The organism is Nocardia jejuensis NBRC 103114, assembly GCF_001613145.1.
Taxonomy (GTDB): domain Bacteria; phylum Actinomycetota; class Actinomycetes; order Mycobacteriales; family Mycobacteriaceae; genus Nocardia; species Nocardia jejuensis.
This window is the reverse complement of record NZ_BDBU01000006.1, coordinates 173,015-258,623: the sequence shown is the minus strand read 5'-3', so window position 1 is coordinate 258,623 and position 85,609 is coordinate 173,015. Positions and strand designations below refer to the sequence as shown.

Here is an 85,609-nt window from a genome sequence, read left to right as displayed (position 1 = left end):
GTGGCGCGGGCCGTGCGGGCGCGGGGCTTGGGGCCGCCGGTCGCGCCGCCCGAACCGGCCTCGTTCTCCCGGCGGTGCAGGACGACCCGGACCGCGCCGACGATCAGGACCAGCACGGTGGCCAGGGCCATGGTGGGGAAGCGATTCACCAGGGGGATGGCCAGGTTCAGCAGGATGTCCTTGATCTTCAGGCTGCCGTCGTTGCCCATGATCTGATACGCGATCGGCACCGCCGCGAACAGCAGTAGCGGAGGCAACACCATGGTGGTGAACAGACCGCGGAAGCGGACCACGAGCGCCGCGATCAGACAGCCGATCACGTAGCAGGTGGCGAACGTTCCGGTCAGTTCGTCACCGCCGCGCATATCGATGACGAAGCCGGTGAACGCGCAGGTCACCGCGATCAGTACTGCCGCACCGGCAGGCACGCCGGGAACCGACGGCAGGATCGACCGGTGCGACGGGGGCACCTCGGTTCGCTCGCGCTGGGTAACTGCCACGTCAAGCACACTAAGGCATGCGACTGTTTCGCGAGGCAGGCGACATCACGCGGGTGCTGTTTGTAACGTGGCCGGCGATTAGCTCCGACCGCTCGCGCGGCTCGTTCCGCTCCGATTCACTCGGCTGTCTTGGCGGCCTCCCGTTCTGTCGCCCACCCGCGCGCGGTGCGCGCCGTCTCCGGAGCGGGGGCGTCCGCCGTGCTGGACACCTCGGCGAAAGAGACTGCACGCGGCCAGGATTCCACCGGGTGGATCTCCGGCACTTCGGCGTCGGCGACCTCCAACTCGTGCAGCTTGCGCGCGGTCACCATCACCCGGGACTCCACCGAGGAGACGGTGTGGTTGAAGGCGTCCACGGCCTTGCCCAGTTGTGAGCCCAATCGGTCCAGATGGCGGCCGGTGGTGCCGAGCCGGGTGTAGAGCTCCCGGCCCAACTGCTGGATCAGCGCCATGTCCGCGGTCATCGCCTCCTGCCGCCAGCCCAGGGCGACGGTGCGCAGCAGCGCCATCAGGGTCGTGGGCGTCGCGAGCACCACATTGCGGCTGAAGGCGTATTCGAGAAGAGCGGAGTCGGTGGTCAGGGCGGCGTCCAGGAAGGGGTCGCCGGGGACGAACAGCACCACGAACTCCGGGCTCGGGTCGAAGGCCGCCCAGTACTCCTTGCTCGCGAGCTGATCGATGTGGGTGCGAAGGTGCCGGGCGTGCCGGGTCAGATGGCCCTCGCGTTCGCGCGGGTCCTCGGTGCCGGCGGCGTCGAGGAAGGCGTTGCACGGAACCTTCGCGTCGACCACGATGTGTCGGCCGCCCGATAGCCGCACCACCATGTCCGGGCGGATCACGGTGTCGCCGCGCCGGGTGACCTGGGTGTCGAAATCGCAGTGCTTGGTCATGCCCGCGAGTTCGACCACGCGCTCCAGCTGGATCTCACCCCAGCGGCCGCGCACCTGCGGAGCCCGCAGCGCCGCCACCAATTGCCCGGTCTGCGTGGACAACTGATGCGACATCCGGGCCATCCCCGCAACCTGTTCGCGCAGGCCGGAATACGCGCCGATGCGATTGTGCTCGACCTCCTGGATGTGCCGGTTGAGGGTGCCGACCGCCTCGCGCAACGGATCCACCAGGGTGCCGATGGCATGGGACTGGCGCCGGGCCGCGTCCTCGCTGGCCGCGCTGAGGGACTGCCGCAGAAATCGTTCGTTGTCGTGCATGGCCGAGAGCCGCGCCTCGGCCACCGCCGCGCGCTGACCCGCTCGCGCGGTGTGGCCGAGCCAGCCCACGGCGAGTCCCGCGATGAACACCAGCAGCAGCGCAAACAGCATCGGTGCGGTCATGGCTGCAGATAGTGCCGTACGCCACCGACAGAATTGTGAAACCGGCAACTCCTCCGCGATCACAGCAGCGTGCCGCGCGCCGGGTTCGCGCGGAATGTCCTTCTCGATGGATGTGTGTGCGAGCGTTCGGCTCCGGTCCGCATGGCGCGCAATGCATGCGCGAGTTTTCGCCGGACTCGTGGGTAGCGGTGAGTTTGTCGGCGGCATCGCCTAGCGTTTTGCGGCATGCGGATCCTGCACACCTCCGACTGGCATATCGGTCGCACCTTCCACGGTGTCGATCTGCTGGTCGATCAGGAATCCTCGCTGCTGGCCATCGCGGAGCTGGTCGCGGCCGAGCAGGTGGACGTGGTGGTGCTGCCGGGGGACGTGTACGACAGGTCCATTCCCAGCGCGGACGCGATCGCGGTCTGCAATCGGGGATTCGAGGCCATCCGCGCGGCCGGTGCGACAATCGTGGCCACCTCCGGCAATCATGATTCCCCGACCCGGCTGGGTGCGCTCGGGAGTTTCGCCGCGGCGGGCGGGTTGCATCTGCGCTGTGGCATATCGGAGGTGGCGCGGCCCGTAATGCTGTCCGATTCGCACGGACAGGTCGCGTTCTACGGAATCCCATACCTGGAGCCGGAAATCACTCGCGCGGAACTGGGCGTGCCACAGGCGCGCTCGCACGCCGAGATTCTGGACGCGGCGATGCGACTGATCCGCGCGGATATCGCGGGCCGCTCGGGCGAGGCCGGAACACGGACGGTCGTGCTGGCGCACGCGTTCGTGGTCGGCGGCGAAGCCACCGGGTCCGAGCGCTCGATTTCGGTGGGCGGGGTGGAGACGGTGCCGCTGTCGGCGTTCGACGGCATCGACTATGTGGCGCTCGGGCATCTGCATTCGCCGCAGACGCTGTCGGAATCGGTGCGGTATTCCGGTTCGCCACTGCCGTATTCGTTCGGCGAGCGGTCGCACCGCAAGGCGGTGTGGATCGTGGAGCTGGAGGCGGACGGCCTGTCCTCGGTGCGGCGGCACGATCTGCCGGTGGTGCGCGGTCTGAGTCAGATCAGCGGAACCCTCGACGAATTGCTCGGCGCCGCCGAGTATTCCGCCGCGGAGGCGGACTACGTCTCCGCCACGCTGACCGACACCAGGCGTCCGGTCGATTCGCTGCGTCGCCTGCGTGAGCGCTTTCCGCACGCCGTGCACGTGGAATGGGCTCGCCCCGAGGGCAATCCGGAGTTGCGCTACCGCGAGCGCGTCCACGGCCGCCGTGATACCGAGGTCGCCGAGAGCTTCCTCACCGACGTGCGCGGCGCCCCCACCCCCGGTGAAATGGCCTGGCTGGAACGCGCTCTCGCCGCCGCCGTCCGCGAAAAGGACGGTCCCAGCCGCGCCCCCGCCCGCATGGCCTCCGCCGCCCTGGAGGGTGATCGTGCCGCGCCCAGCGTCGATCAGCCGATCGTCGACGGCCGTGCCGCCTCGACGGACCAGCGCTCCGAACTCGAAGCCCCACCGATCGAGCAGGGCCACCGACCCGACTTCGATGCCGCAGCCGATGCGGGCGCGCCGGAGTCCGGTGGCGCTGCCACAGATTCGGGGGAGCGGGGAACGCGGGCGGACTTCGATGTGGTCGCCGAGGAGTATGCGGGGGACGACTTCGAGGCGGCCGGGTTGTTCGATATCGGGGATGTCGGCGGGGATTCCGAGTTGTCGGCGTGAGGGGGAGCGGGCGCGGTCCGGCGGCGTGTCGGGTGGGCGTGCGGGTGTGCGGGGCTGTTGGATGGGGCGTTGAGAGGGAAGGGGACGGTGCGTGCGGCTGCATCGATTGGAGCTGACCGCCTTCGGTCCGTTCGCGGAGACCGCCGTGGTGGATTTCGACGAGCTCGGAGCCGATGGGCTGTTCCTGCTGCACGGGCAGACCGGTGCGGGCAAGACCACCGTGCTCGACGCCATCGCCTTCGCGCTCTACGGCCGGGTGCCGGGAGCGCGCGACGAGGGCAAACGATTGCACTCCGACCATGCCGACGAGCAGACCGCTCCGCACATCACGCTGGAGGCGACGCTCGGCGGTCGTCGCCTGCGCCTCACGCGCACAGCCGAATTCCAGCGTCCGAGCAAGCGGGCCAAATCCGGGTGGGTGAAGGAGAACGCGTCCGCGACGCTGGAATGGCTGGACGGGCGCGGCCAGAACCTGTCCCGGATTCCCGATATCGGTGAGGAGGTGCTGCGGCTGCTGGGTATGAGCGCCGATCAGTTCTTCCAAGTGGTGCTGCTGCCCCAGGGCGATTTCGCCCGCTTCCTGCGCGCCGACAACGAGGAACGCGAAAAGCTCCTCGAAAAGCTCTTCGACACCGAACGTTTCGGCACCGCCGAGCAATGGCTGATCGACAGCCGTCGCGCGAGCTCCGCCGATCTGGACACCCGCACCCGTAGTATCGAAAGCCTTATCGCGGGCGTCGGCACCGCCGCGGGCCTTGCGGTCACCGAGACCGCCGGTCCGCTGGAATCGGTGGAATGGTCTCAGCGCCTGCTCGCGACCGCCCGCGCCGATCTGGCAACGACCGCCACCGAACTCGAACAGCACCAACGGAATTCGATCGAGACACAGGCAGCCGCGGAGGCGCAGCGCCGCGTCGCCGAACTGCACGGCCGCCTGAACACCGCGCGCTCCCAGCTCGCCGAGCACACCGCCACGGCGGCCGTGCGCGTCCAGTGGCAGGCCGAACTCGACGGCGCCCGCCGCGCCGAACCGGTCGCCGCCGCCCTCTCCGAAGCACGCGAGTCCGCTGTGGTGCTGCGCCGCCGCGACGGCGACGCCACCCGCGCCGCCGAACAACTCGCCGATCACCTCCTGGAACCGGCCGGAGCGGAGCTGCCCGGAACCTCCTGGGCCGCAGCCGATCTGATCGACTCGGAGCTCGCGGGCACCGACCTCGCCGCCGATCTGGCCGATCTCGAGGCCGCCGTGCCCTCGGTGGCGATGGACGTGATCGCGGATCCGGCGACCGGAACGGATCAGGAGGCCGAGAATCCGCGCCGGGCGGACTCCGACGCCGCCGCCACCTCCCGTGCCGAAACCAGCGGTCCCGGAGTCGGTCCCGCCGCCACACAGCCCGGCGGTCTCACCGCATCGCCCGGAGTGGTGGCGGCGCAGACGCCCGCCTCCGGGAACGGCGGCGATCCCCGTGTCGCCCAGCGGAATCGGCTCGAGGTGGCGGTGCAGCGCTGGAGCGCGCAGGTCGGCGCGCTCGACGAGGTCAGGGTCGACGCGGAGTCCGCGACGACGCTCAGCGCGGAATTGGTCGGATTGCGGAACGAGCAGCGCACGCTGTCCGTGCAGTCCGAGAAGCTCGCCAAGCGCAGCGCCGAACTGCCGGAAGCCGTTGCCGGAGCCCAGGTTCGATTGCGGGCCGCCGCCGATGCGGCAGCTCGTCTGCCGGGTCTGGACGCCGAATGCGAGCGGTTGCGCGGCGCGGCCACGGCGGCCGTCGCGCTCGATCAGAAGCGCAAGGAACTGGTGCCGGCCGGGACCGCGTTCGAGTCCGCTCGATCCGCGCATCTGGACGCCCGCGAGCGCACCCTCACCCTGCGGGAACGCCGGCTGGCGGGAATGGCGGCGGAACTGGCCGCCGCGCTCGCGCCGGGGGAGCCGTGCGGCGTGTGCGGATCCCCGGAGCATCCCGACCCGGCCGAACCCACCGAATACGCCGTCTCGAAAGATGCCGAGGACAAGGCGCTTTCGGCCGAGCGCAAGGCCGAGACCGCGCGCGAGGACGCCGGGCAGCGGGTGGCCGAACTGGAACGCGCCATCGAGGTGCTCGTGGAACGCGGTGGTGACGGCGACCGCGCGGAACTGGCCGCCGCCCTGAACGCCGCGACCACCCGCTACACCGAGGCGCGCGCTCTCGCGGACCTCCACGACCGTCTCACCGCGGAGGTCGAGCGGCTGCGCGCCGACGAGTCCAGACTGCAGGACGAACTCCGCGACTGCGAAAGCCGCGGCAGCGCAACGATGGAGCGGATCGTCGCGAACGACCGCCGCCTCGCCGAGCTGACCGAACGGTTGCGCGCGGCCGCCGGCGCGGACGGCACCGTGGATCGCCGCCGCGCCCGCCTCGAGATGCTGATCGCCGACGCCGGTGCGCTCCGGCAAGCCCGCATCGCCGCCGTGGCCGCCCGGGAACAGGTCGCCACCCTGGCCGTCCGGGTCGAGAAGCTCTCGTACGAAGCCGGTCTCGTCGACTCCACGCCGCCGGTCATGGGCGAATCCGGCCCCGACTACGCGGTGCTGGCGGAATACGCGCGCGCCGTGGACACCGCCTCGCGCTCCGCGCAACAGCAGGCCGATATCGAAGCGACTTTGGTCGCCGCGGATCGTATCCGGGCGCACGCGGAGGCGGTGCTGGCCGAGCCGGAGATCCAGGCCGCCGCCGGGGTCGAACCCGGCGATCTGCCCGCCCTGGAAACCGCTGTGGCACAGGCGCGCACCCTGCTGAACGAGTCGGTCGCCGCGCACTCCCGAGCGGCCCGGCGGGTGGAACAGCTCGAGGACCTGTGCTCCCAGCTCTGGGCCGCGGTGGATCGCATTGCACCGCTGCAGCGCGCCCACGCGGAACTCTCCAGCCTGGCCGATGTGGTCGCCGGTCGCGGCGAGAACAACCGCCGCATGTCCCTGCGCTCCTACGTCCTGGCCGCCCGGCTGGAAGAGGTGGCCCTGGCCGGTTCCGTCCGCCTCCGCCGAATGTCCGGCGGCCGTTACGAATTCGTCCACACCGATGTCGCCGGACCCCGGGGCCGCCGCGGTGGTCTGGGCCTGGACATCCGCGACGATTACACCGGCAACATCCGCCCGGCCAAAACCCTCTCGGGCGGTGAGACCTTCATGGCCTCACTGGCTCTGGCCCTGGGCCTGGCGGACGTGGTGGCCGCCGAATCCGGCGGCCTGGTCCTGGACACCCTCTTCATCGACGAGGGTTTCGGCAGCCTCGACGCCGACACCCTCGACGCCGTCATGGGCGTCCTGGACGATCTGCGCTCCAACGGCCGGGTCGTCGGCGTGGTCAGCCACGTGGACGAGATGCGACAGCGAATCCCGAGCCGCCTGCACGTGATTCGCGGCCGTAGCGGTTCGCACCTGCGCACCGACGTCGCGTGAAAGTCATCGCGACCGACGTCGCGTGAAAGTCATCGTGCAACCGGCACAGGGCCGCTCGGTGAGACCCCGGACGGATCCGCGTCGGACCCGTCCGGGATCAGGGCGGCCTACCCGCCGTCGGTGAAACGTCGGACCGGCCTCACGGCACACCGTCTCACGGCACACCGTCTCACAGCACACCGTGCAGCGTCCTCACAGCACACCGTGCAGCGGCGGCGGGGTGTCGTGCAGGAGGGCGCGGCCCAGGTGCTGATATTTCCAGCGCTGCGGGTCGTGCAGGGTGTGGGTGCGGGCATTGCGCCAGTAGTGGTCGAGATTCAGATCGGCCGCGGCGCTGCGGGTTCCGCCGAGTTCGAAGAGCGCGGCCGAGACCTCGGTGGCGGCCCGGTCGGCGAGCACCTTCGCCGCGGCGACCGTCAGCGAGGCATGGGCTGCGGCGCGGGCGCCTGCTTCGGGCGCGACCGCCGCGTCCACCGCCAGTCCGGCGGCGGTGAGAGTGGCCTCGGCGGCGGTCACGGTGACCGCCAGTTCCCCGAAGCGCTGGATCAACAGCGGGTCGTCGATGGCGCGGGTGACACCCGACTCGAACCACGGACGGGCCTTGGTGCGCACGAAATCCGCTGCCGCGCTGAGAGCTCCGCGTGCGATCCCGGCGTCGATGGCGACGTGCAGCAGCTGGGCGTAGGCCCCGTAGCCGGTGGGCGCGTGCACGGCGGCCGAGCGCGCGAGGAGTTGGTCGCGCCCGACCCGCACGTCGTCGAAGGCAACGGTTCCGCTGCCCGTGGTGCGCTGACCGATCCCGTTCCAGTCATCGACGATACGGACCCCGGGTGTGCTCGCCGGAAGGTACGCGACGTACTCCCCGGCGGGCAGCCCGCTGAGCCCGTCCGGGTCGTCCAGTCGGGTGAGCACGGCCAGCAGATCGGCGAAAAGTGAACCGGTACAATAATATTTGACGCCGTCGACGCGGAATCCGTCATCCACCGGACGAACCGTGGTGGCGATATCGGTGACCGTCGCCCCGCCGCGTTCGGACTGCGCGTTGGCGATTCGCGCACCGGACAGCACATCGGCGAAGTATCTACCCTGCTGAGCCGAATCACCGGCCAGTCGAAGCAGATTCAGATACACGAAGTGGCTGTGCGGAATCTGCGCGATATTCGGGTCGGCGGTCGCGAGCAGCCGCACCACCTCCGCGACCGCGCTCGGCGGCAGGTCCGCACCCCCGAACTCGGCGGGCACGGTCACGGCCAGCAGCCCACTCGCCGAGAGTCGATCGATCTCCGAAACCGGAAGGCGCCGCTCCCGGTCCCGCTCACCCGCACCCGGGGCGAACTCCGCCGCCAGGTGCGCCGCAACGGAATACGCCTGATCGGCCGAGGTGATCCGCTCGGCGGCGACGGCGGTCATCAGGCCGGCACCGGTGCGGGTGTGCGCGCGGCCTCCAGCTCGCGCACCAGCGGCAGCACCTTCGCGCCGAAGTACTCGATCTCCTCCTGGAAGTGCAGGAACCCGCCGAGGATCAGATCCACGCCGCGGTCGCGGTAGGCGACGATGCGCTCGGCGACCTGTTCGGGCGTGCCGATCAACTGGGTGCGGAACCCGTCGTTGTACTGGACCAGATCCTCGAAGCTGGAATCGGCCCACATGCCCCGCTTGTCCTTGGTGGAGGATCCGGCCTGCTGGACCGCGTCCCGGAAGCCCTCCACCGCAGGCTTGTTCGCCTTCTCGATGATCTCGCGGAGAGTGTCGCGAGCCTCCTTCTCGGTGTCGCGGGCGATGATGAACCCGTTGAGCCCGAACTTGACCTCCCGATCGTTGGCGCGGGCGATACCGCGCAGATCGTCGAGTTGTTCGGTGACGCCGTCGAAGTCCTTGCCGTTGGAGAAGTACCAGTCCGCGTATCGGCCGCCGTTGCGGCGGGCGGCGGTGGAGTTACCACCCTGGAACAGTTCGGGATTGGGGCGCTCGGGAGTGTTCAGCGGCTTCGGCTTGAGCGTGAAATCACGGATGCGGTAGAAGTCGCCGCCGTAGTTCACCTCGTCCTCGGTCCACAGTTTGCGGATCACCTCGAGGAATTCGGCGCTGCGCCGGTACCGCTCGTCGTGTTCGAGCCAGGGCTCGCCGAGCGCGGTGAATTCCCCCGCGAACCAACCGGATACGACATTGATGGCGAAGCGGCCGTTGGACAGATGATCGGCCGTGACGCCGAATTTGGCGAGCACCGCCGGATGCCAGAGCCCGGGGTGCACGGCCGCGATGACCTTCAATCGCTCGGTCGCGCCGAGCAGCGCCAGACTGAAGGAGGTCGATTCGTGCTGATACTCCGCGCCATAGGACGCGGTATACCTGACCTGCGACAGCGCGTACTCGAAGCCGACGCGCTCGGCGGTCTGCGCGAGCTTCTTGTTGTACTCGAAATCCCAGCCGGTGCGCTGTTCGATATCGCTGGTGACCAGCCCACCGCTGACATTCGGGACCCAATAGGCGAACTTGATCTCATCCGCGATCTTCTCGGTGCTCATGGCGGCTCCAATCGTGTGGTCAGGCGTTGGCGAGGGTGTTCGAGAAGGCGGAACGCTCGAACCGTCCGGCGGGGGTGAAGCGCCCGAGCAGCTCCGCCGCGTCCTGTCCGGTTGCGGCCGTGACGAATTCGGCGGTCGTGGCGGGGGAGTCGACGCCCAGGAACGGTTGCGGCCGATGCAGCAGGCCGACCAGCGCGGACGCGGCCTTGGGGTCGACGGCGGCGGTGGCGAAGAGCTGATTGCCGATATCGGCGAGCTCGGGATCGCCGAGGAACAGGCGGGTCACCTTGTTCGCGGCGTCACCGCGCGCGGCCAGGAAGCTCGCGTACTGCGCGTCGATCCAGGCCTGGTCGAACGGGCCCTCGTGCACCGCGGCGGCGGCGATCAGGCGCTGGGCCTGGATCAGGCCGCTCTGCGCGCCCTGCCCGGCGATCGGGTCGTAGGCGGCGGAAGTGTCACCGAGAGAGGCGATCACGTGCCCGCCGGCGGTCTTTCCCGATCCCGAGCGCACCACCGGCCGCACGGCGCCCTTCAGCCACGAGTGCGGATCCTCGGCGATCACCCGGGTGGCGAGCACCTCGGGCAGATCCCACTCGATGTAGTCGCGGTAGAGCTGCTGCACGATGTCGTGCGCGGAGACCGCGGAATCGGCTGCGGCGAAGCGCTTTTCCCAGTCGCTGCCCGGCCGTGCCCAGCCCAGGAAGGCCCAGCTCGGCCCGGCGTCCTTGTGCAGGTACGGACCCCACCAGCCCTCGCCCTGATCGGCGAGGATGGAGAACCCGCTGTGCCCGCCGCCCGCGCGGCTGCGGTGCGCGAAGACGCTCTCGTCGTGACCGAGACCCGTGACGGTCACCGTGAGCAGGGAGCGCTGCGGTCCGGCGTAGACGGTGCGGGCGGTGTCGACGGCGAACAGGTCCGACAGCCCGCCGCGACCGGTCGCGACCAGGGTGAGGTCCTGTGCCGCCGCGATGGCGTCGAGGGATTCGGGCGTCACCGCGTCGACCACGAACTGCCCGCCGCGCTCGAGGAACAGGCTCAGGCGCTCGTCCGCCTTCAACCGGGTATCGACCGCGACGCCCGCGTACCCGTCGAAATGCCCGTCGAAGGCGATCAGTTCCTCGCGCTCGGGTCCGGCGATGCGGACGCTGAGCCCGGTGTGCCGGGGCGCGCGGGCGGTGTAGCTGTCCAGTCCCAGCGCGGCTTCGGCCTGTTGCGTCTCGCCGAATTGCAGAGCCGTGCCGGTGGCGGGCACGTCCTGGCGCAGGGCTCGCTGATCGCGATCGCTGTAGAGGGTGACGGTGAATCCGGCGTCGAGCAGGCCCAGCGCGGCCGTGACGCCGGTCTGGCCGGCTCCGATCACGGCGGCCGAACGGGTGGAGCGGCCGGTGGCATGTGAGGTCATGTTCGTTCCTTTCCGATCCTGCTGTTCAGAGGGAGATCGCGGACCCGGGCCGGGAGACGGCGTCGGGCAGCGCGGTGGAGGCCGAGCCACCGGGTCGATAGGTGGCTCCACGGTGTTCGGGCGGCAGTCGATCGCCGCGGTCGAGCAGCTTGCCGCGCAGCGTGCCGGGGGCGTACTCCCGGGCATACGCGCCGCGCGCGGTGAGCTCCGGAATCACATGGTGCACAATGTCTTCGAAACTTCCCGGGGTGATCGCATAGGCCAGATTGAACCCGTCCAGGTCGGTCTCCTCGGCCCAGTCCTGGAGCTGATCGGCGACGCTGGAGCCCGAGCCGACGAAGACCGGGCCCATCCCGCCGATGCCCGCCCAGCGGCCGATATCGCGGACCGTCCACTCCCGGCCGTCGTCGTCGAATTCCTGGAACGCGGCGACAGCGGACTGGATGGCATTGCTGTCCACCTGGCCGATCGGATCATCGAGGTCGTACGCGGACAGGTCGACGCCCATCCAGCCGGACATGAACACCAGCCCGCCCTCGATGCTCGCGTAGGACAGATACTCCTCGTGCTTGCGCGCGGCGGCCTCGTCGGTGGCATCGGTGATGACGGTGGCCAGGGCGTAGATCCGGGCCGAGTTCCGATCTCGTCCCGCGGCTTCGAGGGCATCGCGAATACGGGAAACAGTCTGCGCCAGAATTCTTTTCGACGGCCCGGCGATGAAGATGGCCTCGGCGTTCTCGGCGGCGAAGCGCACCCCGCGCGGCGACGCTCCGGCCTGGTAGATCGTCGGCGTGCGCTGCGGCGACGGTTCGGACAGGTGAATGCCGGGAACCGTGTAGTGCGTACCCCGATGGCCGATGTGGTGCACCTTCGCCGGGTCCACGTACACGCCGCGCTCGACGTCGCGGACCACCGCGTCGTCCTCCCAGGAGCCCTCCCACAGCTTGTAGAGCACCTCCAGGTACTCATCGGCCTGGTTGTAGCGCTCATCGTGGTCGAGCTGGTCGGCCGCGCCGAAATTCCTTGCGGCGGAAGGAAGATAGCCGGTGACCACGTTCCACCCGATCCGGCCGCCGGTGAGGTGATCGAGGGTGGAGAGGCGTCGCGCGAACGGATAGGGGTGCTCGAATCCGGTCCCGGTGGTGATGCCGAAGCCCAGATGCTCGGTGACCGCCGCCATGGCGGACACCAGCAACAGCGGGTCGGCGACCGGGATCTGCGCGCCCTGGCGCAGCGCGGCGACGTCGTCACCGCCGTAGACGTCGTAGGTGCCCAGCACGTCGGCGATGAAGATGCCGTCGAATCGCCCCTGCTCCAACAGTTTCGCCAGTTCGGTCCAGTAGCTCAGTTCCTTGTACCGATGCGACTGATCCTGCGGATGCCGCCACAGTCCGGGGGACTGGTGCGCGACGCAGTTCATGTCGAAGGCGTTGAACCGGATACGCCGCGTCATCGCGATTCCTCTGTCGCGGAACGACGTTCGCCCGCGCTCCAGGCGAACGGCAGCGGCGCGTCGTTCAGCAGATGGTCGCCGATCGCCCGGGCCTTCTGGATCGCCGGATTGTGCACCGAGATGGTGCGGGCGTTGCGCCAGTGCCGATCCAGGCGCAGCCGCTCGGACACCACCGAGGCCCCGCCGACCTCGAACAGCAGCGTGGTCGCGGGCAGTACCAGGTCGATCACCGACAGCTGTGCCTGCGCGGCGGCGAGTTCCACTGCCACCAAGGCGCTTTCGTCCTTCGCGCCGGTGTTCAGAACCTCGTCCAGGAGATCCGCGACCGCGAGCACGGTGGCCCGGGCCGCGAAGGCCGCGCTGGACAACCGGCCGATGACCTGCTGCACCAGCGGATCCTCGCGCGGCAGGTCGGCGGCGGAATGGGTGTAGCCGCGGGTGCGGGCCGCCACCCACTCCCGGGCGTCGAGTTCCGCGCGCTGGGCGATGCCCGCGAGCACCGCGAGCTGGACCAGTTGCAGATACGAGGTGCCGTAGGTGGGGCCGGGTGCGCCGTAGCCGGGGCCGAGAATCCGGTCCTCGCGCACCGCGACATCGGTGAACTCGGTGGTGCCGCTCGCGGTCAGGCGCTGGCCGAAGCCGTCCCAATCATCGTGCTGCCGAACACCTTCGGCGTTGGCGTCGACCAGCAGGCCGATCCGTTCGCCGTCCCGATCGGCCGCGACCAGAATGTGGTCGGCGTACAGCGAGCCGGTGCTGTAGTACTTCGTGCCGTTGAGCAGCCAGCCGTCGTCGGAGGCGGTGAGCGTGGTCTGATACCGATCGACCGCGCCGACCCCGGGTTCGGTGATCGCGTTCCCGATCAGCGTGCCCTGCGCCAGCGCCCGCAGCCAGCGTTCGGACTCCGGTCCGGGGGCGGCCAGCAGCTGATCCTCCACGAAGGAGAAGTGCACCCGAAGTGCCTGCGGCAGATTGGATTCCGCGGCGGCCAGATCGATCAGCAGCCGGAACAGCTGACGCACGCTGACGCCGTAGCCGCCGTGTTCGATCGGGACCCGCAGTGCGCCGAAGCGCGCGTTGCGCAGCCATCCCACCTCCTCGAAGGGGAGGCGTCGATCTATTTCGCGCTCGACGGCGCGCTGGGCAATGCTCTGGAAGATCGGCCCGAATGTCGCATCCAGGTCGGAGTCTGTGGTGGTTTTCGCCGCAGTGGATGTCATCGCTCAACGATTGCGCGAGCGTGGCGCACGGGCACCAGTTAGACGCACCGCGATTGAAAGCCACAGGCTACCGTGGGCCGCAAATGTGGCGGCTGTCGCAGGACGCCGTGGTCAGTGCGCGGTTGCCGGAGCGGTGCGAGCGCGGCAGCATCACCGGCCCCGCCCCCGCGGCATCGGCGGTTGTGCGAGGCGGTCTCCGCGCTCCAGGCGTCGTCCCGCGGCGGTGCGTCGAGCCGATCACCGGCCCGTCGTGACAGCGATCAGTTCACGCGGGAGTAGCGGATCTGGGCGCGGGCCCGGGCCTTGGCGGCTTCCACTTCGCGGTCCTTGGGCGGCGCGTTCGTGACGAGGTTCGCCAGTAGCCGGGAGGTGGCGGCGGCGACCTCGGCGACGGCTTCGTCGAAAACGGCCTGGTTGGCCTGCGAGGGCTTGGCGGACCCGCTGATCTTGCGCACGTACTGCAGGGCCGCCGCCTGGACCTCGTCCTCGGTGGCCGGGGGCGCGAAATTATGGAGTGTGTGGATGTTGCGGCACATGGTTCGAGGCTACGCCCGACGGGTGACCGATCAGGCCGATCGGTTTGCTTCGTGATCGAGCAGCCAGCGCTTCACCGGCAGGCCCCAGCGGAAGCCGCCCAGCGTGCCGTCGGTGCGGATGATGCGATGGCAGGGCACGAAGAGGGCGGCGGCATTGCGCGCACACGCGTTGGCGGCCGCACGGGTGGCGGCGGGGCGGCCCGAGATCGCCGCGAACTCGGTGTACGTGATGGGATCACCGGCGGTGACCTTGCGCAGGGTCTCCCAGGCATAGAGCAGGAACGGCCCGGACGCCTGACGCACCGCGATCTCGTCGATCGCTGCCACATCACCCTCGTGATACGCCCGGATGGCGGTGGAGACCGCACCGAGCGCGTCGCGCTCGCGCAGCCCGGCCGGGCGCAGGGTGGGATGGATCAGCTGACGCAGGTTCTCCGCATCGGTGGTCCAGCCGGAAGCCAGCACCGCGCCCTCGGCGTCCACGAGCGCCGTGAACGGACCGGCGTCCGTGTCCTGCGTGGCGAAATCGGCGATGGCGGAAGTGGTTTCGGTCTTCACGGAGCGGTTCTCGCTTTCCGGTCGGGGGCAGCCGTGGGATTCGCCAGGGCGTGCTTCCACAGGTGCATGGTCAGGTAGGAGCGCCAGGGCGCCCAGCGCGCGGTGTCGGTGAGGTCGATGCCGAGCAGGGTCGCGCCGCGGCGGACCACCAGATCGGTGTGCAGCAGTACATCCGGATCGGACAGCAGCCGCATGGTCACGTAGTCGGCTGTCCAGGGGCCGACGCCGTCCATGGCCAGCAGGTCACGGCGCAATTCGGTGGCGGTGCGACCGGAGTGCAGCACCACCTCACCGTCGGCGAGGGACCGAGCGGCCCGGACGATGGACTCGATGCGGCGGGCCGGGCCGGTGAGAACCTCGGCCCCGTGTTCGGCGATCGCGGCAGAGGTGGGGAACAGGTGCGGGATCGGGCCGGGGATGGATTCGCCGAGCATCTGGACCAGGCGGGAGGTGTGTGTGTTCGCGGCGGCGATGGAGATCTGCTGCCCGATCATGGTGCGGATCAACAACTCCGGGCCGTCCAGGCAGCCGGGCACGCGGATTCCGGGCGACAGCACGAGCCCGCCGGGGCCGGGTCCGAGGGCCGCGCCGTCCCGCAGCGGACCGTCGCGCAGCACCGCCGAGCCGGCCTGATCCGGGCGCGGCCGGAAGCCGTCGGTCGACACCGCCGGGCGCAGCGAGGCGCCCATCATCCCGGTGGCCAGCGCCTCGTCGATGCCGACCGGATCGGCGTCCAGGTCCAGGAAGTGCCGCAGCCGCGCCACGGTGGGCGCGAGATCGCGCATGTCCTGCAGCGCGAGCGTGGCGCGCACGTGTCCCGGCTGCACGGACATGCGAACGGTGGTGTGCCCGTGCGGAGTTCGCAGACTGCGGGTGTAGACGCCGTCCTCCCACAGTTCCAGCCCCGGCGCGGTGTGCGCGGACAGGAACCACTCCAGCCACGCCTTGTCGAGCGGTTCCCGGTACGGAAGTCGCAGTGTGAGCAGACCATTGGTGGTGGGCAGGGTGTCGCCGTTGCGTCGGCGGGACTCTTCGCGCAGCGTGGTCGGGCTGACCGCGAACACCTCGCGCACGGTGTCGTTGAACTGCCGGATGCTGGCGAAGCCCGCCGCGAACGCGATATCGGACATGGGCAGCCGGGTGGTCTGGATCAGCAGCCGGGCCGTATGCGCCCGGTGTGCCCGCGCCAGGGCCAGGGGGCCCGCCCCGAGTTCGCTGGTCAGCACGCGGGTCAGCTGCCGCTGCGAATACCCCAGCGCGTCGGCCAGGGCCGGCACTCCACCGCGCTCGATGACGCCGTCCGCGATCAACCGCATGGCCCGCGAGGCCAGGTCGGCCCGGGTGTTCCACAGCGGTGACCCGGGAGCGGCATCGGGTAGGCAGCGCCGGCAGGCGCGATAACCCGACTGCTGCGCCGCGGCGGCGGTGGGCAGGAAGTTGACGTTGGTCCGCTTCGGGGTGATGGCCGGACACGAAGGGCGGCAATAGATTCCGGTAGTGCGCACCGCGGTCACGAATTGCCCGTCGAACCGGGCATCCCGAGTAGCCACGGCGCGATAGCACCGCTCGAAATCCAGATCGTTCGCACTCACACACACCACCATCGCAGGCCCGCTCCGCATCTGCTAGCGGAATTCGGCCATTACCCCCGAGCGGGAATCGGCCACGCGGGCCCGCGCGCGCATCCGTGCAGGACAACGCCGATCACGCGGTACTCCCACTCGGCGTCGGATTCGGCGTCCCGCGAATCGACGCGGTTCCGGAGGTCGCCGCTAGCAGCAGCGGTTGGCGGGGTTGCGCGCCGCGGCGTCGTGCCGGTCCCGCCAGTAGTCGCGTTCGGTGGGGATGTCGCACCCCGGGTGGTGCAGGGTCAGATGATCCACGTACCGGGCGTAGTCGTTGCCGCCGAGGATCGAGTCGAACCACCAGATCACCGCGCGGATCACCCGCAGGACGGCGCGTCCCGCCGACCGCAGTGCACCTGCGGTCGGCGGGACGGTCGGATCGGTCATCGCTGTCATCGTCGCATCGGTGTCATCGCCGCATCAATGCGCGTGCGCCGCCGCGCCCGAGGCGCGGGCCTTGCCCGCGGCGACGGCTTCGTCCCACTCCTTCTGTACGGCCTTCTCCTGCGAGGTGGCCAGGAACGACGTCGGGCCGAAGATCTTGGACGGCTCCTCCGGCGATTCGGTGGTCTCCCCACCGCCGGTGCGCAGGGCGCGCAGGCACACCACGACGCCCACGATCGCGACGATCAGCACCAGCACCGCGAACACGATCGAGAGCGTGCCCTGGATGTAGGTGTTGCGAATCGTCTTGCCCAGGTTGGTGATCGCCAGATTCAGCGCGTCCACATCCTTGACGCCCTTGGGGAGCTGGCTCGAATCGCGGGCCAGCTCGTAGGCGTCGCGTTTGGAGATCGCGTCGCTGTGCGCCTTCCAGTAACCGATCTTCGGATCCTGCGAGAAGATCTTCTGCCAGGACGCGGTCATGGTGACGATGAGATCCCAGGCCAGCGGCAGCGCGGGAATCCACGCCCACTTGACCAGGCCCTTCTTCATCACGATGGCCAGCACCACGGTCAGGGCGACGGCGGCGAGCAGCTGGTTCGAGATGCCGAACAGCGGATACAGCGTGTAGATGCCGCCGAGTGGATCGGTGACGCCCATCAGCAGAACCGAACCCCATGCCGCCACAACGATTCCCGAGCAGATGAACACGCCCGGCCACCACGAGGGATCCTTGAACTTGCGCGCGGGTCCACCCAGATTGCCGAGCGAATCCGAGAGCATGAACCGGGCGACGCGGGTGCCGGCGTCGATCGTGGTCAGGATGAACAGCGCCTCGAACATGATCGCGAAGTGGTACCAGAACGCTTTGAGCGAGGAACCGCCCAGGAAGCCCTGCAGCACATGCGACATGCCGACCGCGAGCGTCGGAGCGCCACCGGTCTTGGACAGCAGCGTGCCTTCGCCGACCGAGTCGGCCTGATCGATCAGCTCCTGGCCGGTGATCGGTGTGCCACCCAGGTTCATGGCGTTGACCTTGGCGGCCGCGGCATCGGCGGTGGCCTTGGCGATCTCGGCGGAGGTCGCGCCCGGCGGCAGCGTGGCGGGCGCGGTGGCCAAGCCGCCGGTGTTCATCGCGAAGTACAGATGCTGGTCGATGATGCTCGCGGTGATGATGGCCATGACCGCCACGAACGATTCCATCAGCATGCCGCCGTAGCCGATCATGCGCGCCTGCGACTGCTTCTCCAGCAGTTTCGGTGTGGTGCCGGAGGAGACCAGGGCGTGGAAACCCGAGAGCGCGCCGCACGCGATCGTGATGAACAGGAACGGGAACAGGCTGCCCGCGAAGGCGGGTCCGTCGCTGTTGTGCGCGAACTGCGAGACCGCGGGGGCTTTGAGCACCGGCATGGTGATCAGCACACCGATGGCCAGCAGGGTGATGGTGCCGATCTTCATGAAGGTCGACAGATAGTCGCGTGGCGCCAGCAGGATCCACACCGGCAATACCGAGGCGACGAAGCCGTAGCCGATCAGCAGCCAGGCGATGGTGGTGCCGGACAGCATGAACATCTCACGGCCCCAACCGGATCCGGCGACCCAGTTGCCCGACGCGATCGCCAGCAGCAGTAGCGCGAATCCGATGAGCGAGACCTCGCCGACCTTGCCCGGGCGGATGAAGCGCAGGTAGAGACCCATGAACAGGGCGATCGGAATGGTCATGGCGATCGAGAACACGCCCCACGGGCTGCCGCCCTCGAGCACGCCGGTCTTCGGATTCTCGTGTCCGGCAAGCGCGTTCACCACCACGATGCCGAGCACCGCGAGCAGGATCATCATGATCACCAGCACCGCGACGATCGCCGCGATACCGCCGATCACGCCCAGCTCGTCGCGCGCCATCTGACCGAGGCTGCGGCCCTTGCGTTTCACCGACGCCCACAGCACCAGGTAGTCCTGCACCGCACCGGCGAACACCACGCCGACGATGATCCAGATGGTGCCCGGCAGATAGCCCATCTGCGCGGCGAGCACCGGACCGACCAGCGGTCCCGCGCCCGCGATGGCGGCGAAGTGGTGGCCGAACAGGACCCGCCGGTCCATCGGCATGTAGTCCTTGCCGTTCTCCAGCTCTTCGGCGGGAGTCGCGACGTCATCGCGCGGCGTGGTGATCCGGTATTCGATCAGCCGTGCGTAGAACTGGTATGCCAGCACGTAGGTGCAGACCGCGGCGATCACGATCCAGACGGCATTGACATTCTCACCGCGCACGAACGCGAGGATTGTCCAGGCTATGGCGCCGAACACGGCTATAGCGAGGAAGATGCCCTTCTTGGCGGGCGTCATGGGCGTCCGATCAACGACGCCGACCGGGGGTAGGTCGGGGTCGGTTCGGAGGTATTCGATGGTCGCCATGCGACAACCCTCCCGTGCAGCGGTATCGACGATCTCAGGACAACTTTTCAAGACAACGTAACGGAACCCGCAGTGCGTCGAAGCGGCTTTCGCCGCCCGTCTACCGGGTTTCGTACCAACGGGTAGGGGTGGCCCGGCGGACAGTGCGCCGTCGAGCATGGGTGGTGCGTTCCGGCAGCAACCCGGCGAGTCCGCGTGTTGACCGCGTGTCGCGGGTTGCGCTCCGTATGCTGCCATGCTGGCCCGAGATCTACGTCACGGTGGGGACTTACGTACATTTAGTTCACTGATATATCTTCTCTGCCTCCCGGGCCGGATTCCCCGCTCTACCTGCCGCGACCGTCCGCGACCAGAGGAGACCGCGATGCCGATCCCGCCCCGTCCGGCGGCGTCGCCCGGATCCGGGAGTGAGCGCACCGGAATCGATCGGCGTATGCTGCTGCGCTCCGCGGCGGCGGCCGCGCTGCTGGCGGCGGGCGGGTGCGCGGGCGGCGACGAGGACGAGGTCACCTTCTTCTTCCAGGCCCGGCCGGAGGAAGCCCGGGCCCGGCTGCTCATCATCGACGAATTCCACAGGCGGCGACCGGATATCAGGATTCGCACCATCATGTCGGGGCCGGATCCGTTGCAGCAGATGCTGACCTATTGCGCGGGCGGGAAATGTCCCGATGTGCTGATGGCCTGGGAACTGTTGTACGCCGGACTGGCCGATCGGGGAGTGCTGGCGGACCTGGGGGAGTTCCTGGACCGGGATCCTGCGTACGCGGATCGGCTGCGCGCGGACGGATACGCGCCGCTGCGCGATACGTTCACCTGGAACGGCGGACAGTACGCGCTGCCGGAACAGTGGTCCGGGGTATTCCTGTACTACAACCGGAAACTGCTGGCCGAAGCCGGAATTCGACCGCCCGTGCGGTGGTCGGACGCATGGGGCTTCAGCGAGTTCCTCACCGCGGCACAGGCTCTGACCCATCGAGACGCGGACGGACACACCTCGCAGTGGGGCTTCGTGGACGCCTGGGTGCCGTACTTCTCCGCGGCCTGCTTCGGCATGAACAACGGCGCGGAATGGTTCAGCCCACCGGTGCGGCCGGTGCGCACCAATATCGGTGATCCGCGCTTCACCGAGGGCCTGCAGTTCTACGCCGACCTGGCGGTGCGGCACCGGGTCGCCCCGAGTGTCGGTGACCGGCAGTCGGTCTCGGCCCAGGACCTGTTCCGCGGCGGGAAAGCCGCGATGCTGCTGGGCGGGCACTGGCTCTATTCCGAATTCACCGGGCGCGAGGACCTGGACTTCGATGTCACCGTGCTGCCGGTCGGCCCGCACGGCGGTCCCGGTGCGATCACGGACGTGGGCAGCACCGGCCTGGCCATCGCCGCCGCCAGCCCACGGCGCGAACAAGCATGGGAGTTCGTGAAATTCGCGACCGGCCCGGAAGGACAGGCGTTGATCGCCGCCTCCGGCCTCTTCGTCCCGGTCCTGAGATCAGCCATGGCGTCGCCGGGATTCACCGCCGCGCACAGTGCCGTCCGGAACCTCGAGGTGTTCACCGAGGGCCCGGCGCATTCGCGTCAGCTGGCGGTCACACCACGGTGGGGCAAGGTCGAATCCCTGCTGGAGCGCGGTTGCAACCGGGTGCTTCGCGGTGCGGCACAGGCGGATTCGCTGGCCGGGCAGACAGCGAAGGATATCGACGAAGTACTCGGTGCGGCCGTATGACCACGGACGCCAACGAGGCCGAGGCGGTGACATCGCGCAGGGTGGCTCACGAGGTCGGCATGGACGCGGGAGCGCAGCGGCCTCGAACGGGTCGGTCGGCGCTGGGGCGGCGGCGGGCGCGGGACGGAATGCTGTTCGTGGCGCCGAATCTGGCCGCGGTGGTGGTGTTTCTGCTGTTTCCGCTGGGGTTCTCGCTGTATCTGAGTTTTCACTCGTGGGACTTGTTCAGCCCGCCGGTATTCGTGGGAGTGCAGAACTACCGGCGGTTGGTGGCCCACGATCCACTGTTCTATATCGCGCTGCGGAACACGGCGGTGTTCACGGTGCTCACGCTGGTGCCGACGGTGGTGATCAGCCTGGTGGTGGCGGGGCTGCTGAATCGGAAACTGGCCGGGACAGGGGTGTTCCGCACACTGGCGTTCCTGCCGCTGGTCGCGTCCACCGTGGCGATGGCGGTGGTGTTCCGTTTCGTGTTCGCCAGTGACGACGGGCCGGCGAATCTGGTGCTCGGCTGGGTGGGGCTCGGCCCGGTGCCGTGGCTGACCGATCCGGAGTGGGCGCTGGTGTCCCTGAGTGTGGTGACCGTGTGGAAGGGCGTGCCGTTCGCGACGATCATCCTGCTGGCCGCCATGCAGGGCGTGCCCGAAAACCTCTACGAGGCAGCGCGAATCGACGGTGCGGGGCCGCTGCGCCGGTTCCGGTCGATCACGGTGCCGCTGATCCGGGGCGCGCTGTCGTTCGTCTTCGTCATCACGATCATCAACTCGGTGCAGGCGTTCGACCAGGCCTATGCGCTGACCGGCGGAAACGGGGGACCGGAGACGGGGACGTACGTGCTCGGAATCATGCTGTTCCAGAACGCATTCCGATTCTACGAGGTCGGCTACGCCGCCGCGCTGGCCTGGGTGATCTTCGCCATCCTGCTGGTGATGACGATTGTGCAGCAGCGGCTCTCGCGACGAGCGGAGGCGGATCTGTGAGCGCTCGGGACGAGCTCACGACCACGTCGGACGCCGCCGCCCCGGTCGATCCCGCCGTCCCCGCTGATCCCGCCGCTCGGGCGGAACTCGCCACACCGAATGGCAATGCGGCACCGGACAATGCCCGCGAGGTCGCGCGAGCCCGGCGGGGACTCTCGCATCGATTCTGGCTCGCCGCGGCGGTTTACCTCTCCCTCGTCGTGGTGGCCTGGTGCGCGCTGGCTCCGATTCTGTGGGCCGTCTCGGCCTCGCTGAAGTCCGACGGCGAGATCACCGATCCGACGCCGCTGCCCGCGCATCCGCGGTGGTCGAACTACAGCGAGGTCTTCGAACTGATCCCGCTCGGGCGGATGCTGCTCAATACCGTTCTCTATGCCACCTGCGTCACCGCCGGCCAGGTGTTCTTCTGCTCGCTGGCCGGATATGCCTTCGCCCGCTTGCGTTTTCCGGGCCGGGAGACCTTGTTCCTCGGCTACCTGGCCACCCTCATGGTGCCGCTCACCGTCACCGTCATCCCGCAGTTCCTGCTCATGCGCGCCTTCGGCTGGATGGACACCCCGTGGGCCATGATCGTGCCGGGTCTGTTCGGCAGCGCCTTCGGCACCTATCTCATGCGCCAGTTCTTCGCCACGCTCCCGGCCGAGCTGGAGGAGGCGGCCATCCTCGACGGCTGCACCACCTGGCAGCTGTACTGGCGGGTCCTGCTTCCGCACGCGCGGCCCGCGGTCATGGTGCTGGCCGTGCTCACCTGGATCACCGTCTGGAACGACTTCCTCTGGCCGCTGATCATGATTCAGCGCGATGAATACGCCACCGCCACACTCGGTCTGGTGCGACTGCAAGGGCAATACAACACGGACTGGCCGCTGCTGATGGCCGCGTCGGTGATCATCCTGATCCCGTTGCTGGTGCTCTACGCGTTCGCGCAGCGCGCCTTCGTGCGAGGCATCGCCATGTCGGGCCTCGGCGGGCGGTGAGCGCACTTCCGACTCATCGCGGCGGGGTGGCGGCGGCGTACCTGCGGGCCAGCAGCCGCAGGTGTTCGACCAGTTCCGGGGGGTCGTCCACGCGGAAGTCCATCATCAGCATGCTCAGATAGATGGCGATGGTCTCCAAGCGGTCCGCGCCGGTGATCAGGACGCAGGTGTCGGCGTCCACCGGTTCCACGACGCCGACCGTCGGGTTGATGCGGGAGATCACCACATCGGCGGGGGCGAGGATGGTCACCCGGGCGTGGACCTCCCAACCGGCGGAGGCTATTTCACGCAGGACGAAGGCGACCAGATCGCCATCGGGCAGGGTGCGCGCGGCGAAGTAGCGTCCGGCCGGCCGGACCTCGCTCATCGTGGCGACTGGAAGTGCCTGCCAGGCATGGGTTTTCAGGCTGTAGGCGACCAGGTACCAACGGCGTTGCCAGCTGATCAGTCGGTAGGGCTCCACCTCGCACCCGTGCAGGTGCAGCGTGGTCGTCGCGCGGATGGCGGAGGCGATAACGGCCAGCGTCTCGGCGGGCACCGGGGCCTCGGGCTCGACCGAGCCGGTATTCGCCGGGCCGACCTCGGTCGCTGACCGCAAGGCGGTGACCTTGCGCTGCAACCGTTTCGGGAGGATGCGCTCCAGCTTCGACTGCGCTCGCTCCAGACTCCCGTCGATATCGGCGATCCCGGTGCTGCCGTTGGTGGCCAGACCCATGGCGACGGCCACCGCCACGGCCTCCTCGTCATCCAGGAGCAGGGGCGGCATGGCCGCGCCCTGGCCGAGTCGATAGCCGCCGACGGCCCCGCGCCCGGCATGCACCGGATAGCCGATCTCGCGCAGCCGAGCGATGTCCTGGCGCAGGGTGCGGTCGGTGATCTGGAGCCGTTCGGCCAGCTCACGGCCGGTATGCGTGCGATCCTGCAGCAGCGACAGCAGGCGAAGTAGCCTGGTTGTGGTGGAGGTCACATTTCTGCCTTTCGATCACCGCATCCATTAGGAAGAAATCTAGCCTAATGGGCTCATATTCTTATTTCAACAAGCAGGAACGAGCGAACGAAATCCACTGAGAGGCAAGAACAATGAGCAACGACCAGTCTTCCGCCACCCCCGCCACCGTCCTCGCCCCGGTCTGGCGCGAGGTGCTCGCCGACTCCTACCGCGCGCTCGCCGATGCCGTCGACGGAGTCGCCGACGATCAGTGGCAGCTGGCCACCCCCTGCTCGGAATGGACTGTGACGCAGGTGGTTCAGCACGCCGCCGGGGATCAGCTCGCCTACGCCAAGGCACTCGGCCTCGGCGACGGCCCGGCCTACGACCCCTTCTCCCCGTCCGGCGCCATCGACGGCACCCCGGCGAAACTGATCGCCACCGCGATCGACGAGACCGCCACCGCCTGGTCCACCGTCACCGACGAGACCGAGTCCGTCCCGACCCCGCTCCCGCACGGTGAACTGCCGACCCCGGTCGCCGCGGTCATGTGCGCCCTGGACGCGGCCGTGCACGCCTGGGACATCAGCACCGCCACCGGACAGCCGTCGGCGCTGACCGAGACCCTCGCGGGCCACCTGCTCACCGCCGCGACCGGTCTGGTCGAGCCGCTGCGCCAGTGGGGCGCGTACGCCGAGGTCGTCGAATCGCCCGAACTCGGCAGCAGCACCCCCGTCGCCGACGAACTGCTGCGCTACCTCGGCCGCGACCCGCGTGCCTGACGGATCGCGGGTCGGACGAGATCCGGCCCGCCCGGCGCGGTTCGGGCGGAAGTGCGCAGGTAGACTCTTGTCCTCGTGAGTCTCACCCTCGGAATCGTCGGCCTGCCCAACGTCGGAAAGTCGACGCTTTTCAATGCGCTGACCCGCAATGACGTGCTGGCGGCGAACTACCCGTTCGCCACCATCGAGCCGAACACCGGCGTCGTCCCGCTGCCCGACCCGCGCCTGGCCACGCTCGCCGAGATCTTCGGCTCCGAGCGCCAGCTGCCCGCCGTGGTGACCTTCGTGGACATCGCGGGCATCGTGAAGGGCGCCTCCGAGGGCGAGGGCCTGGGCAACAAGTTCCTCGCCAACATCCGTGAAGCCGACGCCATCTGCCAGGTCGTGCGCGTCTTCGCCGACGACGATGTGGTGCACGTGGACGGCAAGGTCGATCCCCTCGCCGATATCGAGGTCATCGAGACCGAGCTCATCCTCGCGGATATGCAGACCTTGGAGAAGGCGGTCGTCCGCCTCGAGAAGGAAGCGCGCATCAAGAAGGACCGCAAGCCGGTCGCCGATGCCGCCAAGCAGGCACAGGAGATCCTGGACTCGGGCCGCACCCTGTTCTCCGCGCAGAAGGAACTCGATGTCGAACTCCTGAAGGAGCTTTCGCTCCTGACCATCAAGCCCTTCCTCTACGTCTTCAACGCCGACGAAGCGGTCCTGACCGACGAGGCGAAGAAGGCCGAGCTCAAAGCCGCCGTCGCCCCCGCCGACGCGGTCTTCCTCGACGCCAAGATCGAGTCCGAGCTCATCGAACTCGACGACGAGTCCGCCCTGGAACTCCTCGAGTCCATCGGCCAGACCGAACCCGGCCTGCACGCCCTCGCCCGCGCCGGCTTCCACACCCTCGGCCTGCAGACCTACCTCACCGCCGGTCCCAAGGAATCCCGCGCCTGGACCATCCACCAGGGCGACACCGCCCCCAAGGCCGCCGGCGTCATCCACACCGACTTCGAACGAGGCTTCATCAAGGCCGAAATCGTCGCCTACACCGACCTCGTCGCCGCCGGCTCCATGGCTGCCGCCAAGTCCGCCGGCAAGGTCCGCATCGAAGGTAAGGACTACGTCATGGCCGATGGCGACGTAGTCGAATTCCGCTTCAACGTATGACCTCTGGCGGTAAGCAGAGCTCCTGACCTTGTTTGCCCTGGTCAGGTTAGCTCGACCAGGCATTTCCGTGAACTGAGTGAGCCCCATCCGGTCATCCGGCTGGGGCTCGGTCGGTGTGCTGGGAAGGGTGTCTGGCCGATTCGTTCAGCGCGGTATGCGGCATTACAGGATATGCGCCAGCGGAACAGCAAGTTGTATTCACCTGGCTTTGCTCGTTAGCTGACGTGCCGGGTGTTGCCTGCGAGCGCCTCGACGACCTTTTGTGCTGTGGCCTTGGCCGAGCCCGGGTTCTGGCCGGTGACGAGGTTGCCGTCGACCGCGGTGTAGGACACGAACGGGAGTAGCGCTTTCTCGTAGAGCGCGCCGCGTTGCTTGGCGCGTTCCTCGGCGTTGTAGGGGACCAGTTTGTCGACGCGGGCGAGCACTTCCTCTTGCCAGGCGAAGCCGGTCATGTGCTTGCCTGTGATGAGGTAGGAGCCGTCGGAGAGTCGCGTGTTGAGTAGTCCGCAGTATCCGTGGCAGACCGAGGACACGATGTCGCCGCGCTCGTAGATCTCGCGGGTGATGCGTTGCAGGCCTTCGGAATCGGGGAAGTCGTACATCACGGCGTGGCCGCCGGTGAAGTAGATGGCGTCGAAGTCGGCGGAGTCGATTTCCTCGGGGCTTTTTGTGGTCGCGAGGAGATCCATTTTCGCGGGGTCGGCGCGCCAGGCCTTGGCTGTTTTGTCGTAGTTCGGGAATTTGAGGGCTCGCGGCTCGAGCGGTGCGGGGCCGCCCGCTGGGCTGACCAGGGTCTGCTCGAAGCCCGCCTCGTCGAATACGTGCCAGGCGTGGGTGAGCTCGGACAGCCACAGCCCGGTCGGATGGGACGGGTCGTCGTAGTGTCCGACGTTGGTGACGACGTGCAGCACACGCTTGGTCATTGGCTGATCCTCCTTCATGCGGGGGCGAATGGCGAGGTGGTAGATCGTCGTGTCTCGTGGTCAGCGGACGCCGAGTGCACGCAGTGTCTCGAGCGCGCGGGTCAGGATCCGTGCCCACTGTTGGTACTCGATCGACCGGGGCGGAGTGAAGCCTTGGAGTCGCTGGTGGGCGACGGTCTGGGCTTCGGTGTATTTGAGCAGTCCGTCCGCGCCGTGACGGCGCCCGAGGCCCGAGTCGCCCATGCCGCCCATGGGGGCGTCGATGCTGCCCCACGCGGCGGCGAACGCCTCGTTGACGTTGACCGTGCCGGCGTGCAGCCGTTGCGCGATCTTGCGGGCTTGGGCGCCGTTGCGGCCCCAGACGCTCGCGTTGAGGCCGTACGGTGTGGCGTTGGCCATCGCCACCGCCTCATCGACCGACCGGTACCGGTAGATCGAGACCACCGGCCCGAACGTCTCGTGGTCGAACAGTGTCATCTCCGGCGTCACATCGGCGAGGATGGTCGGCTCGTGGAACAGGGGTCCGAGGTCGGGCCGGGCGCGGCCGCCCGCCAGTACCGTCGCGCCTTTCGATACCGCGTCCTGGACGTGGGAGCTGACCGTGTCGAGCTGGGTGGGGGTGGTGAGCGAGCCCATGTCCATCGAGTAGTCGTAGGCAGCGCCCAGTCGCATGGCCTGGGTGCGCTCGATGAACGCGGCCACGAAGGCGTCGTGGATCTCGTCGGCGACGTAGAGCCGCTCGATGGACACGCACAACTGCCCGGCCGAGGGGAAGCAGGCGGCGACCGCACCCGCGGCGGCCTTGTCGACGTCGGCGTCGGCCAGCACCACCATGGCGTTCTTGCCCCCGAGCTCGAGCGACGCGCCGACGAGGCGCTGGCCCGCGTCGCGCGCGATCTGGCGTCCGCTGGCGGTGGAGCCGGTGAACATCACGTAGTCCGCGCCGCCGATGAGCGCGCCGCCGATGGAGCTGCCCCGGCCGACCACCATCTGCCACACGTCAGCCGGTAACCCGGCCTCGCGCATCAACTGCAGGGCCCACAGCGCGGTCAGCGCGGTCTGGGTGTCGGGCTTCTGCACGACGGCGTTGCCGGCCATCAGGGCCGGGATGGCGTCGCCGGCGGCCATGCTGAGCGGGTAGTTCCACGGCGAAATGACGGTGACCACGCCTTTGGGGTGGCGTAGCTCGGTGGTGTGGGTCAGCACCGGGATCGCGCCCTTGCGGCGTTGGGGTGAGAGCAGCCGGCGTGCGCTGCGCGCGTAGTAGCGGGCGGTGATCGCGATGTCGCTGATCTCGAGGAAGGCGTCGCGGCGGGTCTTGCCGCTCTCGGCCTGCATCAGGTCCAGGGCTTGTTCTTGCCGCGCGAGGACCAGGTCGTGAAAGCGCAGCATGATCCGCGTGCGGTCGGCCACCGGGACGGCCGCCCAGGCGAGCTGCGCGGCGCGTGCCCGGGCGAAGGCCTGCTCGACGTCGCCGGGTGTGGAGACGGGCAGCTCAGCGAGTGGGGTGCCGGTGTAGGGCGAGGTCGTGCTGACCCGCTGCGCGTCGGCGGCGGCGGCGGTCAGGGCGGCCAGGTGCTCGATCCGGGCCGGTGTCAGCGAAGCCGGCAGGACGGTGCCGGTGTGCCCGATATTCGTCTTCGTGGTGGTCATCTCGTCCTCAGCTCCGATCCTGGACGGAGGTGGGCACCGGCATGTGCAGTGCCAGCTGGCCCTCGGTTGTGACGTCGAGCTGGATCGTGCGGATCGGTTTCAGCGCGCGCAAGCTCTCGCTCATCCGGCCCTCGCCGAGCCGCAGGTCCAGGTCGCGGGGCAATCGGGTGGTGCCCGCGGCGAGCATGTTGATCTGGCTGGTCGTGGAATGCCAGGCACTCTCGATCGTGGTGTAGGAGGTCAGAGTCGAGACTCGCGTACCGGTGGGGCGGGCGGTCTGCTTCGGAGTGGGCGCCGAGAGGGCGAGGTCAAGCCCGCCCTGGTCGTTGGAGACCCGGGCGGAGGTGCGCTCGCTGTCGATGTCGACCTCGAGCGGGGTGACCCACTTGGGGAAGCCGTAGCCGTCGTGGCCGCGCACCTGCGCGATCTCGGTGTTGACCGGCAGCGCGAGCACATACGAGTGCAGCGAGTCGTTCTTGGGCCCGGTGACCAGGTCGAACAGGCCCAGTCCGCCGCTGTGCCGGACCGGTTTGACGGCGATGCCGACGGCGGCCTCGGTGTAGAAGTCGATGTCGCACACGTCGTACCGGAAGGCCATCACCGAGACGACCCCGAGCCCCGGAGCGATCTCGAGTGGATCGAGCTCCTCGGGGAGGCGGGACCGGATCGCCTTGGTCGGCGCGAGCATCGTGAGCCGGGCGGTGGCGATGCTGTAGTAGAAGTTCGGTGTCAGCGTGGGTCCGATGCGGGAATCCACGCGGGTCTTGGGCATCCGGCGGAAGAACTCGACGCTGCTGACCCTCGGGTCTCGCGCGACTTCGTCGAGGTCGGTGTTCATCCTGAAGCGGTCGTAGAGGCCGCCTTCCGGAACAGTGACCAGACGCCCTCCGAGATCGACTTCTACGGTCCGTTCGGTCAGTTTGCCGGTCGATGCCATCGGCCATCTCCTCTGATGTAAGCGGTGTCAACACCGAGGATTGCACGACATGTGAGCACTGTCAACACTGGTGGTGTGGCGTGCGCGGCAAGCCTCAGGGGCCGACCGACGCGATCGCGAGGAAGGCGCCGCGCACCCGCTCGGCGACCTCCCCGCTCGACTCCGCGTGCAGCTTGCCATCGAGATACAGGTACGCCAGCCCGTGAGCGAGCCCCCAGCCCGCAGACGCCAGCGCCGAGGCGTCCGCCTCGGGAAAGACCTGATCGAGAGCGGCGGCCAGCAACTCGTGCAGGGCGTCGGCCGCCTTGACCCGCTCGTCGTCGGCATCGTCGCAGGGCTTGCCGAACATCACCCGAAAGAGAGCCGGACGCCGCAGCGCGAAGGCGACGTAGGCGACCGCGAACTCGGCCAGATCCTGGACCGAGGCGGGCGGATTGCGCCCTTGCCCCAGACTCGCCAGCAGGTCACGGAAACCCTCGACGGCCAGCGCGGACTCCAGCGCGTCGCGGTCCTTGAAATGGCGATACGGCGCCGTCTGCGACACACCGGCACTGCGCGCGATCGCGCGCAGCGAGAAAGGTTCGCCGGCCTCGAGCATCTCCATCGCCGCCGAGAGCAGCGCTGCCCGCAGGTCGCCGTGATGGTAGCCACTCTTCTCCGATGTTGACATTGCTTACTTTGCCCTTCTACGCTGTGTTAGCACTGTAAACATAGCGCACCGCCGGACGAACCGGACCGGCCCTCGTCATCCCCCGGGCGACGATGTGCTGCCGCCGCCGGTGCGGTCGACCTCATCCGCTGCACCGTCGGGTCGACCTCGGTGACTCGCTGGCGGTAGACCCGCGACCAGGCGCCACAGGCTCGACCAACGACCACCGCAGCGGGGTCCGCCCCCGGGCCATGGTGTTCGACCACATCGTCATTCGGTTCTCTGACGCTGCTCGCAACCCGAGCTGACGTCGCCACCACCCCATCACCCTGAGGAGACCCCATGCAGACCGTGCTCGGCGCTGGCGGACCGATCGCCGACGAGCTCGTCAACGAGCTCCACCGCACATACACCAAGGACATTCGCCTGGTCAGCCGCAAACCGGCGCGGGTCAACGACACCGACGAACTCGTGGCCGCAGACCTCACCGATGCCGAGGCCACCCGCCGTGCTGTCGCGGGCAGCGAGATCGCCTACCTCACCGTCGGGCTGCCCCTGGACTCGCAGCTGTGGGAGCGTCAGTTCCCCGTCATCATGCGCAACGTCATCGATGCCTGCGCCGAACACGGGACCAAGCTCGTCTTCTTCGACAACACCTACATGTATCCCGGAACGTCGAAGCCCCAAATCGAGTCGACAGCATTCGCACCGGGCGGTCGCAAGGGACGCGTCCGCGGCGAGATCGCCACCATGCTGCTCGAGGCCATGCAGGCCGGCCGCGTTCAAGGCCTCGTCGGCCGCGCCCCCGAGTTCTACGGGCCCGGCTCGACCAAGAGCTACACCAATTCACTGGTGTTCGACCGGATCAAGGCTGGAAAGCGGCCGCTCGTACCGGTCAACGCCCACACGAAGCGATCCTTGATCTGGACTCCCGACGCGAGCCGGGCGCTGGCCCTGCTCGGCAACACCCCCGATGCCTACAACCAGACATGGCACCTGCCGGTCGACCCGAACCGTCAGTCCTACGCCCAGCTCATCGAGATCGCCGGCGAGGTCACCGGCCGCACGATCGGCTACACGGTGCTGCCGATGTTCGCCTTCCGCCTCGGACGACGCTTCGTCACCACGCTCGGCGAGATGTACGAGCTGCTCGGCCGCTACCGCGACGACAACATCTTCGACAGCGCGAAGTTCGCGACCCGCTTCCCCGACTTCCAGGTCACCACCTATCGAGAAGGGGTCGAACAGATCCTCACCGACTGACCGGAGGGCTATCGCCGCCGCGGGTCTACCACAGGTGGGCAGGCGCCAGACTCTGTCGCCCACCCACCTGTCGACGTCATTGCTGGTGGAGCGCCTTTCGCAATGCGTCGATGGACAGCTTGCGTGCGACATTGGTGGCCGGAGTGTCTCGCAGGCTGTCCAGCAGCAGGAAATCGTGGACGGTTCCGCTGATTCGGACGCCCGTCACCTCTACCCCGGCCTCACGAAGCTTGTTCGCATAGAGCTCGCCTCCATCGCGCAAGACATCAGCCTCCGCGGTTATGACCAGGGCAGGAGGCAGTCCGTCAAGGTCCTTGAGGGTGGCCCGCAGGGGCGAGGCGTACTTCTCCTCACGTTTGTTCTCGTCGGTAGTGTAGGCATCCCAGAACCACTTCATCCCGTCGCGGGTGAGGTAGTAGTGCTCGGCGAACTGGTGATAGGACTGGGTATCGAAATCCGGTCCTGTCACGGGGTAGAGCAGGATCTGCGCCTTGAGCGCAAGGCCGCCACGGTCTTTGTTCATCTGCGCGAAAACCGCGGACATGCATCCTCCGACGGATTCACCGGCGACGGCGACGCGGGAGGTGTCGAGGCCGTGATCGGCGCCGTTCGCCTGCAGCCACTGACCGACGGCGTAGTTCTGCTCGACCTGTGTCGGATACTTCTTCTCGGGCGCCCAGTCGTAGACGGGGAAGACACCGGCGGCACCGGCCCCGACGGTGAGCTCGCGGAAGAGACGGTCGTGGGTTTTGTCGTCGCCGAAGACCCAACCGGCGCCATGGATATAGAACACGACCGGTAGCAGGCCCGAAGCACCCTTGGGCTTGATGATGCGGGTGCGGACTACGCCCCACTCACCGGCGTCCACCTCGACCCACTCTTCCTCGACGTCCGGCCGTTCGACGCCCTCACCTCGCTGCAAATCGCTGAGGATGCTGCGACCCTGCTCAGGGGGCAACTCGTAGATACGCGGGTGTGGGTCGGTGTCCTCGGTAAGCTTCTTGGCTTCGGGCTCCAGATAGGGCGTCGTGGGAGCTGGAAGATCTGTCATCAGAAATCCTTTCCACGGATGCGGATCGCTTGCTCCACCGACGCTACAGACGGTTCGAGACCCGGCCGAGTACCACGAACGGACTGCATGTGGTGCCGACACATCTCCCACTCAGACCACGAACACGCTCATCGGCATGAGCGTGCGTTCGCCAGGGCGATTCCCATTGAGCCGAAGAACAAGTCAACGAAGGAACAGCACGAACGCGGTGGAGAGGACGAGCATCACGCCCAGCCCTGCTGAGAACCCTTTCCAGCCGTGCCGAAAGGCGGTGGTCCAGCCTTCACCCTCGTGCCGGAACAAGGCCGTCTTGATGGATGCGGCGATCGCGAGCGCGAGCAAGGCGAGCAGACCGACGATCAGGGCAATGGTGAGAATGGACATATCGCCTACTTAACTGCGGGTTTCAGGAGTTCATTCAGAGCGTACGCGGCGTATTTCGCTGCTCGTTCCGGCTCATTTCGCACAGGATCAATCCTCACAGTCCGCCATGGGCCGGCACCAGAGCATCTAACCCCGGACCCCGGTACCCCGTCCCTTGCCGCACCCTCCCTGCGGGGTGCGCGCCTCTGGACACCGCAACGCCCTGGAACCTGAGGACCGGGGCGTCACGATGTGCTGAGGCTGTTCAGTTACTTGATCGCCCTCCGACGTACCCCTCAGGGTTGTCCCACTCGGGCAGATGACTTCCCGCTTCATTCAGCCGCACCCGGCCGCGGACTCCCGATAGCCCAGTATCTTGCCCCCATCCACCCGTTGCTGGCATTCCTGCTGGTCATGAAAGACACACGCGATGCCGTGGTCGGTTTCCCACATCGCGAAGCATGCGCGCGGACGGATCCGGATCTGAACGCGGCCTACATCGGACCGCGGTGTCCGGACCGGATAACCCGAATCATGGCCGCCAGCAGCGTATTCGCGTGTCCGGCAACCCATTCCGCTTCGTTGGCCAGCCCGTGGAGGACTTCACTGGGACCAGTCGGCCCGACGCCCTACAGGGATCGAGCCGGTCAGGGAAACACGACACATGCTGGGCGAAGAACATTTTTCTGTCCTGGCGCTGGGGTGTCGGCAAGCAGAATCCAAGGGAACGTTAATGATTCAACGTCACGCTGATCTTGTCAGAACGGTTACAAGGGGGAGCACGATGAAAGCAGCAATCGCCAGCGCCATGATCGCTGGACTCACACTCATGGGAGCCGGCGCGGCGGGTGTGGCCACGGCGGAGACCAAGTTCCCCGTGAACTCCGGGTTTTCCTGGGCTGGGAGTGTGCCAGCTGGGTGATGGATCAGTCCGCCGACGGCAAACAGTACGAGTGCCAGGATTTCGGAGAGAACGGTGGATGGACCGCGCTGTGGGTCGTGAACTGATCCCGATCCGAACATCTCCAAGAAGAAACAGAATGAAGGCAGCAATCGCGGTAGACATGATCGCCGGACTCACACTGATAGGTGGGGCCGCTTAGGCGTCGCAGGCCTCGGCGGAGACCAAGTTTCCCATCCACTCCGGTCTGGATTCGCTGTTCCAGTGCGCCAACTGGGTCCGACTCAACATGCCGGACGACGGCGAGCGGTACGAGTGTGAGGACTTCGGCGCGAACGGCGGGTGGACGGTGCTCTGGGTGATGGATTGACCCAGTTCCGCGGGGCGCGGCTGCAGTGCAGGACCTCCCTCCACCGATCGGCGTCGATGTCGGCGAGCTCCGCCGGGGCTCGTTGTGAAAAGGAAGAAGTAGAAGGGAAGGGGTCCGGATGACCTCGGAACACTCACCGAGTCAGGGATCCGATCCGCGGGCGCGCTGGCGGCACCTGCCGGCCGAACCACGTGAGTGGATCGAACAGAAGCCGGTCGAGCCCACTGCCGCGAGCTACACACCCGAGCTGGACGCTTCGACCGAGGCTGCCCGCTACGGCAACTGACCTACCCAAGGACCGGGTGCCCGCGAAGATGGGCGCTCGGTCCTTTCTCTGTCGCGGCCGGACCCGCTGGTCTGAAGTTACGGCCGCGATCCGTTCGGAAAACGATCCTCTGCCGAACACGAACAGAGCCAACAGCTCTCGAAATCTATCGTTTTTCGAAGTCGTTTTCAGTGCTGACGTGCGGATTCTGCTGCGGCTGAACGGGACTGCGGATCGTCGGCGTGTCCCGAACTCCTGCGCAGTACCGTTCTTTCAGCTCCTACTCGTCTTCAGTACGGGGGTTGCGGGATGGCCAGGGATTCGTCGTTGCCCGAGCGTGGTGTTCTGACCGCGGATGAGGAGCGCTGGCAGGTGGCGGTGCGCCGGACGCGGGTGACCTACAGCCCTGGCTCGGCGGAGCCGAGCACCGAATTGCTGCTCTCGCACAAACACCCCGACGATCGTGCTCAGGTGGCTGCGGCGATCACCTGATTCGACCACCTGCTATTTACCCTGCACGAGCACCCAACCGGTGACCGGTGAGCACGCTCGCACAACTCATCACCGATCGATGGCGCACTCACTGAGGGAGCGCGGACTCCTTGTGCGGATACCGTTTCGTGAAGGGCTGTCCGAGGTCGGTGACAGCGTGGCCGCGTCGGTGCGAGCCGGATCCGGGGCGATGGGCTCGCCGTGTTGCGGAGTAGGTGGGCATCAGGCGCACGGTCACCCATAGTCCGGCCGCCAACATGCCCGCGCCTGCGGTCGCGGGGGCAGGTGAGTGCGACATCCAGACCGAGCCGAGCGCGAATACCGTCACCGCCATCATGGCGATTGCCATGAGGCGAAGGCCCCGCTCGTCGACTACGACTCTCTTCGGGTTTTTGTGTGTGAAGGTCGGCACGGGCTACGGATAACCACCGGGGCGGTGTTCAATCGCACCGGTCCGTTTCATCCCCGAGATCGCAAGTGTCCGTAATCGCGGCTCATGTACCGGGCAGTTGTCAGGCAGTGTGTGCGGGGTGGAACCGTGCCCAGTCCTGCTCGGAGAACATCCGGTGACTCCGGGACGCGGCCGGGTGTGTTCGCAGAACTTGCCGTTGGGCGGTCAACAGGTGCAGGTCGGCGATGCCGCGCTCGCTCCGCGAGAATCATCGAGGCGCGAGTGAGTACCACCGATCCGGACAGATTGTCCGAAGCGTCCGAAAGGTGTTGAACCGTACGAAGAATCGGGCATTCGCGACGACTTCGAGTGCGACTGTTTGGGACTGGCGCGCCGGGCTACATCCACCGTGACACCGCGTCCGGCGACCGCGTTCCAAGCCCTCCCCGGGCACGGTGTCCCGCCGCCCAATCCCCCCGAGCGGCACCCGGTCCCATCGCACGGGACCAGCATGGGTCGTGTCGGTCGGCGGAGCGTCCACTTCCGCCGGTCGACACGCCAGAAATGATGCTTCGGAACCCCTCGGCCCGACTCGAACGGGTAGCCACCCCCTCCGAACCGCCGAGCGCTCATCCGGTAGCCGACGCGCCTCGAGCGTGCTCTACGCGGGTGCCGGATTCCGAATCATTATGGCGAGCAACGACTTTCCTGGACCGTTCGACAAACTCGACCCGATCGAGCCGGCAGTGACCGGCTGTCGAATGCGTCTACCGATGGGCGCCCGCAGCCTGCGAGGTCGCGCGGGAGTCGGGCGCATCCGCGCGAAATGTCAACGGAAGAAACACGATACGATGCCCGGGTGCTGGAGGTCGATGTGTTCTAACGGGCTGCTTCCAGGAGCAGTTCGCTGAGTTCGACGGGCATGGTGATCATGCAGTCGTGCCCGGTCGGCAATTCTCGGACTCGTGCGGGAGAGCCGTTGGGTTGGATCGCCGCGACCGGCCGGCGGGCGATGCCCTGCGGTTTCGCGCCGACGCAGTGAATGTGCGTGCGCGCCACGGCGTCTGCCGCCGGGTTGTCGAGGTGGACCGGTTGCTGCAGGCAGCCCACCGGATGATCCGACAGCATCGTGCGCAGCCATGTGATGTCGGCCGGGTCGGTGACTCCGAACAGGCCCAACGGTGCCGGGAGTTCGGGCAGCGGGGGGATGCGCCAGGCGATGCCGGTGTCGGCGGCGGCGTCGATCAGCTGCTGGGTGATGGGTTGGACATCGACGGCGGTCTCGCCGTCGCGCGGGACCATCGCGTCGAGATAGACCAGGTGCGCGATCCGTTGCGGAATCGCATTGGCCACCGAGGAGATGACCAGGCCCGCATAGCTGTGTCCCACCAGGACGACGTCGGTGAGATCCTCGTCCTTGATCAGCTCGACGATGTCGGCGACGTGGGTGTCCAGGCCCACGCCAGGTGCGAGCAGACGTACCTTGTCGCCGTAGCCGCTCAGCGAGGGCGCGTACACCCGATGTCCGGCTGCCTCCAGGAGCGGGACCACTCGATCCCAGCTTCGGCCACTGTGCCATGCGCCATGTACCAGCAGAAATACAGACATGTTCACCTCTTGTCGCTCTGTGCCGAGGCGCTCCAGCTCGGCTGGTTACTTTTCATGCCTCGGTACACTTCAGGAACCACGACCAGTGTGGTGCGCTCGATCCGAATCGGGCAATACGGCACATTCGTGTGCCTCGGTTCCCAGGAGGTAACCATGAACGTCGAGCCCGGCGAGTTGCCGCCGAGCGCGGCCGACGCGTGCCGGACACGGGAGGTTCTCGACATCGTGGGCGACAAGTGGTCGCTGCTGGTCGTACGCCACCTCAGTCAGGGATCTCGTCGCTTCACCGAGCTCAAACGCGATGTCGACGGCATCAGTCAACGCATGCTCACGGTCACCCTGCGCGCCCTGGAACGCGACGGCATCCTGACTCGCACCGTGCGCAACGTCATGCCGCCTCACGTGAGCTACGCACTCACCCCCATGGGCATGAGTCTGCGCGTCGCGACGTTGCCGCTGCTGGAGTGGAGCATCGCGCACGTGCCCGACATCGATGCCGCCCGTGCACAATTCGATACCCGCACCCAATCCGACACCTAGCCTCACGGCAGACACTTGGTTGAAGATCCGTCGCAACCCGTAGATGCGGCCGGTTTCTCGGGTGTCGGTTCCTGAACGTCCGGCGTCGATCGATGTAGGTGACAGTGGGTGTCTGGTGGAGGATCCGGACCTGATTGATGTGAAACAGATTGTCGGGCAGGCTGATACCCCATGCAGGCGCGTGAAAACTCCGGACACGACATCTACAAGTCCGGCTACAGCATCGAGCTGGAGCGCGCCCTCAACTGGACTTCAGGGTCCGGCGTGATTCTTTCTCAGTGTGAACACGAGGCCGCCGGTCACGCCGTCGCCGCGATCGTCGCGTTGTCTCAGGACCTGCTCGAACCTCTGGAGTTCGAAATCCTGCAATGCGCGATGAGCCACTCCTATGGAGCCCCACTTCCCGTCGAGCCTGATCCGACGTCCGGGCACCTGTATCTGAAACCTGCAGCAATACAACCGAATCCGATGTACGTGGGTGCGACGGTTGTCGATACCGAGGTGTACGAGTCCTCGATGTCCGAAGCTGTCGACACTTTGTTCGCGATGCCCTACGACCTATCTGAAGGTCAGTGGCTGTCCTGGGATGTGATTCTGGTGGGCAACACCCTGGTGCGGCTACCGGAATCGTTGGTACCGACTACCGGCGATCATCTGATCGTCGACGACATCGACAACCGCCATCGCGATGTACCGATGCCTCTCACACGGCGACCCGGCGGAACATGGGTGGGCAGAGACGGTCTCGGGCGCTGGTCCCCGATCTCTCTGCGGGTGCACAGGGAGTTCGGAAACTCCGACACCGATAGTCACGAGACGACAATCCGCCTCGACATCTCGGTGCACTGGTCGGTGTGGTGGAACGAAGGTTCGCCCGGCCGAGACATGCTCGACCGAGCGGTGGAAAGTCTTCGGGAAATGGGCTGGGTTACGCCGGGCTCGTGACTCGCCATCTATCCGAAGCTCGGCAATGGAGTGCGCCCACTCGGCCTCGGATCGCCTGCGCCGGTAAATCTTTCGCTATGCTGCGCCGACAGGTTCGGTCCGCGCACGATGCGGCAGGAGAGTCTGTTTCGGCATTCGTGGTGGGTGACGGCGAGACCGTGACCTCACCGAGTTGGTAGACAGGTGGGGGTGAACACCTTCTATCACCTGTGCTTCGTGGTTCAGGACATTCAGCGAGCGACCGAGGACCTCACGCGCACTCTGGGCGTGACCTGGGGCCCGGTCCGTGGCGGCAAGCTCGGGGATTGGGAATACAGCATCGTCTTCTCCGTCGAGGGACCACCGTTCTTCGAGATCATCCAGGGCGCCCCCGGCAGTCCGTGGGACGCGACCGCCGGGTCTCGCTTCGACCACATCGGCTACTGGTCGGGGGATGTCACGGCGGACAAGCAGCATCTAGCGGCACGGGGCGCACCTATCGAGTTCGATTCCTGCCCCTACGGCCGGTCCTTCACCTACCACCGCCTCGACAGCATCGGAGCACGAGTCGAGTTGGTCGACATCACGGCTCAGGATGGGTTTCTCGCCATGTGGGCCCCGGAAGGGGCGACGATGCCGGTGCTCGACCTCGACGACCCGAGCGCGCGTGGGAAAACCGTTGACCGCCAACCGGACTGAGGATATCGAGTTGGAGGTCACACCTCGCGTGATGGGGATGCCCCCTGGCATCGCATTCGGCACCGACACACAAAACATCCTGCAGGCAGTTGCGGACGTTCTTGTGCCGCAGTCTGTCTGGCCGCCGCCTGCGCCGGGTTGGCCGGTTCGGTCAGCCCGGTATGCGGCAGATCAGGGCGTTGAACCCGCCGAGATGATCTCGGCCCGTTGACCATCGGTAATGCTGAGTGGCCGATCCGAACAGCGCGTCTCGCGGTGGAACGGATGCTTGAACGCGAATTTACTCGCTGTACTTATGACTTTCGAAGGTCCAAGGCTCCTGCGGTGTCGATCGCCATGCCTGAGTACCGGGCGGCATCGTCGCCAAAGCCGCGAACGTGTCGTCTGCGGCGACCATGTGCTCGACACAAACCAGCGCAGCGTTCCCGTTCGGATCATTTACGCCGTCTGCGATCGTCCAGTCGCCGTCATCCCAATGGGTGACCAGCCGGGCAGGCTCTGAGCCCTCCATTACGGTCCGATGGACGATAACCCCCAAGTGCTGCGGAAACTGGCCGGCAGGATATGGCCACGCCACACCGCGTAGAACTTCATGCGTCACCCGGACAGCGTGCCAGACCAGACGCTGAGAGGCGACCGTGAGCCTCTCTGCATTGGCGCGGGTCGCGGCATTACAGTGCGTCCCCAGGTTGTCGTCGACCGCGCGGTCGGCGGGTCAGCTGTTCGGACCGTAGGATTCTGGCGTCAAATGATGGGGCAAGAGAGTGCAGTGATTGAACTCGGTGAAGAGTATGTGAGGACATGGGGGACGGACAATGTCGTCAAATACCCACGCGCCCGGTGGATTCGAGACTTCCTTGCACCGGAGGCGAGCTATCCGGACATCGATTTCATCCCTATCGACATGTCGGCGGTGTTCACCTGCTTTCTCGATGGGAACGAATACGACCTGTACGAGCGAGTAGACCTTGATCTTGGTGCGGGTGAGGTCTTTCCGATGATGGTGATCGGTGCCATCCCTGCCGATCCCGATGCCATGGTGTTCGGATTCGACGTCAACGGGGGTCGGGTGGTGCTTCTCGGCGTCGAGAAGTGGACTCTCGAGCTTGTGAACTCGAGCTTCCGATCGTTTGTGGAGTTTCTCCACAGGTTCTCGGTCTTCATCGATGCGGACACCGGAATCGAGGGGCGGGCGGATCGGGCGACCGAGCTCCGTGAAGAGCTCATGGAGATCGATGAGGGGGCATTCAGAAGCTCGCAGTCCTGGTGGGCAATGGCAATGGTCACGCTCGGGGCAATGGAGTCGAGATAGTCGGCTCGGAAGGCTGTGCCCGAGCTTCCGGCACCGCCAATGTTTAGCCCGGCGGTCAGCGGCCGGGGTAGCGCAATTCCGGTCGTGGCAACGACATCGGATACTCGGCATGTCAGTGCGTTGGGAAACCGCTGTCGGGCAACCGGTTTGGTCGGCCGCCCGAGCGCGGGTCGCGGCAGTACAGTGCATTGGCCGCCAGCGCCCTCGCGGAACTTCGAGGCGGTCAACGTGAGCAACCTGGCCACCTTCGACGAGGACTACCGAGTACCGCACGTGCGGAATACGGGCATGTCACCAATCCGGGCCGTTTCCCCGCCGCTACCATCGCGCCTCGCGCGGCCGACTAGTGCATCAGATCGGTGTGGGCGTGTTCCGGCGCCGTCGCGCAGACGTAGACCTGCTGGTTGTAGCCGCTGCCTATCTGGACCTCGGTGTGGTTGAAGCCGATGGATGGTTCATGCGCCGGTTCCTGGTGTGGGAGCCAGCTTTTGCCGTCGCCGGTCTCGAAAGTGGCGATGGTCAGCAGGGCATCCATGTCGCTGCCGCAGGTAGGGCAGAGCAGGGGGTGGGGGTCGATGGCGCCCCAGCCAGGCCAGCCGCCGACTCTCCAACCGGGAGCGACGGACAACTCGAGGTTGTAGAACTCGTGCGGGTACGACGCGTAGGCGCTGTCCACATCCGTCTCGGCTGCCTGCCACAGGCTCCAGTCTCCGATCTGCTCCCGGAGTTCCTTGCTCAGGTCCCTGTGGTCGGGGTATTCGGTGACCTGCTCCGGGTTGAGCAGGCACGGCGCGGGCACGTAGCCGTCGAACTGCACCGCGGGCGGTTCGGGGGGCGTGGCGAGGATGTCGGTGACGGTGGCGGCCGACCGCCAGAACAGCGCGGTCTTGGGCATGCCCGCCGAGTGGTCGAAGGGGCACCACAAGACCTGGAGCAGGTCTGCGCCTTCAGGGGTGTGCAGATCGGGCACGTCGTGCGCGTAGAGCTGCGCAACCGGCAGCATCGCTATGGAACCCTCATAGGGGGCGATCGCCACCGTGACCGGATACTCCTGCGGGGGGCGGATTCGTTCGAGGGTCTCTCGTTCCTCCGGGGTCAGGGTCCTGCCGCGCGAGGCGGCACGAATCCGCCGTTCCAGCCTCACCTCCGCTGGGGACAGGGCCGGATTGACTCCGTCCACGACATGAGGTTCGTCGCAGTGCGGCCATGGCTCGTCGGCGGGCCAGAGCAGCGGTCCGCCGATGGAACTGTCCTGCGGTGACGGCGACCCCGGGCGGGGGTGTAACCGGGTTGCCGCGCGTGCCAGCGGAGCCAGGTCGGGGAAGACGGTGGTGACGTCGAACGGCCGTGGCGGAGTGGTCGGGATGCCGGTCATGGCCGCGATATTGCCAAATGGCTCTGACAATGCCGAAAACCTGGATTCCTTCAGGGCGAGTTCGAGTGTTCCCCCGCGGCTTTGGTATCGGCGAACCGCCCGAACTGAGCGCAGCCCGACAGGGAGGCTTGCCGCTAGCGTCGCCCGAAGCGTCGGGGTCCGCGCAGCTCGAACCGGGCACCGCGGGCTTGTGAAAGATCAACGAGCCGAGGACCTTTGGTGCCAGTCGAACGCACGCACATCGGAAGATCAGTGCGTTCCGATGGCGCCGGATCGATGCGACCGTTCGATCTTATGAGGCGCCGCGACTGGCCGGTTCGGTCAGCGCGATCAGCGACAACAGCGGAGTGCTCGTGTGGAAGGTCGGTTGGTCGACGGCTGCTCGGCCGACCTTGCCTGTTGCACCGGTTACGAGAATCATGGGCTCAGAACGGACGGAGAAATCGGTGTACCGCGGCTGTCAGTTGGCGAAGTTGTTCGCCGGCTTCGGCTTTGATCGTGCTGGTTGCGGTCCAGGCAGTCTGGCCATCGGATCGCAGGGTCAGTATCCAGTCGAGTCGGATGTGCCGATGCACGTGCCGGGCATCGATCCGAAGTTCATGGTCAAGGCTCTCCCAGCTTCGAATCCCCTCCCAACCCGCGAAGTCGTTGACGAGTGAATCCAAGAAATGAGGCAGTGAACGGCCGCCGTCCACATCGAGCAGTAGCGCGTTGACGGTGGCGGTCATCCCGTTCGCAGACAGTTCGGCACACATCGCGACGAATGCGTCGTCCTGGGGCATGCCGTCGCTGTAGGGCATCGTGCGATGCCACAGACGTACACGACTGCCGAGGTCGCGATCGGATAGTTCGATCGCTTCGTCCCGCTCGATCATCTCCTCGTCGAATTCGCAGATCACAGGGTTGAGAGTAGTCAAGATCGGCAGAATTCCATCGTCACTGAAATCGTTCTGCGAGTGATGCTTCGACCTTCGCTGCGCCGTCTGGATTCAGTGCCCGATCAGTGGCTCTCCGAGTGCACTCGAGCGGCTTCGAGATTTCCTGCCGCGAGGTCGTCCGGATCGATGAAGCAATAAAGCCTTCCGCAATCGGCGAAGACCATCTTGTTCGAGTATTCGCTGTCGATCTGTACCAGCAGGAGCTGTCCCGAAGGCTTGTCGCGCTCGGAGTAGAAGTGCTTCTCGGCGTCGCTGCCGGGTAGCACGCCTAGTGCTGTGGAACCAAAAGCCTTGGGATGGCGGCTTATCGAACCGTCCGACGATTTCGAGGACCGGGAAAGTACGAGCCCCGCTGCGTGGCCGATGGACCGCACCACGTTGTACTGGTGGTCGCCGGCCTTCTAGCGAGCCGGCAGTGGATCGCCGACGGAGTGACCGCATTCGCCTCTGCCGCTACTCGGCACCACATCGGGTTCGCTGGCATCGGATGGGTAGACGCAAGTCGATGGCCCCATGATGCCGCTCGATATATAATCAGTCATATAACAATGAGGAGGGCGTCATGACTGTCACCAGTGTCGACCTGGATCCGCAATTGATCGAGCGTGCCAGGGCACTCACGGGCGAACGATCGAACCGAGCTGTCATCGACCTCGCGCTGCGGCGACTCATTGCCTCGAAGCAGAAGGGTGCGATGATCGACGGTATCGCCGGGCTGACCGACCTCGGAGACGAACTCGGCGCGCCGGTGGTTTCTCCGGACGAGTCGCGGTCCGCGTGACCGACTACCTTGTCGACAACTCGGTCTGGGCAAGGCTGGCCACCGGAGACCCGGGTATCACCGCGCGGCTGCGCCGCATCGAACGAGCGCCGTCAGACCTATTCGTCACCTGCCCGCCGCAGGTGCTCGAGTTCTGCCGCAGCGCACGGACGCCCGAGGAATACGGCCATTACCGAGAGCAGATCTCACTCGGGTTCCCGCTCGAGCATGCTCCTGAGGAATCGCTTGTGCTCGATATTCAGGCGGCGCTGTGGAATGCCGGCCTCGTCCGTGCGGCCGGGTCACTCGACATCCTCATCGCGGGCTACGCCATCGTGAACGATGCGACCGTGCTCGCCGCGGACCACGACTACGAGCACATCGCAAAGGTATCCGACCTGCGGTGCGAGTACATCGCGCCGTCGTCGTGACGTTGTTTCGCTAGACCTGTCTCCAACGGCAGGGAGTCGCTCACGCTCTGGAGCGGAATCTCCACGGCACGACGGTGGCGACCTCGGCTACGGTTGCCGCGCTCCGACGCCCCGAAAATCGGGGGCATCGAAAAGTGATGTGAACCATCCATGGTTCACAAATAATCTCGGCCATGATCACTTTGAGAACCGGTCGTCGCATCGCGGCCGGTGCGGGGTTGGCGATGGCGGCGGCGATGTCGCTGTCGACCGGAACGGCAACGGCCGCAGCGGGACCCATCAGCGTGTGGGTGGGTGGTGGGCCGGATCTGCTGGCCTGCCGGGCCACGGCGCAGACGTGCAATCTCACCGCCTATGTATTCGATATGTCCGCTCCGGTGACCATCAGCGTCGATGGGCAGGCTCTCGCCACGGGAATGCCGGTGCCCAGCCCCGGCACCAACTCGGACGGCAAGCTCGACGTGACCTGGATCCCCAAGACCGCGGGCCAGCACGTGGTGAGTGCGAAGCAGGGGAGCCTGAGTTACGAGGTCACCGTGCGGATCATGGACAACGGCTCGCTCGAGGCGACCGCCGAGCGGGTGCACCGCGCGGTGATCGAATTCGGATGCGAGACAGGGTCGGGCGCGCTCGGTTCGGGCCTGTGCTCGCCGCACTGGTGATCGGAAAGAAGGAAAACATGCGTCCTCTACTGACCGGCGCGGGCGTGCTGTCCGCCGCCCTCGCGCTGGCCGCCGGGGCTGCCCACGCCGAGAGCATTCCCATCTCCCTGTCCCTGTCGAGCGCCGGTCCTGATCAGTACGGCTGCGTGTTCACCGGGTTGTCCTGCAGTATTTCGGTCGGCAATGTCACGGACTACACCACGCCGATCGCCATCAGCGTGAACGGTGCTCCGCTGGGCACGGTCTTGCCCACCGGCCAATGCTGCGATTCCTACAACCTGGTGTGGACTCCTCAGAAGGCGGGCAAATACACCGTGACCGCCAAGCAGGGAACTCAGACCGACGAGAAGACCGTTCAGATCGTCGACGAGAATTCCCTGCAGGGCATCATCAAGCGCTACATCGGCAGTTGAGTGCGCGGTCGCCGGGGGAATCGCCGCCGGCGACCCGCGTCCGCCTCGGACCGGGGAGCCGCGACGGCTGGTCGGTCAAGGGGAAGGCTTCACGGTCGAAAATATTGTCTCCGAACGGGTTTCAGTCGCTGGCGGCCGCCGAGTCCGCTGCGGATGACGACTCGGTGAGGCTGCGGTGCCGGCGCTGCTCCAACTCGATGAATCCATCGATCAGCGTCGTGTACACCTGCTCGATGAGCGCCGGTTCCACCCCGTGGCGCAGGGCCAGCTCGCGCAAGCGCCGCATCATCCGTTCACGTCGTTCGGGTGCGCGCACCTCGTCCGCGTTGCGTTTGAAAGCCGCCGCACTCATCACCAATCGTTGTCGTGCTCCCAGCAATTCGACGATCTGCGCGTCGATCACGTCGATCTCACGGCGGACATCCTCCAGGGACATGGTCCTCGATCCTTTCGATTCGAGGCCACCGCTGTGCACCAGCCGGGCGAGATATGGCGATCGGCTACCGCACACCCGGCGGCCGATACACAAGCGCACGTCAGGTCGGAAGGAACCCCGACCACCACGACTGCGCCATCAACATCACGGCCACATCAAATCACATCGTGGACGGCGAGGGGGTGGGTAGTTCGCCGATCGAATCGGGTGGTGCGGCTACAACCGGCAGTGCCCCGAGCTCGCGAGGTGATAAACCGGACAATTGGAACCAGTTTGGGGGCACCGTGTTTGAAGGGTGACCGGCGGGATATCGCCTGTGCGGTATCTCGCTGCTGAGGGGCTCGCCTCTCGCTCGCAGCAGGCGCCGGCCGCTTCGGCGGTCCGGGTCCTGGCCTGCACCAGGGCCCGACGCGGTACACCGCCGCACCGGCGGGCGGGAACGACATCCCTCCTGGCCGTCGGTGCGGCGATCGGTAGTGATGCGGTGCCGGTCCGGGCGATCTGCTCGGGTCGGCACCGCGTCATCGTTCGCGGCCGTGGCGACAACGAATCGTCGCGCCCCTGAAAGTGGGGGCGGTCGCATTCTGTGAAACTCAATCCTTTCACTATTTGTGAACGTTAGTGTTCGTAAAACCTCCTTCGAGGTCTGTGAACATGTGGAAGGAATCTCATGGCTATGAGTTGGTCGCGTGGCGCTGGAGTGGCATCGAGCCTGGTCGTGGGGGCGGCGGTGTTGCTGCTCGCGGCACCGAACGCCACGGCCTCGACGTGGGGCGACGTGACACTGGAGAAGTCGAACCCGCAGGCGGGATGCAGCTACAAGGTGACCAGTGGTGATCTGGTCGGCGGCGGCAGCAGTTCGGTCAACGGCGCGAAGGTCACGTTCTTCGACGACGGCGCCGTGATCGGCTCCGGCACGGTGGGCGGCGGCCTGCTGGGGAATCCGGCGAAGGTCACCTGGACGCCGAAAACCGCTGGGCAGCATGTGCTTACCGCCTCGTCCGAGTATCTCGGCGGTGGCAGTGGCTTCGAACTGACTCCACTGACCGTGCAGGTCCGCGAGTCCTCGTCCACCGGGAGCTTCGGCTGCCCGCTGCCGAGCATCTCCGGCTGACGCCCGAACTTCACTCGATCCCCTCGGGCGGCGTGTCGTGCCCGCTGCCCGCCACGGAAACCTCGCTCACCACTCCGGAACGCCGAAGAGGGCGACGGTGGTTCGGTAGAACTCGTCGTCCAGTTCGGCCAGGGCATCCGGGCCCTGGAACTGGATGCAGTCCCGGATGCGGTCGTCGATGCCGCCGATGAGCAGTTCGAAGGCCGCCGCGGGGATGTCCGAGGGGATGTCGCCGGTGTCGCGGCCGATGGCGAATACGGCTTGCATGCGTTGCGCGAGACGGGTTTTCATGTCCCGGCGTTGTTCCGCGACCGCGAAGTCGACGGCCAGGCATTCCACGTGCAGCACCCGTGCGATCAGGCTCTCCTGCACGAGGGCGCCCAGGTAGGTTCGCAGAGTCGTTCGCAGCAGTGCGCGCCAGTCCTGGCGCGGCGTGTCCGCGACGCTGTCGGCCATCATCACGGTGACGGTGTCGACCGCGTACTCGAACGCGGCGGCGAAACACTCCTCGCGGCTTCGGAACTGCTCGTAGAAGGTGCGGCGCGATACCTGTGCCCGTGCCACGACGGCGGCCACACTCGTTGCGGCATAACCCTTCTCGGCGATGACCTCCGCCATCGCGTAGAACATGCGGATCCGCTGCGATCGCACGACATCCGCCGGATCGATGCCGTGGGTGCCCGGAGGCAGTCGGCGCCGGTCGATATGCGATGCGAGGGACATCGGACCAGGATATCGGGTTCCCTCCAGTGTCTCCGAGCACACTTGTGCACCGAAAGTGACATGGGTTACTCTTCCCCGCAGGATAGGTACGAGATTGTTTTTAAGTGGGGAGCGGGACATGCCTGGATCGATGAACGACTCGATGCGACGACCTCGGGGTGGGCGATGGCGGCGATTCGCCCCGGTAGCCGTCCTGGGCGTGACGTTGTCGACGGCGACGCTGTTCGTGGTGCCCGCGCAGGCCGACTCGACACTGCCGGTGGACGGCGGCGCGCTCGCCCAGCAGTGGAAGGCCGAACACGACAGTCCAGCCCCCGAATATCCCGGCCGATTCCCGGGTGATGTCGATGTCCAGTTCGATGTGCCGATCACCATGAGCGACGGCACCGTCCTGAAAGCCAATATCTACCGGCCGATGGACGCGACCGGGCACCCGGTCACGACACCGCTGCCCACCATCGTGAACATCACCCCGTACACGAAGTTCGTATCGTTCATTGCCGATGTCGCGCAGTCGATTCCGTGGCTCTCGGACGCGTTGCTGGAGTTGATCAACCGGTTCGACTTCGCCGGCACCCCGTTCGATTCGATCACCGATCTCACGAAGGTGCTCGGCGGTGGCGCGGGCCGGGCGTTCGGCGCCGACCGCAAGATCGTCCAGCAGGGCTATACCTATGTCATCGCCGACACCCGGGGTACCGGGTATTCGCAGGGTGACTGGAAGTTTCTGCAGGACAGGGAAACTCAGGACAGCACCGAGCTGATCGACTGGGCCGCGCGGCAATCGTGGTCCGACGGCAAAATCGGCATGACCGGAATCTCGTACTCGGGGATCAATCAGTACAAGGTGGCGGAGCTGAATCCGCCTGCGCTCGAGGCCATCTTCCCCATCGAGGGGTCCACCGATCCCATCAACGACGTCGCTCTTCCGGGTGGGACGCTGGGGGCGTTCGGGCCGGTGTACATCGCGCTCGTCGACCTGATCTCGAACTTTCCCGATCCGATCGGGGTCCTGCTCGGGCATCTGGATCTGAAATGGCTGGTCGATCGGGTGAACACACCGCTCGAGTTCTTCGATCTCATCCTGGCCGCGCTGTCGCTGAACGTGGATTCGATACCGCAGCCGCTGAAGGACGCGATCGCCCCCGGTGCGTCGATGCGCAACGCGCTCACCGACTATCACCCGGACAGGATCCAGGTTCCGACCTTCGCCTACGGCGGGTGGCAGGACATCTTCTCCTCGTCCAACGCGCGCAGCTTCCAGAATCTGACCGGACTGGGCCCGGATCGGAAGAAGCTGATCATGGGCGACACCTATCACGCGAATCCCGGTGCGCACCTGGGAGATCCGGGGGCTCCGCCGCGTCTGGACGTGCTGCAGCTGGCCTGGTATGACCACTGGCTCAAGGGCATCGACAACGGGATCGACACCTACGGCCCCGTGGTGCTGAAGTCGCAGAACGGTGGTTGGCGGGTGATCGACGGTTACCCGGGCCAGCCGGACATCGACTACCGGCGCATGTATCTCTCCGGTGCGCACACCGGTACCGCGACCAGCGTCTACGATGGCTCGCTGGTGCCTGATCCCACTTCGGAGACAACAGGTTTCACGGTGTCCCCGGCGACCGGCATCACCGGACTGTGCTCGCGGGACTCCGCGGTGGAGACCATCGGCGCGCTGAGTCTGTTCAACTTCTGCGCCCGGGACGACCGCATCCACGAGTTGGGCGGGCTCACCTTCACCAGTGCGCCGCTCACCGAGGAGACCCGCCTTTCGGGCACGGCGAACGTGCATCTGCTCACCAGCTACGAGAACGTCGAAGGCGATTGGGCGGTGACGGTCAACGACGTGTTCCCCGACGGGCAGTCCATGGTGCTGGCGTCGGGGCAGCTGGCCGCGAGCCTGCGCGCGATCGACGAGGACCAGAGCACCCGGGACGGCGACGGCGACCTGATCCACACGGTGTACAAGCTGACGCTGGATACCCGTCAGCCCCTGGTCCCCGGTCAGCCGACCGCGGTGGATATCGCCGTCAATCCGATGGACGCGGTCCTGGCCCCCGGTCATCGACTGCGGGTGAACGTGTACGCGTCGAACTTCCCGCGCGGATTCCTCGCGCCGCCGCTGCTGTTCGACGGCGGCATTCTCAATGCCCTCGACCCGCAGCACATTCTGCTGGACGGCAACGATCCCAGTTTCATCAAGCTGCCGCTGAACCGGCCGCTGCCCTAGCGGGACACCCAGCGGGCCGATTCGCGCACAGCGTGTGCGGATCGGCCCGTCGGGGTCGGTGGCGTCCAACTGTCTCGGAAAGCAGCCGGAGAACACTGGGAGAATTTTCGGTGACCTCGAGGCCGGTCCGGGGTGGTGAGGGTGAAATCGGACGATTGTCCTGATTGCTGCCGGGAGTGCGCGGGCGGGCGGGGGAGTGCGCGCCAAGGGTTGGCAAGGGGTATCGAGGGGTGGCGGGCGATGCCGGAGGGCGGGTTGGGAGAGGTGTCCGGATTCGAGGTCTGACCTAGTATTTTGGGGGTTTGGCGGGACTCGGGAAACCGCCGGTGCGACACGCGGTAGCGGGTCGATGAATTTGTGTGCAGCCTTCCTTGCTGTGCGCTGGTGTTCCGCTATCGTTCACCCCACTATTCGATGCTGCTACTGGCGCGCCAGGGCTGGTTCGTCGACTCCGGAGTGAGTGGCCGGTGCGGCACAACTACCCGACGCGGGCCCCCGACCGCTTTCCGAAAGATGAGGGATCGTGCCTGTACCCCTTACTCTTGCCGGCCGTCTGGTACGGCTGGAACCCCTTGCACCGCATCATGCCTCGGGTATTTCGGAGGCCGCTGCGGCCAACCGCGACGAGTTCGGGTTCACACCTGTCCCACACGGTGTGGACGAGGCGCTGGAATACGTGGCGCAAGCATTGAACGGACATGCCACCGGCACCTCGCTGGCCTTCGCCATCATCGCGATGGCGAGCGGGCGGGTGCTGGGGTCCACTCGATTCAGCCGATTCGACTACTGGCAGGGGCCGGTGGTCTGGCCGCTGGTACACGGGATGCCACCGGGAGATCCCCTGATGGCGACGCCCGACGCGGCCGAGATCGGCAACACCTGGCTGTCCCCGCAGGCGCGTGGTTCCGGGATCAACCTGGAGTCCAAGCTGCTGTTGCTGCAGCACGCTTTCGAGGTGTGGCGGGTGCGGCGCATCGCCATGCGGGCTGATGTCCGAAATATGCGTTCCCGCATGGCAATCGAGCGATTGGGCGCCACCAGCGACGGAGTGCGGCGGGCGCACTCCCGCGGCTTCGACGGCGAGGTGCGCAGCACGGCGTTCTACTCGATCTTGGACGAGGAGTGGCCGACTGTCCGGGCCACCATCGACCGTGAGCTCGCCGCGCAGCCCACGCGAACCCGCCGCCTCGGGGCGCAGGGGCTGATCGACGCCTGACCGGGGCTGATTCGACCGCAGGCCGACCGACCCGGCCTGCGGTGCCCGACTGTGCTCTCCCGGGCGGAATGCTGCGGGCAACCCCTCGATCCGATCATGCGCGGCGACTATAATTCCCGGTGTCGCACAGGTCGGACGTCGAGGAGACAGGTCCGAGTCGGGTGACTCGGCGACCGGCACGAACCTCGGATATCAAGACAGCAACCGGGCGCGGAGCCCGCCGAATTCTCCCGGGCCACGGCTCAGGGGAACGGGGCTCCACTCTTTCTCGTCAGGAGATGCGCATGCCCGACCCCATGCACACCAAGGTCTGCCTCTCGGACAGCGTGTCCGGTTCACCCGTGCTCACTCTGTTCCTCGTTCCCGAACCCCGGGTCGCGGGCGCGAGCATGCTGCACCTCGTGGAGCAGACACCGCTGGTTCGAGGCCGCGAGCCGCGAACCGACCCCACCCTCGTCGACTGGTTGCAGGGGCACGGCGCGCCCGCGATCCGGACCAGCTTCGTGGCCTTCGGCCCGGGGCTGCACGATCCGCGCCGGGTGCACGGCGTCCTGCACGATCACTTCATCGCCGAGCCGGCGCCGATCGGACTCGATATCGACGACCCGGACGAGCTCACCCGCCTGTCCCTGCTGCCCGAGCATCCGCTCGGCTCCCGGCGGATCGACGATTTCCACACCCATGCCGTGCGCACGGCGATGTTCGCGGTGTATCAGCACTTCGGGGTGGATCAGCGGATCCCGCTGATGTATCACGGCTATGCCGAGCCGGAGGACGGCTGGTTCGAGCCGCCCGCCGCGCAGGCGTGAGCCTGCGGCGCTAGTCCGCCGATACGATCTCGGGGGACACGGTCAGCAGCCACCACGGCCGGCTCGGGCTCTGAAATCCGAAGGTCTGCACGTACATGCGCTGTTCGAGACGCGTCTCCGGCTCCATCATCAGCACGGTGCGCTGTTCGGGATGCTCACGGGCGGTGTCGTTCTCCCACATCGCATCCCAGTCCGGCGCACGGCGGGCCAGGGTCAGGATCTCCTCGATGCGTTCGGGCCGGATGTGTTTCGGCGCGATGTCCCGGAATGTGGAGACCATGAGCTGCGCTTCACCCTGCCAGTCGGCGAGCCGGTAGCGGGCCATCGGCTCGAGCAGGATGGCGGTGAGCAGGTTCGCGCCCGGTCCGGTGCCCGGAAACAGCTCCCGGAAGGCGGAATTGGCCGCGACGACATCGAAGGCGCTGTCGTGCAGGCAGGCGGGATTCCGGATGCTGTGCAGCACTGCGAGATCGGCAGGCGGCGGCCGGGGCGGGTCGAACACCCTTGGCAGTGTGCGGGACAACTCTTCGCGTCCTCTTCGTATCGGGTTAAGCCGGATCACAAGACTGGGCGTTCCCGCAGAATTTCTGTCATATTTAAGATCCTGTTTGGTTTGGTTTCGAAGTGGGTATTGGGGGTTTCTCGGCGCCATGGCGGTCACGCGGATCGGGGTGCTGGGTCCACTGCACATCAGCATCGACGGCAAACGGGTGCCGCCCGGAGCCCCGATGCAGTGCGCGGTGCTGGGGCGATTGGTGGCGGCGGGCGGGCGAGTGGTGCCCACCGACCGGCTCATCGACGACCTCTGGCACGGTGCTCCACCGGTCAAAGCCGTTGCCGCGCTGCAGGTCTACATTCACAATCTGCGCCGGGTGTTCGAACCCGAGCGGCCGCGGCGGGCGCGCTCGCGCGTCATCGTCTCCGAATCTCACGGGTACGCACTGAATCTGGAACCCGAACATGTGGACGCGTGGCAGTTCGAGCGGCTCCTGCACGGTCACGAAGCGGCCATGCGCGATCCGGCCGGGCGGCCGGATCCGCTGGAACAGTGCCGAGTGCTCGATGCCGCCCTCAGTTGCTGGCACGGCGCCGCATTCGAAGCCTTCTCCGGAATGCCCTGGGCGGCACAGGAAGCTGCCCGGCTCGCCGCGCTGCGCCTGACCGCCGCCGAACTGCGGGCGCAGGCGGCGCTGGAGATGAACCGGCCCGCCGAGGTGGTGCTCGCGCTGCGGCCGGTGTTCGAGGAGTATCCGGGGCGCGAGGAATGCGCGCGACTGCTCGCGCTGGCGCAGTACCGGCTCGGACAATCGCTGGACGCGCTGGTCACCGTCCGCCGCAGCCGCGAATTCCTCACCCACGAATACGGGGTGGATCCGGGACCGGGACTGCGGGATCTGGAGACCGCGATCCTCACGCACTCGGTGGAGAACGACACGCCGTCCGTGCCCGCGTTCGTCCGCACCAGCCCGCCCGTGCCCGCCCCGGCTCCGGAACCGCTGCCGGACAACGGGTACGGGCCGCAGCGCGCCGCGGTGCTGGCCGCCGCGGATGCCGCCGCCGCCGGACACGTGCGGCTGATCTGGCTCGCGGGTGAGGCCGGGGCGGGCAAGACCACTCTCGCCGCCGCGGTCACCGCCCACCTCGCCGAGCGGGGCTGGACCACCGTGTTCGGCCGCTGCCCCGAGGTCGAGGGCGCGCCGCCCGCCTGGGCGTGGGCCGAGGTGCTCACCGGTCTCGATGCGGCCGACCCCGAAACATTCACCGACGCGGATGCTTTCACGCTGGCGCGCCGGGTGGTCAAGTCGTGCCGGGAGCGGTCCGCGGACACTCCCATCGCCGTGGTGCTGGAGGACGTGCACGGCGCGGACACCGCCACCCTGCAGGTGCTGCGGCAGGTGGTGAACTGGCTGCGTGATCAGCCCATCCTGATCGTGGCCACGCTGCGCGGCACCGAATCCGGGCCCGGGGTTCGCGATACCGCCGGTGCGCTGGCGCTTTTCACCGCCGACCGGATCGAACTCGACGGCCTCGACCTGCCCGGCACCCGGCGGGCCGCCGCCGACGCCGGACTCACCGAGATCGACGACCGCACCCTGGAACTGCTGCGGCTGCGCACCGGCGGCAATCCGCTCTTCATCCGCGAGCTCGCGAAACTCGTTGCCAGCCAGGGAACCACCGACGCCCTGCCCGACAGCGTGCGCGATCTACTCGGCCACCGCGTGGCACAGCTCCCGGCCGAGGTCGTGGAACTGCTTCGCCACCTGTCGGTCTGGGGCGAGGAGAGCGAGGTCAACATCCTCGCCGCCGCCACCGGCCTGCCCGCCGACACCGTCATCGACCTGGTCGCGACCGCCGAGTCCGCACGGCTGCTGCGCACCGAACGCACCGGCCGCATGACCTTCGACCACGCCCTGGTCCGCGAGACCGTCTACTACGAGATCCCCCTGCTGCGCCGCGCCCGAATGCACTGGGCCGCATTCGAACTACTCCGCACCTCCACCCTGCCCGCCGCCCATGCCCGGTCCGCGGAGCCCGGGACGGACACGGTGTGCGAGACCGGTCACGGTGTGTGGGCTGCGGGAGCGCCGGGCGCGGTTTCCGCTGCGGTGCGGGAACTTCCGGTGCCCGATACCGGGCCGATGTCCGAGAGCGGTGGTGCGGGGTGGTCCGGAGACGTGCCGGGCCTCGATGCCGCTGTGGTGCCGAGCCTTTCGGAGCCGGTTTCCGACGGTGCGCCGGGCTCGGAGACGCCGCCCGGTCCGGGGTTTCAGGTGCCCAGGGGGCGGGATCTGGATGCGCTGGCGCACCATGCGGCACTGGGGGCCGACGGTGAAACCGCGCCGCTGGCACTGGTATTCGTGCGGGCCGCGGCCCGCCGGTGTGTGGAACGGCGGATGCGCGCCGATGCGGTGTCGCGCTGGCGATCGGTGCTGTCGCTGCACGAACTGGCGGGGCACACCGCGCCGGGGGCGACGCGGGCGGATCAGGTCGCGGTGCTGGGGGCGCGGTGCGAGCTGGTGACCGCGCTCGCCTATGACGGGCAGCACATCGCAGCGCGTACCGCGCGGCGGGAAGCGCTCGAACAGGCCGAATCCCTCGGTGGCACAGAGCTGCTCGCGCACGCCGCGATCAGCTGGCCCACGCCGCTGATCTGGTCGGTGCAGGATTGGCACACCGCGGACCCCCGCATTCGGGAACCGCTGCGGATCGCCATGGCCGATCCGGAGCTGCCCGCGCCGACCAGAGTTCGCCTACTGGTCACCAGTGTTTTCGATCGGGCGATCGAGGATCCGTTCGGCTCCGGGCAGGACGCCGCCGCCGCGACCGCCCTGGCCGAATCGCTCGACGACCCCGATCTGCTGTGCACCGCCGTCAACGCGCAGGCCTTCGCGGCCTTCGCCGGCGCCGGATTCCTCCGGGCCGGCGAACTCGAAACCTTTGCGGCCCGGCTGCTTCGAGTCTCGACCGAGGCCGGACTCACCGAATTCCGCGCGCTCGCACACTATCTCCTGTTCCGCGCCACCCTGGCCGACGCCGATCTGGCCGCGGCCGCCGATCACGCCGCCAGCGCGGGGGTCTACGCCACCGACGGACAGCTCGGACACCTGCGCGATGCGATCGCGCCGTTCGGCATGGTGCTGGAGTTGTTGCGCGGCAATATCGACGAGGTGCTGCGGCTGCTCGCGGGCGCACGGGAGTCGGCGGCGGTCCTGCTCGACGGCGCTCCCGAGTCGATCGATCCGCAGGCGCTGCACATCGGCGTCGCGGTCTCCATCGGCCTGCTGCGCGACGACATGTCGCCCTATCTCGATGAGCTGCGCGACCGCGCGGCGGTGAACCCGGAGCTCTTCGTCTTCGGTTACGCACTGGCACTTGTGCATTCGGGTTTCCCGGACGAAGCGCGCCGGGTGCTGGCCGACGCACCGCCGCTGGCTCCGCACTTCTGGTGCACCTTCACCGCGGTGCGCGCCCGTCTGGCCGTGGCACTCGGCGATCTGCCCGCCGCGCAGGAGCGCTATGACGAACTGCTGCCGTACGCGGGCACCGTCGGTGGGCTCGAGACCGGAGCGACCGTCCTCGGGCCGATCGATTTCGTCCTGGCGGACCTGGCCGCCGCGCTCGGCGAGCCCGAACGCGCGCTCGCGCACCGGGCCGACGGCGAGCGCCTGCGGGAGCGGCTGAGCGAGGACGTGGACAAGCTGGAGCAGGTGACGAACGGCCTGCTCGAACCGTCGAAATTGGGTCCCGCCGGGCAGTCTCGACTGGTTCGCCGCGACTGACGGCACGCTCGGGGCGTGTGGAGGTTGTGTGGAGATGCTGTATGGGTGTGGCCGCTGTTGATGCCGCCGGCTCGGTTCTCCGATAATTCTTCAGGAGCGAGATTCGCGCGGCCGATCCCCGGCCGGGCGTGGGGGAGGGGCTATGACGACACTGGAGAACCCATCGGACACCTCGACACCGCGTCGGCGTCGGCGCGGGGGCCGCTGGCTCTCGATCATCGCGGTCCTGGCCACGCTGGCGATTCTGGGCGGCACCGGCGTGTACTGGTGGAAGGAGCATTCCCCGCTGGCCGCGGTGGCGGGGGACCGCATGCGGACCTTTCCCGCCGTCGACAGGACGGGGCTGGACGAAACCCAGAACCGCATTCTGGATGTGCTGCAGCGAGAATTCTCGGCACAGAATCCTGGGACGAAATACTCCGAAGGTATCGCGGAACAGTGGTGCGCGGACTTCGTGAGCTGGGTGATGCGGGAGGCGGGTCGTCCGCTCGCCAATCCGAATTCCGGATCGTGGCGGATTCCCGGCGTCTACACGCTCGAGGAGTACTACCGGGGACAAGATCGTTTCGTGGCGCCGAACGCCGAATATCGGCCCAGGGTCGGCGATGTGATGTTGTACGCCGAGGGTAGCGTCTTCAATCAGCACACGAATATCGTTATCGCTTCCGCGGACGGTCTCGTCACCACCGTGGGTGGGAACGAATTCGGCAAGGTCAGCATCCATAAGTACCGGCCGGCGGACTATTCGGGCGTCGTCGGAATCGGTCGATTGTGAACAGGTGGGTTCCACATTCTGGAAACACACCAGTCGGAAGGTGGGCGTGAGCGGCAGTTCCGCCTACGATGGTTCCCGGCGGTGCCCGGCAGCATCGCCGATCGATCCCTGTCCTGCTGCCCCCTCATCGGCAGGACAGGGGTCCCCGCCCTACCGAAGGTAATTTTTCGATGACGTTGTCCGACGAACCGACCTGGATCGATTACGCCGAATTCGGTGAACGATTCGTGGCGGCGGCGGTGACGGAATCCCGGATCGAATCCGCGGTCTCGAGTGTGGCCGGTCGCGGGATGACCATCGGACCCTTCGGAATCGGGCCCGCCGGGCTCGCGCGATTCGTCGCCAAGGGCAGCATCGGCAAGCCCACCATCGTTCGCCGCGAACCGCATGTGCACTTCGACGTGCTGCTGCCGGTGAAACTCCGGGTCGACGTCACCCTCGGCGGCCAGCGGCTACGCCTGGAAGCGGTCGTGGAAATCGACCTCACCCTGCACGCGCGCACCGCGGACCCGCTGCTCGTCGTCATCGATATTCCGCCCGTCACCGGGCGCGACGTCAGCTTCGTCATGCGCGCCCAGGCCATCGGCTCGGCGTGGGAACTGCTGCTCGATCCGATCGCCAAGATGGTGCAGCGCGAGGTCGCCAATCGGATCAATGCCATTCTCTCGGACCCTGATTCGCAGCGCGGGCGCACCTTCGACGTGGAGGCCATTCTCGACGGCACCGACTCCGCGTACCGCGGGCGGCCCACGCACCAGTGGATCAGCTACGACGAATTCGGGCACCGATTCTTCGAACGCATCGTCACCGCCGACCGGGTGCGCGAAGTCGTGGAATCCATGGCGGGCAAGCCGATCGAGGTCGGGCCACTGCGCACCGGACCCGGCAACAAGGCACAGGTCTCGGTGCGGGGCGTCGTGCGACTACCCCGCGTCGCCGCCTCCGCCGCGAGCGGCGACGTACCCCGTCCCGAGCCGCGTATCGCCGAATTGCCCCCCACCGCAGAGGCATTGGCGGCGCAGGCCGCACGGGAGGCCGCCGCGGCCGCGGCACACGAGGCCGGGCACGATCCGGCGCTGATCACCTTCGACCTCACCATTCCGGTCAGCCTCGACATCACCGTCGACGTGCTGAAGTCCAACCGCTATCGCGCCGAAGTGCAGGTGCCCGTGGCCCTGACCGCGCGCGCGGCCGAGCCGCTGCTCATCGTCATCGACGCGGCGCCGCCCAGGGCCGAGGACATCGACCTCGAGATGACCGCCGAAGGCTGGCGGGCCGCGACCCTCGGCAAGATCGCGGGTATGCGCAAACAGATAGCCGTTCAGGTCGCCCAGGTCGTCCGGAACGAGGTGTCCGACGCCTCGCGCCGCACCATCGATGTCGGCGCCCGGCTCGACGGCACGCTGTCCTCGAAGCAGCGGTCGGCCTAGTCCTCGCTGTCTTTTCGCACGCACTGCCGGGAACGGTGTTTGTTACTCGTGTTGCGTGTGCGGCGCGTGTGCATGGCGATTCCCATGTGAATATGGTGGAATGAGGGCGTTCTGGGCTCCCGGCGCACAGATGATCTTGCTCAAGCACTTCGGCTGATCTTGCTCATCGGGGAAGGTGCGCCGGGCACGCCGCACGTGGTTTCACGCCGCTCATCCATATGACCGGCACGTTCGACCAGCGAGTGTGTGCGAAGGAGTCCGCGATGCGTTCCGACCATTCCAGCCGGCGGTCTTTCCTGTCCGGCGCCGCAGCCCTCGCCGCCGGAATCGCGGCCGGGCTGGCCCTGCCCGCGGGATCCGCGAACGCCCGGCAGGAGCTGGGCACGCTGCTGGACTACGCGGGCGGTGTCCCCGCCGCACACGACATCAGGGCCGAGGGGCATATCGGCGTCATCCGCTACGTCTCGGATCGACGGCCCGGCGCGGAGTGGATGGCCGGAAAGCCGCTGCTCGCAAGGGAAGTCGACGCGCTGTCCGCGGCCGGGCTGAGCGTCGTCTCGTGCTATCAGTTCGGCAAAGGCCCGTCCGCGGACTGGCGCGGCGGATACGCGGCCGGACTCGAACACGCGGCGCGCGGGCTGGTGCTGCACACGGCGGCGGGCGGCCCCGACACCGCGCCCATCTACGCCTCCATCGACGACAATCCGAGCGACGAGGACTTCGACAGCATGATCGCGCCCTACCTGCAGGGGTGGGAAGCGGTCATCGGGCGCGAGCGCACCGGCGTGTACGCGAACTCGCCGACCATCGACTCGCTCCTGGACGCGGGACTGGGTTCGTACTACTGGCAGCACAATTGGGGCTCGCCGCGTGGATACGTGCACCCCGACGCGCACCTGCACCAGTTCGAGATCGACAAGCGCGCGGTGAGCGGAATCGGTGTCGACGTGAACTCGGTCCTGAGCCCGCAATACGGCCAGTGGTGGTGAAGCCCGGCTCTCGAACCGGAGTGAAGGCTATGTCTGGCAGTGGCGGGTGGGGTCTTCGACCAGGTCCGGTTCGTCCGGCACCACGCGGAGGGTGTGGTGGTGGTCGGTGTGTTCGTCGCGGCCCTCGCTGAAGGCTTGACGGTCGCCGGACCAGGAGAAGATCGACCAGCGGGACATGCCCGAGAAGGCCGAGCCGAGGCTGGCGAACGAGGCTGAGGAAATGATCGAGGCGAAGGATCCGGCGGAGCCGATCGACAGCACCGATCCGACACTGCCTATCGAAAGAATCGAATAGGCCGACCCGATCGACAGAATCGACCCTTCGGAACGGATCGAGAGAATCGATCGCCGCGAATGCAGTCCCCGCCCTGCGTTTTTGACAGTGGCCATAGATAGCGGTCTATCACAGAATCCCGCCCAGGACGCAGTTTCGCCCCCGTTCCCTCTCCGCTTGTCGCGGGGAGGGAACGGGGGCGAAGTGCTGGCTACCGGCGAATTCCGATCAGGCCGTGAAGAAACCGGCGGTCGGGAGGAACGAGCAGGTGATCGGCTGCGACGCTTCGTCGGCCTGAGTCGTGAGCGACCCGGAGACGACGGCGGCGATGCGGCCGGAGCCGGTGTTCACGATGGCCGAGAGGGTGGCCGGGCCGTCCGGGTTGATCTTGGCCTCGTCGGTCAGCGTCGCGACGCCGCTCTGACGGGTGTCGAGGTTCAGCCACTGCACCGTGATGGGCGGGTTCTGAATCTCGGTGGGCCGCTTGGTGCCCAGCGCGGTGAACACGAAACCGGTCTGGCCGACGGCCGGTCCGGGCGGGGGCAGCGTGGCCGGTCCGGCCACGGCGAGCGCGGTGCCCACCGAGTCGCCGCCGGAGCCGATGCAGCCCTTGCCCAGGGTCGGCCACAGGAACTGGGAGATGACCGGGCCATCCTTCGGGATGTCCGGACCACCACCGCCGCTGCCGTCCAGGAAGGTGATGATCTTGTTGAGCGTGTCCTTGATCGACTGCGGCAGATTCAGCGTCGAGAGAATCTGCTTGGCCTGATCCAGGATCGCCGCCTGCGGGCCGGCGGCCGCGATGTCGGCGGGGCCCGCGGCCGCGCCGATGATCGCCGGAACCAGCGAGGCGAGCGCCTCGACGGGCACGCCCTCCGGAATCACGGGGATGGTCGAGGAGGCCTGCGTGGCCGGAGCCGGTGCGGCAAACGCGGTGGCCGGCACGATGACAACGGCGCTGGCCGCCAGGGTCAGCGCGGACATTGCGAACCGCGATCGGGTGCGAAGCACTGGGGTAGCCGTCCTTACCTCGGGTACATCTGAGCAGCGATGGAGACATCGCTCCGCGCCACTCTAGGGACCTGGCTGCCGTGTTGTACAGCCACCGTGTGATCTTGCTGTCGTCGTCCGACTCACGCTCTCGAACGTGCGACCGGAAACTATGTTACTGATGGGGTCAGTGATGCGAATGGTACAGCCAGTGCCCACTGTTTCCCGGCAATTTCCTTCGTGTGACTACTCTTGTCGCGATCTGAACGCCTGCCGCCCGAGCCGAAAGACAGCGTTGTGAATCGACCCTCCCGTTCGGCAGTCACCGCGAAGGCCCGGCTCACCGAGCCTGTCGCGCAACTACGGCTCGCTCTGATCGCTCTCGCACTGGCGGTGCTGGCCCGAATTCTGTGGGTCGTGCTCGTGCCCAACGGCATGAATCTGGTCGACCTGCACGTATATGTGGACGGTTCCGCTCAGCTGGGCGGCGGACACCTCTACGACTTCACCGACTCCTCGAAGACACCGGATTTTCCGCTGCCTTTCACCTATCCGCCATTCGCGGCGATCGTTTTCTATCCGCTGCACTGGCTGCCGTTCGACGTGGTGGCCTTCGGCTGGCTGCTGCTGACCATGGCGGCGCTGTACGGCGTGGTGTGGCTGAGTTTCGAACTGCTGCTCGGGAAAGCCGCCCTGCGCGAACCGAAATGGCGTGTCGCGATCGTGGCCTGGACCGCGGTGGGCATCTGGCTCGAGCCGATGCGCACCACCCTCGACTACGGCCAGGTCAATGTGTTCCTGGTGCTCGGGGCCATGCTCGCGGTGCGCAGCACGCGGTGGTGGATCTCCGGAACGCTGGTCGGTGTGCTGGCCGGGGTGAAGCTGACCCCGGCGGTGACCGGTCTGTATTTCGTGGCGCGCCGGCGGTGGTGGACCGCGCTCTGGTCGGGCGCGGTCTTCGCGGGCACGGTCCTGCTGAGTTATCTGACGCTGCCCGAGGAGACCGAGAAGTACTTCGGCGAGTTGCTGGGCGACGCCACCCGGATCGGTCCGGTCGGATCGGTGTCGAATCAGTCGCTCCGCGGCGCGCTGAGCCGTTTCGCCGGGCACGACGTGCAGTCGGGTCCGCTGCTCATCGGTGCGATCCTCGTCACCGCCGTGCTGGCGGTGCTGGCCTGGCGCGCGCTGCGCTCCGACGATCTGCTGGGCACGCTGATCGTGGTGCAGTTCTTCGGCCTGATGGCCTCGCCGATCTCCTGGTCACACCACTGGATCTGGCTGATCCCCACCGTGCTGTGGCTGCTGTACGGCCCGCTGCGCGAGGTCGCGGGCGCGCGTGCGGTGGCCGCCTTCTGGATGGTCGACATGGTGATCGGGCTGCCGTGGGTGCTGGCGTTCTTCCAGCCGACCATCTGGACCATCTCGCGACCGGGCATTCTGTCGCTGCTGGGCGCGGTGAACGTGATCGGCGTGCTGATCTTCTATGTGTGGGTGATCCGGGCGGGGCGGCGTGAGCGATCAGGCGTGGACGCGGCAGCCCGCGTACCCACGCAGGGCTCCGCTCGTGCCGGATAGGCGCCGCTCAGCTCTGCGACTCCAGCCGGTCGATCTCGTGGGCCAGCGCCACGTCCAGCGCCGTGAGGCCGCCGGCGTCGTGGGTGGAGAGGGTGAAAGTGACTCTGCGCCAACGAATGTCGATATCCGGGTGATGGTTGGCGGCCTCGGCCGCGACGGCCACCCGGCGCACCAGTTCGATTCCGGCGAGGAAGGATTGGGCCTCGGCGGTGCGGGTGATGGCGTCGCCCGCGCGGGTCCAGCCCGGCAGTTCCGCGAGGGCCTTGGCAAGATCATCTTCGGAGAGCGGTTCGGGGCGCATGATCCCGGTGTACTCCGGATTCAGGCCGCGCGTGCGGCTTTGAGGCCCTTCTTCAGCTCCTTGCCGCTGCATCCCGCGGCTTCGAGCTTCTTCATCCGGCAGATGACCACGGGGCATTTGAAGCACCGCGTCTTCTTGCGGCAGCACTTTTTCTTGGGCTTCAGACTGGAAACGTCCTTCGCCTTCACCTTGCCCATGTTGGTTAGCTTAACCTAACTCGTAGGCGTTAAACCTGTGAGATGAGGCGACCGGTAGTCTGTAGGTCGCCGCATGCCCGGTGGAGTTGGCCCTTGTAGAAGGCACCGCCCCATGCATGACCCGCCGGGTCGGCCCCAAATCTTGCACCAGGAGGAATCTAACGTGTCGTCTGTCGAGTTCCGCAACGTGGCTATCGTGGCGCACGTCGACCACGGCAAGACCACACTCGTCGACGCCATGCTGCGTCAGTCCGGCGCTTTCGCCGAACGGGCCGAGATGGTCGACCGAGTGATGGATTCCGGGGATCTGGAGCGCGAGAAGGGCATCACCATTCTCGCAAAGAACACCGCGGTTCACCGGAAAAACGCCGATGGTTCGATGACCGTCATCAATGTGATCGACACCCCGGGCCACGCCGACTTCGGTGGAGAGGTCGAGCGCGGCCTGTCCATGGTCGACGGTGTGGTGCTGCTGGTCGACGCCTCCGAGGGGCCGCTGCCCCAGACCCGCTTCGTGCTGCGCAAGGCCCTCGCGGCCTCGCTGCCGGTCATCCTGGTGGTCAACAAGACCGACCGCCCGGACGCGCGCATCGAAGAGGTCGTCGAGGAGAGCCACGACCTGCTGCTGGACCTGGCCTCGGATCTGGACGACGAGGCCTCCGAGGCCGCCGAGCTGGCGCTGGACCTGCCGGTCCTGTACGCCTCCGGTCGCGCGGGCAAGGCCTCGACCAAGCGTCCCGAGAACGGCAGCAACCCCGACGCCGAGAACCTCGACGAGCTGTTCGAGGTCCTGATGAAGTACGTGCCGGCTCCCAAGGGCGACGCCTCCGCGCCGCTGCAGGCCCACGTCACCAACCTCGACGCCTCCCCGTTCCTGGGTCGCCTCGCGCTGGTCCGCATCCACAACGGCACCCTGCGCAAGGGCAGCACCGTGGCGTGGATGAACGCCGACGGCGTCAAGCAGGTCAAGATCACCGAGCTGCTGCAGACCGTCGGCGTCGAGCGTCAGCCGGGCGAAGAGGCCATCGCCGGTGACATCTGTGCCATCGCAGGCATCCCGGAGATCATGATCGGCGACACCCTCGCCGATTCGGAGAACCCGGTCGCGCTGCCGCGCATCACCGTCGACGAGCCCGCCATCTCGGTGACCATCGGCACCAACACCTCGCCGCTGGTCGGCCGCGTGTCCGGGCACAAGCTGACCGCTCGCATGGTCAAGGACCGCCTCGACAAGGAACTGATCGGCAACGTGTCGCTGCGCGTGCTGGACATCGGCCGCCCGGATGCCTGGGAGGTGCAGGGTCGTGGTGAGCTCGCGCTGGCCATCCTGGTCGAGCAGATGCGCCGCGAAGGTTTCGAGCTGACCGTCGGCAAGCCGCAGGTGGTCACCAAGCTGGTCGACGGCAAGATGCACGAGCCGTTCGAAGAGCTGACCATCGACTGCCCGGACGAGTACCTGGGCGCTGTCACCCAGCTGCTTGCCGCCCGCAAGGGCAAGATGGTCCAGATGAGCAACCACTCCGCCGGGTGGGTGCGCATGGAGTTCATCGTTCCCTCGCGTGGCCTGATCGGCTTCCGCACCGACTTCCTCACCGAGACCCGCGGCACCGGCATCGCCAACGCCAACTTCGACGGCTACGCGCCGTGGGCCGGCGAGATCCGCGCCCGCCACACCGGTTCGCTGGTGTCGGACCGTGCCGGTTCGGTCACCCCGTTCGCCATGATCCAGCTCTCGGACCGCGGCCAGTTCTTCGTGGAGCCGGGCGCGGACACCTACGAGGGCATGGTCGTGGGCATCAACCCGCGCTCGGAGGATCTCGACATCAACGTCACCCGCGAGAAGAAGCTGACCAATATGCGCAGCGCGACCGCGGACGTGTTCGAGACCCTGGCCAAGCCGCTGCAGCTGGATCTGGAGCGCGCCATGGAGTTCTGCACCGACGACGAGTGCGTCGAGGTGACCCCGGAGGTCGTGCGCGTGCGCAAGGTCGTGCTCGGCGCCACCGAGCGTGGCCGTGAGCTCTCCCGCAAGAAGGCGCGCGACCGCGCCGCCCTGTAAGAAGTAGACAGTCCGACCGTCGAGGCCGGCGGCGAGCCCTGATCGGTTCGCTGTCGGCCTCTTCCGCATCCGGTGTCTGCCCGGAGCGAAGCGAAGGGCAAGAAGAGATACAGTGCCGAACGTGAGAGGGGCTCGGGTGCGCGCGACGTGGCGTGCGGTAGTGGCAGGAGTGGCGGCCGTTCTGGTGGTCGGCACCGGATGCACGGCGAATCCACCGCCTCCGATCGAGAGCACGGACAGTCCCAAGACGACGCCCGCCAAACCGGGGAAGAACTCGGTGGTGGTCGCGGTCGACGACATCGGGATCGGCTTCAATCCGCATCTGCGCTCGCAGCAGTCCCCGGCGACGGCGGCCGTGGCCTCGATGGTGCTGCCGAGTCCGTATCGGCCGGTGCCTGTCCCGGCCGTGCCCGGCGGCACCGATTGGGTGCTGGATCCCGCGCTCATGGTGTCGGCGGATGTGACGTCGCAGGAGCCGTTCACGCTGACCTATCAGATTCGCAACGAGGCGTCCTGGTCCGATGGCGCGCCGATCGTCGCGGAGGACTTCCGCTACCTGTGGCAGCAGATGCTCACCCAGCCCGGCGCGGTGGATCCGGCCGGATACCGGTTGATCTCGGATGTGAGCGCCGGTGGCGCGGGCGGTAAGACGGTCACCGTCACCATGCGCTCGGAGTACCCGGCCTGGCGGCAGTTGTTCGCCGACCTGCTGCCGCAGCATCTGATCAAGGACTCCGGATTCGAGCAGGGTCTGGTGGACACCATCCGCATCTCGGGCGGGCAGTTCCGGATCAAGCAGGCCGATCGCGGTCGCGAGGAGATTCTGCTCGAGCGCAACGACCGCTACTGGGGCAAGCCCGCGGTGCCGGATCAGATTCTGTTGCGGCGCGGCGGAACTCCCGCGCAGGTGGCCGAATCGCTTCGGGTCGGGGACGCGCAGATGGCGCTCGTGCACGGGGGAGTGGCGCTGCAGGCGCAACTGGCGGCGATCCCCTCGGTGCGCACCACGGTCATGGCGCAGTCGCGGGAGATGCAGCTGGTGCTCAACGGCCGCACCGGTGATCTGGCCGATGTGCGGGTGCGGCGCGCGGTGCTCGGTTTGCTGGATCCGGTGCTGCTGGCCACGGTCGGCGCGCAGACCGGCAGCTGGGTGGAACCCGTTCGCGCACAGGTGCTCACGCCCTCGGACCCGGGTTACGTGGCCACCGCGCCGCCGCGGCTCACCACCGACGAGGTGTTCGCGCTGCTGAGCGAGGCCGGATTCGGTCGCGCACCCGAGCAGCCGCCGAGCGGTTCGCCCACTTCGCCTGCGCCGCAACCGCGTTCGATCGCCAAGAACGGCAAATCGCTCACCCTGCGGATCGGCGCGGTGGAGGGTGACGATGCGAGTCTCGCGGTCGCCAACACCGCCGCAGACCAATTGCGCAGTGCCGGAATCGATGTCATCGTGCGCAGCGTCTCGGCCTCGGAGCTCTACGGCAAGGACCTGACCGAAACCGGGATCGACGCCCTGGTCGGCTGGGAGCACGCGGGTTCGGATCCGGCCACGGTGCTGGCCTCGCGGTACGGTTGCCCGCCCGCGGAACCCGCTGGGAGCGACGGGGATTCGACCGTGGCGGACGGCGCCAAGAAGGCTCCGTCGAACCTGGCCGGAGTCTGCGATCCGACGTTGCAACCCGCCATCGACGCCGCTCTGCGCGGTATCGACGTGGGCAAGGTGATCGCCGAGTCCGAGCCCAAGCTGTGGGAGCTGGCGACGGTGCTGCCCATCGTGCAGGACACCCAGGTCGCCGCGGCCGGGCCGCGGGTGGACGGTGCGTCGCTGAGCGGTGCGGTGCAGACCGGCATCTTCGGTGACGCCGCGAACTGGCGGCGGCTGCCGTGAGCGAGGCGCTCGCGGGAACGCCCGCCACGGGTGGGCTGCTGCTGGTGCACGCGCATCCGGACGACGAGTCCATCACCACCGGCGGCACCATCGCCCACTATCGCCGGCGCGGGGTACCGGTCACCGTGGTGACCTGCACCCTCGGCGAGGAGGGTGAGGTCATCGGTGAGGAGTACGCGCAGCTGGTGGCCGACGGCGCGGATCAGCTCGGCGGCTACCGGATTCTGGAATTGACCAGGGCGCTGGCCGCCCTGGACGCCGCCGCCCCGCGCTTCCTCGGCGGTGCGGGCCGCTGGCGGGATTCGGGGATGGCGGGGACCGCGGCGGCGCGCAATCCGCGCGCGTTCATCCATTCGGGTGAGTCGGCGGTGGACGCGCTGGCGCAGGTGCTGCTGGAACTGCGGCCCCGGGTCGTGGTCGGCTACGACCCGCGCGGCGGGTACGGACATCCGGACCATATTCGGGCGCACGAGATCACCATGGCGGCCCTCGACGCCGCCGCCGAATGGGGTTGGCGGGTGCCGAAGGTGTACTGGACGGTGACCGATGGTTCGGTGCTCGCCATGCACACCGAGGCCATCAAGCGTCGCACGGTGGACCAGCTGCCGGGTGCGCTGCCACCGGGCTGGCGACTGCCCAACGATGGTGAACTGGCTTGTGTGGGAAGCGAATTCGTGACCACCACGGTGGACGTCTCGGATGTGCTCGCCGCCAAGCGGGACGCGCTGCGCGCGCACGCCACCCAGGTGACGCTCGCGCCGTCCGGCCGCGAGTTCGCGCTCTCGAACGATATCGCCCAGCCGGTGCTCCCGGAGGAGCACTACATTCTGGTGCGCGGCGAGCGCGGCCCCATCGGTCCCGATGGCCGGGAACATGATCTGTTCGCCGGACTGGAATGAGAGACTGAGCGCATGTACAACTGGGACCTCCAAAACGCCATCGCGGCGTTCGTCGAGAGCCAGCGCCCCAACTTCCAGGCGCAGCACGAGCTGTACCTGTCGGTGCTCTACGGCTTCCTCGACATGCAGAGTCACCTGCTGACCCTGCTCGGCTTCCCGCCGGTGCCGTGACCACGGTGGTTGCTCGCCCCGAGGATTCGGGTGTGCGCCCGTCGAGGGGTCCGCGCTGGCTGGGCGCGCTGATCGCCGGTTTCCTGCTGGTCGATGCCCTCGTCACGCTGGTGCTCGAAGTGCTGTTCCTGCCGATCTACGCCGGTCACGCGCAGGTGCCGGGCTCCGAGCCGCTGCTGGCCGCGGCCGCGCCGCTGGCCTCGACCAGCCTGACCGCGGGCGCGATTGCGGTGCCGATCACCGTGCTGGTGGCGGCGGTGGTGAACGTGCTGCTGGTGGCCGGAATGGCGGTGGTGTCGCCGCGGCCCGCCGTGATGGCCGCGCCCCTGCTGGTCTGGACGGTCGGCTTCCTGGCGTGCGCGAGCACCGGTCCGGGCGGGGACGTCATGCTGATGAGCGACTGGCCGACCATGCTGCTGCTGATCTGCGGCCTGCTCCCGGCCGGGCTGTACCTCTACTGGCGCGTCACCATGCGCATGGCGAATCCCGCACGCTGATCCCCGTGCCGGGGTTCGGCGGGCGATTCGGTTCCGGCCTACCCGCGACCGGACGATGGCTTCCGACGTCGGAAACGATCTACCGCGACATCACGCGTCAGGCAGTCACCGTTCGTTCGGGCCGGGCTCGTCGAAATCCCGGCCAACGATCGACCGACCTGCGGCGATACGGTTCCCGTAAGGCATTTTCCAGTGCGATGTCACACCTGTGGGCCCTGCGTCGTCACTCTGTCGTAGCGATCTTCCCGGTGGTTCCGCCGGGGCATATCACCGATGACGAACGAAGGATTGATCATGGGATTCGACGAGCTTCGCAGTGCGGTCCGGGGCCGGGTGCTGGTACCGGGTGACGCGGATTTCGGCCGGGCCGCCCAGCCGTGGAACGTCGCGGTCGACCAGCAGGTCGCGTGCGTCGTCGAGGCCGAGGACGCCGAGGATGCGGCCGCGGTGGTGCGGTTCGCGCGGGCCGAGGGCCGCACGGTGGTGACGCAGCCGACCGGGCACGGCGCGACCGGTGGTATCGACTCCGCGATTCTGCTGCGCACCGGTCTGCTGAACACCGTGCGGGTCGATGCGCACGAGCGCCGTGCCTTCGTCGGCGCCGGTGCGAACTGGGGGCAGGTGCAGGCCGCCGCGGCGGTGCACGGATTGACCGGCTTGGCCGGGAGCAATCCGGTGGTCGGCGTGACCGGATACACGCTCGGCGGCGGTCTCGGCTGGTTCGGGCGCAAGCACGGCTGGGCCTCGAATGCGGTGCGCGCCTTCGAGATCGTGGATGCCGACGGCCGGGCGGCGCGGGTCACCGCCGAGTCCGACGCGGATCTGTTCTGGGCATTGTGCGGCGGCGGTGGCGATTTCGCGGTGGTGACGGCACTGGAGATCGACCTGTTCCCCGCGCCGGGCCTGTACGGCGGGCGCGTCACCTGGACCGCCTCCCGGCTGGCCGAGGTGTGGGAGGTGTTCCGGGAGTTGACATCCGATGCTCCCGACGAGCTGTCGGTGTGGTTTCAGCGGTTCCAGTTCCCGAACGCCCCGGAGATGGTGGGCCTGGACGTCGCCTACCTCGGCGATCCGGAGCAGGGCCGGAAGCTGGTGGCGGCCATCGACCGGATCGGCGCCCCGATCTCCGATTCGCGCGGTGCGATGTCCGTGGCGCAGCTCGGCGACATCACCTCCGAGCCGACCGATCCGAGCCCGTCCATCTCCCGCGCCGAACTGCTCACCGATCTCGACGACGACACCGTGAAAGTCCTACTGGGCGAGTCTGTTACGCCACTGCTGAACATCCAGGTCCGCCAGCTCGGCGGTGCGCTGGCGCGGTCCGCCTCGGGCGCGCGCGGTGCGCTGCGGGCGCCGTACGTGGTGTATCTGCTCGGGCTCGGCCTGCCGCAGCTGCGCGATGCGGTGAACGCCAAGGTTTCCGCGGTCGTCGACGGCCTCGCGGGGCATATCGCCGCGGGCAAGCCCTATACGTTCCTCGCTCCGGGTGAGACCGTGGCGGCCGCGTTCGACGCCGCGACGGTGGAAAGACTGCGGGAGATCAAGTCGGCGCGGGATCCGCATGCGGTGCTGCGGGCCAACTTCCCCGTCCTCGACTCATGAGAATGATCGAGGTCCACGGCGGCGTCGAAGCCGGTTTCGAGGCGGTGGCCATCGAGTTCGCCGCGCTGGCCGCCGCCGAGTGCGTCGAAACCGGTTCGCAGCTGGCGGTTTTCCATCACGGAGAACCGGTCGTGGATCTGTGGACCGGGCCGGACCCGGCAGGGGATCGCGGAAGTGCGCGGGCGGTGGCGGCGCGGAACCGCGCGCGGGTCGTGGGGGCCGCCTGCCATTCGGTCGTGGCCGAGCACAGCGCCGTCTATGCCGATCCGGGCACCGGAATCTCCTTCGCGTACACCGGCCGCGCGCCGGTCGCCCCCGGGCACGCGCGCCTGGCCGCCGCCGTTCGCGATTCCCTGACAGCCGCGCTCGGTCGGCCCTGAGCGGATTGGCGCAACCTCAGCCACGTCCGATCACCGGGAGCCTGGCGACCGCGGATGGCCGGGGCGGCGGTTCCGGCAAGCTTCTGCCGGTTGTGTACCGCGGGTTCCGTTGCTGTCGCGTCGTATCGGCGCGGGTGTCTCGGCAAGTTCGGCCAGAAGATGTGGATCTGTAGTTGATTCGGGATGGATCCGTTACTCTCTCCGCGAGGAAGCGTGATTAATCGGCCTTTTCTGGCGGTGCGGCACATGGTGGGGCGCGACAGCGCTCACTAGCGGGAGATTTACTGTGAGCAGTTGGCAGAATCTGCGCAAATCTATTGGCCGCCAGGCGGGTACGAGTGGAGAGGCGGTGCGCGGCTGGCTCGGCGTCCGAGCTCGGCTGTTGTCCATCGTGCTGATCTCCAGCATCACCCTGCTCGCCATCGGCGGCGGCGCGGCCGTCTACCTGGTGAAAGACGCCCGGGAATCCAAGCAGTGGGCCGAATTGGCCAGCAGTACCGCCGCTCCGGCGATCCTGATGGTCTCGGCATTCCAGGAGGAGCGGCGAGTCTCGCTGCTGCGCTTGGCCGGTGACCCCGGCGCGGCGCAGGCGCTGCCGGGCGTGCGGCAGCATTCGGACGCGGCGCTGGCCGAGGTGAAGGTCAAGGGCGACGCCGTTCGCGACTTCAACCCGTCGGGCAAGGGCTCGGACCTGGACTTCAGCAAGTTCTTCGAGCTGGTGCCGAGCATCCGCAACGGCGTGGACACCCAGCAGGTGCCCTCGGACCAGGTGTTCGGGTTCTTCACCAAGGTGATCGGCACTCTCGTCACCGGCGCCATGCTGGCGGCCCAGGTCGCGCCCGATGCCGAGATCGGCATCGAATTGAGCCGGGGCGTAGAGCAATTGCGGGCCGCGGAGGCGCTCTCGCAGTCCAATATCGTGGGAGCGGTGGCCCTGACCACCGGCGAGATGTCCTCGGAGCAGCTGCTCGAGTTCGGCCGCCGGGTCGGCGAGTTCCGTTCCGAGGTCGCGTATTCCGCATCGGTGCTGAAGGGCGCGCGGCTCGCGCAACTCGAGTCGATCACCGCGAGTCCGGCGTGGCTGCAGGTCACCGAGATGCAGGACGCGATCCTGCTGCGCGGACCGGTCGCCGCGGGGAACGACGAACTGGCCGAGGCCGCGGGCAAGACCCGTGAGGCGAAGCCGGTCGCCAAGCCTGCCCCGCTGCCGATTTCGCTGGTGGACTGGCAGGATGCCTCCGGACAGGTCAACACCGCCCTGCAGAAGCTGTGGGCGGATCAGAGCCGGGACGCGCACATGATCGCGCGAGAGCAGGGTGAGCAGAACACCCGTGATTCGATTCTCGGTGGCGCGGGCGTCGCGCTGATCGCGATCCTGGCCTTCCTGGCGTCGCTGGTGCTGGCGAATCGGTTCATCGGCCGTATGCGCCGATTGCGCCGCGACACCCTGAATCTGGCCGACGAGAGCATGCCCGACCTGATCCGCCGACTGGGCCAGGGCGAGACCGTCGACCCGGCGGAGATCTCGCGACTGGACTTCGGCACCGACGAGGTCGGGCAGGTGGCCGAGGCCTTCAACCGCGCCCACCGGGCCGCGGTGTCGGCGGCGGCGGGCGAGGCCCGCACCCGCGCGGGAATCAACGCGGTGTTCCTCAATATCGCGCACCGCAGCCAGGTCGTGGTGCACCGGCAGCTGACCCTGCTGGACAAGGCCGAGCGCGAGGAGGAGAACTCCGATCAGCTCGAATTGCTCTTCCAGCTGGACCATCTCGCGACCCGGGCGCGCCGCAATGCCGAGAACCTGATCATTCTCGGCGGTGAACAGCCGGGCCGGCGCTGGCGTAATCCGGTGGCGGTGCTGGATCTGGTCCGCGGCGCGATCGCGGAAAGCCTGGACTACACCAGGATCGACACCGGCAAGATGCCCGACGCGCGGGTCTCCAGTCATGCCGTCGCCGACGTCATCCACCTGATGGCCGAGCTGATGGACAACGCGACAGCCTGCTCCCCGCCCGAATCTCCGGTGCTGGTAACCGGTTTGGTGGTCGGACGCGGGGTGGTCGTGGAGATCACCGATCACGGCCTCGGGATGACCCCGGCCGAGTACGACCAGCGCAACGCGATGCTGGCGAATCCGCCGGAGTTCAGCGTGGCGACGCTGTCGGGCAACACCCGGCTCGGACTGTTCGTCGTCGCGAAACTCGCCGGGCGGCACGGGATCTCGGTGCGGCTGGTGGAGTCGGTGTACGGCGGCGCGCGGGCGGTGGTGCTGATTCCGTCGGCGCTGCTCGTCGCGCCGGAGCCGGCCGCGGACAAGCCCGGCGGTCCGGATACGCCGCCGCCGTTCGGTGCGGAATGGTCCGATGCGCGCCGCTCGGACTGGTTCCCGGCGGCGGTGCAGCTGCCGCAGCTCCCGGTGCGAGTACCGGCCGCGCCGCAGATCGGGACGTTGACCGCGCCCCGCCCCGTGCCGGATGCGCTCACGCGGACGCCGGATTCGCTTGCGCAGGTGAGCGATCCGGAGACCGCGAATCGCCTCGCGGCGACCGATCAGGACCGCGCCTCGGACACATCGAGCGCACAGGTCGTGGAGCAGCGCGGTGAGCGCCCGGGATTGCCTCGACGGCAACGTGTTTCGACGGTCGATGCGGAATCGCCGATTCCCGAGGAGCCGGTGCGGCCGGCCGGGCCGCGTCCGCGCACCGCCGAGGATGCCCGCACTCGGATGAGCGCGATCGCCCAGGGCTCCCGGCAGGGGCGGCGCCCGGTCATCGAATCCGATGCGAATCTCCCGGAATAACCGGCCCGGCATCATTCATCCGACGAGAAGGCGGCTATGACCATTTCCCAGCGAATCGACCTCGGCTGGCTGCTCGAGGAACTGGTCAACGGGCTCGCCGACGCGCAGTCGGCGGTGCTGTTGTCCACCGACGGGTTGTTGCTCGGCTACTCGACCGGACTGGAACGCTCCGATGCCGAGCGCTTCGGCGCGATGGCCTCGGCCCTGCACAGTCTCGCCCGCAGTGCCGGGCAGCACTTCAACGCGGGTGGCGTCCACCAGACGGTGGTCGAACTCGACGAGGCGGTGCTGTTCATCACCGCCGCCGGGGCCAACGCGTGTCTGGCGCTGTTGGCATCGGAGACAGCCGATCTGGGGATGGTGGCCTACGAGATGAATCAGACCGTGCAACGCGTCGGCACGCACCTATCGGTCGATCAACGCGGCGGCTCGCAACGGCCATGAGCGACGACTCGCGCGAACACTGGTACGAAGAGGATGCGGGCCCACTGGTCCGCCTCTACGCCGTGACCCGTGGCCGCGGCCGCGCGCAGCGGCCCGAGCTGAACATGACCACCCTGATCGTCGATGTCGGACGCGGCACCGCGCTGCGCCGGGTCGAGCCCGAGTACGGGGTCATCGCCCGGCTGTGCCGGTCCCCGGTGTCGGTGGCGGAGGTGGCGGCACACATGCACCTGCCGCTCGCCCTGGCCAAGGTGCTGATCGGTGATCTGATCGACGACGGGCGATTGCAGTACCGGTCGCCGCCGGAGGCCAGTGGCGAATCCGATATGGGGGTCCTGCACGCGGTGCTGGCGGGCATCCGCTCCATCTGACCGGTCCGGCCGCTAGCGCAGCCGCGCGGCCAGGCGTGTGGCGTTCATGTGGGCGATCGCCTCGATGGACACCATCGGATTGACGCCGGGCGCGGTCGGGAAGCTGGAGCCGTCCGCGACGACGATGTTCGGCACGTCCCAGGTCGCGCCGTCCGGGTCGGTGGCGGACAGTTCGGGGGAGCCACCCATGCGGGCCGAGCCCATGATGTGCAGCGCGCCCATCGCGCACCGCCCGGGTCCGTATCCGGCCGTGCGGGCGGCGGCGTCGAACTCCTGGATCGAACCCCGCACGCCGGGTTCGAAGTCCACCCCCGCCTGATGCCCGGAGAAGATGCGCTTGGCGCCCGCGGCCTCGAGAATCTTTGCCGCGCCGACGATTCCGGTGTGCAGGTGATTGGCGTCGTAGTCCGACAGCGTGTATTTCACGATCGGCTCACCGGTCTTGTCGATCTCCACCGTCCCCGAATCGCGGTCCCGGGTGATGATTCCGACGGCGGCGGACTTCGCGAAGTCCGCCATGGTGGCGCGATGCGCCGCCGCGCCGCGCCAGTTCATGAATCCGGTGCCCAGACCCGGATGGGTGGGCCCGGTCTCGTAGATGACGCCGTAGCCCTTTCCGTCCAGGTCCGCGTGCTCGCGGCTGATGCGAGCCTGCATCGCGCCCTCCCACGGCGTGATCTGTTCCTCGAAGACGCCGAAGACGGCGGCGGCCGGGTGCAGCCGCAGGTGCTTGCCGATGTTCTTGTTGCGCAGCCCGGAACGCCGTAGCAGTGCGGGTGTCTGGATCGCGCCGGCGGCGACCACCACGGCCCGGGCCCGCACGGTGATCTCCACACCGTCCGAGGTGCGAGCCGAGACCGCTTCGGCGCGACCGTTCTTCACCTCGATGCTGCGCACGTTCGCATCGACCACCAGGCGCGCACCGTGCGCGGCGGCATCGGAGAGCCAGGTCTTGGTGACCGACTGCTTGGCGCCGAGCCGGCAGCCGTAACCACAACGCCCGCACTCGGTTCCGGCGTCGCAGGCATCGCTGACGTTGCGCGGCAGCACGTCCATGTCCCAGCCCAGGGCGCGGGCGCCGCGGTCCAGGACGCTGTCGCGTGCGGACAGTGGCGAGCGAGAGTCGTTGACGCTCAGTCGTTTGCGCACCAGTTCGAGCGCGTCACCGTATTCGGACCCGGCGAACTGGGTCGCGCCCAGGTCGGCCCATTCCCGGCGCACGGCGTCCGGGGTCGGCAGCGAGGTGCTCCAGTTGACCACCGTGCCGCCACCCAGGCAACTGCCCGCAACCAGAGTGATCTGGCCCTCGGCGGAGGCGGCGGGGCCGGGTGCGTAGAGGGTGGTCAGCCCGGCGAGCTCGCCCGCGCCGAAATCCCGGTCGTCGTAGTAGTTTCCGCGCTCGAGCACCACCACGTCGAGACCGGCCTCGGCCAGCGCCGCGGCGGCCGTGCCGCCGCCCGCGCCGGAGCCGACGATGACGACATCGCAGGTGAGCGTGGTGGATTCGGTGAACCGCAGCGGGGCGAGCGCGGGTGCGGGCGCGCCGGGCAGTGGCCCGGACGGGGCCGGGTAGCCGATCTGCTCCCACAGCGGATTGACGCCGGTGGGACCGGGGGTGATGTTGTAGGCCAGCAGCGCCGCACCCTTGAGGGCCTGGAAGATGGCGCGCACGGGTGCGAGCCCGGAATCACCCAGTCGCAGCAGGGCTTTCTCCCGCTGCTCCTGCGAGAGCGTGGAGAACTTGCGCGGGCCGTTGCCGGTGAGCAACCCGGTCAGGCGCGAATCCCACAGTCCGAGCAGTGTGGCCAGCTGCTTTCGCTCGGCCTCGCGCGGGTTGCGGCCCAGGATCTGGAAGATGGTCTCGACGGCCCCGAGTTCGGTGGCGGACGGCAACCGCCGCCCGTCGCCCGGCAGGAACGTATCGCAGATCATCCCCAGTGCCGCGCGCTGTCCGGCTGTCGGTTCCATGTCGAATCCACCCTTCGAGAAGCCCATAGAGAAGCTCGGTGATTTCTACCACGGACAACGAACCGATGCTCACTTTCAGCGGGTTCAACTGGTGAAAGCCTCCGAAAGGTGAGCGAATCACCGATTACATCGGAACACCTTGCTCGACGCCTGTGGTCCGGGGCGTGCTCAGCTGTCCCGGGGTCACCGCCTCGATCAGCGCCCAGGCTCGATCGATCGGCAGATCGATCACGCGATAGCGCTTCTTGCCCGCCGCGGACGCCGCCACCACCGTGGCCACCCCGGCCCGCCGCTGCCAGAAGGATTGGCGCATCGTCCAGCCGATGATGCCGGGGGCCTCGAGGCAGTCGCGATCGCGATCGAGCGAACCGCTGCGGGTGATCAGCCAGGTGGGGTTGCCGTTCACGGCCGGGACCACGGCGTGGCCGAGACCTCGGTAGCGATCCCAGGCCAGCGCGACGGCGATCGGAATCGACAGCACCAGCAACGCCCAGATCCAGGACGGAATGTGCCCTCCGGCAAGGGATACGGCGATCAGGATCGCCGCGACCAGTGCGACCGGACCGAGCGCGCGGGTGTAGCGACGGCGATGCGCGGCGGGTCCGTGCCGCTCCAGCGGCGCGGTGACGGGCGGGGGAACCGGCAGGTCGCCCTCGGAGCGCGGGCCGGGGCCGTCGAGGGCGGCGCTGTTGTCCAGCAGATGGGCGAGGGTGTGATCGACCGCCGTGCGCGGGGCCTGCGGCAGGATCTTCTGGCGGGCGCCCGTGCCGGTCATGATGGCCTCGAGTTCGGCGGCCCGGGCCATGCGCAACAGCAGTGGTTCGTTGACCGTGGCTCCGCGCAGGCGGGCCAGGTCGAGGGTGGTCTGGCGAGTGGTGAACAGGCCGTGCCGGATGTGCAGGGTCTTGCCGTTGTCCACCACCTGCAATCGGAACCACGTCATCAGGTAGCGCGCGCACGCGGCCAGGCTCACGAACACGATCAGGGCGATGATCAGGGCCGAGACGAACAGCGCGATGGCTTGTGCGCCACGTTCTTCCACACCCTTGACGGCGCTGGAGTCGAACACCACCTGGGCGACGCCGTACTGGAACGCCAGGCCGACGATGGGCGCGATGATGGCGAAACCGGTGAGCGAGAGCGGTGCGTAGCGCACCCAATCCGGTTGCCAGTGCGCGATTTCCACGGGAGCGCGACTCGGCTCGTCCGCAGTGTCGGTTTTCGTGAGTGTGCTCTGCGTGCCGTACGGGGCTGCTGTATCCGCATGCGCGGCACCGGAATCGGCGTGTCCTCTGGTGTGTGCGAGCAGCGCGGTCCGCAGATCGGGCACCAGGCTCGCGTCGAGCGCGTCGAGCTTGAACTGATCACCCCGCTCGGCATGCTGTCCGGTGCCGATGGACAGCACCGCCAGCCCGAGCGCCCGGTGCAGCAGATCGGCCTCGACGTCCACCGACCGCACGCGATTGCGCGGAATCGAGAGTCGTTTGCGCTGCAGCAATCCCGTGCGCAGTTCCACATTGTCCGGAGTGATCCGATAGGTGGTGGTGAACCACCTGGTCAGTGCCAGGCCGACGATCACCGCCACCACCCCGAGGCTCCACGTCGGATTATCGGCTCGCGCGCCCGCGATCAACGAGGCCAGTAGCACCGGAATGAACCGGATCAGCTCGGTGATCGGATGCACCAGCAACATTCGGCGATCCAGCCGCTGCCACCCCTGGCCGACCCCGGCGGGCAAGCCGACCGGACCCGAAATGGTTTGCGTGGCAACAGCTTCGGCCGGCCACGACCCGGCGGGTGCGGAAGCCCCATTGTTCACAGGCGTGGCACCGCCGAAGCTCGCCGGTGCGTTTGCGCCCGATCCGGCCGGAAACGAGGTTCGATCCGACTGTGGCGGAAGCGGTTCGGGGGCATCGGGGTGCGGAGGCACGGTCATGTCGCGTCTCCCCGATGGCGAGCCGCGATGGCGGTGAGCTGCTCGACGGTGCGGCGGGCGTCGTCCAGGGCGAGGGCGCTGATGTGCACGGCGCCGGCCGAGGAGGCGGTGGTGACGGTGACGGTGGCCAGGCCCAGCAGTCGCTCGAGCGGGCCGCGATAGGTGTCGACGGTCTGGATGCGGGTGATGGGCGCGACGCGGCTCTCCTGGGTGAGCCAGCCGGTGCGGGTGTAGACGGCCTCGGCGGTGATCTCCCACCGGTGCACCGCGTACCGCCACATCGGGATCACCGTGACGCTGAATACCGCTGCCACGAGGACGATTCCGAGCACGATCAGCTGCACCGTGCGCCGGTGCGAATCGAATGCCGCCCAGATGAGCAGGGCCAGGAGCGGCACCACCCAGGACAGCGCCGCACTGATCGCCCACAGCAGTTTCGCGCGGGGACTGGGATGCCAGGCGGGATCGGCCATGATGCCGCCGGGGGTCGTGGCTGATCCGCCGTGGGCTGTGACCGGTCCGGCAGGGGCTGTGACCGGTCCGGCAGGGGCTTTGATCGGTCCGGCAGGGGCGGTGGCTGGGCCGCCGGGGCCGGCGGAGGGGTCACCGTGGGCGGTGCGCTCGGACATGCCTGTCATGCTTGCATGATTTTCCGTGCGGGTGCGGTAGATACAGCCGCACCCGCAAGGTCAGCGACTCGATCCGGGAGGCCGGTGCGGTGTGCTCGCCGACGCTCCCGCCCCGCGCCGCCTAGCGCGGGGTGATCCGGAACAGCCCGCTCAGCGTCCCCTGGTACTGCACCCGCCCCGGCGCGATGGTGCCGACCATCTGCAGGGTGTCGTGGATGGTGCTCGCGCCCATCGAGTGTTCGGCGTCGACCTTGCCGGTGGCGGCGTCGATGACGGTGTACTCGTAGGTGTCGGTGATGCCGCCGCTGCCGCTGCCCGCGCTGCCGCTGGAGCTGCCGCTGCCCAGCAGGCCGCGCCGGCTGACGGTGTAGATCTTGCCGTCCGCCACGGACAATCGCGGCACGGCCGCGGAGGGCACCGCGTTGGTCCACACCACCGTGCAGCCGGATCCGGTCACGTCGATGCGGGTCATGCCGCCGGTGAAGGCCGCGCTCGCGGGCTGGCTGGGTCCGGCGTTCGCAGGCAACTGCGGGTACGGATAGCCGTAGGTGCTGGCCACGAACAGGCTCGATCCCGACCCGATCGGCGAGTTCTCGGTGCCGTCGATCGCGGGCACCGAGCAGACCGTGTTCCCGGTGCTGGTGTCGAAGACCAGCAGGTTCTCCTTGTTCGCGGCATTGTCGGTGATGGCGAGATATTCGGTGCCGCTGCCGGGCCCGAAGAAGGTGGGCGTGGCTCCGGTGCCCCAGCTGAGCTGGCCCGGCTTGCGTGCCGGGCCCCGATCGTAGGGCTGACGCCACAGCACGCGCGGGTCGCCGCTGCCGTCCACATCGAGCAGGTACAGCGCGTGCGAGGTCGCCACGGCGACGCCCTCGGGTCCGGTGGAGATGCTGTTGGCCACCGACTCTCCCGGCGCGAGCACGATCGAGCGCGCGGTCCCGGTGGCCGGATCCACGAATCCCGCGGCGGCATTGTCGGTGGCGAACCAGACCCGCCCGCCCCAATCGGCCATGACGGAACTGACCGCGTCGCAGTCACCGCCGCCGCAGTGCCCGGTGACGGCCTGTGTCACATCGGTTTTCGAGCTGATGGTCAGCTTCCAGTCGTTGCCGTCACGCTGATGCCCGATGCGCAGCAGATTGCCGCTGCCGTCGACGGTCACCATCCGGTCCTGATCGTCGAGGTAGGCGTACACCCCGCCGAGCAGGCTGCCCTTGGTGAGACTCAGCGAGGCCAGGGTCCCGCCGGTGTTCGGATCGAGCAGCAGGACTTCCGGCGCGCGGTCGACGATCTTCGTGCACAGCGCCTGCGGGAAGCCGTCCGCGCCCTGCAGGATGGTCGGGCAGGCGGCGGCCTCCTCGTGGAAGTCGGCCTTGATGTCGCCGGCGCCCGGTCCGGGGAGCGGCGTGCTGTCGGAGGATTCGGCGTCGCCGTGCATGGTCGCGGTGCCCATCGGGCCCAGATGCGGGTTGGCCGGGGGCAGCGGTCCGAAGGCGGCGGAGGCCGAGCTGGTGCTGATGGTCAGCAGCAGGGCGGCGCTGAGCGCGGCGACGGTGGCCGCACGCCCGCGAGTATGCCGGGTGGCGGCGCGAATCGGTCTGACGAGCACGAGATCTCCGACTGTCGATCTGGATGCGAATATTCGTATCGGTTAATGCGATTACTCGTATTGGTCGGTCAACCGTAGAAGAGCGCCCGGTGACTGGCAAGACTTTCGAGCGTCCGGCATTTTACTTTCCGATGAGAGAGGATTGTCCGGGCCTCTCCGGTGGAATAGCGTGCGGCAACACCGGGTTGCCCCGTCTTATGGCACCCGAGTCGGACCAGTCGGATGGATGGCGCATGATCGAAGACGTGACGGATCTATCGAACCCGAGCCTGCCTCCGAACCCGCCCAATGCCTCGGCCATGCGCCGGGCGTTGCGCCGGGCACGGGATGGGGCGACGCTCAACCTCGACGAGGCGGTCGTGCTGCTGCACGCACGCGGCGCGGACCTGGAGGATCTGTCGGCCTCGGCGGCGCGCGTGCGCGACGCCGGTCTGCGCGCGGCCGGATACGCGGGCGATGTCCTGCCGATCACCTACTCCCGCAAGGTATTCATCCCGATCACGCATCTGTGCCGGGACAAGTGTCACTACTGCACGTTCGTCACGGTGCCGGGCAAGCTGCGCGCCGAGGGCCGGGGCATGTACCTCGAACCCGACGAAATCCTGGAGATCGCGCGCCAGGGCGCCGAATTGGGCTGTAAGGAAGCCCTTTTCACGCTCGGTGATCGTCCCGAGGAACGGTGGCCGGAGGCTCGCCAGTGGCTGGACGAGCGCGGCTACGACTCCACCCTGGACTACGTGCGCGCCATGTCGATCCGGGTGCTCGAGGAGACCGGGCTGCTGCCGCACCTGAATCCGGGCGTGATGACCTGGGACGAGCTCTCGCGGCTCAAGCCGGTCGCCCCGTCCATGGGCATGATGCTGGAGACCACCTCCACGCGTCTGTTCACCGAGCCCGGGCAGGCGCACTACGGCAGTCCCGACAAGGATCCCGCGGTCCGCCTGCGGGCGCTCACCGACGCGGGCAGGCTCTCGGTCCCGTTCACCACCGGCATCCTGGTGGGCATCGGCGAGAACATCACCGAGCGTGCCGAGTCGATCATGGCGATTCGCAAGGTGCACAAGGCATTCGGTCACGTGCAGGAGGTGATCGTGCAGAACTTCCTGGCCAAGCGCGACACCGCCATGCGCGACACCCCCGACGCGGGCCTGGAGGAATTCCTGGCCACCATCGCCGTCACCCGCATGCTGCTCGGCCCGAAGATGCGCATCCAGGCTCCGCCGAACCTGGTGTCGCTGCCGGAGTGCCGCGCCCTGATCGGCGCGGGCATCGACGACTGGGGCGGCGTCTCGCCGCTCACCCCCGATCACGTGAATCCCGAGCGTCCGTGGCCCAACCTGGACACGCTCGCCGAGGTCACCGCATCGGCCGGATTCGTGCTCACCGAACGCCTCACCGCACACCCGAAATACGTTCTGGCGGGCCATCCCTGGATCGATCCCCGGGTCGCCGGGCATGTGGCCGCGCTGGCAGATCCGAAGACCGGCCTGGCCCGCGAGGTGAATCCGACCGGGCTGCCCTGGCAGGAACCTGACCACGACTGGGAGTCCGTCGGCCGCGTCGACCTGAACACGTCCATCGACATCGACGGCCGAAACACCGAGTCCCGCAGTGACTCCGGGCTCGGCGACGAATCGCTCGGCGCGTTCGGCGACTGGGAGAGCATCCGCGAACAGGTGCTCGAACTCGCCGTATCGGCCCCCGAACGATTCGACGCCGACGTGATGTCCGCGCTGCGTGCGGCCGAACGCGATCCGGCCGGGCTCAGTGACGATCAGTATCTGGCGCTGGCCACCGCGGACGGCGCGGCGCTCGAGGCCGTCACCGCGCTGGCCGATCAGCTGCGCCGTGACACCGTGGGCGACGAGGTCACCTACATCGTCAACCGGAACATCAACTTCACCAATATCTGCTACACCGGCTGTCGTTTCTGTGCCTTCGCGCAGCGCAAGGGTGATGCCGACGCGTTCACCCTGAGCGCGGGCGAGGTCGCCGATCGCGCCTGGGAGGCCTGGGTCGAGGGCGCGACCGAGATCTGCATGCAGGGCGGCATCGATCCGGAACTGCCCGTCACCGGGTACGCCGATCTGGTGCGCGCCATCAAGGCCCGTATCCCGGATATGCACGTGCACGCGTTCAGCCCCATGGAGATTGTCAACGGGGCTTCGCGCGGCGGTCAGAGCGTGCACGACTGGCTCGCGGCACTCAAGGAGGCCGGGCTCGACACCATTCCGGGCACCGCCGCGGAAATCCTCGACGACGAGGTGCGGTGGGTGCTGACCAAGGGCAAATTGCCCACCTCGGCCTGGGTCGACGTCATCAGCACCGCGCACAAGCTGGGCCTTCGTTCCAGCTCGACGATGATGTACGGCCACGTGGACAATCCCAAGCATTGGGTCGGCCACCTCAACGTATTGCGCGGAATCCAGGACGAGACAGGCGGATTCACCGAATTCGTGCTGCTGCCCTTCGTGCATCAGAGTGCCCCGCTGTACCTGGCCGGGGCCTCGCGTCCCGGTCCGACCGTTCGCGACAATCGCGCCGCGCACGCACTGGCGCGCATCATGCTGCACGGCCGGATCGAGAACATTCAGACCAGCTGGGTGAAGCTCGGGATAAAGGGAACCCAACTGATGCTGAACGGCGGCGCCAACGATCTGGGCGGCACCCTGATGGAGGAGACCATCTCCCGGATGGCGGGCTCCGAGCACGGTTCGGCCAAATCAGTCGCGGAGATCACAGAGATCGCCGAAGGAATCAACCGTCCGGTCCGGCAGCGCACCACCACCTACGGTGTACCGGCGCATCGCTCACCTGCGACTTCGCTGGCATTGGGATAGCGACCCCCGGTATTCGCGGCCCCGCTCCGGTTCCGGCCCGAGCGGAGCGGGGAGCGAGGCGCAGGCGCGGAGGGAGGGGAGAATCGGGACCCGCGGGGGTCGCGAACCCGCCCGAAGCGAAGCGACGGGCGAATCGGACCCAGCTTAGGGCAGGCTCACCAGTAGTAATGTGGTGGCGGCCGGATACTGTTTCGCGGGGCGGACTATCCCGCATGTGTGGACAGACTAGGAGAACGGCAGTGCCGTACATCATCGCTGAACCGTGCGTTGACGTGAAGGACAAGGCGTGCATCGAGGAATGCCCCGTGGATTGCATCTACGAGGGTGGCCGCATGCTGTACATCCAACCCGACGAGTGCGTGGACTGTGGTGCGTGTGAGCCGGTCTGTCCGGTCGAGGCCATCTTCTACGAGGACGACACTCCGGATCAGTGGAGCGGCTACATCAGCGCCAATGTCGAGTTCTTCGACGATCTCGGATCGCCCGGCGGCGCGACCAAGGTGGGCAAGGTCGATTTCGACCCGGCCTTCATCGCCGCGCTACCGCCGATGGCCGCCGAGTAGATCGCATTGACCGCACGTGCCCGGGTCAGCAGTCTGCTACCCGATTTCCCCTGGGACACCATCGCTTCGGTGAAGGCGAAGGCCGCCTCGTATCCGGACGGCATCGTCGACCTCTCCGTCGGCACACCCGTCGATCCGGTGGATCCGCTGATCCGCGAAGCGCTTTCGTCGGTGGCGGCGGTACCCGGGTATCCCACCACCCACGGCACCCCCGAACTGCGTGAGGCCGTCGTCACGGCGCTGGCCCGGAGGTTCGGGATCACCGGCGTCGACCCGGCGGCCGTGCTGCCCGTGATCGGCACCAAGGAGCTGATCGCGGGCCTGCCGCGACTGCTCGGGCTGGGTGCGGACGATCTGGTCGTGATTCCGGAGGTGGCGTACCCGACCTACGAGGTCGGCGCGCTGCTGGCCGGAACCCGAATCCTGCGGGCGGACGGGCTGACTCGGCTGGGTCCGGAATCCCCGGCGCTGATCTACCTGAACTCGCCGTCGAATCCGACGGGCAAGGTGCTCGGCGTCGAACACCTGCGCAAGGTCGTGCAATTCGCGCGCGAGCGCGGTGTGATCGTGGCCTCGGACGAGTGCTACCTCGGCCTGCCCTGGGAGGGGCGCGCGGTCTCGATCCTCGATGACGAGGTCAGCGGCGGCGACCACACCGGGCTGCTGGCGATCCATTCCCTGTCCAAGACTTCGAATCTGGCGAGTTACCGCGCCGGATTCGTCACCGGTGATCCCGAACTGGTGGCGGAGTTGCTCGAGGTGCGCAAGCACTCGGGCATGATGCTGCCGTTCCCGATCCAGGCCGCCATGACCGCGGCGCTGGGCGACGACAATCACGAGGCCGATCAGCGCGAGCGCTACCGTGCGCGCCGTGAGGTCCTGCGAAAGGCGTTGGACCACGCCGGTTTCCGGATCGACGATTCGGCGGCCGGGCTGTACCTGTGGTCGACGCGTGGCGAACCGTGCCGGGTCACCCTGGACTGGCTGGCCGAGCGCGGCATTCTGGCGGCTCCGGGCGAGTTCTACGGCCCGAGCGGCGGCGAGCACGTGCGGATCGCGCTGACCGCCACCGATGAACGTATCGCTGCCGCGGCAGTTCGCCTGACCAGCTGATTTACCGTTGGCACCGGCGGCGTGATAGGTTCTTCGACGTTGCCAGCGCGGTATTCCGGCAGCAAAACAAGGCCCTGTAGCGCAGTTGGTTAGCGCGCCGCCCTGTCACGGCGGAGGTCGCGGGTTCGAGTCCCGTCAGGGTCGCAGTAGTTTCGCACGAAGGGCGGCACCGGTTTCCGGTGTCGCCCTTCGTCGTTTCCGGCTCGCCCACCGCTCGGCGCGAACCGGCCACCTCCGCGACTCGGTGGCAATACCACGGTGCACGCGTTCGTCACCAGCACCGCGCTGGCCGACGCGATATCGAGAACATCGTGGCTGACGATTTGCACGACTCTCGCGCCGGGAGCGTGTCTGTGCCCGGCTCGACCCGGCTCACCGCGTTAGCCTTGGATATGGACGCTGTCACGGTTGTCCCCATTCCCGGCAATGAACCGGTGCACTCCTATGCACCGGGGAGCCGCGAGCGTGAACTGTTGTCGGGCAGGCTCGCCGACATCGCTTCCGGATCTCTCGATGTGCCGCTGGTGATCGGCGGAGAGCATCGGACCGGAAGTGGTGAGCGAGCCGAGATCGTCATGCCGCACCGGCATCGGCACGTACTCGGGACCTATACCAATACCACTCACGACGAGGCACGATCGGCCGTCGAGGCCGCGGTCGGCGCCGCGCCCGCCTGGCGGGCGCTGCCGTTCGAGGAACGCGCGGCCGTGCTGCTGCGCGCGGCGGACCTGCTGGCCGGGCCCTGGCGGGAGACCATCGCCGCGGCCACCATGCTCGGACAGTCGAAGACGGCGCAGCAGGCCGAGATCGACGCACCCTGCGAACTGGTGGACTTCTGGCGATTCAATGTCGCGTTCGCCCGCGACATTCTGGCGCAGCAGCCGGAATCCTCGGCGGGCGTGTGGAATCGGATGGACCATCGGCCCCTGGAGGGGTTCGTGTACGCCATCACGCCCTTCAACTTCACCGCCATCGCCGGCAATCTGCCGACCGCCCCGGCGCTGATGGGCAATACGGTGGTGTGGAAGCCCTCACCCACACAGACGCTTTCGGCGTTCTACACCCTGCGGGTGCTCGAGGAAGCGGGGTTGCCGCCCGGCGTGATCAATCTGGTCACCGGAGACGGCCTCGCGGTCTCGGATATCGTGCTGGCCGATCCGCGCCTGGCGGGGATCCATTTCACCGGGTCCACCAAGACGTTCCAGCATCTGTGGCAGACCGTCGGGTCGAATATCGGCCGCTACCGGACCTATCCGAGACTCGTGGGCGAAACCGGCGGCAAGGATTTCATCCTCGCGCATCCGTCGGCGGACCCGGACTCGTTGCGGACCGCGCTGATTCGCGGAGCCTTCGAATATCAGGGTCAGAAGTGCTCGGCCGCCTCGCGCGCCTACATCGCGAAGTCGGTGTGGCAGAACATGGGACAGGAGTTCCTCGGCGAGGTGCGGGAGCTCACCTACGGTGACGTCGCGGATCTGTCGAATTTCGGTGGGGCGGTGATCGATCGGAGGTCCTACGACAAGTGCGCGGCGGCCATCGACCGGGCCCGGTCCGAGGGCGTCGAGATCGCGGCGGGCGGGGGCTGTGACGACTCCGAGGGCTTCTTCGTGCGGCCCACGGTGCTGCTCAGCGACGATCCGGGTGACGAGTCGTTCGCCACCGAGTACTTCGGGCCGATCCTGTCGGTGCACGTGTACGACGACAGCGCGCCCGGCAGTTTCGAGAACCTGCTCGACATCGTGGACTCGACCTCGCCCTACGCACTGACCGGCGCGATCTTCGCCCGGGATCGGGCCGCCGTCGAACAGGCCTCCGGCGCACTGCGATTCGCGGCCGGGAACTTCTACGTCAACGACAAGCCGACCGGCGCTGTCGTCGGTCAGCAGCCCTTCGGCGGGGCCCGCAACTCCGGGACCGACGACAAGGCGGGCTCACCGCTGAACCTGC

General features: G+C 67.6%; 74 protein-coding genes, 1 tRNA gene and 2 pseudogenes (1 of these 77 only partly in view). 42 read left to right on the top strand and 35 right to left on the bottom strand.

The window, feature by feature from the left end:
- Window positions 1-500, bottom strand: a 500-nt coding sequence (locus NJ1_RS06095; RefSeq protein WP_339380949.1) for a DUF6542 domain-containing protein, incomplete at its 3' end; no start/stop codon positions are given.
- Between the two features lie 116 nt (window positions 501-616).
- The gene (locus tag NJ1_RS06090; RefSeq protein WP_067688471.1) at window positions 617-1,831 is read right to left on the bottom strand and encodes a DNA recombination protein RmuC; all 1,215 of its coding nucleotides are present in this window, start codon (window positions 1,829-1,831) and stop codon (window positions 617-619) included.
- A gap of 225 nt (window positions 1,832-2,056) precedes the next feature.
- Here NJ1_RS06090 and NJ1_RS06085 point away from each other — a divergent pair.
- Both NJ1_RS06085 and NJ1_RS06080 read left to right on the top strand, forming a co-directional pair.
- Window positions 2,057-3,235, top strand: a pseudogene (locus NJ1_RS06085) (exonuclease SbcCD subunit D); the annotation flags it as partial.
- Between the two features lie 394 nt (window positions 3,236-3,629).
- Window positions 3,630-6,974 carry an AAA family ATPase gene (locus NJ1_RS06080; RefSeq protein WP_067688469.1) on the top strand — a complete coding sequence of 1,115 codons (3,345 nt, stop codon included), beginning with the start codon at window positions 3,630-3,632 and terminating at the stop codon, window positions 6,972-6,974.
- A gap of 192 nt (window positions 6,975-7,166) precedes the next feature.
- Here NJ1_RS06080 and NJ1_RS06075 read toward each other — a convergent pair whose 3' ends face one another.
- From NJ1_RS06075 to NJ1_RS06030, 10 genes are all read right to left on the bottom strand, one after another.
- A complete protein-coding gene (locus NJ1_RS06075) occupies window positions 7,167-8,384 on the bottom strand; it encodes an SfnB family sulfur acquisition oxidoreductase (RefSeq protein ID WP_067688467.1) in 1,218 nt (405 codons plus the stop codon).
- The gene (gene sfnG, locus NJ1_RS06070) at window positions 8,384-9,499 is read right to left on the bottom strand and encodes a dimethylsulfone monooxygenase SfnG (protein ID WP_067688464.1); all 1,116 of its coding nucleotides are present in this window, start codon (window positions 9,497-9,499) and stop codon (window positions 8,384-8,386) included. Before sfnG ends, NJ1_RS06075 begins: the two co-directional genes overlap by 1 nt.
- Window positions 9,500-9,518: 19 nt before the next feature.
- Entirely contained in the window at window positions 9,519-10,901 is a 1,383-nt protein-coding gene (locus tag NJ1_RS06065) for a styrene monooxygenase/indole monooxygenase family protein (RefSeq protein WP_067688461.1), read from the bottom strand.
- A 25-nt stretch (window positions 10,902-10,926) separates the two neighbouring features.
- On the bottom strand, window positions 10,927-12,354 hold the full coding sequence (locus NJ1_RS06060; protein WP_067688459.1) for an LLM class flavin-dependent oxidoreductase: 1,428 nt from the start codon (window positions 12,352-12,354) through the stop codon (window positions 10,927-10,929).
- Window positions 12,351-13,574, bottom strand: coding sequence for an acyl-CoA dehydrogenase family protein (locus NJ1_RS06055; protein ID WP_067688455.1), 1,224 nt, complete (start codon window positions 13,572-13,574; stop codon window positions 12,351-12,353). Before NJ1_RS06055 ends, NJ1_RS06060 begins: the two co-directional genes overlap by 4 nt.
- Window positions 13,575-13,834: 260 nt before the next feature.
- Window positions 13,835-14,110, bottom strand: coding sequence for a DUF2277 domain-containing protein (locus NJ1_RS06050; RefSeq protein WP_067688453.1), 276 nt, complete (start codon window positions 14,108-14,110; stop codon window positions 13,835-13,837).
- 30 nt (window positions 14,111-14,140) lie between these two features.
- Window positions 14,141-14,668 (bottom strand): methylated-DNA--[protein]-cysteine S-methyltransferase, encoded by a 528-nt coding sequence (locus NJ1_RS06045; protein WP_067688450.1) that lies wholly within the window; start codon window positions 14,666-14,668, stop codon window positions 14,141-14,143.
- A complete protein-coding gene (locus tag NJ1_RS06040; RefSeq protein WP_067688447.1) occupies window positions 14,665-16,272 on the bottom strand; it encodes a DNA-3-methyladenine glycosylase 2 family protein in 1,608 nt (535 codons plus the stop codon). Before NJ1_RS06040 ends, NJ1_RS06045 begins: the two co-directional genes overlap by 4 nt.
- 168 nt (window positions 16,273-16,440) lie before the next feature.
- Entirely contained in the window at window positions 16,441-16,680 is a 240-nt protein-coding gene (locus NJ1_RS06035) for a YbdD/YjiX family protein (protein ID WP_084477785.1), read from the bottom strand.
- Between the two features lie 33 nt (window positions 16,681-16,713).
- On the bottom strand, window positions 16,714-19,092 hold the full coding sequence (locus NJ1_RS06030) for a carbon starvation CstA family protein (RefSeq protein WP_067688444.1): 2,379 nt from the start codon (window positions 19,090-19,092) through the stop codon (window positions 16,714-16,716).
- Window positions 19,093-19,525: 433 nt separating this feature from the next.
- Between NJ1_RS06030 and NJ1_RS06025 the strand changes: the two genes are divergently transcribed.
- From NJ1_RS06025 to NJ1_RS06015, 3 genes are all read left to right on the top strand, one after another.
- On the top strand, window positions 19,526-20,812 hold the full coding sequence (locus NJ1_RS06025) for an ABC transporter substrate-binding protein (RefSeq protein ID WP_067688441.1): 1,287 nt from the start codon (window positions 19,526-19,528) through the stop codon (window positions 20,810-20,812).
- A 59-nt stretch (window positions 20,813-20,871) separates the two neighbouring features.
- Window positions 20,872-21,792, top strand: a complete 921-nt coding sequence (locus NJ1_RS06020) for a carbohydrate ABC transporter permease (protein ID WP_067688592.1) — start codon at window positions 20,872-20,874, stop codon at window positions 21,790-21,792.
- Window positions 21,793-21,992: 200 nt separating this feature from the next.
- Window positions 21,993-22,769, top strand: coding sequence for a carbohydrate ABC transporter permease (locus tag NJ1_RS06015; RefSeq protein ID WP_067688589.1), 777 nt, complete (start codon window positions 21,993-21,995; stop codon window positions 22,767-22,769).
- A 13-nt stretch (window positions 22,770-22,782) separates the two neighbouring features.
- Here NJ1_RS06015 and NJ1_RS06010 read toward each other — a convergent pair whose 3' ends face one another.
- On the bottom strand, window positions 22,783-23,736 hold the full coding sequence (locus NJ1_RS06010) for a helix-turn-helix transcriptional regulator (RefSeq protein ID WP_067688438.1): 954 nt from the start codon (window positions 23,734-23,736) through the stop codon (window positions 22,783-22,785).
- Between the two features lie 113 nt (window positions 23,737-23,849).
- Here NJ1_RS06010 and NJ1_RS06005 point away from each other — a divergent pair, with 113 nt between their 5' ends.
- Entirely contained in the window at window positions 23,850-24,479 is a 630-nt protein-coding gene (locus tag NJ1_RS06005; RefSeq protein WP_067688435.1) for a TIGR03086 family metal-binding protein, read from the top strand.
- A 75-nt stretch (window positions 24,480-24,554) separates the two neighbouring features.
- Window positions 24,555-25,634 (top strand): redox-regulated ATPase YchF, encoded by a 1,080-nt coding sequence (ychF, locus tag NJ1_RS06000; RefSeq protein WP_067688432.1) that lies wholly within the window; start codon window positions 24,555-24,557, stop codon window positions 25,632-25,634.
- A gap of 215 nt (window positions 25,635-25,849) precedes the next feature.
- On the opposite strand, the gene NJ1_RS05995 is transcribed toward ychF, so the two are convergent.
- From NJ1_RS05995 to NJ1_RS05980, 4 genes are all read right to left on the bottom strand, one after another.
- The gene (locus NJ1_RS05995; RefSeq protein ID WP_067688430.1) at window positions 25,850-26,557 is read right to left on the bottom strand and encodes a type 1 glutamine amidotransferase domain-containing protein; all 708 of its coding nucleotides are present in this window, start codon (window positions 26,555-26,557) and stop codon (window positions 25,850-25,852) included.
- Window positions 26,558-26,617: 60 nt separating this feature from the next.
- The gene (locus NJ1_RS05990; RefSeq protein ID WP_067688427.1) at window positions 26,618-28,210 is read right to left on the bottom strand and encodes a succinic semialdehyde dehydrogenase; all 1,593 of its coding nucleotides are present in this window, start codon (window positions 28,208-28,210) and stop codon (window positions 26,618-26,620) included.
- 7 nt (window positions 28,211-28,217) lie between these two features.
- Window positions 28,218-29,147 (bottom strand): acetoacetate decarboxylase family protein, encoded by a 930-nt coding sequence (locus NJ1_RS05985; protein ID WP_067688424.1) that lies wholly within the window; start codon window positions 29,145-29,147, stop codon window positions 28,218-28,220.
- A gap of 94 nt (window positions 29,148-29,241) precedes the next feature.
- Window positions 29,242-29,817, bottom strand: coding sequence for a TetR/AcrR family transcriptional regulator (locus NJ1_RS05980; RefSeq protein ID WP_067688422.1), 576 nt, complete (start codon window positions 29,815-29,817; stop codon window positions 29,242-29,244).
- A 321-nt stretch (window positions 29,818-30,138) separates the two neighbouring features.
- Here NJ1_RS05980 and NJ1_RS05975 point away from each other — a divergent pair, with 321 nt between their 5' ends.
- Window positions 30,139-31,059: an NAD-dependent epimerase/dehydratase family protein gene (locus NJ1_RS05975; protein ID WP_067688419.1), complete on the top strand. Its 921-nt coding sequence runs from the start codon at window positions 30,139-30,141 to the stop codon at window positions 31,057-31,059.
- A gap of 76 nt (window positions 31,060-31,135) precedes the next feature.
- Here the strand turns inward: NJ1_RS05975 and NJ1_RS05970 are convergent, their stop codons facing one another.
- Both NJ1_RS05970 and NJ1_RS05965 read right to left on the bottom strand, forming a co-directional pair.
- Entirely contained in the window at window positions 31,136-32,110 is a 975-nt protein-coding gene (locus NJ1_RS05970) for an alpha/beta hydrolase (RefSeq protein ID WP_067688416.1), read from the bottom strand.
- Window positions 32,111-32,293: 183 nt separating this feature from the next.
- A complete protein-coding gene (locus NJ1_RS05965; protein WP_067688413.1) occupies window positions 32,294-32,494 on the bottom strand; it encodes a hypothetical protein in 201 nt (66 codons plus the stop codon).
- A 1,368-nt stretch (window positions 32,495-33,862) separates the two neighbouring features.
- On the opposite strand from NJ1_RS05965, the gene NJ1_RS38765 reads away from it, so the two are divergent.
- Together NJ1_RS38765 and NJ1_RS41110 are read left to right on the top strand one after the other, a co-directional pair.
- The gene (locus NJ1_RS38765; RefSeq protein WP_157573773.1) at window positions 33,863-34,030 is read left to right on the top strand and encodes a hypothetical protein; all 168 of its coding nucleotides are present in this window, start codon (window positions 33,863-33,865) and stop codon (window positions 34,028-34,030) included.
- A 375-nt stretch (window positions 34,031-34,405) separates the two neighbouring features.
- Window positions 34,406-34,495: pseudogene (locus NJ1_RS41110) on the top strand (antitermination regulator); the annotation flags it as partial.
- 94 nt (window positions 34,496-34,589) lie between these two features.
- Here NJ1_RS41110 and NJ1_RS05955 read toward each other — a convergent pair.
- A complete protein-coding gene (locus NJ1_RS05955) occupies window positions 34,590-34,850 on the bottom strand; it encodes a hypothetical protein (RefSeq protein WP_067688407.1) in 261 nt (86 codons plus the stop codon).
- Between the two features lie 921 nt (window positions 34,851-35,771).
- Window positions 35,772-36,500, bottom strand: coding sequence for an alpha/beta hydrolase (locus NJ1_RS05950; RefSeq protein ID WP_067688586.1), 729 nt, complete (start codon window positions 36,498-36,500; stop codon window positions 35,772-35,774).
- A 153-nt stretch (window positions 36,501-36,653) separates the two neighbouring features.
- On the opposite strand from NJ1_RS05950, the gene NJ1_RS05945 reads away from it, so the two are divergent.
- The 4 genes from NJ1_RS05945 to NJ1_RS05925 all read left to right on the top strand — a co-directional run bounded on the left by NJ1_RS05945 (window position 36,654) and on the right by NJ1_RS05925 (window position 39,975).
- Window positions 36,654-37,040: a winged helix-turn-helix transcriptional regulator gene (locus NJ1_RS05945; RefSeq protein WP_067688583.1), complete on the top strand. Its 387-nt coding sequence runs from the start codon at window positions 36,654-36,656 to the stop codon at window positions 37,038-37,040.
- Between the two features lie 171 nt (window positions 37,041-37,211).
- Window positions 37,212-37,985: a hypothetical protein gene (locus tag NJ1_RS05940; protein WP_067688405.1), complete on the top strand. Its 774-nt coding sequence runs from the start codon at window positions 37,212-37,214 to the stop codon at window positions 37,983-37,985.
- A 189-nt stretch (window positions 37,986-38,174) separates the two neighbouring features.
- Window positions 38,175-38,663, top strand: a complete 489-nt coding sequence (locus NJ1_RS05935) for a VOC family protein (protein WP_067688580.1) — start codon at window positions 38,175-38,177, stop codon at window positions 38,661-38,663.
- Window positions 38,664-39,432: 769 nt separating this feature from the next.
- Window positions 39,433-39,975, top strand: a complete 543-nt coding sequence (locus NJ1_RS05925; protein ID WP_169813092.1) for an SUKH-4 family immunity protein — start codon at window positions 39,433-39,435, stop codon at window positions 39,973-39,975.
- Window positions 39,976-40,318: 343 nt separating this feature from the next.
- On the opposite strand, the gene NJ1_RS05920 is transcribed toward NJ1_RS05925, so the two are convergent.
- The 3 genes from NJ1_RS05920 to NJ1_RS37830 form a co-directional block, all read right to left on the bottom strand.
- Window positions 40,319-41,380: a hypothetical protein gene (locus NJ1_RS05920; RefSeq protein ID WP_218025133.1), complete on the bottom strand. Its 1,062-nt coding sequence runs from the start codon at window positions 41,378-41,380 to the stop codon at window positions 40,319-40,321.
- 395 nt (window positions 41,381-41,775) lie between these two features.
- The gene (locus tag NJ1_RS37835; protein WP_157573772.1) at window positions 41,776-42,267 is read right to left on the bottom strand and encodes a DUF6228 family protein; all 492 of its coding nucleotides are present in this window, start codon (window positions 42,265-42,267) and stop codon (window positions 41,776-41,778) included.
- A gap of 83 nt (window positions 42,268-42,350) precedes the next feature.
- Window positions 42,351-42,665: a DUF1963 domain-containing protein gene (locus tag NJ1_RS37830; RefSeq protein ID WP_084477781.1), complete on the bottom strand. Its 315-nt coding sequence runs from the start codon at window positions 42,663-42,665 to the stop codon at window positions 42,351-42,353.
- A 185-nt stretch (window positions 42,666-42,850) separates the two neighbouring features.
- Here NJ1_RS37830 and NJ1_RS05905 point away from each other — a divergent pair, with 185 nt between their 5' ends.
- The 4 genes from NJ1_RS05905 (at window position 42,851) to NJ1_RS05890 (ending at window position 44,554) form a co-directional block, all read left to right on the top strand.
- Window positions 42,851-43,069 carry a type II toxin-antitoxin system VapB family antitoxin gene (locus NJ1_RS05905; RefSeq protein ID WP_067688390.1) on the top strand — a complete coding sequence of 73 codons (219 nt, stop codon included), beginning with the start codon at window positions 42,851-42,853 and terminating at the stop codon, window positions 43,067-43,069.
- Complete coding sequence (locus NJ1_RS05900) at window positions 43,066-43,479, top strand: PIN domain-containing protein (protein WP_067688387.1); 414 nt, start codon at window positions 43,066-43,068, stop codon at window positions 43,477-43,479. Before NJ1_RS05905 ends, NJ1_RS05900 begins: the two co-directional genes overlap by 4 nt.
- A gap of 173 nt (window positions 43,480-43,652) precedes the next feature.
- Window positions 43,653-44,141, top strand: coding sequence for a hypothetical protein (locus NJ1_RS05895; protein ID WP_067688384.1), 489 nt, complete (start codon window positions 43,653-43,655; stop codon window positions 44,139-44,141).
- Window positions 44,142-44,158: 17 nt separating this feature from the next.
- Window positions 44,159-44,554 (top strand): hypothetical protein, encoded by a 396-nt coding sequence (locus tag NJ1_RS05890; protein ID WP_157573771.1) that lies wholly within the window; start codon window positions 44,159-44,161, stop codon window positions 44,552-44,554.
- A gap of 121 nt (window positions 44,555-44,675) precedes the next feature.
- Here the strand turns inward: NJ1_RS05890 and NJ1_RS05885 are convergent, their stop codons facing one another.
- On the bottom strand, window positions 44,676-44,990 hold the full coding sequence (locus tag NJ1_RS05885) for a chorismate mutase (RefSeq protein WP_067688378.1): 315 nt from the start codon (window positions 44,988-44,990) through the stop codon (window positions 44,676-44,678).
- Between the two features lie 676 nt (window positions 44,991-45,666).
- Between NJ1_RS05885 and NJ1_RS05880 the strand changes: the two genes are divergently transcribed.
- Window positions 45,667-46,104: a hypothetical protein gene (locus tag NJ1_RS05880; protein WP_157573770.1), complete on the top strand. Its 438-nt coding sequence runs from the start codon at window positions 45,667-45,669 to the stop codon at window positions 46,102-46,104.
- Window positions 46,105-46,170: 66 nt separating this feature from the next.
- Here the strand turns inward: NJ1_RS05880 and NJ1_RS40125 are convergent, their stop codons facing one another.
- Window positions 46,171-46,827, bottom strand: a complete 657-nt coding sequence (locus NJ1_RS40125; RefSeq protein WP_067688372.1) for a TetR/AcrR family transcriptional regulator — start codon at window positions 46,825-46,827, stop codon at window positions 46,171-46,173.
- 199 nt (window positions 46,828-47,026) lie between these two features.
- Between NJ1_RS40125 and NJ1_RS05870 the strand changes: the two genes are divergently transcribed.
- From NJ1_RS05870 to NJ1_RS05860, 3 genes are all read left to right on the top strand, one after another.
- Entirely contained in the window at window positions 47,027-49,060 is a 2,034-nt protein-coding gene (locus NJ1_RS05870; RefSeq protein ID WP_245717233.1) for a CocE/NonD family hydrolase, read from the top strand.
- Window positions 49,061-49,583: 523 nt separating this feature from the next.
- Window positions 49,584-50,276, top strand: coding sequence for a GNAT family N-acetyltransferase (locus NJ1_RS05865; protein WP_067688366.1), 693 nt, complete (start codon window positions 49,584-49,586; stop codon window positions 50,274-50,276).
- 284 nt (window positions 50,277-50,560) lie between these two features.
- The gene (locus NJ1_RS05860; protein ID WP_067688575.1) at window positions 50,561-51,085 is read left to right on the top strand and encodes a hypothetical protein; all 525 of its coding nucleotides are present in this window, start codon (window positions 50,561-50,563) and stop codon (window positions 51,083-51,085) included.
- A 10-nt stretch (window positions 51,086-51,095) separates the two neighbouring features.
- On the opposite strand, the gene NJ1_RS39660 is transcribed toward NJ1_RS05860, so the two are convergent.
- Window positions 51,096-51,587 (bottom strand): MmyB family transcriptional regulator, encoded by a 492-nt coding sequence (locus NJ1_RS39660; RefSeq protein ID WP_169813091.1) that lies wholly within the window; start codon window positions 51,585-51,587, stop codon window positions 51,096-51,098.
- Window positions 51,588-51,735: 148 nt separating this feature from the next.
- Between NJ1_RS39660 and NJ1_RS05850 the strand changes: the two genes are divergently transcribed.
- From NJ1_RS05850 to NJ1_RS05835, 4 genes are all read left to right on the top strand, one after another.
- The gene (locus NJ1_RS05850; RefSeq protein ID WP_067688360.1) at window positions 51,736-55,365 is read left to right on the top strand and encodes an ATP-binding protein; all 3,630 of its coding nucleotides are present in this window, start codon (window positions 51,736-51,738) and stop codon (window positions 55,363-55,365) included.
- A gap of 142 nt (window positions 55,366-55,507) precedes the next feature.
- On the top strand, window positions 55,508-56,140 hold the full coding sequence (locus NJ1_RS05845; protein ID WP_067688357.1) for a CHAP domain-containing protein: 633 nt from the start codon (window positions 55,508-55,510) through the stop codon (window positions 56,138-56,140).
- Between the two features lie 170 nt (window positions 56,141-56,310).
- Window positions 56,311-57,570, top strand: coding sequence for a hypothetical protein (locus NJ1_RS05840; RefSeq protein WP_067688354.1), 1,260 nt, complete (start codon window positions 56,311-56,313; stop codon window positions 57,568-57,570).
- A gap of 263 nt (window positions 57,571-57,833) precedes the next feature.
- Window positions 57,834-58,559: a DUF1906 domain-containing protein gene (locus NJ1_RS05835; RefSeq protein WP_067688572.1), complete on the top strand. Its 726-nt coding sequence runs from the start codon at window positions 57,834-57,836 to the stop codon at window positions 58,557-58,559.
- A gap of 27 nt (window positions 58,560-58,586) precedes the next feature.
- Here NJ1_RS05835 and NJ1_RS05830 read toward each other — a convergent pair whose 3' ends face one another.
- Both NJ1_RS05830 and NJ1_RS05825 read right to left on the bottom strand, forming a co-directional pair.
- Complete coding sequence (locus tag NJ1_RS05830) at window positions 58,587-58,949, bottom strand: hypothetical protein (protein ID WP_067688351.1); 363 nt, start codon at window positions 58,947-58,949, stop codon at window positions 58,587-58,589.
- Window positions 58,950-59,061: 112 nt separating this feature from the next.
- Window positions 59,062-59,817, bottom strand: coding sequence for an Rv1157c family protein (locus NJ1_RS05825; protein ID WP_174557044.1), 756 nt, complete (start codon window positions 59,815-59,817; stop codon window positions 59,062-59,064).
- 303 nt (window positions 59,818-60,120) lie between these two features.
- Between NJ1_RS05825 and NJ1_RS05820 the strand changes: the two genes are divergently transcribed.
- Entirely contained in the window at window positions 60,121-61,398 is a 1,278-nt protein-coding gene (locus NJ1_RS05820) for a mannosyltransferase (protein ID WP_174557043.1), read from the top strand.
- A gap of 7 nt (window positions 61,399-61,405) precedes the next feature.
- Here NJ1_RS05820 and NJ1_RS05815 read toward each other — a convergent pair whose 3' ends face one another.
- On the bottom strand, window positions 61,406-61,699 hold the full coding sequence (locus NJ1_RS05815) for a 4a-hydroxytetrahydrobiopterin dehydratase (protein ID WP_067688345.1): 294 nt from the start codon (window positions 61,697-61,699) through the stop codon (window positions 61,406-61,408).
- Window positions 61,700-61,719: 20 nt separating this feature from the next.
- Entirely contained in the window at window positions 61,720-61,896 is a 177-nt protein-coding gene (locus NJ1_RS39655) for a hypothetical protein (protein WP_169813090.1), read from the bottom strand.
- A 163-nt stretch (window positions 61,897-62,059) separates the two neighbouring features.
- Here NJ1_RS39655 and typA point away from each other — a divergent pair, with 163 nt between their 5' ends.
- The 10 genes from typA (at window position 62,060) to NJ1_RS05770 (ending at window position 73,004) form a co-directional block, all read left to right on the top strand.
- A complete protein-coding gene (gene typA, locus NJ1_RS05810; protein WP_067688342.1) occupies window positions 62,060-63,955 on the top strand; it encodes a translational GTPase TypA in 1,896 nt (631 codons plus the stop codon).
- Between the two features lie 112 nt (window positions 63,956-64,067).
- On the top strand, window positions 64,068-65,840 hold the full coding sequence (locus tag NJ1_RS05805) for an ABC transporter family substrate-binding protein (protein WP_422615734.1): 1,773 nt from the start codon (window positions 64,068-64,070) through the stop codon (window positions 65,838-65,840).
- Entirely contained in the window at window positions 65,837-66,739 is a 903-nt protein-coding gene (gene mshB / locus NJ1_RS05800; protein ID WP_067688336.1) for an N-acetyl-1-D-myo-inositol-2-amino-2-deoxy-alpha-D-glucopyranoside deacetylase, read from the top strand. The genes NJ1_RS05805 and mshB overlap by 4 nt, the downstream gene beginning before the upstream one ends.
- 12 nt (window positions 66,740-66,751) lie before the next feature.
- On the top strand, window positions 66,752-66,910 hold the full coding sequence (locus tag NJ1_RS39650; RefSeq protein WP_169813089.1) for a hypothetical protein: 159 nt from the start codon (window positions 66,752-66,754) through the stop codon (window positions 66,908-66,910).
- A gap of 32 nt (window positions 66,911-66,942) precedes the next feature.
- A complete protein-coding gene (locus NJ1_RS05795) occupies window positions 66,943-67,407 on the top strand; it encodes a hypothetical protein (protein WP_157573769.1) in 465 nt (154 codons plus the stop codon).
- Window positions 67,408-67,701: 294 nt separating this feature from the next.
- Window positions 67,702-69,009: an FAD-binding oxidoreductase gene (locus tag NJ1_RS05790; RefSeq protein ID WP_067688563.1), complete on the top strand. Its 1,308-nt coding sequence runs from the start codon at window positions 67,702-67,704 to the stop codon at window positions 69,007-69,009.
- Between the two features lie 2 nt (window positions 69,010-69,011).
- Complete coding sequence (locus NJ1_RS05785; RefSeq protein ID WP_067688333.1) at window positions 69,012-69,389, top strand: hypothetical protein; 378 nt, start codon at window positions 69,012-69,014, stop codon at window positions 69,387-69,389.
- A 286-nt stretch (window positions 69,390-69,675) separates the two neighbouring features.
- Window positions 69,676-72,189, top strand: a complete 2,514-nt coding sequence (locus NJ1_RS05780) for a nitrate- and nitrite sensing domain-containing protein (RefSeq protein ID WP_245717231.1) — start codon at window positions 69,676-69,678, stop codon at window positions 72,187-72,189.
- Between the two features lie 36 nt (window positions 72,190-72,225).
- Window positions 72,226-72,633 (top strand): roadblock/LC7 domain-containing protein, encoded by a 408-nt coding sequence (locus tag NJ1_RS05775; protein WP_067688327.1) that lies wholly within the window; start codon window positions 72,226-72,228, stop codon window positions 72,631-72,633.
- Window positions 72,630-73,004, top strand: coding sequence for a DUF742 domain-containing protein (locus NJ1_RS05770; RefSeq protein ID WP_067688324.1), 375 nt, complete (start codon window positions 72,630-72,632; stop codon window positions 73,002-73,004). Before NJ1_RS05775 ends, NJ1_RS05770 begins: the two co-directional genes overlap by 4 nt.
- Window positions 73,005-73,016: 12 nt before the next feature.
- Here NJ1_RS05770 and NJ1_RS05765 read toward each other — a convergent pair whose 3' ends face one another.
- From NJ1_RS05765 to NJ1_RS05750, 4 genes are all read right to left on the bottom strand, one after another.
- Window positions 73,017-74,972, bottom strand: coding sequence for a GMC family oxidoreductase (locus tag NJ1_RS05765; protein WP_067688560.1), 1,956 nt, complete (start codon window positions 74,970-74,972; stop codon window positions 73,017-73,019).
- 124 nt (window positions 74,973-75,096) lie between these two features.
- Window positions 75,097-76,665 (bottom strand): PH domain-containing protein, encoded by a 1,569-nt coding sequence (locus tag NJ1_RS05760; protein WP_245717230.1) that lies wholly within the window; start codon window positions 76,663-76,665, stop codon window positions 75,097-75,099.
- A 239-nt stretch (window positions 76,666-76,904) separates the two neighbouring features.
- Complete coding sequence (locus NJ1_RS05755; protein WP_067688321.1) at window positions 76,905-77,381, bottom strand: PH domain-containing protein; 477 nt, start codon at window positions 77,379-77,381, stop codon at window positions 76,905-76,907.
- Window positions 77,382-77,658: 277 nt separating this feature from the next.
- Window positions 77,659-79,146: a hypothetical protein gene (locus NJ1_RS05750; protein ID WP_245717229.1), complete on the bottom strand. Its 1,488-nt coding sequence runs from the start codon at window positions 79,144-79,146 to the stop codon at window positions 77,659-77,661.
- 233 nt (window positions 79,147-79,379) lie between these two features.
- On the opposite strand from NJ1_RS05750, the gene NJ1_RS05745 reads away from it, so the two are divergent.
- The 5 genes from NJ1_RS05745 to pruA all read left to right on the top strand — a co-directional run.
- On the top strand, window positions 79,380-81,986 hold the full coding sequence (locus NJ1_RS05745; RefSeq protein WP_067688550.1) for a bifunctional FO biosynthesis protein CofGH: 2,607 nt from the start codon (window positions 79,380-79,382) through the stop codon (window positions 81,984-81,986).
- Window positions 81,987-82,225: 239 nt separating this feature from the next.
- A complete protein-coding gene (gene fdxA, locus NJ1_RS05740) occupies window positions 82,226-82,549 on the top strand; it encodes a ferredoxin (RefSeq protein ID WP_067688318.1) in 324 nt (107 codons plus the stop codon).
- A gap of 6 nt (window positions 82,550-82,555) precedes the next feature.
- Window positions 82,556-83,662 carry a succinyldiaminopimelate transaminase gene (gene dapC, locus NJ1_RS05735; protein ID WP_067688314.1) on the top strand — a complete coding sequence of 369 codons (1,107 nt, stop codon included), beginning with the start codon at window positions 82,556-82,558 and terminating at the stop codon, window positions 83,660-83,662.
- A 70-nt stretch (window positions 83,663-83,732) separates the two neighbouring features.
- A tRNA-Asp gene (locus NJ1_RS05730) sits at window positions 83,733-83,806 on the top strand.
- A 248-nt stretch (window positions 83,807-84,054) separates the two neighbouring features.
- Window positions 84,055-85,609, top strand: the 5' portion of a protein-coding gene (gene pruA / locus NJ1_RS05725; protein WP_067688311.1) for an L-glutamate gamma-semialdehyde dehydrogenase. 83 nt of this gene lie beyond the right edge of the window; 1,555 of the gene's 1,638 nt are visible here — the first part of the coding sequence; the start codon lies at window positions 84,055-84,057; its stop codon lies beyond the right edge, outside the window.

Bases quoted from the DNA above. Each gene is read 5' to 3' on its own strand.
- NJ1_RS06090 (WP_067688471.1), bottom strand. From the start codon at position 1,831: ATGACCGCACCGATGCTGTTTGCGCTGCTGCTGGTGTTCATCGCGGGA.
- NJ1_RS06075 (WP_067688467.1), bottom strand. From the start codon at position 8,384: ATGACCGCCGTCGCCGCCGAGCGGATCACCTCGGCCGATCAGGCGTAT.
- sfnG (WP_067688464.1), bottom strand. From the start codon at position 9,499: ATGAGCACCGAGAAGATCGCGGATGAGATCAAGTTCGCCTATTGGGTC.
- NJ1_RS06065 (WP_067688461.1), bottom strand. From the start codon at position 10,901: ATGACCTCACATGCCACCGGCCGCTCCACCCGTTCGGCCGCCGTGATC.
- NJ1_RS06060 (WP_067688459.1), bottom strand. From the start codon at position 12,354: ATGACGCGGCGTATCCGGTTCAACGCCTTCGACATGAACTGCGTCGCG.
- NJ1_RS06055 (WP_067688455.1), bottom strand. From the start codon at position 13,574: ATGACATCCACTGCGGCGAAAACCACCACAGACTCCGACCTGGATGCG.
- NJ1_RS06050 (WP_067688453.1), bottom strand. From the start codon at position 14,110: ATGTGCCGCAACATCCACACACTCCATAATTTCGCGCCCCCGGCCACC.
- NJ1_RS06040 (WP_067688447.1), bottom strand. From the start codon at position 16,272: ATGGTGGTGTGTGTGAGTGCGAACGATCTGGATTTCGAGCGGTGCTAT.
- NJ1_RS06035 (WP_084477785.1), bottom strand. From the start codon at position 16,680: ATGACCGATCCGACCGTCCCGCCGACCGCAGGTGCACTGCGGTCGGCG.
- NJ1_RS06030 (WP_067688444.1), bottom strand. From the start codon at position 19,092: ATGGCGACCATCGAATACCTCCGAACCGACCCCGACCTACCCCCGGTC.
- NJ1_RS06025 (WP_067688441.1), top strand. From the start codon at position 19,526: ATGCTGCTGCGCTCCGCGGCGGCGGCCGCGCTGCTGGCGGCGGGCGGG.
- NJ1_RS06020 (WP_067688592.1), top strand. From the start codon at position 20,872: ATGGACGCGGGAGCGCAGCGGCCTCGAACGGGTCGGTCGGCGCTGGGG.
- NJ1_RS06005 (WP_067688435.1), top strand. From the start codon at position 23,850: ATGAGCAACGACCAGTCTTCCGCCACCCCCGCCACCGTCCTCGCCCCG.
- NJ1_RS05995 (WP_067688430.1), bottom strand. From the start codon at position 26,557: ATGACCAAGCGTGTGCTGCACGTCGTCACCAACGTCGGACACTACGAC.
- NJ1_RS05990 (WP_067688427.1), bottom strand. From the start codon at position 28,210: ATGACCACCACGAAGACGAATATCGGGCACACCGGCACCGTCCTGCCG.
- NJ1_RS05985 (WP_067688424.1), bottom strand. From the start codon at position 29,147: ATGGCATCGACCGGCAAACTGACCGAACGGACCGTAGAAGTCGATCTC.
- NJ1_RS05980 (WP_067688422.1), bottom strand. From the start codon at position 29,817: ATGTCAACATCGGAGAAGAGTGGCTACCATCACGGCGACCTGCGGGCA.
- NJ1_RS05975 (WP_067688419.1), top strand. From the start codon at position 30,139: ATGCAGACCGTGCTCGGCGCTGGCGGACCGATCGCCGACGAGCTCGTC.
- NJ1_RS05970 (WP_067688416.1), bottom strand. From the start codon at position 32,110: ATGACAGATCTTCCAGCTCCCACGACGCCCTATCTGGAGCCCGAAGCC.
- NJ1_RS05965 (WP_067688413.1), bottom strand. From the start codon at position 32,494: ATGTCCATTCTCACCATTGCCCTGATCGTCGGTCTGCTCGCCTTGCTC.
- NJ1_RS38765 (WP_157573773.1), top strand. From the start codon at position 33,863: ATGACCTCGGAACACTCACCGAGTCAGGGATCCGATCCGCGGGCGCGC.
- NJ1_RS05955 (WP_067688407.1), bottom strand. From the start codon at position 34,850: ATGGCAATCGCCATGATGGCGGTGACGGTATTCGCGCTCGGCTCGGTC.
- NJ1_RS05950 (WP_067688586.1), bottom strand. From the start codon at position 36,500: ATGTCTGTATTTCTGCTGGTACATGGCGCATGGCACAGTGGCCGAAGC.
- NJ1_RS05945 (WP_067688583.1), top strand. From the start codon at position 36,654: ATGAACGTCGAGCCCGGCGAGTTGCCGCCGAGCGCGGCCGACGCGTGC.
- NJ1_RS05940 (WP_067688405.1), top strand. From the start codon at position 37,212: ATGCAGGCGCGTGAAAACTCCGGACACGACATCTACAAGTCCGGCTAC.
- NJ1_RS05905 (WP_067688390.1), top strand. From the start codon at position 42,851: ATGACTGTCACCAGTGTCGACCTGGATCCGCAATTGATCGAGCGTGCC.
- NJ1_RS05895 (WP_067688384.1), top strand. From the start codon at position 43,653: ATGATCACTTTGAGAACCGGTCGTCGCATCGCGGCCGGTGCGGGGTTG.
- NJ1_RS05890 (WP_157573771.1), top strand. From the start codon at position 44,159: ATGCGTCCTCTACTGACCGGCGCGGGCGTGCTGTCCGCCGCCCTCGCG.
- NJ1_RS05885 (WP_067688378.1), bottom strand. From the start codon at position 44,990: ATGTCCCTGGAGGATGTCCGCCGTGAGATCGACGTGATCGACGCGCAG.
- NJ1_RS05880 (WP_157573770.1), top strand. From the start codon at position 45,667: ATGAGTTGGTCGCGTGGCGCTGGAGTGGCATCGAGCCTGGTCGTGGGG.
- NJ1_RS40125 (WP_067688372.1), bottom strand. From the start codon at position 46,827: ATGTCCCTCGCATCGCATATCGACCGGCGCCGACTGCCTCCGGGCACC.
- NJ1_RS05860 (WP_067688575.1), top strand. From the start codon at position 50,561: ATGCCCGACCCCATGCACACCAAGGTCTGCCTCTCGGACAGCGTGTCC.
- NJ1_RS05850 (WP_067688360.1), top strand. From the start codon at position 51,736: ATGGCGGTCACGCGGATCGGGGTGCTGGGTCCACTGCACATCAGCATC.
- NJ1_RS05845 (WP_067688357.1), top strand. From the start codon at position 55,508: ATGACGACACTGGAGAACCCATCGGACACCTCGACACCGCGTCGGCGT.
- NJ1_RS05840 (WP_067688354.1), top strand. From the start codon at position 56,311: ATGACGTTGTCCGACGAACCGACCTGGATCGATTACGCCGAATTCGGT.
- NJ1_RS05835 (WP_067688572.1), top strand. From the start codon at position 57,834: ATGCGTTCCGACCATTCCAGCCGGCGGTCTTTCCTGTCCGGCGCCGCA.
- NJ1_RS05830 (WP_067688351.1), bottom strand. From the start codon at position 58,949: ATGGCCACTGTCAAAAACGCAGGGCGGGGACTGCATTCGCGGCGATCG.
- NJ1_RS05825 (WP_174557044.1), bottom strand. From the start codon at position 59,817: ATGTCCGCGCTGACCCTGGCGGCCAGCGCCGTTGTCATCGTGCCGGCC.
- NJ1_RS05815 (WP_067688345.1), bottom strand. From the start codon at position 61,699: ATGCGCCCCGAACCGCTCTCCGAAGATGATCTTGCCAAGGCCCTCGCG.
- NJ1_RS39655 (WP_169813090.1), bottom strand. From the start codon at position 61,896: ATGGGCAAGGTGAAGGCGAAGGACGTTTCCAGTCTGAAGCCCAAGAAA.
- NJ1_RS39650 (WP_169813089.1), top strand. From the start codon at position 66,752: ATGTACAACTGGGACCTCCAAAACGCCATCGCGGCGTTCGTCGAGAGC.
- NJ1_RS05790 (WP_067688563.1), top strand. From the start codon at position 67,702: ATGGGATTCGACGAGCTTCGCAGTGCGGTCCGGGGCCGGGTGCTGGTA.
- NJ1_RS05785 (WP_067688333.1), top strand. From the start codon at position 69,012: ATGATCGAGGTCCACGGCGGCGTCGAAGCCGGTTTCGAGGCGGTGGCC.
- NJ1_RS05775 (WP_067688327.1), top strand. From the start codon at position 72,226: ATGACCATTTCCCAGCGAATCGACCTCGGCTGGCTGCTCGAGGAACTG.
- NJ1_RS05770 (WP_067688324.1), top strand. From the start codon at position 72,630: ATGAGCGACGACTCGCGCGAACACTGGTACGAAGAGGATGCGGGCCCA.
- NJ1_RS05765 (WP_067688560.1), bottom strand. From the start codon at position 74,972: ATGGAACCGACAGCCGGACAGCGCGCGGCACTGGGGATGATCTGCGAT.
- NJ1_RS05760 (WP_245717230.1), bottom strand. From the start codon at position 76,665: ATGTTGCTGGTGCATCCGATCACCGAGCTGATCCGGTTCATTCCGGTG.
- NJ1_RS05755 (WP_067688321.1), bottom strand. From the start codon at position 77,381: ATGGCCGATCCCGCCTGGCATCCCAGTCCCCGCGCGAAACTGCTGTGG.
- NJ1_RS05745 (WP_067688550.1), top strand. From the start codon at position 79,380: ATGATCGAAGACGTGACGGATCTATCGAACCCGAGCCTGCCTCCGAAC.